This window comes from Paenirhizobium naphthalenivorans, from assembly GCF_007992095.1.
In the GTDB taxonomy this organism is placed as follows: Bacteria; Pseudomonadota; Alphaproteobacteria; order Rhizobiales; family Rhizobiaceae; genus Allorhizobium; species Allorhizobium naphthalenivorans.
This window is the reverse complement of record NZ_BJZP01000011.1, coordinates 1-114,678: the sequence shown is the minus strand read 5'-3', so window position 1 is coordinate 114,678 and position 114,678 is coordinate 1. Positions and strand designations below refer to the sequence as shown.

General features: G+C 60.5%; 100 protein-coding genes and 5 pseudogenes (1 of these 105 only partly in view). 54 read left to right on the top strand and 51 right to left on the bottom strand.

Annotated features, from left to right (window positions below):
* The 6 genes from RNA01_RS12825 to RNA01_RS12800 all read right to left on the bottom strand — a co-directional run.
* Nucleotides 1-399: the 5' portion of an NAD(P)H-dependent oxidoreductase gene (locus RNA01_RS12825; RefSeq protein ID WP_147180607.1), read on the bottom strand. 183 nt of this gene lie to the left of the window's left edge; the window shows 399 of its 582 coding nt (coding positions 1-399); the start codon lies at nt 397-399; the stop codon falls past the left edge of the window.
* Nucleotides 400-600: 201 nt separating this feature from the next.
* Nucleotides 601-2,007: an FAD-binding oxidoreductase gene (locus tag RNA01_RS12820; protein ID WP_147180606.1), complete on the bottom strand. Its 1,407-nt coding sequence runs from the start codon at nt 2,005-2,007 to the stop codon at nt 601-603.
* Between the two features lie 2 nt (nt 2,008-2,009).
* Nucleotides 2,010-3,326: a cytosine deaminase gene (locus RNA01_RS12815; protein WP_147180605.1), complete on the bottom strand. Its 1,317-nt coding sequence runs from the start codon at nt 3,324-3,326 to the stop codon at nt 2,010-2,012.
* On the bottom strand, nt 3,326-4,102 hold the full coding sequence (locus RNA01_RS12810; RefSeq protein ID WP_371864066.1) for an ABC transporter permease: 777 nt from the start codon (nt 4,100-4,102) through the stop codon (nt 3,326-3,328). The genes RNA01_RS12815 and RNA01_RS12810 overlap by 1 nt, the downstream gene beginning before the upstream one ends.
* Nucleotides 4,103-4,164: 62 nt before the next feature.
* Entirely contained in the window at nt 4,165-4,986 is an 822-nt protein-coding gene (locus tag RNA01_RS12805) for an ABC transporter ATP-binding protein (RefSeq protein ID WP_235916609.1), read from the bottom strand.
* 183 nt (nt 4,987-5,169) lie between these two features.
* Nucleotides 5,170-6,186: an ABC transporter substrate-binding protein gene (locus tag RNA01_RS12800; RefSeq protein ID WP_147180602.1), complete on the bottom strand. Its 1,017-nt coding sequence runs from the start codon at nt 6,184-6,186 to the stop codon at nt 5,170-5,172.
* Between the two features lie 182 nt (nt 6,187-6,368).
* Here RNA01_RS12800 and RNA01_RS12795 point away from each other — a divergent pair, with 182 nt between their 5' ends.
* The gene (locus RNA01_RS12795; RefSeq protein WP_147180601.1) at nt 6,369-7,358 is read left to right on the top strand and encodes a LysR family transcriptional regulator; all 990 of its coding nucleotides are present in this window, start codon (nt 6,369-6,371) and stop codon (nt 7,356-7,358) included.
* On the opposite strand, the gene RNA01_RS12790 is transcribed toward RNA01_RS12795, so the two are convergent.
* Entirely contained in the window at nt 7,346-8,143 is a 798-nt protein-coding gene (locus RNA01_RS12790) for a creatininase family protein (RefSeq protein ID WP_147180600.1), read from the bottom strand. The genes RNA01_RS12795 and RNA01_RS12790 overlap by 13 nt on opposite strands.
* Before the next feature lie 140 nt (nt 8,144-8,283).
* Complete coding sequence (locus RNA01_RS12785) at nt 8,284-9,174, bottom strand: DMT family transporter (RefSeq protein ID WP_147180599.1); 891 nt, start codon at nt 9,172-9,174, stop codon at nt 8,284-8,286.
* Between the two features lie 197 nt (nt 9,175-9,371).
* On the opposite strand from RNA01_RS12785, the gene RNA01_RS12780 reads away from it, so the two are divergent.
* Together RNA01_RS12780 and RNA01_RS12775 are read left to right on the top strand one after the other, a co-directional pair.
* Nucleotides 9,372-10,670, top strand: a complete 1,299-nt coding sequence (locus tag RNA01_RS12780; protein ID WP_147180598.1) for an adenylosuccinate synthase — start codon at nt 9,372-9,374, stop codon at nt 10,668-10,670.
* Nucleotides 10,671-10,730: 60 nt separating this feature from the next.
* A complete protein-coding gene (locus RNA01_RS12775) occupies nt 10,731-13,070 on the top strand; it encodes a hypothetical protein (protein WP_147180597.1) in 2,340 nt (779 codons plus the stop codon).
* Nucleotides 13,071-13,157: 87 nt separating this feature from the next.
* On the opposite strand, the gene rpoH is transcribed toward RNA01_RS12775, so the two are convergent.
* Complete coding sequence (rpoH, locus tag RNA01_RS12770; protein ID WP_147180596.1) at nt 13,158-14,060, bottom strand: RNA polymerase sigma factor RpoH; 903 nt, start codon at nt 14,058-14,060, stop codon at nt 13,158-13,160.
* A gap of 212 nt (nt 14,061-14,272) precedes the next feature.
* Complete coding sequence (locus RNA01_RS12765) at nt 14,273-15,298, bottom strand: RluA family pseudouridine synthase (protein ID WP_147180595.1); 1,026 nt, start codon at nt 15,296-15,298, stop codon at nt 14,273-14,275.
* A 179-nt stretch (nt 15,299-15,477) separates the two neighbouring features.
* On the opposite strand from RNA01_RS12765, the gene RNA01_RS12760 reads away from it, so the two are divergent.
* Together RNA01_RS12760 and RNA01_RS12755 are read left to right on the top strand one after the other, a co-directional pair.
* A complete protein-coding gene (locus RNA01_RS12760) occupies nt 15,478-15,864 on the top strand; it encodes a hypothetical protein (protein ID WP_147180594.1) in 387 nt (128 codons plus the stop codon).
* A 15-nt stretch (nt 15,865-15,879) separates the two neighbouring features.
* On the top strand, nt 15,880-16,716 hold the full coding sequence (locus RNA01_RS12755; protein ID WP_147180593.1) for a TrmH family RNA methyltransferase: 837 nt from the start codon (nt 15,880-15,882) through the stop codon (nt 16,714-16,716).
* Nucleotides 16,717-16,752: 36 nt separating this feature from the next.
* On the opposite strand, the gene RNA01_RS12750 is transcribed toward RNA01_RS12755, so the two are convergent.
* Both RNA01_RS12750 and RNA01_RS12745 read right to left on the bottom strand, forming a co-directional pair.
* Nucleotides 16,753-17,937, bottom strand: coding sequence for a coiled-coil domain-containing protein (locus RNA01_RS12750; RefSeq protein ID WP_147180592.1), 1,185 nt, complete (start codon nt 17,935-17,937; stop codon nt 16,753-16,755).
* A 146-nt stretch (nt 17,938-18,083) separates the two neighbouring features.
* Nucleotides 18,084-18,674, bottom strand: coding sequence for a DUF1134 domain-containing protein (locus RNA01_RS12745; RefSeq protein ID WP_147180591.1), 591 nt, complete (start codon nt 18,672-18,674; stop codon nt 18,084-18,086).
* Between the two features lie 187 nt (nt 18,675-18,861).
* Between RNA01_RS12745 and chpT the strand changes: the two genes are divergently transcribed.
* A complete protein-coding gene (gene chpT / locus RNA01_RS12740; RefSeq protein WP_147180590.1) occupies nt 18,862-19,512 on the top strand; it encodes a histidine phosphotransferase ChpT in 651 nt (216 codons plus the stop codon).
* A gap of 172 nt (nt 19,513-19,684) precedes the next feature.
* Nucleotides 19,685-20,047, top strand: coding sequence for a response regulator (locus RNA01_RS12735; protein WP_147180589.1), 363 nt, complete (start codon nt 19,685-19,687; stop codon nt 20,045-20,047).
* Nucleotides 20,048-20,213: 166 nt separating this feature from the next.
* Here the strand turns inward: RNA01_RS12735 and ctrA are convergent, their stop codons facing one another.
* Nucleotides 20,214-20,915: a response regulator transcription factor CtrA gene (gene ctrA, locus RNA01_RS12730; protein WP_075639712.1), complete on the bottom strand. Its 702-nt coding sequence runs from the start codon at nt 20,913-20,915 to the stop codon at nt 20,214-20,216.
* A 444-nt stretch (nt 20,916-21,359) separates the two neighbouring features.
* Here ctrA and RNA01_RS12725 point away from each other — a divergent pair, with 444 nt between their 5' ends.
* Nucleotides 21,360-21,710 (top strand): flagellar export protein FliJ, encoded by a 351-nt coding sequence (locus tag RNA01_RS12725; protein ID WP_147180588.1) that lies wholly within the window; start codon nt 21,360-21,362, stop codon nt 21,708-21,710.
* A 114-nt stretch (nt 21,711-21,824) separates the two neighbouring features.
* Here the strand turns inward: RNA01_RS12725 and RNA01_RS12720 are convergent, their stop codons facing one another.
* Nucleotides 21,825-22,112: a GNAT family N-acetyltransferase gene (locus RNA01_RS12720; protein ID WP_147180587.1), complete on the bottom strand. Its 288-nt coding sequence runs from the start codon at nt 22,110-22,112 to the stop codon at nt 21,825-21,827.
* A 113-nt stretch (nt 22,113-22,225) separates the two neighbouring features.
* On the opposite strand from RNA01_RS12720, the gene RNA01_RS12715 reads away from it, so the two are divergent.
* Complete coding sequence (locus tag RNA01_RS12715; protein WP_147180586.1) at nt 22,226-22,684, top strand: paraquat-inducible protein A; 459 nt, start codon at nt 22,226-22,228, stop codon at nt 22,682-22,684.
* Between the two features lie 82 nt (nt 22,685-22,766).
* On the opposite strand, the gene sciP is transcribed toward RNA01_RS12715, so the two are convergent.
* A complete protein-coding gene (gene sciP / locus RNA01_RS12710; protein WP_147180585.1) occupies nt 22,767-23,042 on the bottom strand; it encodes a CtrA inhibitor SciP in 276 nt (91 codons plus the stop codon).
* A gap of 417 nt (nt 23,043-23,459) precedes the next feature.
* On the opposite strand from sciP, the gene RNA01_RS12705 reads away from it, so the two are divergent.
* Nucleotides 23,460-24,191 carry a helix-turn-helix transcriptional regulator gene (locus tag RNA01_RS12705; protein ID WP_170253442.1) on the top strand — a complete coding sequence of 244 codons (732 nt, stop codon included), beginning with the start codon at nt 23,460-23,462 and terminating at the stop codon, nt 24,189-24,191.
* Nucleotides 24,192-24,252: 61 nt separating this feature from the next.
* Here RNA01_RS12705 and RNA01_RS12700 read toward each other — a convergent pair whose 3' ends face one another.
* On the bottom strand, nt 24,253-25,278 hold the full coding sequence (locus tag RNA01_RS12700) for a DUF2793 domain-containing protein (protein WP_147180583.1): 1,026 nt from the start codon (nt 25,276-25,278) through the stop codon (nt 24,253-24,255).
* A gap of 767 nt (nt 25,279-26,045) precedes the next feature.
* On the opposite strand from RNA01_RS12700, the gene RNA01_RS12695 reads away from it, so the two are divergent.
* From RNA01_RS12695 to RNA01_RS12665, 7 genes are all read left to right on the top strand, one after another.
* Nucleotides 26,046-26,948 (top strand): branched-chain amino acid ABC transporter permease, encoded by a 903-nt coding sequence (locus tag RNA01_RS12695; protein WP_147180582.1) that lies wholly within the window; start codon nt 26,046-26,048, stop codon nt 26,946-26,948.
* A gap of 4 nt (nt 26,949-26,952) precedes the next feature.
* The gene (gene livM / locus RNA01_RS12690; RefSeq protein ID WP_147180581.1) at nt 26,953-28,350 is read left to right on the top strand and encodes a high-affinity branched-chain amino acid ABC transporter permease LivM; all 1,398 of its coding nucleotides are present in this window, start codon (nt 26,953-26,955) and stop codon (nt 28,348-28,350) included.
* Nucleotides 28,350-29,222 carry an ABC transporter ATP-binding protein gene (locus RNA01_RS12685; RefSeq protein WP_147180580.1) on the top strand — a complete coding sequence of 291 codons (873 nt, stop codon included), beginning with the start codon at nt 28,350-28,352 and terminating at the stop codon, nt 29,220-29,222. The genes livM and RNA01_RS12685 overlap by 1 nt, the downstream gene beginning before the upstream one ends.
* Nucleotides 29,222-29,950 (top strand): ABC transporter ATP-binding protein, encoded by a 729-nt coding sequence (locus tag RNA01_RS12680; RefSeq protein WP_147180579.1) that lies wholly within the window; start codon nt 29,222-29,224, stop codon nt 29,948-29,950. Before RNA01_RS12685 ends, RNA01_RS12680 begins: the two co-directional genes overlap by 1 nt.
* Nucleotides 29,951-29,970: 20 nt before the next feature.
* Complete coding sequence (locus RNA01_RS12675) at nt 29,971-30,324, top strand: DUF6867 family protein (RefSeq protein ID WP_147180578.1); 354 nt, start codon at nt 29,971-29,973, stop codon at nt 30,322-30,324.
* A gap of 141 nt (nt 30,325-30,465) precedes the next feature.
* Complete coding sequence (locus RNA01_RS12670) at nt 30,466-31,584, top strand: branched-chain amino acid ABC transporter substrate-binding protein (protein ID WP_147180577.1); 1,119 nt, start codon at nt 30,466-30,468, stop codon at nt 31,582-31,584.
* A gap of 190 nt (nt 31,585-31,774) precedes the next feature.
* Nucleotides 31,775-33,421, top strand: a complete 1,647-nt coding sequence (locus RNA01_RS12665; protein WP_147180576.1) for an acyl-CoA synthetase — start codon at nt 31,775-31,777, stop codon at nt 33,419-33,421.
* Nucleotides 33,422-33,469: 48 nt separating this feature from the next.
* Here the strand turns inward: RNA01_RS12665 and RNA01_RS12660 are convergent, their stop codons facing one another.
* Entirely contained in the window at nt 33,470-34,393 is a 924-nt protein-coding gene (locus RNA01_RS12660; protein ID WP_147180575.1) for a response regulator transcription factor, read from the bottom strand.
* On the bottom strand, nt 34,386-37,772 hold the full coding sequence (locus tag RNA01_RS12655) for a hybrid sensor histidine kinase/response regulator (RefSeq protein WP_147180574.1): 3,387 nt from the start codon (nt 37,770-37,772) through the stop codon (nt 34,386-34,388). The genes RNA01_RS12660 and RNA01_RS12655 overlap by 8 nt, the downstream gene beginning before the upstream one ends.
* A 390-nt stretch (nt 37,773-38,162) precedes the next feature.
* Between RNA01_RS12655 and urtA the strand changes: the two genes are divergently transcribed.
* The 20 genes and pseudogenes from urtA to ureG all read left to right on the top strand — a co-directional run bounded on the left by urtA (nt 38,163) and on the right by ureG (nt 54,897).
* Nucleotides 38,163-39,452, top strand: coding sequence for an urea ABC transporter substrate-binding protein (gene urtA, locus RNA01_RS12650; RefSeq protein ID WP_147180573.1), 1,290 nt, complete (start codon nt 38,163-38,165; stop codon nt 39,450-39,452).
* A 175-nt stretch (nt 39,453-39,627) separates the two neighbouring features.
* Nucleotides 39,628-41,232 carry an urea ABC transporter permease subunit UrtB gene (gene urtB / locus RNA01_RS12645; RefSeq protein WP_147180572.1) on the top strand — a complete coding sequence of 535 codons (1,605 nt, stop codon included), beginning with the start codon at nt 39,628-39,630 and terminating at the stop codon, nt 41,230-41,232.
* Nucleotides 41,229-42,392, top strand: a complete 1,164-nt coding sequence (gene urtC, locus RNA01_RS12640) for an urea ABC transporter permease subunit UrtC (RefSeq protein WP_147180571.1) — start codon at nt 41,229-41,231, stop codon at nt 42,390-42,392. Before urtB ends, urtC begins: the two co-directional genes overlap by 4 nt.
* 5 nt (nt 42,393-42,397) lie before the next feature.
* On the top strand, nt 42,398-43,150 hold the full coding sequence (gene urtD / locus RNA01_RS12635) for an urea ABC transporter ATP-binding protein UrtD (protein WP_147180570.1): 753 nt from the start codon (nt 42,398-42,400) through the stop codon (nt 43,148-43,150).
* Nucleotides 43,151-43,154: 4 nt separating this feature from the next.
* A pseudogene (locus RNA01_RS24055) lies at nt 43,155-44,129 on the top strand (alpha/beta fold hydrolase); the annotation flags it as partial.
* An 88-nt stretch (nt 44,130-44,217) separates the two neighbouring features.
* Nucleotides 44,218-44,919 (top strand): urea ABC transporter ATP-binding subunit UrtE, encoded by a 702-nt coding sequence (gene urtE, locus RNA01_RS12625; RefSeq protein WP_147180568.1) that lies wholly within the window; start codon nt 44,218-44,220, stop codon nt 44,917-44,919.
* Nucleotides 44,920-45,014: 95 nt separating this feature from the next.
* Nucleotides 45,015-46,163 (top strand): CE1 family esterase, encoded by a 1,149-nt coding sequence (locus tag RNA01_RS12620; protein ID WP_147180567.1) that lies wholly within the window; start codon nt 45,015-45,017, stop codon nt 46,161-46,163.
* Nucleotides 46,106-46,924: an urease accessory protein UreD gene (locus RNA01_RS12615; RefSeq protein WP_147180566.1), complete on the top strand. Its 819-nt coding sequence runs from the start codon at nt 46,106-46,108 to the stop codon at nt 46,922-46,924. Before RNA01_RS12620 ends, RNA01_RS12615 begins: the two co-directional genes overlap by 58 nt.
* A gap of 28 nt (nt 46,925-46,952) precedes the next feature.
* Nucleotides 46,953-47,255: an urease subunit gamma gene (locus RNA01_RS12610; protein WP_115669576.1), complete on the top strand. Its 303-nt coding sequence runs from the start codon at nt 46,953-46,955 to the stop codon at nt 47,253-47,255.
* Between the two features lie 9 nt (nt 47,256-47,264).
* Complete coding sequence (locus RNA01_RS12605) at nt 47,265-47,519, top strand: DUF1272 domain-containing protein (protein WP_147180565.1); 255 nt, start codon at nt 47,265-47,267, stop codon at nt 47,517-47,519.
* Between the two features lie 19 nt (nt 47,520-47,538).
* Entirely contained in the window at nt 47,539-47,844 is a 306-nt protein-coding gene (locus RNA01_RS12600) for an urease subunit beta (protein WP_147180564.1), read from the top strand.
* Nucleotides 47,844-48,200: a GFA family protein gene (locus RNA01_RS12595; protein ID WP_147180563.1), complete on the top strand. Its 357-nt coding sequence runs from the start codon at nt 47,844-47,846 to the stop codon at nt 48,198-48,200. Before RNA01_RS12600 ends, RNA01_RS12595 begins: the two co-directional genes overlap by 1 nt.
* Nucleotides 48,197-48,655, top strand: coding sequence for a lysozyme inhibitor LprI family protein (locus tag RNA01_RS12590; protein WP_235916604.1), 459 nt, complete (start codon nt 48,197-48,199; stop codon nt 48,653-48,655). Before RNA01_RS12595 ends, RNA01_RS12590 begins: the two co-directional genes overlap by 4 nt.
* Before the next feature lie 28 nt (nt 48,656-48,683).
* Complete coding sequence (locus tag RNA01_RS12585) at nt 48,684-49,310, top strand: glycosyltransferase family 29 protein (protein WP_170253441.1); 627 nt, start codon at nt 48,684-48,686, stop codon at nt 49,308-49,310.
* A gap of 4 nt (nt 49,311-49,314) precedes the next feature.
* Nucleotides 49,315-51,027, top strand: a complete 1,713-nt coding sequence (gene ureC / locus RNA01_RS12580) for an urease subunit alpha (RefSeq protein ID WP_147180561.1) — start codon at nt 49,315-49,317, stop codon at nt 51,025-51,027.
* A 212-nt stretch (nt 51,028-51,239) separates the two neighbouring features.
* Nucleotides 51,240-51,776: a peroxiredoxin gene (locus tag RNA01_RS12575; protein WP_147180643.1), complete on the top strand. Its 537-nt coding sequence runs from the start codon at nt 51,240-51,242 to the stop codon at nt 51,774-51,776.
* Nucleotides 51,777-52,163: 387 nt separating this feature from the next.
* Nucleotides 52,164-53,033: a GGDEF domain-containing protein gene (locus RNA01_RS12570; protein ID WP_147180560.1), complete on the top strand. Its 870-nt coding sequence runs from the start codon at nt 52,164-52,166 to the stop codon at nt 53,031-53,033.
* 65 nt (nt 53,034-53,098) lie between these two features.
* Entirely contained in the window at nt 53,099-53,569 is a 471-nt protein-coding gene (gene ureE / locus RNA01_RS12565; RefSeq protein ID WP_147180559.1) for an urease accessory protein UreE, read from the top strand.
* A gap of 4 nt (nt 53,570-53,573) precedes the next feature.
* Entirely contained in the window at nt 53,574-54,245 is a 672-nt protein-coding gene (locus tag RNA01_RS12560) for an urease accessory protein UreF (RefSeq protein ID WP_371864065.1), read from the top strand.
* Nucleotides 54,246-54,285: 40 nt separating this feature from the next.
* Nucleotides 54,286-54,897, top strand: coding sequence for an urease accessory protein UreG (gene ureG / locus RNA01_RS12555; RefSeq protein ID WP_147180558.1), 612 nt, complete (start codon nt 54,286-54,288; stop codon nt 54,895-54,897).
* 36 nt (nt 54,898-54,933) lie between these two features.
* On the opposite strand, the gene RNA01_RS12550 is transcribed toward ureG, so the two are convergent.
* The 10 genes from RNA01_RS12550 to RNA01_RS12505 all read right to left on the bottom strand — a co-directional run bounded on the left by RNA01_RS12550 (nt 54,934) and on the right by RNA01_RS12505 (nt 67,948).
* Entirely contained in the window at nt 54,934-55,671 is a 738-nt protein-coding gene (locus RNA01_RS12550; RefSeq protein ID WP_147180557.1) for a Crp/Fnr family transcriptional regulator, read from the bottom strand.
* A gap of 341 nt (nt 55,672-56,012) precedes the next feature.
* A complete protein-coding gene (locus tag RNA01_RS12545; RefSeq protein WP_147180556.1) occupies nt 56,013-59,339 on the bottom strand; it encodes an efflux RND transporter permease subunit in 3,327 nt (1,108 codons plus the stop codon).
* A gap of 13 nt (nt 59,340-59,352) precedes the next feature.
* Nucleotides 59,353-60,540: an efflux RND transporter periplasmic adaptor subunit gene (locus RNA01_RS12540; protein WP_147180555.1), complete on the bottom strand. Its 1,188-nt coding sequence runs from the start codon at nt 60,538-60,540 to the stop codon at nt 59,353-59,355.
* 346 nt (nt 60,541-60,886) lie between these two features.
* Nucleotides 60,887-61,879: an ABC transporter substrate-binding protein gene (locus RNA01_RS12535; protein ID WP_147180554.1), complete on the bottom strand. Its 993-nt coding sequence runs from the start codon at nt 61,877-61,879 to the stop codon at nt 60,887-60,889.
* A 22-nt stretch (nt 61,880-61,901) separates the two neighbouring features.
* A complete protein-coding gene (locus RNA01_RS12530; RefSeq protein ID WP_147180553.1) occupies nt 61,902-62,768 on the bottom strand; it encodes an ABC transporter permease in 867 nt (288 codons plus the stop codon).
* Nucleotides 62,765-63,649 (bottom strand): ABC transporter permease, encoded by an 885-nt coding sequence (locus RNA01_RS12525; protein WP_147180552.1) that lies wholly within the window; start codon nt 63,647-63,649, stop codon nt 62,765-62,767. Before RNA01_RS12525 ends, RNA01_RS12530 begins: the two co-directional genes overlap by 4 nt.
* 42 nt (nt 63,650-63,691) lie before the next feature.
* Nucleotides 63,692-64,480: an ABC transporter ATP-binding protein gene (locus RNA01_RS12520; RefSeq protein WP_147180551.1), complete on the bottom strand. Its 789-nt coding sequence runs from the start codon at nt 64,478-64,480 to the stop codon at nt 63,692-63,694.
* 283 nt (nt 64,481-64,763) lie between these two features.
* On the bottom strand, nt 64,764-66,218 hold the full coding sequence (hydA, locus tag RNA01_RS12515) for a dihydropyrimidinase (protein ID WP_147180550.1): 1,455 nt from the start codon (nt 66,216-66,218) through the stop codon (nt 64,764-64,766).
* 15 nt (nt 66,219-66,233) lie between these two features.
* Nucleotides 66,234-66,698 (bottom strand): GNAT family N-acetyltransferase, encoded by a 465-nt coding sequence (locus RNA01_RS12510; protein ID WP_147180549.1) that lies wholly within the window; start codon nt 66,696-66,698, stop codon nt 66,234-66,236.
* Nucleotides 66,695-67,948 (bottom strand): Zn-dependent hydrolase, encoded by a 1,254-nt coding sequence (locus RNA01_RS12505; protein ID WP_147180548.1) that lies wholly within the window; start codon nt 67,946-67,948, stop codon nt 66,695-66,697. The genes RNA01_RS12510 and RNA01_RS12505 overlap by 4 nt, the downstream gene beginning before the upstream one ends.
* A 300-nt stretch (nt 67,949-68,248) precedes the next feature.
* On the opposite strand from RNA01_RS12505, the gene RNA01_RS12500 reads away from it, so the two are divergent.
* Complete coding sequence (locus RNA01_RS12500; RefSeq protein WP_147180547.1) at nt 68,249-68,902, top strand: TetR family transcriptional regulator C-terminal domain-containing protein; 654 nt, start codon at nt 68,249-68,251, stop codon at nt 68,900-68,902.
* Here the strand turns inward: RNA01_RS12500 and RNA01_RS12495 are convergent, their stop codons facing one another.
* From RNA01_RS12495 to RNA01_RS12475, 5 genes are all read right to left on the bottom strand, one after another.
* Nucleotides 68,903-69,829: a DMT family transporter gene (locus RNA01_RS12495; RefSeq protein ID WP_235916600.1), complete on the bottom strand. Its 927-nt coding sequence runs from the start codon at nt 69,827-69,829 to the stop codon at nt 68,903-68,905.
* A gap of 103 nt (nt 69,830-69,932) precedes the next feature.
* On the bottom strand, nt 69,933-72,617 hold the full coding sequence (locus RNA01_RS12490; protein WP_147180546.1) for a bifunctional diguanylate cyclase/phosphodiesterase: 2,685 nt from the start codon (nt 72,615-72,617) through the stop codon (nt 69,933-69,935).
* 205 nt (nt 72,618-72,822) lie between these two features.
* Nucleotides 72,823-74,136 (bottom strand): NAD-dependent dihydropyrimidine dehydrogenase subunit PreA, encoded by a 1,314-nt coding sequence (preA, locus tag RNA01_RS12485; RefSeq protein ID WP_147180545.1) that lies wholly within the window; start codon nt 74,134-74,136, stop codon nt 72,823-72,825.
* Nucleotides 74,137-74,163: 27 nt separating this feature from the next.
* Nucleotides 74,164-75,525, bottom strand: coding sequence for an NAD(P)-dependent oxidoreductase (locus RNA01_RS12480; RefSeq protein ID WP_147180544.1), 1,362 nt, complete (start codon nt 75,523-75,525; stop codon nt 74,164-74,166).
* 115 nt (nt 75,526-75,640) lie between these two features.
* Nucleotides 75,641-76,525: a helix-turn-helix domain-containing protein gene (locus tag RNA01_RS12475; protein ID WP_147180543.1), complete on the bottom strand. Its 885-nt coding sequence runs from the start codon at nt 76,523-76,525 to the stop codon at nt 75,641-75,643.
* Nucleotides 76,526-76,633: 108 nt separating this feature from the next.
* On the opposite strand from RNA01_RS12475, the gene pobA reads away from it, so the two are divergent.
* The 4 genes and pseudogenes from pobA (at nt 76,634) to RNA01_RS12455 (ending at nt 79,050) form a co-directional block, all read left to right on the top strand.
* Nucleotides 76,634-77,803: a 4-hydroxybenzoate 3-monooxygenase gene (gene pobA / locus RNA01_RS12470; protein ID WP_147180542.1), complete on the top strand. Its 1,170-nt coding sequence runs from the start codon at nt 76,634-76,636 to the stop codon at nt 77,801-77,803.
* Nucleotides 77,804-78,082: 279 nt separating this feature from the next.
* Nucleotides 78,083-78,394 (top strand): annotated as a pseudogene (locus RNA01_RS12465) (DUF2325 domain-containing protein); the annotation flags it as partial.
* Complete coding sequence (locus RNA01_RS12460; protein ID WP_147180540.1) at nt 78,391-78,612, top strand: hypothetical protein; 222 nt, start codon at nt 78,391-78,393, stop codon at nt 78,610-78,612. The pseudogene RNA01_RS12465 and the gene RNA01_RS12460, both read left to right, overlap by 4 nt.
* 45 nt (nt 78,613-78,657) lie before the next feature.
* On the top strand, nt 78,658-79,050 hold the full coding sequence (locus RNA01_RS12455) for a DUF8817 family protein (RefSeq protein WP_147180539.1): 393 nt from the start codon (nt 78,658-78,660) through the stop codon (nt 79,048-79,050).
* 88 nt (nt 79,051-79,138) lie between these two features.
* Here RNA01_RS12455 and RNA01_RS12450 read toward each other — a convergent pair whose 3' ends face one another.
* From RNA01_RS12450 to RNA01_RS12435, 4 genes are all read right to left on the bottom strand, one after another.
* Nucleotides 79,139-79,507 carry a DUF423 domain-containing protein gene (locus RNA01_RS12450; RefSeq protein ID WP_147180538.1) on the bottom strand — a complete coding sequence of 123 codons (369 nt, stop codon included), beginning with the start codon at nt 79,505-79,507 and terminating at the stop codon, nt 79,139-79,141.
* 8 nt (nt 79,508-79,515) lie between these two features.
* Nucleotides 79,516-79,905 carry a group II truncated hemoglobin gene (locus RNA01_RS12445; protein WP_147180537.1) on the bottom strand — a complete coding sequence of 130 codons (390 nt, stop codon included), beginning with the start codon at nt 79,903-79,905 and terminating at the stop codon, nt 79,516-79,518.
* 157 nt (nt 79,906-80,062) lie between these two features.
* Nucleotides 80,063-81,031 (bottom strand): trypsin-like serine peptidase, encoded by a 969-nt coding sequence (locus tag RNA01_RS12440; protein WP_147180536.1) that lies wholly within the window; start codon nt 81,029-81,031, stop codon nt 80,063-80,065.
* A gap of 136 nt (nt 81,032-81,167) precedes the next feature.
* Nucleotides 81,168-81,863 (bottom strand): hypothetical protein, encoded by a 696-nt coding sequence (locus RNA01_RS12435; RefSeq protein WP_174824552.1) that lies wholly within the window; start codon nt 81,861-81,863, stop codon nt 81,168-81,170.
* A 340-nt stretch (nt 81,864-82,203) separates the two neighbouring features.
* Here RNA01_RS12435 and RNA01_RS12430 point away from each other — a divergent pair, with 340 nt between their 5' ends.
* Nucleotides 82,204-82,836 carry a recombinase family protein gene (locus RNA01_RS12430; protein WP_147180640.1) on the top strand — a complete coding sequence of 211 codons (633 nt, stop codon included), beginning with the start codon at nt 82,204-82,206 and terminating at the stop codon, nt 82,834-82,836.
* A gap of 56 nt (nt 82,837-82,892) precedes the next feature.
* On the opposite strand, the gene cysQ is transcribed toward RNA01_RS12430, so the two are convergent.
* From cysQ to RNA01_RS12415, 3 genes are all read right to left on the bottom strand, one after another.
* A complete protein-coding gene (gene cysQ, locus RNA01_RS12425; RefSeq protein WP_147180535.1) occupies nt 82,893-83,714 on the bottom strand; it encodes a 3'(2'),5'-bisphosphate nucleotidase CysQ in 822 nt (273 codons plus the stop codon).
* Between the two features lie 227 nt (nt 83,715-83,941).
* The gene (locus RNA01_RS12420) at nt 83,942-88,189 is read right to left on the bottom strand and encodes a coiled-coil domain-containing protein (protein WP_147180534.1); all 4,248 of its coding nucleotides are present in this window, start codon (nt 88,187-88,189) and stop codon (nt 83,942-83,944) included.
* A complete protein-coding gene (locus tag RNA01_RS12415) occupies nt 88,186-88,956 on the bottom strand; it encodes an NADase-type glycan-binding domain-containing protein (protein WP_147180533.1) in 771 nt (256 codons plus the stop codon). Before RNA01_RS12415 ends, RNA01_RS12420 begins: the two co-directional genes overlap by 4 nt.
* Before the next feature lie 622 nt (nt 88,957-89,578).
* Here RNA01_RS12415 and RNA01_RS12410 point away from each other — a divergent pair.
* Nucleotides 89,579-89,986 (top strand): hypothetical protein, encoded by a 408-nt coding sequence (locus tag RNA01_RS12410; RefSeq protein ID WP_147180532.1) that lies wholly within the window; start codon nt 89,579-89,581, stop codon nt 89,984-89,986.
* On the opposite strand, the gene RNA01_RS12405 is transcribed toward RNA01_RS12410, so the two are convergent.
* Complete coding sequence (locus RNA01_RS12405; protein WP_147180531.1) at nt 89,926-90,303, bottom strand: hypothetical protein; 378 nt, start codon at nt 90,301-90,303, stop codon at nt 89,926-89,928. The two genes, RNA01_RS12410 and RNA01_RS12405, sit on opposite strands and share 61 nt — an antisense overlap.
* 90 nt (nt 90,304-90,393) lie before the next feature.
* Here RNA01_RS12405 and RNA01_RS12400 point away from each other — a divergent pair, with 90 nt between their 5' ends.
* Entirely contained in the window at nt 90,394-90,864 is a 471-nt protein-coding gene (locus RNA01_RS12400) for an RNase H family protein (protein WP_147180530.1), read from the top strand.
* Nucleotides 90,865-90,907: 43 nt separating this feature from the next.
* On the opposite strand, the gene RNA01_RS12395 is transcribed toward RNA01_RS12400, so the two are convergent.
* Nucleotides 90,908-91,816 (bottom strand): ImmA/IrrE family metallo-endopeptidase, encoded by a 909-nt coding sequence (locus RNA01_RS12395; RefSeq protein WP_235916598.1) that lies wholly within the window; start codon nt 91,814-91,816, stop codon nt 90,908-90,910.
* Nucleotides 91,813-92,139 carry a helix-turn-helix domain-containing protein gene (locus RNA01_RS12390; protein ID WP_147180529.1) on the bottom strand — a complete coding sequence of 109 codons (327 nt, stop codon included), beginning with the start codon at nt 92,137-92,139 and terminating at the stop codon, nt 91,813-91,815. The genes RNA01_RS12395 and RNA01_RS12390 overlap by 4 nt, the downstream gene beginning before the upstream one ends.
* Before the next feature lie 188 nt (nt 92,140-92,327).
* Here RNA01_RS12390 and RNA01_RS12385 point away from each other — a divergent pair, with 188 nt between their 5' ends.
* The 3 genes and pseudogenes from RNA01_RS12385 to RNA01_RS12375 all read left to right on the top strand — a co-directional run bounded on the left by RNA01_RS12385 (nt 92,328) and on the right by RNA01_RS12375 (nt 95,078).
* Nucleotides 92,328-93,581: a nucleotidyltransferase domain-containing protein gene (locus RNA01_RS12385; protein ID WP_147180528.1), complete on the top strand. Its 1,254-nt coding sequence runs from the start codon at nt 92,328-92,330 to the stop codon at nt 93,579-93,581.
* A pseudogene (locus RNA01_RS24550) lies at nt 93,581-93,985 on the top strand (type II CBASS E2 protein); the annotation flags it as partial. The gene RNA01_RS12385 and the pseudogene RNA01_RS24550, both read left to right, overlap by 1 nt.
* Nucleotides 93,986-94,034: 49 nt before the next feature.
* Complete coding sequence (locus RNA01_RS12375) at nt 94,035-95,078, top strand: CBASS cGAMP-activated phospholipase (protein WP_147180527.1); 1,044 nt, start codon at nt 94,035-94,037, stop codon at nt 95,076-95,078.
* A gap of 1 nt (nt 95,079) precedes the next feature.
* On the opposite strand, the gene RNA01_RS12370 is transcribed toward RNA01_RS12375, so the two are convergent.
* From RNA01_RS12370 to RNA01_RS12360, 3 genes are all read right to left on the bottom strand, one after another.
* Entirely contained in the window at nt 95,080-95,655 is a 576-nt protein-coding gene (locus RNA01_RS12370) for a hypothetical protein (RefSeq protein ID WP_147180526.1), read from the bottom strand.
* An 83-nt stretch (nt 95,656-95,738) separates the two neighbouring features.
* Complete coding sequence (locus RNA01_RS12365; protein WP_147180525.1) at nt 95,739-101,855, bottom strand: DEAD/DEAH box helicase; 6,117 nt, start codon at nt 101,853-101,855, stop codon at nt 95,739-95,741.
* Nucleotides 101,852-105,253 (bottom strand): STY4851/ECs_5259 family protein, encoded by a 3,402-nt coding sequence (locus RNA01_RS12360; RefSeq protein ID WP_235916596.1) that lies wholly within the window; start codon nt 105,251-105,253, stop codon nt 101,852-101,854. The genes RNA01_RS12365 and RNA01_RS12360 overlap by 4 nt, the downstream gene beginning before the upstream one ends.
* 320 nt (nt 105,254-105,573) lie before the next feature.
* Between RNA01_RS12360 and RNA01_RS12355 the strand changes: the two genes are divergently transcribed.
* Nucleotides 105,574-106,188, top strand: a complete 615-nt coding sequence (locus RNA01_RS12355; RefSeq protein WP_147180523.1) for a hypothetical protein — start codon at nt 105,574-105,576, stop codon at nt 106,186-106,188.
* Nucleotides 106,189-106,242: 54 nt separating this feature from the next.
* Entirely contained in the window at nt 106,243-108,156 is a 1,914-nt protein-coding gene (locus RNA01_RS12350; RefSeq protein WP_147180522.1) for an AAA family ATPase, read from the top strand.
* An 11-nt stretch (nt 108,157-108,167) separates the two neighbouring features.
* Here the strand turns inward: RNA01_RS12350 and RNA01_RS12345 are convergent, their stop codons facing one another.
* From RNA01_RS12345 to RNA01_RS12335, 4 genes and pseudogenes are all read right to left on the bottom strand, one after another.
* Complete coding sequence (locus RNA01_RS12345) at nt 108,168-108,857, bottom strand: hypothetical protein (protein ID WP_147180521.1); 690 nt, start codon at nt 108,855-108,857, stop codon at nt 108,168-108,170.
* Complete coding sequence (locus RNA01_RS12340) at nt 108,854-109,480, bottom strand: hypothetical protein (protein WP_147180520.1); 627 nt, start codon at nt 109,478-109,480, stop codon at nt 108,854-108,856. The genes RNA01_RS12345 and RNA01_RS12340 overlap by 4 nt, the downstream gene beginning before the upstream one ends.
* Before the next feature lie 17 nt (nt 109,481-109,497).
* Nucleotides 109,498-109,761, bottom strand: a pseudogene (locus RNA01_RS24050) (SOS response-associated peptidase); the annotation flags it as partial.
* Nucleotides 109,762-109,836: 75 nt separating this feature from the next.
* Nucleotides 109,837-110,091: a hypothetical protein gene (locus tag RNA01_RS12335; protein WP_147180519.1), complete on the bottom strand. Its 255-nt coding sequence runs from the start codon at nt 110,089-110,091 to the stop codon at nt 109,837-109,839.
* A 131-nt stretch (nt 110,092-110,222) separates the two neighbouring features.
* Between RNA01_RS12335 and RNA01_RS12330 the strand changes: the two genes are divergently transcribed.
* The 3 genes and pseudogenes from RNA01_RS12330 (at nt 110,223) to RNA01_RS12320 (ending at nt 113,181) form a co-directional block, all read left to right on the top strand.
* Nucleotides 110,223-110,480 carry a hypothetical protein gene (locus RNA01_RS12330; RefSeq protein ID WP_147180518.1) on the top strand — a complete coding sequence of 86 codons (258 nt, stop codon included), beginning with the start codon at nt 110,223-110,225 and terminating at the stop codon, nt 110,478-110,480.
* Nucleotides 110,481-110,651: 171 nt separating this feature from the next.
* A pseudogene (dnaE2, locus tag RNA01_RS24045) lies at nt 110,652-110,996 on the top strand (error-prone DNA polymerase); the annotation flags it as partial.
* A gap of 199 nt (nt 110,997-111,195) precedes the next feature.
* Nucleotides 111,196-113,181, top strand: a complete 1,986-nt coding sequence (locus tag RNA01_RS12320; RefSeq protein ID WP_147180517.1) for a P-loop NTPase fold protein — start codon at nt 111,196-111,198, stop codon at nt 113,179-113,181.
* 179 nt (nt 113,182-113,360) lie between these two features.
* Here RNA01_RS12320 and RNA01_RS12315 read toward each other — a convergent pair whose 3' ends face one another.
* Nucleotides 113,361-113,747 carry a hypothetical protein gene (locus RNA01_RS12315; protein ID WP_147180516.1) on the bottom strand — a complete coding sequence of 129 codons (387 nt, stop codon included), beginning with the start codon at nt 113,745-113,747 and terminating at the stop codon, nt 113,361-113,363.
* A 7-nt stretch (nt 113,748-113,754) separates the two neighbouring features.
* Here RNA01_RS12315 and RNA01_RS12310 point away from each other — a divergent pair.
* A partial coding sequence (locus RNA01_RS12310) for a hypothetical protein (protein ID WP_147180515.1) occupies nt 113,755-114,678 on the top strand: 924 nt, incomplete at its 3' end.

Below are 114,678 nucleotides of genomic sequence, written 5' to 3'. Positions count from 1 at the left end.
CGCGCCATAGGTCATGACTGCGGAGAGCTTTCTGATGTGGCGCAGCGTCGGCGTCAGCTTGCCGTCTTCGAGGTCGAAGGAGACGCCTTTTACCCAGACGCGGTCAAAATAACCCTTGAGCATGGCCGGGAAACCGAAATTCCACACCGGAGTGACGATGACCAGGCCCTCTGCCGCCTTCAGTCGCTCGACATAGGATTTCACCAGCACGGTGTTGTCGGGGTAGTCGTGATAGATCGTCCGGTCATGCGCGGAAAGGACCGGATCGAAGCCTTCTTCGTAGAGATTGCAGCCGTCGACCTCGTGACCGGCTTTGATCAGGCTTTCACAGGTTTGGCGATAGAGCGCCCGACCGTAGCTTTCGTCTAGGGGGTGGGAGTGCAAAACAAGTACGCGCATGGTGAGAAAAACTCCATATCGTAGCCCATGGCGGATTGCCGCTGGGCGTTGAGTGAAAATTTTCCGCGCCGTTTGTCCCGATGAAGAGAGGCTCGCCGCCATAGCCGAGCCTGCCATCACCATGGTCGTTTCCATGCGTCGGGGCCGGTGTGCCGCCCCCGATCGGGAGTACCTTCGGAAGTTCAGTCTGTCGTGGCGGTATCAAGCCTCCTGGAATGCCTGGAGGCCGGGGAAAAGGTAGTTCTTGCCGGCCGTGAAGTCGAAATCGGGATTGTCCCAGGCGATCATCTTGCCCGGGTTGAGCAAGCCCTTCGGATCGGTCTCCTTCTTGAACGCCAATTGGATGGTGTCCGTCTGTTTCATGCCGCCTTCCTCCAGCGTATAACGGTGAGGATTGAAGATCGGGCAGCCGTTGTCCTCGTGGATCCTGATGATCTCTTCGAGCCGTTCCGGGGTCGTATAACGCACCAGCGGCAAGCCAGAGCACTGGATCGCGCCGTCGAATTTGATGAACTCGAGATGGCCGATCACCTCGTCGCCGAAGATCTCGACCATTTTGCCAACCTTGGCCACATGGTCCGGGCTCGGATACTGGACCTGCAGATAGGTGAAATTCGGATCGATCTTCAGGGCGCGCAAGGTCGTGTGGTTCCATGCCAGTTCATAGGCATGGGGAATACCCTTCATGCTTTCGACCTTGTCGGAGCGGAAGCGGATCTCGCCCTTCATCTTCTCGACATAGGCGGCGAAGGGCTCCATCGAGTGGGGTGCAACCATCAGGACGACGACCGACTGGCCTTCCTTCAGCCAAGGCTTGTGGCGCGTGAAATACTCGTACGGAACGGGGGCCGCGATCGGCGCCACTTCCTTGAGGAGGATGCCGTTGCGATGGGTCAGGGCATCGGCGAAGCGCACCGCATCCATGAAGTCGTCATAGCCGACGATGACGTCGACCCAGTCGTAGGCAGGCGCCAGCGGCATTTCGACTTCGGTGATGATGCCGTTGGTGCCGTAGGCGTGAGAGACCTTCTGCAGGTCCCAGGCCGAAAGTTCGAGCACCCGCGGTTCGGCTTCCATGGTGACGACGCGCAGGCGCAGGATGTTGCCAAGGTCGCGCAGCCCGCCCCAGGTGATCGAGCCGACGCCGCCGGAGCCGCCGGCGATGAAGCCGGCGACGGTTGCCGTCTGGGCGGTCGAAGGATGGAAGCGCAACTCCTGTCCGGATTTTTCCTTCAGCTCCTTGTCGAGCTGGGAGATGATGATGCCGGGCTCACAGACGACGCGACCTGGGTGGATCGCTTTGATCTTGTTCATATTCATCAGGTTGAGCACGATCCCGCCGGAGAGCGGCATGGCCTGGCCGTAATTGCCGGTGCCGCCACCGCGCGGGGTGACTGGGACGCCGTGGGCATAGGCGACCTTCAGTACGCGGATCACTTCTTCTTCCGTCGTCGGCGAGACGACGAGATCCCCCACGACGTTGTCGAGCTGCGCCTTGAGGATCGGTGAATACCAATAGAAGTCGCGGCTCTTCTGCTTGACGAGTGCGGGATTGTCCTCGACGGCGATACCTTCGAGTTCGCTTTTGATCTGCTGGTAGTCGGCCATGGTCAGTCTTTCATCAGCGGGTCAAGATCACGATAATCCGGCAGGCTGCGGTCGATGCCCTTGCCATTCCGCATCACGATGCGGTCGGCCTGCGGACGGGAAAGAAATTCGCTCCAGCGCCGTGCCGTAAACAGCACGAGGTCGGCGGGGAGGCCGGCGGCGATGCGGCCACGGTCGGCGCGTCCGAGGATGTCGGCCGGCGTGCGTGTGACGACGCGGGCGGCCTCATCGAGCGGATGGTCGAGATGAAGGATGCGCACGCCCTCGCGGAAGACCTCGACCGGGTCGAGATCGCCATAGGCGTAAAACGGGTCGCGGGTGTTGTCGGAGGAAATCGCGGTGGCGACGCCGGCGGCGGCAAGCTCGTGGAACAGGGTCACGCCGCGATAGCGCGGGGTGCGGCCGGTGGTGCGATCTTGCAGGTACATGTTGCACATCGGCAGGGACACGACCGACAGCCCAGCCTTGGCCACCACGTCGATCGTCGCCTTGGCGAGATCGTCGTTCTGGCGGGCAAGCGAGCAGCAGTGGCCGACGGTGACCGCCCCCTGATAGCCGTTACGGATTTTCGCTTCGGCAATGGTCTTCAGCGTCAGGACTTCCTGATCCTGGGTCTCGTCGACGTGGAGATCGATGTCGAGGCTGCGGTCGGAGGCTGTGCGGAACAGCAGGTCAAGCCGGGTCTCTAGGTCCGGCATCAGGTAGGTGACGCCGCCGAGCAGGCCACCATGGCCGGCGATGACATCGGTCAGGTCGTGGAAATAGGCGTCGTCGGTGATCATGTCGAGCGGGAAGAGGGCGACGGCCTGAAGGGCGATCCTGTCCTTCCACGCATCGCGGATCTCGGAGAAAACTTCGAAGGAAATGCGGTGCTGCGGCGGAAGGCTGTCGAGATGGGTGCGGATCAGGCTGGTGCCATGGGCATAGGCCGTCTTCAGCGAGAACTCCATGCGCGTCCGCACATCGTCGGCCGACCAGCGGGCCTCGCGGTCGTTGCGCACGGCGTCGAGGGCGCCGGTAAAATCGCCCGTCGGGTTGGGACGGCGGTCCCAGATGTGACCCTTGTCGAGATGCGTGTGCATGTCGGCGAAGCACGGCCACACCATGCCCTGATCGAGATCGGCCGCCGGCAGATCGCCGGGCGCGGTGCCGGCGGGCAATACGGCCTCGATCTTGCCGTCGGCGATGACGAGATCGGCATGGATCAGACCTTCAGAACCGGCCGTACCAGCAAAACCGTCAACGGCAATGGCCGGCAGGGTGGCATTGGTCAGCACATAGCGCGCGGCATCGGGCAGTGTAGATGCGGGATTAGACATCAGTTCTCTCTCTTGATGCTGCTTTCATGCCAGCGATGCAGAGCCAGCCAGGAAATGAACGAGGTGATCGCGAAGATCAGGACGCCAAGGCAAGACAGCAGGAAGAGGGCGGCGAAGAGGCGCGGGATGTTGAGACGGTATTGCGCCTCGAGCAGGCGGAAGGCGAGACCGGAGCCAGCACCCGCCGAGCCCGCGGCGAATTCTGCCACCACGGCCGCGATCAGGGCGAGCCCGCCGCCGATCCTCAGGCCCGTCATGAAGTAGGGCAGCGAGGCCGGGAGCTTGAGATAAAGCAGTGTCTGGAGCCTCGATGCGCCGTAAAGGTCGAAGAGGTTCAACAGGTTGTGGTCGACGCTCTTCAATCCCTGGACCATGTTTGACAGGATCGGGAAGAAGGCGACGAGGAAGGCGCAGATCAGAAGCGCGACCTGGGTGGACGGCGCATAGATCAGGATCAGCGGGGCGATGGCGACGATCGGCGTCACCTGTAGGATGACGGTGATCGGATAGAAGGCCAGTTCGATCCAGCGCGACTGGACGAGGAAAACAGCGATGCCGACACCGCCGATCAGCGCGAGCGCGAGCGAGGCGAGCGTGATCTTGGTCGTCACCCAAAGCGCGGGGGCAAGCGTGCCCCAGTCCTTGATGAGCGCGGCCCCCGCTGCCACCGGGCTCGGCAGGATGTATTGCGGAACGCCCGAAACGACGACGCCGATTTGCCATGCCGCGAGCAGGACGAAGACTACGAGGATCGGCACGACGATTTTCAGCAGCATTTCGTGCGATCGAGATGGCGCCGTCGGCTTGATCGCCACAGGAGAGGAGGGGGGCATTATCATCAGTGCGTGTCCTCTCCGCCCATGGCTTCCAGCAGTGTTTCCGATACGGTTTCGCAGGCCTGGCGATATTCTTCCGAGGTGCGGTAATGGGCGTCCCGTTCCAGGCTGGTGTGCAGCGGGAAGTCGGCATGGACGCGGCCTGGTCTCGCTCTCATCACCACGATGCGGCTCGACAGATAGGCGCTCTCGAAAACCGAATGGGTGACGAAGATGACGGTGATGCCGGTCTCTTTCCACAGCCGCAGGACGTCGTCGTTGAGCTTCTGGCGGGTGATCTCGTCGAGTGCCGCGAAAGGTTCATCCATCAGCAGCAGCTTGGGCTTGGTTACCAGCGCTCGGGCGATCGAGACGCGCATCTTCATGCCGCCGGAAAGCTCGCGCGGATAGGCGTCGGCGAAATCCTTGAGGCCGACGGTCGCAAGCGTCGCCATGATCTCGTCGCGGGCGGCGGCTTTCGACACGCCCTTGAGCTTGAGTGGCAGATGGACATTGCCGAACACGGTCTGCCAAGGCATCAGTGTGGGCTCCTGGAAGACGAAGGAGATGTCACCTTCGGGCAGTCCCTTGGAATTGATGCGCGAGCTTGGCCAGTCGATCGTTCCGCTCGATACGTCGCCCAGACCGGCCATAATCCTCAGCGCGGTCGATTTGCCGCAGCCGGAGGGGCCAAGGAGACTGACGAATTCGCCGCCGTTGACGGTGAGCGACATGTCGGACAGCGCCACTGTGCCGCTCGAGAACATCTTCGATACGCCGCGCATGACGACGAGTGGCCGTCGCTGCTGGTTGGGGGCAGCTGGCGATGCGGAGGACGGTGCCATCTCGGCGTCTGAAGCAGTCATTGCGGGCCTTTGTCAGGTCTTGGAATGTCGGAGCGGCTGGCTCCGTCTTCGCCCGGCCGGGAGAAGGTGGTCCGGAGGACCGGATGAGGGGGCGAGGCTTCGTTCCCCTCATTGTTTCGTTTTGCCTGGCTGTTCCACCCGTCGGGCGGGACAGCCCAGACTTTACTTCTTCAGCGCCATGCCGACGCCCTTGCAGACGTATTTGGTGGTGAAGGCCTTGGTGTAGTCGAGGTCGGCCGACTGGACGCCAATCGAAACCATGTCGTCGAAGAACTTCTTGTAGCGTTCCTCTGTCATGCAGCCGATGCCCTTGTCGAGCGCCTCGCCCGATTCGACGATGCCGTATTCTTTCATCTTGGCGATCGAGTACTCGATCTGGCCATCCGTGATCTCCGGATTGTCCTTTTTGATCAGGTCATTGGCCGCCTTGTTGTCGCCGTAGAGGTAGTTGTACCAGCCCTCGACCGAGGCATCGACGAACCGTTGGACGACGTCGGACTTGGTCTCGACCATCGTGGCGGTGGTGGTGATCATGGTGGAATAGGGATTGTAGCCGTTGTCGGCGAGCAGGAAGACCTTCGGGGCCCAGCCGGCCTGCTTTTCGATCTCAAAGGGTTCCGAAGTCAGATAGCCCTGCTGAGCGGACTTCGGGTCGGCGATGAAGGGGGCCGGGTTGAAGGTGTAGGGCTTGTACTGCTCGTCCTTGAAGCCTTCGTAGTTCTTCTTCATCCACTCGAAATAGGTGACGTAGCCGTCCTTACCCATGAAGATCGTGTCGAGCTTGGCAAGGTCGGCGAAGGTGTCGATGCCCTGGTCTGGATGGGCGAGCAGGACTTGCGGGTCCTTCTGGAAGATCGCTGCGACATCGACCAGCGGAATGCCTTCCTTGACGGCATCCATCTCGCTGAGCGGGCTGCCCATGTAGAAATCGACTTTTCCGGCGATCAGCAGCGAGCGATTGGCGGCGTTTGGTCCGCCCTGGACGATGGTGACCTTCAGTCCATACTTTTCATAGGTGCCGTCGGCAACGGCCTGGTAAAAGCCGCCGTGCTCGGCCTGAGCCAGCCAGTTGGTGCCATAGCTCACTTCATCGAGGGCGTAGGCCTGGGTGGTGGCCGAAAATGCGGCGGATACCCCGAGAGTGACTGCGAAAGCCTTGATTTTCAAAGAGCTATGCATGCGTTTTTGTTCCCCTGTTAAGCCTTTCGGCATCGTGAGAGTGCCTGTTTTTCTCATTTGAGCGGTTGCCTTGCGCTTTGAAAAGCATCAAAATTCGTCCGCATTGATGCCTTTTTTGCACTGCTGTGCAGACTGATGCTTAAATAATGCTGTGTGGCTAAAAAATATGCAATGGTGTTCCCGTGCTTCATTCCCGAAAGCTGCAATACATTAACGAAATCGTGCGTTGCGGGTCGATCCGCAAGGCCGCGGCGCGCCTCAATGTCGCCTCGTCGGCGGTCAACCGCCAGATCCTGGCGCTTGAGGAGGAGCTCGGCGCGCCGATCTTCGAGCGGTTGCCGCGCGGGCTGCGTCTGACGGCGGCCGGCGAGCTTTGCGTCGAGCATATCCGCGACGTCCTCAAGAACTATGAGAAGCTCGAAGCGCGTATCCGTGGCCTGAGAATGCCACAAGCGGGCAGGGTAACGCTGGTCACGACGGTCGGGCTCGCGTCCGGACCCTTGCCGCAGATCCTGGCTCGCTTTCTTGACGCACATCCCCGCGTGCGAATCAAATTGCGCAACGATGGTGGCTCGACCACCATCAATCCGGTGCTGACGGGCGAGGTCGACATCGGGCTCGGCTTCAATATTCCGGCGACGCCCGGCATCCGGACGCTGGCCAATTTCGACGTGCCGGTCGGCGTTGTCTTGCCGCCCGGTCATCCGCTTTCCCATGAGACGGGGCCGATCGATCTGGCCGACGTGGTGCAGGAAAAGCTGGTGCTGGCACAACCCGGCACCAGCCTGCGCAATATCATCGATCTTGCGCTCGCGCCTGTGCCGCTTCCTGTTGAACCGGTGCTCGAGACCAATTCGTCCGAGTTGATGAAGCAGTTGGTCAGGTGTGGCGTCGGGCTGACGCTGCTCAATCCGCTCGACGTGATCAGCGAATGCCGGGCCGGCGAACTGGTTTTCCGACCCTTGCTCGAAGCCCAGTTGCGGCATCAGCCGATGAAGCTCTTCGCCCGTGCCCGTGCCCCGCTCGACGCGACGACCAGCCTGTTTGTCGAGTATCTGATGCAGGAGCTTCTGGATCTTGTGCAGGAATTGCAGGGCAAGGGCCACATCCCGGCGGGTGATAAACCGGGTGATCGGGCCCTTGCGTCCCGAGAGGAGGATCAGCGCGAATAGAGGTTTGACAACGGATAGCGGGTGAGGTCGCGCAGCAGTTCGACGAAGCCTGCGATCTGATGTTTGCAGATCGCTTCGCCCTTTTCCTCCGTCCCCTTGGAGGCATCGCCGACGACGCCGTTCGGGTTGAGGTCATGGGCGATCCAGGCCAGCGAATGCGGCGGCAGCGGGGTCAGGAACTTGGAGTTGGACCGCATCTCCTCTGCCTTGGAGACAAAATTCTGTGCGTTTTCCATGCGCACCAGTTCCGGGCGGAAATAGAGCATCAACGAGGTCTCGACCTCGCCGCCATGGATGCCATAGCGGCTCTCGTGCTCGGAGATCATGCCGTCTGGATTGCCGAACCGACCCCACTGGGTGGAGACCACAGCCATCTGGTGGCGGACGCGCAGTTCGCGGGCGACGATGCTCATCACGTCGACATTGCCGCCGTGAGAATTGACGATCACCATCTTGCGGATGCCGGCCTCGGCGACCTTGGTGCCGATGGCGGTCCAGGCGGGTATCAGGATTTCCGGGCCGAAGGAGAGTGTGCCGGGGCCGTGGATATGTTCGTTGGCCTTGCCGATCTCCTGGGTTGGCAGGACGAGGAAGTCGAGATCGTCGGGGCGCTGGTTCTTCAGTTCCGCCAGCATGCCGTTGGCGATCGCGACGTCGGTCGCGATCGGCAGGTGCGGACCGTGCTGTTCGGTCGAGGCGATCGGCAGAATGGCGATCGTCGTCTCGGGGGAAAGCCCGGCGAAATCCGCGGTGTTCAGTTCGTTCCAGAAAAATGGCTTTGCCATGGCTGCTTCCCTCGTAGGTTTCTCAGGGAATCGATTAGGCAATAAAGCGGGCTTGGAAAAGCATCATATTGCGTGCAGGGTGCTGCCTTAAAGCGAGCGCCCCAGGCGCGCGACGGCTTGAGTTCGTCGCGCGCGCAACATCAGGCCGGCTGTTTGGGTTTGCCCCATTCGGCAATCGCAATGCCACCGAGGACGAGCACCAGCGCGATGAGATGTAACGGACGGAGAGCCTCCCCGAGAATAACGAGCGACAGCAGAGTGCCGAAGACGGGGACCAGGTTGATGAAAAGGCCAGCCCGGTTGGCGCCAATTCCTTCGACGCCGAGCACATAAAAGACCTGCGAGATCAGCGAGGGGAGAAGCGCTGCATAGGCGATCATGCCGAGACCGGCGACATCCGGCAGGATCATCGAGCCGTTCGCCGCCTCCCAGATCACGAGCGGCAGGCCCGTCAACGCGCCGCCGAGCGCGGAAGCGGCCATCAGGCTTTTCCAGTGGATCGCCGGCTTCCAGCGCAGCGCGATCGTATAGACGGCATAGGCTGCGACGGCGAGCAGCAGCAGCGCGTCGCCAAAGTTCAGCGCCAGCGACAGGAGGACATGGATGTCGCCGCGGGTCGCGGTCAGCGCGACGCCGACGAAGCTGATGGCGAAGCCGATGATCTGGATGAAGGAGACAGGTATGCGAAACAGCAGGAAGTTGAGAATAAAGATGAGCACCGGAATGCCGCCCTGCTCGATCGCGCCGTTGACTGCGGTTGTGTATTTGAGCGCCGTATAAAGAAAGCCGTTGAAGGCTGTATAACCGATCGCGCCATAGCCAAGCAGCAGCCACCAGTGGCGTTTCAGTGCCGGCCAGTCCTTCTTCAACTGCGGAACGGAGATCGAGCAGATGATGACCAGCGCGACGGCCCAGCGGGAGAAATTGAGCACCATCGGGCTGACGTGGCCGACGGCAAGCTTGCCGACAACGGTGTTGCCGCCCCAAAAAAGCGTTGCGACGGTCAGAAATAGGTAGGCTCTGAGAAGCAAGGGATTTCACCAGCAAGGTTGGTTGGGAGTGGGGCGTTAGGGCGTTAGTCACCGCATCGGATAGGCGAGGGGCCGCGTTTTGTCACGCAAAAAGCCGATTTGGCGCGCATAACGAGTCGATTTCATAAAAACAACACAGTATAGATGCGCGGGTTTGGATAAGGCGCAGACTGTTGCGCGATAGACAGGATTTCGAAATGACGAATGTCGTGGTTGTGGGTTCGCAGTGGGGTGATGAGGGCAAGGGCAAGATTGTCGACTGGCTCTCTGAACGGGCGGATATCGTCGTGCGGTTCCAGGGCGGCCACAATGCCGGCCATACCCTTGTGATCGATGGCATCAGCTACAAGCTGTCCCTGCTGCCCTCGGGTGTCGTGCGCCCCGGCAAGATGGCGGTGATTGGCAATGGCGTCGTGGTCGATCCGCATGCGTTGCTGGCTGAAATCGAGCGGCTGAAGGCGCAGGGCGTTACGGTAACCCCGGAGAACCTGCGAATCGCCGACAACGCGACGCTGATCCTGTCGCTGCACCGTGAGCTGGACGGCATGCGCGAGGACGCCGCTTCCAACAGCGGCACGAAGATCGGCACGACTCGCCGAGGCATCGGCCCGGCCTATGAAGACAAGGTCGGCCGGCGCGCCATCCGCCTGATGGACCTCGCCGATATCGAGGCGCTGGAGGGCAAGGTCGAGCGTATCCTGACTCATCATAACGCCCTTCGCCGCGGTTTCGGTGCGCCGGAAATCGAGCACAAGGCGATCATGGAAGAACTCACGTCCATCGCCGATCAGGTGCTGCCATTCCGTGACACCGTCTGGTTGATGCTGGACAAGGAGCGCCGCAAGGGCTCGCGTATCCTGTTTGAAGGCGCTCAGGGCTCGCTGCTTGACATCGACCACGGCACCTATCCCTTCGTCACCTCCTCGAACACGGTTGCCGGCCAGGCCGCCGCCGGTTCGGGCATGGGGCCGGGCGCGCTCGGCTATATCCTTGGAATCACCAAGGCCTATACGACTCGCGTCGGAGAAGGTCCGTTCCCGACCGAACTGACCGACGAGATCGGTCAGTTCCTTGGCGAGAAGGGGCACGAATTCGGCACGATCACCGGCCGCAAGCGTCGCTGTGGCTGGTTTGACGCGGCACTTGTCCGCCAATCGGTCGCCACCAATGGAATCACCGGCATCGCACTGACCAAACTCGACGTTCTTGATGGTCTGGAAGAGCTGAAGATCTGCGTTGGTTACAAGCTCGACGGTCAGGAAATCGAGCATCTTCCGGCGTCCCAAGCCGCCCAGGCGCGCGTCGAGCCGATCTACATCACGCTCGAAGGCTGGAAGGAATCGACTGTCGGCGCCCGCAAGTGGGCGGACTTGCCGGCTCAGGCGATCAAATATGTCCGTCAGGTCGAGGAACTGATCGGCGCGCCGGTCGCGCTGCTTTCGACCAGTCCGGAGCGTGACGACACGATACTTGTGACGGATCCATTTGAAGACTAAGCTTAGTTTTCGTTAAGCTTTTGCCAGCCGGCCGGTGCCGGCGACAACGAGAAAGTGCTGATGGCTGACTTCATAGCGGTTATCCGGCGTGCCGTGGACGGCCTGTCGAACAATACACCAGAGATGCGTGCCAAGGTCTATGACAAGGCACGCAGCGCCGTGCTGCGGCAGCTGGAGAACATGAACCCGCGGCCGCCGGAGGCCATGATCCAGCGCCAGCTGACCAAGCTGGATGTCGCGATAGAGGAGGTCGAGGCCGAGCACGCCGAGGCCATGCCGGAGGAGGAAGCCGTCGCGACCTTCGAGGAGGCGATGACGCCTCAGCCCACTGCGGAAGACGAGTGGGCTGAGCAGTCTTCGTCCGCCGAAGAACGTGAGGCCGAAGCTCAGCCTGTCGTGGTCGAGGAGCCTGTCCAGGAAGAGCCGGTCGCCCGGCCAGCCGAGGATTGGGCTGCCCCGGCTGAGCCGGAATACCATTCGGAACCGGAGGCTATTGCCGAGCATCAAGAGTACGCGGAGCCTGAAGAGCATGCCGAGGCGGCCTATGCCGAGGAGGCGGAGCAGGCGCGCGAGCCGGAAGCCGAGCAGGAAGCTCCGGTCCAATGGGCCGACGAGCCAGTGCAAACCGTAGAGGAGCCGGTAGAGGAAACCGTGGTGCCGGCAGTGCCGGCCTATGAGGACGTCGACCATTCCGCGTTGCCGCCTGTCGAGCAGGAACAGGTCTATGCCTCGCCGACCTTGGAAGAGGAGCCGGAAGAGCACCGCGCGAGTGTAAGGGCGGACGAGGCCGAGGCGGAAATCGCTGAGATCGAGTCGGTCGCGCCCGAACCCTCTGTCTTTGAGCCGGCGCCGGTCGTTCCTGCCTATAATCGTGTGATGGAAGTCCCGATAACAGGTGGCAGTGATTGGAGTCCTAGGGGCCCGGCGAATGCTGATGTCGATCAGGCGGGGCCTGTAGAGCCGCAGCCTGACGTTGCTCAGCCGGTTGAATACGAGCCGTGGGAACTGCCGGTCGAGCCCGCTGCCGCCGCGCCCGAGGCTTCGCAGTCCGCCGCACTCGATCTTCCCGATTGGGACAGTTCCACCTACGCCCAGCCGTCGGCGACGGCGGTTGACAGTGCATCGCGCGATCTGCCGGCCGCCGAGGATTTCTCCGACTGGTTCGCCGAATACGACAAGCCGAGCCCGTCGCAAACGACGGGTGCGGTTGAGGGCGAGGTTCCGGCTGTGGAGCCAGCGCCGATACAGCCGGGAGTCGCTCCTGAGGCCGAGGTGCCGCCACGGGATGGAGAGGATGTCGATGCCTTTCTTGCGGAAACCCAGCAGCGCGTCTATCGGATTGAACCGAAGCAACGGCGCAACTACGCGCCGGTCGTGCTTGGGATTCTTGGGGCGGCGCTGATTGCCGGTGGCGGTTTTGCTGCCTGGAGCTATAGGGACCAGGTTTCACAATTTATCGCCGGGTTGACTGGGTCGAGCCCGGCCACCGAAACGGCACAGACGCCGGAAACGCAACCCGGCGCTTCGACCGGTGCGGAGACTGCGACGGGCCAGCCGGCGATGGCTGATGGCGGCAAGGCCCCTGCCAAGGAAGCGGCGGACGATGGCGCCACCAGTGGCCAGAAGTTTACCCAGCGTCTGAAGGCGGATGGGACGGAGGTTGACGAAGGGGCTGGTACAACGGCGCCGGGCGGGCCTGCGACCGAAGGCAAGTCCGTTTCCCAGCAAAATGTCGCCTCGGCCGTCGAACCGACCGATCAGCCAGCCGTCGGCACCAATGCCGGCGTGCCGCAGGCAGTGGCACCCTCGGGCACGGCGCCGGCATCGGGCGTTGCCGCGGCCGTCGACGGCGAGCGTGCTTTTCTCTATGAGGAGCGGCTGGGACAGACGACGCCCACCGCGATCCCGGGCACGATCGCATGGACGGCCGTGCGCGAGACAGGTGAGGACGGCAAGCCCAATCCCGAGATCCAGGGCAAAATTACCTTTCCCGATCGCGGCCTGACCGCGCTGATGACCATAAAACGCAATTCCGACAGCTCATTGCCTGCCAGCCATCTGATCGAGGTCGTCTTCTCCCTCCCGGCGGATTTCGAAGGTGGGGCGATCGACAAGCTGGAGCGGATCTCCATGAAGCGGACGGAGCAGGATCGCGGCGACAATCTCGTCGCGGTGTCGGCAAAGATTACCGACGATACCTATCTGGTGGCGCTCAACGACTTCGCGGACGTGGCGAAGTCCAATCTCGATCTCCTGGCCAATCGCGGCTGGATCGACATACCGATCAGCTATCGCAACGGCCGTCGTGCTCTTTTGACGCTCGACAAGGGAGCCGCAGGTGCGGCTGTCTTCGATCAGGTCATGAAGGAATGGGCGGCCCTCGGTACGCCTGGCAACTGATCGCTACGCCGTCACGATCCGCAAATGAAAACCCGGGTGGCCAAGACCCGGGTTTTTTGATGTTCGCATGAATGGGCGTTCGGACGCTTAGGCCTCGACGACGCGAAGGGCCGAGGCGCGCTCAAGAGCTTCCTTCTGCACCGCTTCCTGCACTTTTTCGAAGGCGCGAACCTCGATCTGGCGCACGCGTTCGCGGCTGATGTCGAACTCTGCGGACAGCTCTTCAAGTGTCACCGGATCTTCGGACAGGCGCCGCGCCTGGAAAATGCGGCGCTCGCGGTCGTTCAGCACGCTCATGGCCTTCGCCAGCATGTGACGACGGGTTTCGAGTTCGTCCTGCTGGATCAGAACCGTTTCCTGGCTCTCATGGTCATCGACCAGCCAATCCTGCCACTGGCCGGATTCGCCCTCGGCGGCACGGATCGGCGCGTTGAGAGAGGCGTCGCCCGAGAGGCGGCGGTTCATCGAAATGACCTCTTCCTCCGACACCTTGAGCTTGGTGGCGATTTCAGCCACCTGCTCCGGCTTCAGGTCGCCTTCCTCGATCGCCTGGATCTTGCCCTTGAGACGGCGCAGGTTGAAGAACAGCCGCTTCTGGTTGGCGGTCGTGCCCATCTTCACCAGCGACCAGGACCGCAGGATATACTCCTGGATCGACGCCTTGATCCACCACATGGCATAGGTCGCCAGGCGGAAGCCGCGCTCCGGGTCGAATTTCTTGACCGCCTGCATCAGGCCGACATTGCCCTCGGAAACGACTTCGCCGATCGGCAGGCCGTAGCCACGGTAACCCATGGCGATTTTGGCGACGAGACGCAGGTGGCTGGTGACGAGCTTGTGGGCCGCGTCACGATCACCGTGCTCGGCGTAACGCTTGGCGAGCATGTATTCTTCCTGCGGTTCCAGCATGGGGAACTTGCGGATCTCGTCAAGATAACGATTGAGACCGCCTTCACCGGCGGTAATGCTAGGCAAATTATTGCGGGCCATAAAGCACCCCCTTCTATCTTCGGCCCCCTGGTAAGTCGGCGGGCCTGATCTCCGTGGATTTCTCAAAATCCCACAGAAACCCAGCTAACAGATAAGTGTGGCCAAACCCGGATACAAGGGGCGTCGCGGATCACGACCGTGTGAGGGGTGCGCGCCACAAGCGTGACATTCAGCCGCCCCACCTTGTCTCGCAATACGATCGAGAAAGCCGCTCAGATCGCCCGCAGCGCGTCGATGATTTCCTGCATATCGGCGGGGATCGGCGCGGTGAAGCGCATGGTCTCGCCGGCGGTCGGATGCTCGAAGGCGAGCAGATAGGCATGCAGCGCCTGGCGGGGGAAGGCCTTGACCGTCGTGCAGGCCGGTTCCGGCAGGAGGTTTACCTTGGTCTTGAAGGCGGCGCCGTAATCCTGGTCGCCGATCAGCGGATGGCCGATATGGGCCATGTGAACGCGGATCTGATGCGTACGGCCGGTCTCCAGCCGGCATTCGACCAAAGAGGCGATGCAGGTGGCATCCGGTTTCTCGCCATAGCGCTCGAGCACCTGGTAATGGGTGATCGCCTCACGGGCATCGTCGGTATCCTCCTTCTTGACGGTGCGCTTGGTGCGGTCACCGGCACGGCCGAGCGGGGCGTCGATCGTGCCGGTAAGGCCACGCGGGCGGCCCCAGACGATCGCCTGATAGGCGCGCTCCAGGGGGCCTGTGCGACCATGGTCGGCGAACTGGTCGGCGAGATGGCGATGGGCGAGGTCGTTCTTGGCGACGACCATGACGCCGGACGTATCCTTGTCGAGGCGGTGTACGATGCCGGGGCGCTTTACGCCGCCGATCCCCGAAAGACTGTCGCCGCAATGGTGGATCAGGGCATTGACCAGCGTGCCGGTCCAATTGCCGGCGCCTGGATGGACGACGAGACCGGGCGGCTTGGCGATGACGATCAGGTCGGCGTCTTCGTAGAGCACCTCAAGCGGAATATCCTCGCCTTTGGGTTCCGGGTCCTCCGGCTCGGGTAGGATGATCGTCAGGCGGTCGCCCGGCCGGACCTTGCGCTTCGGTTCGGTGACGGCCGCATCGTTGATGGTCACGGCCCCCTGTTCTATGAGCGCCTTGACGCGGTTACGCGAAAACTCGCCTTCAAGGGCTCCGGCCAGCCAGGCGTCAAGGCGACCTTCGGCATCTTCTCCGGCAATCAGGTCTTTTCTTGCCGCCTCGGCTTCGTTAAAGGGGTCGGTCATCTGTCATCCCATGTGATGAACCACCGGTGGCGCGGCTCATAGGTTTCGCTGCCACTTGGCACAGACTGCCGCCTTCGACAATCGCAAGCCATGTTTCGTGGCTGTTTTTCCCTGAACAATGGTTCGCATCGGGGAAAAAGACCAGACCTTGCGGACTCTAGGAACAGAGACCTTAAACCATGGCCCATCTCGACGACGACGAACAGGACGACAAGCCGCTTGATCCGGCGATGGAGAATGTCCGCCGCAAGATGGTGAAACTCCAGCTGGTCTCCGGCGGCATCATGCTGTTGATGTTCATGGCCGTGCTCGCGGCAATTGTCTACAAGGTCACGCGCCCGGACGGCACGGAAAAGCCCGTTGCATCGTCCGGCCTTGCCATCCCGGCAGATCAGCCGCTCAACCTCAACGCGTCGCTGCCGGCCGGCTTCTCGGTGACTTCGACGGATCTGTCGAGCAACCAGATCCTGTTTTACGGCACGACTGCTGACGGCGTGAAAAAGGCGCTGGTATTCGATCTGTCGGTCGGCCGGATCATCGCCGACGTCACCGTCTCCGCCAACTGATCGCAAGTGCCGGCGATGACCGAACGCACGCTGATTGCCATCGAGGACCCGGCCGATCCACGGATCGTCGAGTTTTCGCAGATCCGCGAGCGCGATCTCACCGGGCGCGCCGGCCAGTTCATCGCCGAAGGAACGGTGGTGCTGCGGATGCTCGCTGCCGCGAACCGGGCCGGCCGGGGCATTCGCGCCGAGAAGCTGCTGCTTCTGCGCAACCGGGTGGACGGCGTGGCCGATCTGCTCGCGGCCTTTCCCGGCGACGTGCCGGTCTATGTTGCCGAAGCTCCGGTGCTCGATGCGATCGCCGGATTTCACCTTCACCGAGGCGTGCTGGCCCTTGGCCGGCGGGACGTCGGCGACTCTACCGACACGTTGATCGCCGCGCTACCGCAGGAATCACTCGTTCTGGTCGGCTGCGGCATTTCCAACCACGACAATGTCGGGGCCCTGTTCCGCAACGCCGCCGCCTTCGGAGCGGACGCGGTGCTGCTCGACGAGACCTGTTGCGATCCGTTGTACCGCAAAGCGCTGCGCGTGTCGGTCGGCTCGGTGCTGACCACGCCCTATGCGCGCTCCGGTTCGAGCCAGGCGTTGCTCGGCGGCCTTTCGGAGAAGGGTTTTGCCATCTGGGCGCTTTCCCCCGCAGGGGAGGTGGAAATTGGCGAAATCGTGCCGCAGGCGCGCATGGCGCTGGTCATGGGCACGGAAGGCGAGGGTTTGCCGAAGGCGATCCTCGATCGTTTTCACACAGCGCGGATCGCCCAGTCTCCGGGGCTCGACAGCCTGAATGTCGGAACAGCGAGCGGGATCGCTCTCTACAGTATGGCAAAGGCAATGGGCCGCTTGCAGGGGTAGGCTGACCTTGTCATTTGTCGATTCTGGCGGTTACGATTACTCAGGCCGTGGAGACTGAGAAACCTGAGGTCCGGCTAGCGACGGCTCGATTGCCAGCACGCGCTCGGCCAGCGTCAGTTCCTTGCCGGCTCCCCGGGTCGAATTGGCCCGCAGCAATTCCGGAATCGGCGACTTTTCGCCTTCATTGGCGGCTGTCAGGACAATCATCTTTGCGGCGATGTCGGCGATTTCCTCGCGCAGCGCCTTATCGTTCGCTCCGGTCTTGGCCTTGATCAGCCGTTCCGTCAGCGCCGTATGGCGGTGGCGCAGTTCCTCGGCCAGATCCGCAGTCACGGCTGCCGCGATAGGGGCGGGGCTTGCTTCCTCCTGTTCGGCGACGGCGATCTCCTTGAAGTCAGGCACGGGAAGGTTTGCCGCGCGCAAAGCCTTGACTGCGGCACGTACCTGCGCGTTCGCAGACTTCACTCCCGTCTTGAGACGGGCAATCTCCCTGGTGCGCCGTTCGAGCAGTGCCTCCTTGTCGACGCCTTCGGCCATCGCCTGGGCCAGGCGATCATCGAGCCTTAGGACCTTGTGTTCCTCCTGGGCGAGCCGGATTTCCGCGTCCTTGGCGCGCTTGGTGACCAGCCGGGTCTCCCGACGCAGTTCCTCACGTTCGTCGCGCAGGGCCTGCACGCGCATCTTGAGGTTCTCGATCTCGGTCTCCCGCGTCGTTCTCTCGATCTTCAGGTTGTCGATGTCGGACAGCATACGTTCGATGCGTTTGACGAGCGCGGTGATCTCGAGATCCTTGGCAACGGCGGATTCTTCGGTTCGGCGCAGGGCCTCCTTGAGATTGGTGGCGTCGATTTCGGTCCGGCGAAACTTGGAGCGGGAATCCGCGGCCTCGACGCTCATGTCATGAATCTGGGCCTTGAGATCCTGGTTTTCACCAAGCAGGCGGCTGGCTTCCTTGACCAGTGTTCCATTGGAGATCTGCAACGAGACCGAAGCCTCGCGCTCGCGCAGCAGTTCCTGCATCGTCCTGGCGTTTTCCGCGGCATAGACGGCACGGGCCATGTCCTTCTGCGCCCTGATCTCCTGCGGGCTCAACGGCATCGTCGCTTTCAGGCGGTTTTCCGTATAGAGGACGATGCGCCTGTGAACGGCTGGCGCAACCAGCATCGCGATGAGCGCTGCGGCGAGGAAACCCAATCCAAAAAGCAGAGCGTATTCGATCACGGGTGTGCCATTTTTATTTTATTCTGACGTATCAACCAATAAACATGCGCCGCCTGTGAGGACAAGCGGCGCAACGGTGTACGGTTGATGAATTTCTCCGTCCCGACTGGAACGGCACGACCTGGTGTGGCCCCGCGAACGCAGGGTCAGAAGGGATTCCAGGTCGGCGAGGGAGTCAGCTTGAGATAGCCGACATTGATGCCGAGGCGGGCGCCCAGGCCGGTGCGAATAGGTACAAGCACAACATTCCGGCTCTTCATCACGGTCATGCCGACGCCGGCAACCACATAGGCCGAGCCGCTGATGCCGCCATAGCGGGTAAAGAGGCTGTCGACCGACGGCAGGTCATAGACCAGCATCATCACCCGTGTGCCGTTGCCGCCATAATCGATGCCGAGCGAGGGGCCTTGCCAGAAGACGTCGTGCTGGCCGGCGTTCTTGGTGTTGAGCTGGCCTTCGCCATAGGTGAGGCCGGCGACAAACGCGCCGGACCCTTCCTGGCCCAGGATGTAGCCGTTCGGCAAGCCGTGCTGCTGGAAGGCTTGTTCGATCACCTTGGCAAGCGCGCCGCTGGTTTCGCCGAAGAAGCCGTGTCCGGCATCGATGATTTCCTGGGCGCTATATTCACCTTGGGCATTCGCCTCGCGCGTTGCCAGCGCAAGGCCGCAAAGTGTGAAAAGCGTGGCTACCATAAGCATCCGCAGGGCGGCGAAATCGCGGGTTGTCAAAAGTCGCATGGGGCTCCTCCATCGGTATTCGGTGCAATTGGCATCTCCAATGCGGGTAAAGCTATTTAGAGAGCATCCTATTAATAATCGGTTTACCAAATATGGTGTCATTATGGCCGTGAGAAATCCGACCACACCGGACGCAAAGTCACGCGCATCCGGCCCTTCCGTGGGGACAGATCTTCAGGAGAGACCGATGCCGAAAAATCCCACCCTGACCCTAGCCGGTCCCGACCTCGCCGCGCTTTTGTGCAGTCGTGTTTGCCATGACGTCATCTCGCCGGTCGGCGCGATCAACAACGGTCTGGAACTGCTTGATGAGGGCGGTGCAGATGCCGATGCGATGGACCTGATCCGTACCAGCGCGCTCAACGCCTCTGTCCGACTGAAGTTCGCTCGCCTCGCCTTCGGCGCTTCCGGTTCCGTCGGCGCATCGATCGACACCGGCGAGGCCGAAAAGGCGGCCAAGGACTTCGCCGCCGCCGAGAAGAAGACGGAGGTCAGCTGGACCGGCCCGCGTGCCATCATCGCCAAGAACCGGGTGAAGATGCTGCTCAACCTGTTCCTCGTGGCCTATAGCGCCATCCCGCGTGGTGGCCAGTTGGACATCACGCTGGAAGATCCGGAAACCGACGCCAAGTTCAAGATCACGGCCAAGGGGCGGATGATGCGTGTACCGCCGAAGTTCGCCGAGATTTGCAGCGGCGCGAACGAGGAGGCGATCGACGCCCATTCGATTCAGCCCTACTATACGGTTCTGTTGGCTGATGAATGTGGCATGGAGCTGAAATATACGGTCACCGAGGACGAGATCGTCTTCACCGCCGAGACCGTGGGCAGCGCCTGAGCATTTGAGCCGTTATCACTGTGCCGTTGAGAGACACGCCCTCTGGGGTGTGTTTCTTCACTTCGCCTGTTGTCCCTCCGGCACGGTAACGTTTCATTAGTTGAAAGCATCTAACATCACTGTCAGGTACCGCACATCCATGAGGGGATGGAGCGAGACACGGGAGTTGACGATGCAGCGCATGATGATCGCGGACGGTTCTGATGTGGTTCGCAAGGTCGGCAAGAAGATTCTCTCTGAGATTGGCTTCCTGGTGCTTGAGGCAGCTTCCGCTCGCGAAGCGCTGATGCGCTGTGAAGTGGAATTGCCGAACATCATCATTGTCGATGCCGGGCTCGAAGGCGCAATCGACCTGATCGCCAACATCCGCGCACTGCCGGAAGGCAAGAGCGTCCTGATCTATTATTGCGTCGTCGAGGCGGACCTGAAGACGATGATGGCCGGCAAGCGTGCAGGAGCAAACGACTTCCTGCTGAAACCGTTCGATCGGAAGATCCTCACGCAGATGTTCACCGATAAGGCGATCGCCGCCTGACAAGGCTCTGCTCCCACAGCGTTACCGATCACACGCCCCGCACCGCCGGGGCGTTTTTGTGTCGGGCAACCCCATGGAAGGAGGAAGGTGGCTCCATGCAAAAACAAAAAACCTGCCCGGGTGAGGGGCAGGTCGAATGCAGCGCGGGGAGGCGCCTGAGCGGGTGTCAGGCGGTTTCCATGTATTCGGCACTGTCCGGCTCACGCAGCACATAGCCGCGACCCCAGACCGTCTCGATATAGTTCTCGCCGCCTGCGGCATTGGCAAGCTTTTTGCGCAGCTTGCAGATGAAGACGTCGATGATCTTCAATTCAGGCTCGTCCATGCCGCCATAAAGGTGGTTCAGGAACATTTCCTTGGTCAGAGTCGTACCCTTGCGGAGCGAAAGCAGCTCCAGCATCTGGTATTCCTTGCCGGTCAGATGAACGCGCTGGCCGCCGACTTCGACGGTTTTGGCATCCAGGTTCACGATCAGTTCGCCGGTGATGATGATCGACTGGGCATGGCCCTTTGACCGACGGACGATGGCATGGATACGCGCGACCAGCTCATCTTTGTGGAACGGCTTGGTCATGTAGTCGTCAGCGCCGAAACCGAGGCCGCGAACCTTGTCCTCGATGCCGGCCATACCGGAGAGGATAAGGATAGGTGTCTTGACCTTGGAAAGCCGCAGCGTGCGCAGCACTTCGTAGCCGGACATATCCGGCAGGTTCAGGTCGAGCAGAATGATGTCGTAGTCGTAGAGTTTTCCAAGGTCCACGCCTTCTTCGCCAAGATCGGTCGTGTAGACGTTGAAACTTTCCGATTTAAGCATCAGCTCGATGCTCTGCGCCGTGGCGCTATCGTCTTCGATGAGTAGAACCCGCATAATTATCCCCTTTACCGCCGCCGACAGGTCGTACTTGGCCCCCTACGCGATACGGATCCAGTCGTTGCCTGATTTGAAGGCTGCCACCAAATGGTTAACAAATTCTGATTCCTTATGGCAAGGTGTATCGAATTTATTAAACAAAGATAGCAGTCTCCTGATTTTTCATCTGTTTTCGGCATCGCCATAGTTGAATCAGAATGCGAGAAATTCCCTCTAACCGATTCATTTGACTCATCATTGTCATAGGCCTTTTAAGGCCCTGGCATTTACTGACCCTTAAATGATCTCACCTATCATTAACGATGCCCGTAAACGAAAGGTTACCAAAGGTAGGTTTTTGTTAACGCCGCCGTTTTTTTCGAGAATGATTCGTCGGGAAATCGGTCTTGGCATTTTGTCAGTATGTGTGGCGGGAGGTCTCGCATCACAGGAGTATTGCGTATGAAGTCGCGTGAGAGCCTAGTGCGCCTGAAAGGATTTCAGGTCACCGAAAAACGTCGGCAATTGCAACAGTTGCAGTCAATGATGGCGGAGTTCGAACGAATGGCGAAGGAACTGGAAAACCAGATCGCCATCGAAGAGAAGAAGTCCGGGATCTCTGATCCGAACCATTTCGCCTATCCAACTTTTGCCAAGGCGGCCCGCCAGCGGGCCGACAATCTCCAAGTGTCGATCCGCGAGTTGAAGGTCCAGCAGGAAGCGGCCGAATTTTCGCTTGAGGAGGCCGAGGCTGAATTTGCCAAGGCGTCAGCGCTCGAAGAGCGTGATGGTCAGATGCGTATCCGGGCCTGAACCGGGATCGCTAGAGACCGGAACGGGACCAGCGGCGGCGCGGAGCGGATCCGTGGCGTCGTTGAGCCGTTTCGACGAAACCTGTCCGGGCGGAAATTTTCCGGCCGGACAGAGTCATGATTGGATGACGTCGCGCCATTCCGGGTTTCGCTGCGCCTGCGCCTTGAAAAACGGGCAGAGCGGGATGATTTTCCAGCCACCGCGCCGGGCGTCTTCGACTGCGTGAAGCGCCAGAGCCTGACCTGCGCCCTTGCCGCGCATATTGTCGGGTACTTCCGTATGATCAATGATGATCAGTCGTGGCGAGGCACGCGAATAGGTCATGATCGCTGGTGTGTCGTCGGGGAGTATGTGCCCCAAGTATCGGCCGCCCGAGCCGGATTCCTCTTTGCTGATTTCCATCGGTTCACCTTCGCATTCGATTTGGATCTGACGTAACATCCCCAGGTTTTCGCGGCAATGACGCGCCGTGTAAGGTCGCGAAGGCGACCGCGATTCGGGTGAGGGCCACGGGGATGGTTTGGATTATCGCAGCGATGGTGGTGTTGGCTCCCATGTGGCTCGCACTCGGGATCGTTCTGCCGCTGGTGCGGTTTGAAAAACTCTATTTTTTTACTGAAAATCCGTCGCTGATCGAGATCGTCGCGGCGCTCTGGCGGGACGGCAATGGAGGATTGGCGACCGTGGTGGGCCTGCTGTCTGTCGTTTTTCCGGTCGTCAAGATGGTCGGGCTCACGGCCGAGGCCTTCATGCCACCCGGTCCGCAAGCACGTAGGGGACTTATGGTCTTTCTGGTCCCGATCCTGTCGAAATGGTCTATGATGGATGTGCTGTTAGTGGCGATCGTCATCTTTGCCGCCAAAACCAGCGGTCTGGCCGAGGCCTTTACGCAGCCGGGCTTATGGTTCTACGCGGCCTCGTCGCTGCTTGCCGGGTTGCTGCATCATCTGCTGGAGCGGCGGCGGTCTCAATAGACAGCGTGCGCGCAAGGAACGTGTCCTGCGCGCACGAAAAATCCATCTGGGAGTGGGCGGCGTAAGCCGGCCCGACGCCTTGTCAGTGGCGGTATTGCTGGATGCGCGTGGTGCGCAGGCCCGGCAGTCCGTGATCATTGATCGACGACTGCCAGGAGAGGAACTCCTCAACCGTCAGGGTGTAGCGCTCGCAGGCCTCTTCCAGGCTCAGCAGACCGCCGCGGACCGCTGCGACAACCTCGGCTTTCCGACGGATCACCCAACGGCGTGTATTGGCCGGCGGCAGATCGGCAACGGTCAGCGGGCTGCCATCAGGACCGATGACATATTTAACTCTGGGGCGGATCATTTCGGTCATTGGACTCTCTACACATACTCAAGACCACTCGAGGGCATCCTAGCGGGCCACCTTTAAAATTTGCCTAAGCGCATTGTAAGCATTTGATAATTATTTTCGCGATCGGCCTGAGGGGGGCAAGGGCGGGAGACGGCGCAAGAATCTTGCCTGCCGCTGCGTAAACTTGTGGCAACTGCATAGGAGTTATGCTGATTTAGAAATTTTCTAGGAATGAAAATGTAGTAGAAGCCAGCCAGCTATAATTCGTATGGCTATGTCTCGGCGCTGTAAGCTCAGGGCGCACGAATTTGACGCGGTCCGGGCGGGACCGAAAGATCGGCACCAGTTCCGTTCTCTACCGTTCAGTTAATGTTCGTTCGATGCGTGAATCGAATATGCGGCCGGACGAATTCGGCCGAAAGGAGCTAAATGTTCAGGATGACCGAGTCGATCCTTTGTCAGGATGAAGGCCATGGTGCCTCGGGTTTGCCCCTTGATGAGGAGGGCATTTGCCCGATCGGCCGGCAATATGTCGCGCTGGGGCAGCGTTTTGGCTTCGACCATGTTCTTGTTTCCACCTTCCCGAAGGCTGACAAGCCGGAATTCGCAGCGAACATCTTGTTTTGCAACTGGCCGGCCGAATTGCGGGAGCGTTATCGGCTGGAGGACCAGTTTTCGGCGAGCCTCCTGGTTCAGCGCCTGAAGCAGAGCATTGTGCCCTTCCAGGCCAGCGAGTGCGTTTTCGTCGATGGCCGGGACCGGGATGCTCAGCGAAGCCTCGCCGGCGCCTTCGAGGATCGCGGCATGAGCTCCAGTCTCGCTTACGCCGTCCATGATTGCAGCCTTGCACATTATCTGTTCGTCTTTTCCGGCCAGCGGGCGGCGTTGGAGCGATCGGAGATCGCCGATCTCTATCTCGAAAGCGTTGAATTGCTGGACAATTGCTCGAGCCTGATCGCCCAGAAGGACGGGCCGCGCGAGAAGCTGTCGGCGCGTGAGATCGAGTGCCTGCGCTGGTCGGCCGCCGGCAAGAGCAGCGACGAGATCGCTATCATCCTTTCGATCTCGAGTCATACCGTCGTCAGCTATCTGAAGAGCGCGATGCGCAAGCTCGACTCGGTCAACCGCATGCAGGCGGTTGCCCGCGCCTGCCGTTTCCGCTTGCTCTGATGGGCTGGCGGCTTTCCTTTTGCTGGGACGCGGGCGAATCTCTCGCTTCCAAAGGGCAGTGCTAAAGCATCACGACGTTGATCTCCGTGTGACCATAGCCGAACAGCAATTGCGCGGTTCCTGAATGAGCAAGGGTGAGAACGTCGCCTTGAGCAAGCGAGGCTATGGCGGTTGCCGATTGCGTGCCGGCCGCGCCGTTCACCGCAGCAATATCGCTTGTTCCGTTCGCCTGAAGCGTCACGCCATGGCCCGATGACGTCTGTGCCCTGACATTAAGCGCGAGGAGGTAGGTTCCTGCCGCTGGCACCACCAGTTCATGTCCGTGGCCGGACGCCAATGCCGCGCCGAGCGAAAATCCCCCGCCCACGAAAAAGAGATCGTCAAAGCCTGTCAGCAGACCGGCTGCCGGCGAGAGGCTGCCTGATGTCCGTGCAGCTCGTACCCTTGGGCGTTGGTCCATCAGCACTCGGCCCTCCGGCGTAATCGCCAGCGCCGTCGTCCAAAGCCCGCCGTCGCCGCTGACCTTGATGGCGAAGCGGTCGTCGCCGGCGAGACCCAGCTCCGCCTTGCCCTGCCAGTCCGACTGGAACAAGAGGGATGCCGTGTCCGAGGCGGTTGCCTTGTTGATCTTCAGCCGATGGTCGGTGCCGGCATGGGTGAAGAGGCTGGCTGGGGCCGACACGGCAAGGCGATTGGTCGCGTTGGGTGTCATGGCGATACCGAGGGCCGACACTTGCGGTTGCGCGGGCAGGGGGATGTCTGTCCATTCCGGTCCGGTGAAGACCTTCAATCTCTGATCGGTGCGATCGTAGCAAAGCCAGCCGGTGCGCGGCGCAATGAAGATCCAGGCGCCATCCTGCCGAACGGCCAGGCGGCCCTCGCGGCCGGCCCAGTCCTCCGTCGCGCCCGGCAAGATCCAGAAACACTGGCCCTCGGCCGGTGAGGCGGGTGGTGCGGTGAGGCGTGCCGCAAGCACCAGCTGGACAGCCGCATCAAGGGCCTGCAAGGCTTCATTGTGGGTGACGTGTTTCTGTGCCTGGGCCGGTTTGATGTAGGGCAGGGCGAGATTTACGGTGGTATCCGACATGGCCTTGTTCTCCGCTTCGACGGGTTCGATGCGGACAAGTCTCGCCGACAAATTCGGCTATGGGGACATTTGCGGGGCGGAGCCTTGAAAAGATTGGCCTTTCCTCGATCTATTTCCCCGTTTTCCGGCACTGCACCGAACGCTGTCGCGTGTTTATGAGGCGAATGGCCAGGTGGCGCACGCGCGCGTCTGGCTGTTTGTTCATGGCTTGGAAGTGACGCTGGCGCGAACCGTCGGGCGACGGCTTCGTCGGCGATCAGCGTTTGATCCTATACGTGATCCTGTCTGGCCGACAGGTCGGCTGTCTGATCGGGGCCGTCGCGACGCCGAAGCCTGAGCCGCTCCCATCGAACGCCTGCGACGGATTCAGTATCTCGTGGTGTCGCTTTGTGATTAGCCTGTCGGTGGTTTGGCGGCTATGCTGGCACAAAGTCCGGCATTTCGGGGCTGGCGATGCTTTCTCGCTGGTTGCAGAGCGTTTATGCGTTCATTGAGATGTGGGCGGAAAAAAGCCCAAATGAAGGCAAATTCCCAACAGTGAAAAACACGGTGCACTCTAAAAAATCGGCAGTTTGTGCCGTATTTTTGGTTAATATGCCGAATAAAAAACCAAATTGCGCGTGATTGGCGATAAAATGCGCGCTGCCTAGTTTTTGGACTTCACATTTTTGTCGAAAACGCTATCAAATCTGGGCATGTTAAGAACCCCGTTAGGGGACAACATAAAAAGGGACGCGCAACTTAAGCTCGCGCCCGGGGGATTGGTAATGGAGTACTTTATCCAGCAGCTCATCAACGGGCTGACTCTTGGATCCATCTATGGCCTGGTGGCAATCGGCTATACGATGGTTTACGGCATCATCGGCATGATCAACTTCGCCCATGGCGACATTTTCATGCTCGGCGGCTTCGCCGCTCTCATCGTCTACCTTGTTCTCACTTCGTTTTTTGCCGGCATTCCGGTGGCTTTGGCATTGCTGATCATGTTGATCATCGCAATGCTGATGACTGGGTTGTGGAACTGGACGATCGAACGCGTCGCCTATCGGCCACTGCGCGGGTCTTTCCGCCTTGCGCCGCTGATCACGGCAATCGGTATGTCGATCGCCCTTTCGAACTTCATCCAGGTTACGCAGGGTCCGCGCAACAAGCCGATTCCGGCTCTGGTCAACGATGTCTTCCATCTCGGTTCGATCACGATCTCGCTGAAGCAGATCCTGATCGTCGTTATCACCTCGGTGCTGCTCGCCGCCTTCTGGTACATCGTCAACAAGACGCCGTTGGGCCGCGCTCAGCGCGCCACTGAGCAGGACCGCAAGATGGCGGCGCTTCTTGGGGTCGACGTCGACAAGACCATCTCCATCACCTTCGTGATGGGCGCGGCGCTCGCTGCCGTCGCAGGCACGATGTACCTGATGTATTATGGTGTTGCTTCGTTCAACGACGGTTTCATCCCGGGCGTCAAGGCGTTCACCGCCGCGGTCCTCGGCGGTATCGGTTCGCTGCCAGGCGCGGTCCTCGGCGGCTTGCTGATCGGTCTCATCGAGTCGCTATGGTCGGCCTATTTCAGCATCGCCTACAAGGATGTCGCGACCTTCGGTCTCCTGGCTTTCGTGCTGATCTTCAAGCCGACCGGTATTCTTGGTCGACCGGAAGTCGAGAAGGTCTGATCCCATGACGAATTCTGCAAACGTGGCCGGCACGTCTCAATCCGGTACCCTTGCGCGTGCGCTCAAGGAAGGCGTCTTTGCCGGCGTCGTGTCGCTCGGCCTGTTCATTCTCTATGTCGGCATCAAGACCGACCAGAACATGAGCAATGAGCTGGTCTGGTATCCGCGCTGGGGATTGCTGGCGATCTTCGTCGCCGTCGCCGCCGTCGGCCGCTTCCTGATCGTCGGTTTCTACCATCCGTGGAAACATCAGCGGAGGGAGCGTCAGGCCCAGGCTCAGGTGCCAGTGCATGAGATCGAGGCCAAGCTCTCGTTCTTTCACAGGCACTTCCTGAAGATCGCCCTGGTGGCGCTGTTCCTCTATCCGCCGGTGATCGTTGCGCTCACTGGCATGCAAGGCGCGCTGAAATATGTCGACAATTTCGGCATCCAGATCCTGATCTATGTCATGCTTGCCTGGGGGTTGAACATTGTCGTCGGCCTCGCCGGTCTGCTCGACCTCGGTTATGTCGCCTTCTATGCGGTTGGCGCCTATTCCTATGCGCTGCTGTCCCAGCAGTTCGGCCTGTCCTTCTGGGTGCTCCTGCCGCTGTCGGGTATTCTGGCCGCTTTCTGGGGCATTATCCTCGGCTTCCCGGTGCTGCGACTGCGCGGCGACTACCTGGCGATCGTGACGCTGGCTTTCGGGGAAATCATCCGCCTCGTATTGATCAACTGGACCGACGTCACCAAGGGCACCTTCGGCATTTCCGGCATTCCGAAGGCGACGCTGTTCGGCATCAAGTTCGACGCCTCGCCAAACGGCTTCGCCAAGATGTTCGACCTACCGATGTCCTCCGGCTATTACAAGATCTTCCTCTTCTATCTCATCCTGGCGCTGTGCCTGCTCACCGCCTATGTGACGATCCGCCTGCGTCGTATGCCGATCGGTCGCGCCTGGGAAGCGCTGCGTGAAGACGAGATTGCCTGTCGTTCGCTCGGCATCAACACCGTGACGACCAAGCTGACGGCCTTTGCCATCGGTGCGATGTTCGGTGGCTTTGCCGGCTCCTTCTTCGCCGCCCGCCAGGGCTTCGTTTCGCCGGAGAGCTTCGTCTTCCTGGAATCGGCCGTTATCCTCGCCATCGTCGTTCTCGGCGGCATGGGGTCGCTGACCGGTATCGCGATCGCTGCGATGGTCATGGTCGGTGGTACGGAACTGCTGCGCGAAATGGAGTTCCTGAAGGTTGTCTTCGGGCCTGACTTCACGCCGGAACTCTACCGCATGCTGCTGTTCGGCCTTGCCATGGTCGTGGTCATGCTGTTCAAGCCGCGCGGTTTCGTCGGCACGCGTCAACCGACAGCCTTCCTCAAGGAGAGCAAGGCTGTCTCGGGAAGCTTTACCAAGGAAGGTCACGGCTGATGACTTCCGGAAACAATACGATGACGAACGACACGCTCCTCAAGGTCGAACATCTCTCGATGAAGTTCGGCGGGCTCATGGCCATCAACGACTTCTCGTTCGAAGCCAAGCGCGGGGAAATCACCGCGTTGATCGGGCCGAACGGCGCTGGCAAGACCACGGTGTTCAACTGCATCACCGGCTTTTACAAGCCGACGATGGGTATGATCACCATGTTCCAGAAGAATGGCAGACAGCATCTGCTGGAGCGCTTGCCCGACTTCGAGATCACCAAGAAGGCGAAGGTCGCCCGTACTTTCCAGAACATTCGGCTGTTCTCGGGTCTGACCGTCCTGGAAAACCTTCTGGTCGCGCAGCACAACGCGCTTATGAAGGCTTCGGGCTACACCATTCTCGGTCTTCTCGGCCTGCCCGCCTACAAGCGCGCGGCTGAAGCGGCGATCGAGAAGGCAAAATACTGGCTCGAAAAGGCCGATCTTATCGATCGTGCCGACGACCCGGCTGGTGATCTTCCCTACGGTGCGCAGCGGCGCCTGGAAATTGCCCGTGCCATGTGCACCGGACCTGAACTGCTTTGCCTCGATGAACCGGCGGCCGGCCTCAATCCGAAGGAATCGTTGGCGCTCAATACGCTTTTGCGCAGCATTCGCGATGAGGGGACCTCGCTGCTTCTGATCGAGCACGACATGTCCGTCGTCATGGAAATTTCCGACCACGTCGTCGTGCTTGAATACGGGCAGAAGATCTCCGACGGCACGCCGGATCATGTGAAGAATGACCCGAAGGTGATTGCCGCCTATCTGGGTGTCGAGGACGAAGAATTGGACGATGCGATCCATGAAGTCGAAGCCGTTTCGGGAGGGAAGAACTGATGTCTTCTGAACCGCTTCTCAAGGTACAGGGTGTTGAAACCTATTACGGCAACATCCGCGCCCTCGGTGGTGTGGATGTCGAGGTTCGCCAGGGCGAGATCGTCAGTCTGATCGGTGCCAACGGCGCCGGCAAGTCGACGCTGATGATGACGATCTGCGGCAGCCCGCAGGCGCGTGCCGGAACGATCACCTTCGATGGGACCGACATCACCAAGATGCCGACGCACCTGATCGCACGCCGCCGCATCGCGCAGTCGCCGGAAGGTCGTCGTATCTTCCCGCGCATGACGGTCATGGAAAACCTCCAGATGGGTGCCGGTCTCGACAACCTGAAATATTTCAATGAGGATGTGGAGAAGATCTTTACGCTCTTCCCGCGTCTGAAAGAGCGCCAGAGCCAGCGAGGCGGCACGCTTTCCGGCGGCGAACAGCAGATGCTCTCCATCGGCCGCGCGCTGATGTCCCGTCCGAAGTTGCTGCTTCTCGACGAGCCGTCGCTCGGTCTCGCACCATTGATCGTCAAGGGCATCTTTGAATCGATCAAGAAGCTCAACAAGGAAGAGGGGCTGACCGTCTTTCTCGTCGAGCAGAATGCGTTCGCGGCGCTGAAACTCTCCGACCGTGCCTATGTCATGGTCAACGGCTTGGTCACCATGAGCGGAACCGGCAAGGAACTGCTCGCCGATCCGCAGGTTCGTGCGGCCTATCTCGAAGGCGGCCACCACTGAGCGGGCAGGGGGAATAAACTATGCAAGGCTTGTTTTTCGAAAGCGATACCGGTGTCCGCTACGTTCTGCGCGTCCTGGTCCTTCTCCTGGGTTTCTGGACCGCCTGGCGGGCCGGCAGGGCGACAGCCGAGGGGTGGCAGGGCTACGCGACGGTCGTGATTTACACCCTCCTGCTCGGCGTTGTGATGCGCTTCCTACATTTCGCGCTGTTCCAGGGACCTATGATCAGCCCGCTGCTTTACGGCATCGATGTGCTGGTTTTGCTTGTGTTTTCCACGGCCGGTTTTCGGTCGCGGCGGACAACCCAGATGGTCGATAACTACTATTGGCTATACGAGCGGACTTCGGTCTTCTCGTGGAAGAAGAAAGATTGACAGCCGCGTTTTTATTGTCGCAGACTGGCAATAAGAGCATGAGCTTTCAAAAGAGTGGAACAGCTTTTCCGGTGCAGTCATGGTGGGTATTGTGCCGGGTTTTTCGAAACCTAACCCACTCAAGAAATTGGGAGTAACAATATGAAGAAGTCTCTTCTTTCGGCCGTGGCGCTGACGGCAATGGTTGCCTTCAGCGGCAATGCCTGGGCTGACCTGCTGGTCGGCGTTGGCGGTCCGATGACCGGCCCGAACGCCGCTTTCGGTGCTCAGCTTCAGAAGGGTGCTGAACAGGCTGCTGCCGACATCAACGCAGCTGGTGGCATCAACGGTGAAATGGTCAAGATCGTCCTCGGCGACGACGTTTCCGACGCCAAGCAGGGTGTTTCGGTTGCCAACAAATTTGCTGCTGACGGCGTCAAGTTTGTTGTTGGTCACTTCAACTCGGGCGTCTCGATCCCGGCTTCGGAAGTATACGCCGAAAACGGCATGCTCGAAGTGACCCCGGCTGCAACGAACCCGGTCTTCACCGAGCGCGGCATGTGGAACACCTTCCGCGTCTGCGGTCGTGACGACCAGCAGGGTGCGGTTGCCGGCAAGTACATCTTTGACAACTTCAAGGATGGCAAGGTTGCCGTCATTCACGACAAAACCCCGTACGGCCAGGGTCTTGCTGACGAAACCAAGAAGGCGATGAACGCGCTCGGCGTCACCGAAGTCATGTACGAAGGCATCACCGCCGGCGACAAGGACTACTCGGCCCTGATCTCCAAGATGAAGGAAGCCGGCGTAACCGTTGTCTACTTCGGCGGTCTGCACACCGAAGCTGGCCTGATTCTGCGCCAGATGGCTGACGGCGGTCTCAAGGCCGTGATGATGTCGGGCGACGGTATCACCTCGAACGAACTGGCTTCGATCGCTGGCGACGCAGTCAACGGCACCCTGATGACCTTCCCGCCGGATCCGCGCTTGAACCCGAACGCTGCCGACGCCGTCAAGAAGTTCCGCGACGCTGGCTTCGAGCCGGAAGCCTACACGCTGTACTCCTACGCAGCTCTCCAGGTTATTGCCGACGCCGCCAAGGCCGCCGGTTCCAATGATCCGGAAGCCGTTGCCACCGCGCTGAAGGAAAAGGGTCCGTACACGACCGTTATCGGTGAGCTCGGCTTCGACGCCAAGGGCGACATCACCCGTCCGGACTACGTCATGTACACCTGGCAGAAGGGTGCCGACGGCAAGTACACCTACCTGCAGAACAAATAATCGTGCGGGTCGGAAATCCGACCTGACGGCTTGAAATGCTGAGGATGGCCCGGTCTTGTACCGGGCCATCTGTTTTTCACGATGGACTTTTACATTCGTCCTTCGTCGCAGGTGCGGAATTATGAGATTGCGGTCGGGACCGTTTCGGTAATACTGCCTTCCTCTAGTGAGAGTGGGAGGAACATTCGAAATGCACGGCACCGCAACCACGCCCGGCGATGGAATTTACGATCGCGAACTGGACAGGAACATCGCAAACTTTTCCCAGATGACGCCGTTGAGCTTCATCGAGCGTGCCGCAGCCGTCTATCCTCGGCGACCGGCGGTCGTTTATGGTGAGATCCGCCGCAACTGGGCACAGACCTATGATCGTGTCCGCCGTCTGGCCAGTGCGCTGGCCGCGCGTGGTATCGGCAAGGGTGACACAGTGGCGGTGATCGCGGCCAATATTCCGGAAATGTTCGAGTGCCACTTCGCTGTGCCGATGGTCGGCGCGGTATTGAATGCCATCAACACTCGGCTCGACGCCGAGGCGATCGGCTTCATCCTCAATCATGGTGAAGCCCGCATGCTGATCGTCGATCCGGAATTCGCCGACGTGGCCGAGCGGGCGGTACACATCGCCGGCCGGCCGATCGAGATGATCGATATCGTTGATCCGAGTTTCGAGGGCGGGCACCGCGTCGGGGCCCTGACCTATGACGAATTGCTCGCGGGCGGCAATGCCGACTTCGAGTGGGAGCGGCCGGCGGACGAATGGGACGCGATCAGCCTGAACTACACGTCTGGCACGACCGGCGATCCGAAGGGGGTCGTCTACCATCACCGCGGTGCCTATCTGAATGCCATCGGCAACATCCTCACCTGGAACATGGCCAACCACCCGGTCTATCTCTGGACCCTACCGATGTTCCATTGCAATGGCTGGTGCTTCCCCTGGACCATCGCCGCCGCCGCCGGCGTTTCCGTGTGCCTGCGTGCCGTGCGCGTCGAGCCGATCTACGAATTGATCAAAAGCGAGGGAGTGACGCATTTCTGCGGGGCGCCGATCATCCTCAACCTTATCGCTCACGCGCCAGACGAATTGAAGATGGGCATCGAGCACAAGGTCAGTGTGATGACTGCGGGTGCGGCGCCGCCGGCTGCGGTGATCGAATCGATGGAGGCTCTCGGTTTCGACGTCACCCATGCCTACGGTCTGACCGAGACCTATGGACCGGCTGTCGTTTGCGCCTGGCATGACGAGTGGAACGCGCTCGGTATTTCCGAGAAGGCCCGACTCAAGGCTCGCCAGGGCGTGCGTTATTCGGTGCTCGACGGCCTGATGGTCGGCGACCCTGAGACGCTTGAACCTGTGCCCAGCGACGGTGAGACGATGGGAGAGATCTTCTTCCGTGGCAATAATGTCATGCGCGGCTATCTCAAGAACCCGTCCTCCTCTGCCAAGGCGTTTGCCGGCGGATGGTTCCATTCCGGCGACCTCGCGGTCTGCCATGCGGACGGCTATATCGAGATCAAGGACCGCTCCAAGGACATCATCATCTCCGGCGGTGAGAACATCTCGTCAATCGAGGTCGAGGGCGTACTCTATCGCCATCCGGCCGTCATGGAGGCGGCGATTGTCGCGCGGCCGGACGAGAAGTGGGGCGAGACACCGTGCGCCTTCATCGACCTGAAGGCCGGGGCGACGGTGACGGAGCGGGATTTGATCGCCTTCTGCCGCGCCAACATGGCGCACTTCAAGGCACCGAAGACCGTTGTGTTCGGACCTCTGCCCAAGACCTCGACGGGCAAGATCCAGAAATACGTATTGCGCGAGAAGGCCAAGGCGCTCTGACAGCCTACGATGGGCGCCGGCCGATGCGCGAATAGCGGCGGCCGGCGCTCAATCCACATGCAGCGCGTGTGCCGCCTTGACCGCGGCAGAGGCGCGGTTTTCAACGCCGAGCTTCACGTAGATCTGCTCGAGGTGCTTGTTCACCGTGCGCGCCGATAGCCCGAGAATATCGGCGATGTCGCGGTTTGCCTTGCCCTTGGCGATCCACAGCAGCACTTCGGCTTCCCGCTGCGTCAGGCCGAACTGGCCGCGCAACACTTCGTCGTCGCGCTTGCGATTGGCGGCCGTCAGCCGGAACAGATATTCGTCCGGGCCGAGTCCACCTAGGAAGCCGAGCTGCAATTCTGTCTCGCCGTCGTGACAGAACGAGAAGGTCGTATTGTTCTCTGCTGCATGTGTCCCTCGCTGCGCCATCCAGCTTGCGATGGCGTCGGCGACGACATCGAGACCGCTCGTGCTGCCGGTGGCGCTGTCGACGAGCCGGGTTGCCTGGGGGGTCGACCAGTGGACCGTGCCGTTACCGCGAACGGCCAGCAGGTGCCGCCCGGCGGCATCGAGCGCCACGCGGGCGCTCTGGGCAGAGCGGGCGTTTGACAGGTGCACGCGGATGCGTGCTCGCAACTCGTCGATGTTGATTGGCTTGGTCAGGTAGTCGACACCGCCGGAATCGAGTGCATGGACGACATGCTCCGTCTCGGTCAGCCCGGTCATGAAGATCACCGGCACCTGGGCGACGACCGGATCGGCCTTTAGCCTGCGGCAGGTCTCGAAGCCGTCCATGCCGGGCATGACCGCGTCGAGCAGGATGAGATCCGGGCTGATCTTGTCGACGATCGACAATGCGGCCTGACCGGAGGTGGCGATCAGCACGGAAAAGCCGGCTTGCTCCAGGGCTTCCGTCAAAAAGCCGAGTGCCTCCGGGCTGTCGTCGACGAGCAGCACGATATCGCGCGGACGGTTTGCCTCAGCCATGGTTCTTCTCCCCCCGGCCATCGACTTCCTTGAGGAACGTTGCAAAGCCGGCCATGTCGAAGGCCTGCACGAAACCGCGCGAGGCGTCGACGAAGGCGCTGTTTTCCTCGATTTTCGACAGGTCCGCAAGCTTGGCCTCTATGCCGCGGACATAGCCGATCTCGCTTAGGCGCGACAGTTCGGCGATATGCGCCGTGCCAGGTGATGGGGGCCGATCCGGGGGGGAGGTGGTCACCGCCGGGTGCGGCTGTTCGTCGGCATAGATCCACTCGAGGCCCAGATACATGGCGAGTTTGTCGCGCAGCCGCCGGACGTCGACCGGTTTGGCGATCGCATCGTCATGGCCCTCTCCACCGGGTCCGGGCGCATCGCCGATATTGGCCGAGAGCATGACGATCGGTGCACTTTGGCCTGCATTCCGCAGTTTTTCGACCAGCTGCCAACCATTCATGCCCGGCATCTGGATGTCGACCAGAAATAGATCCGGTCTGACTCCCTCAATCAGCGTGAGACATTCCGGCCCGCTTGCGGCGGTGAGCACGACAAAGTCGAGCGGCGCCAGAACCTCGCGCATCAGGTCTCTATGGTCCTCATTGTCATCGACGACGACAAGGGTGCGGCGCGGGCCGGTGTAGGAGATGATTTTGCGCTCCGGGGCGGGGGCGGTGCTCGGCCGGTCGATCGTCGAGAGCATCAGTCTCACCTTGAAGATAGAGCCCTTGTCCTTCTCGCTTGTCACCGCGATCTCGCCACCGAGCGTATTGGTGAGGAGCTTGGTGATGGTCAATCCCAGCCCGAGACCCGGCATCGGCCGGATATTATCCGCCTCGCCGCGCTGGAAGGGCTCGTAGATCCGTTTCAGGTCGTTCTCCGATATGCCGCGCCCGGTGTCGGACACGGTGAAGGTCGCGACCTGACTGCGGTAGCCAACCTCGAAGCGTACCGTGCCCTGGTCGGTGAACTTGATGGCGTTGGAAAGGAGGTTGACGAGGATCTGCCGCAGTCGCCTCTCGTCGGTGCGGACATATTGCGGAAGGCTGCGCGCACGCTCGTGCACGAAGGTCAGTCCCTTGGCGGTTGCCTGAGGGGTGAACATGTCGACCAATTGGTCGAGGAAGTCCTGAATGTTCACCTCGTTGGAAAAGACCTGAAGGCGACCCGCCTCGATCTTCGATATGTCGAGCAGTCCGTCGATCAGGCCGGACAGGTGGTCGGCGGAACGACGGATGACCTTGATCGCCGACTGGCGCGCCGGCGGGATGGTTTCATCGCGTTCGAGGATCTGGGCATAACCGAGCACGGCGTTGAGCGGTGTCCGCAGTTCATGGGAAAGGCCGACGACGTAGCGGCTCTTGGCCCGATTGGCGGCCTCCGCCGTTTCCTTGGCGGCCTGTAGGGCGGCGTCGGTCTTGCGGTGCGCGGCGATTTCTTTGAGCAGCAGGGTGTTTTGACGCGAGGATTCCTCCTCCGCCACGACCCGGCTGTCATGGGCCAGGACGTAGAACCAGCTGGCGACACCGGAGATCACGGCGGAGACGATGAAGACGATCAGGACGGTCCGGTTGACGACTTCCGCCGTCACCGGCGAGGCTGTCGCGACCTGGTGGGCGATCAGAGCCAGGATGGCGCCAATCAGCGAGACGGCGATGACGGCGGTGACGGCGTAACGACCAAGGCGGGTGGAAAGCCATGTGATGGCCTGTTCGGGTAGGATACGGGCGGCGACAAAGGCGGTTTGGGCGTTGAGCTTCGCCTGTGGTTTGCACATGTCATGGCATCGGCTGTCGAGCGAGCAGCAGAGCGAGCAGATCGGCGCGGCATAGGCCGGGCACCACGCCATATCCTCCGGCTCGAAGGGATGCTCGCAGATCGAGCAGGTGATCGAGCTGAGGTTCTTCCAGCTCTGGCGCGGCTTGCGGGCGAGGTAGAACTTGCCGTCCGTGGCCCAGGCGATCAGCGGCGAGATCAGGAAGGCGATCAGCGTGACATAGGTGGCAAGCGAGGCCATCAAGGGGCCGAACAGGCCGAAATGGGCCGCAAGCGCGATGCCGGCCGACAGCAGCAGCGTGCCGCAGCCGACCGGATTGATGTCGTAGAGATGGGCGCGCTTGAACTCGATGCCGGGGGGAGCAAGGCCCAGTGCCTTGTTGACGAAGAGGTCGGCCGAGATGGTACAAAGCCAGGCCATGGCGATGATCGAGAAGATGCCAAGCGTCTCTTCCAGGAGCCGGTAGATGCCGAGCTCCATCAGGAGCAGGGCGATTGCCACGTTGAACACCAGCCAGACCACGCGGCCGGGATGACTGTGGGTGAGGCGGGAGAAGAAGTTCGACCAGGCGAGCGATCCGGCATAGGCGTTCATCACGTTGATCTTCAGCTGCGAGATCACCACGAAGCACGCCATCAGCAGCATGGCCGCCGTCTCGTTCGGGATCATGTAGCCGAAGGCTGCCAGATACATATGAGCCGGATCGGCCGCCTCGCGGATGGGGACGCCCGTCGATAGTGTCAGCACGGCGAGGAACGAGCCGGCGAGCAGTTTGGGCACGCCGAGCAGCACCCAGCCGGAGCCGGCGAGGAAGACCGCGAAGCGATGGTGCAGCTTTCGGCCACCCTCCGGCGGCAGGAAGCGCAGGAAGTCGACCTGCTCGCCGATCTGCGGCATCAGCGCCAGGATCACGGCGGACGCGGCCCCGAATTCGATCAGATTGAAGGGAGCGGCAGCGCCGGCCTGCGCGTTGGAGTGGCCGATGCCGGCAAAGGCGCGCCACAGGTCGATCTTCTCCCAGTCGAGAAAGGCGATGAAGATGAAAGGTAGAATGTTGAGGACGATCCAGATGGGCTGGGTTATCAGCTGGAACTTCGAGATCAGACGTACGCCATAGGTGACGAGCGGGATCACCACCATGGCCGAGACGATGTAGCCGATCCACAACGGGATGCCGAAGGCCAGCTCCAGGGCGCCCGTCATGATCGAGGCTTCGATCGCGAACAGCATGAAGGTGAAGCTCGCGTAGATCAGCGAGGTGACCGTCGAGCCGATATAGCCGAATCCGGCGCCGCGGGTCAGAAGGTCGATGTCGACGCCGTGGCGGATCGCATAGCGGCTGATCGGCAGGCCGACGAACAGCATCAGAATCGCCGCGGCGATGATGGCGAGACAAGCGTTGGTCGTGCCGTAGGAGAGAGTGATCGTCCCGCCGATCGCCTCCAGCGCCAGGAAGGAGATCGCGCCGATCGCCGTCTGGGAAATTCGGCTGGAGGAGAACTGTCGGGCACTCTTGGCGGTGAAGCGAAGGGCGTAGTCTTCCAGCGTCTGGTTGGCGACCCAGCGGTTATACGCGCGCCGGACCGGGATGATGCGTTGCCGTGCGGCCATGCCTAATTAATAGCCTCTTCGGAGTGAGGGGGTGAGAATTGGGCAATCTTCACGGCATCTCGCCGAAATGCAAGCCACCGGCGCGCTTATTGCTCCGGTCATGCGCCTTCCCCAGATCGCCTTGCGCAGCACTCTGCGTCACACGGTTTGCGCCCACCGCAACGCTCAGCAAGTCCGCCGGCAGGGCCGTCGGTATGCCGCAATGGCGGGCCTTGGGCGCTGTCAACGCGCGCGCACCTCTTGTTTGCCGCGGCGGGACTGGCCACCTTTCCCCCCGACCTACGTCATATGACGTATAACGTTTTGCACTGCAGCGTCGGATAGTCCCCTTCAGCAACGGTTAAATTTCATTAACCGACCGGTTGCGAACAAGAAGAGGGGTTCACGGCAATGACTTTGAAGATGAAGCTCACCGGCGCGTTGATGGGCGCCATGCTGTCGACGACGGCATTTCACGGCGCCTTTGCCGCCGACGATACGATCAAGATCGGCGTGCTGCACTCGCTGTCCGGCACCATGGCGATCTCCGAGACGACGCTCAAGGACGCCATGTTGATGATGGTGGAGGAGCAGAACAAGAAGGGTGGCGTTCTCGGCAAGAAGCTCGAGGCCGTCGTCGTCGACCCGGCCTCAGACTGGCCGCTGTTTGCCGAAAAGGCCCGCCAGCTGATTTCCCAGGACAAGGTCGCCGCCGTTTTCGGTTGCTGGACCTCGTCGTCGCGCAAGTCGGTCCTGCCGGTTTTCGAGGAGCTGAATTCGATCCTGTTCTATCCGGTGCAGTACGAGGGTGAGGAATCCTCGCGCAACATCTTCTACACGGGGGCCGCTCCGAACCAACAGGCGATCCCGGCCGTTGATTATCTGGCCAATGAAGAAGGCGTCGAGCGCTGGGTGCTCGCCGGCACCGACTACGTCTATCCGCAGACGACCAACAAGATCCTCAAGGCTTACCTGATGTCGAAGGGTGTCGCCGAAGAGGACATCATGATCAACTACACGCCATTCGGTCATTCCGACTGGCAGACGATCGTCTCCGACATCAAGAAGTTCGGCTCCGCTGGCAAGAAGACCGCCGTCGTCTCCACCATCAACGGCGATGCCAATGTTCCCTTCTACAAGGAACTGGGCAACCAGGGCATCAAGGCCGAAGACATTCCGGTCGTCGCCTTCTCGGTCGGCGAAGAGGAACTGGCTGGTCTCGATACTACGCCTCTGGTTGGCCATTTGGCGGCCTGGAACTATTTCGAGTCCGTCGATGCCCCGGCCAATGCCGAGTTCATCAAGACCTGGCATGCCTTTACCAAGAACGACAAGCGCGTGACCAACGACCCGATGGAGGCCGCCTATATCGGCTTCAACGCTTGGGTGAAGGCCGTCGAGGCGGCCGGGACGACCGACACGGATGCGGTGCTCGACTCGATCATCGGCGTTGCTGTTCCCAACCTCTCGGGTGGCTATTCGACCGTCATGCCGAACCACCATATCACCAAGCCGGTGCTGATCGGTGAAATCCAGGCTGACGGCCAGTTCGAAATCGTGCAGCAGACGCCTGCCGTCGTCGGTGACGAATGGTCGGACTACCTGCCCGATTCCAAGGACCTGATCTCCGATTGGCGCAAGCCGATGGAATGCGGCAACTTCAACGTTGCAACCGGCAAGTGCGGCGGCAAGGGCAGCTGATCGTCTCCCCTTCTCCCCGACGGGGAGAAGGGGGCCGAAGGACCGGATGAGGGGGGAGGCGAAGCCTTGCGGCTTTCCCCTTATCGCCTCGCATCCGCTCTCATTTCGTCTTGCGGGAAAAATGGGAGCAAGCCGCAATCGCCTCTGACAACGGTGGGCGACGGGGACTGCCACAATGATCAATCGACTTCTCACAATCCTCTTCCTGTTTTTCGCGTTCGCCGCGCCATCGTTTGCGCAGAGCGATCCGAGGGATCTGATCAATGCGCTTGGCACGGCCAACTTCAAGCAGGCCGAAGATCTGCTGATGCAGATCGCCGCGACCGGTGATGCCCGCGTCGTGCCGGCGCTTGAGGCCTTTGCCGAAGGCGATCTCTATGTCCGTAAATCGGATGGTGCCGTGGTGATCACCAAGACTGCCGGCGCCAATCTGGCTGCCACCGAGGTCCTGACGGGCGAGGCCGCCGGCGAAGCGCCGAAGGCGGCCTTCACCAAGATCAAGGTCAACAACAGCCTGCGCCGTGCCATCCGCTCCGCGCTCGGCGGTCTGACACTTCTCAGCCCCGACAGGACCGTTCGTCTCCAGGCGGCGCAATCGGTTCTCCAGTCGCCGAGCGCGGAAAACCTCGAGCTCGTCGAAACGGCATTGGCCAAGGAGACCGACACTGAGGTCAAGGCGCGGATGGAAGAGGCGCGCGCCGTCTCCCTTCTTGCTTCCGATCGCTCGATTGAGGACAAGCGTGCCGCGATCGAGACGGTTGCCTCGCTTGGCGGACGTGAGGCGATCGGTATCCTGATGTCGGTTTCCGGAACCCTTGACGAAAGTCTCAAGCCCGATCTCGACAAGGCGATTGCCGGCATAGAAGGCAATCTCGCGCTCTGGGATGGCCTGCAGAACGTCTGGTATGGCCTGTCGCTCGGTTCTGTCCTCTTGCTTGCCGCCATCGGTCTTGCCATCACCTTCGGCGTCATGGGCATCATCAACATGGCGCATGGCGAGATGGTGATGATCGGCGCCTATTCCACCTTCATGGTCCAGCAGGTGATCCGCACCGGCTATCCGCAACTGTTCGACTGGTCGCTGGCTATTGCGCTTCCGGTCGCATTTCTGGTCACTGCCGTTATCGGCCTGGTGATCGAGCGCGGTATTATCCGTTTCCTCTATGGCCGACCGCTGGAAACGCTGCTCGCCACCTGGGGCATCTCGCTCATTCTGCAGCAGTCGATCCGCACGATCTTCGGTCCGACCAATCAGGAGGTCGGCAATCCGTCGTGGATGTCGGGTTCGTTCGCGCTTGGCGGGTTGACCATCACCTGGAACCGCTTGTGGATCGTGATCTTCTCGCTGTCGATCTTCTTCGCGCTGCTGGCCCTGATGAAGCGCTCGGCCTTCGGTTTGCAGATGCGCGCCGTCACCCAGAACCGCCGTATGGCCTCTTCCATGGGCATCCGCACCCCTTGGGTCGACGCGTTCACCTTCGCGCTCGGTTCCGGCGTCGCCGGGATTGCCGGGGTGGCGCTTTCGCAGATCGACAATGTCTCGCCCAACCTCGGTCAGGCCTACATCATCGACAGCTTCATGGTCGTGGTGTTCGGCGGGGTGGGTAATCTCTGGGGCACGCTGGTCGGCGCCTTGTCGCTCGGCATTCTCAACAAGTTCCTCGAACCCTCGGTCGGCGCGGTGCTGGGCAAGATCCTCGTGCTGGTGCTGATCATCCTCTTCATCCAGAAACGACCGCGCGGGCTTTTCGCGCTCAAGGGAAGGGCGGTGGAAGCATGATCACGGGCTTCATCTTCAGGGCACTCGAAGGAAAGATCGTCGTCGCCATCGCCATGCTGCTGGGCGTCGCGATGCTGGTGCCGGCACTCAATCTCTTGACTTCGCCGGACAGCTTTTTCCACATCCCGACCTATGCCGTCTCGTTGATGGGCAAATATCTCTGCTATGCGCTGCTCGCGCTCGCGCTCGATCTCGTCTGGGGTTATTGCGGCATCCTTTCGCTCGGTCACGGCGCCTTCTTCGCGCTCGGCGGCTATGCCATGGGCATGTATCTGATGCGCCAGATCGGTTCGCGCGGTGTCTATGGCAATCCGTTGCTGCCCGACTTCATGGTCTTCCTCAACTGGAAGGAACTGCCGTGGTTCTGGCAAGGCATGGACATGTTCTGGTTCGCCATGCTGATGGTCCTCGTCGTGCCGGGCCTGCTCGCCTTCGTCTTCGGTTGGTTCGCTTTCCGCTCCCGCGTCAACGGTGTCTATCTGTCGATCATCACCCAGGCGATGACCTATGCGCTGCTGCTCGCCTTCTTCCGCAACGACATGGGTTTTGGCGGCAATAACGGTCTGACCGATTTCAAGGAGATCATCGGCTTCAACGTCCAGGCCGACGGAACCCGCGCGGTGCTGTTTGCCCTGTCGGCGATCATGCTGTCTCTCTGCCTGCTGATCTCTTCGGCCATCGTGCGCTCCAAGTTCGGCAAGGTGCTGGTCGGCGTACGCGATGCCGAAAGCCGGGTGCGCTTCCTTGGCTACCGGGTCGAGAACATCAAGCTCTTCACTTTCGTCGTCTCGGCGATGATGGCGGGCATTGCCGGCGCGCTGTTCGTGCCGCAGGTCGGCATCATCAATCCCGGCGAATTCGCGCCGGCCAACTCGATCGAAGTGGTGGTGTGGACCGCCGTCGGCGGGCGCGGCACGCTGATCGGCCCGATTATCGGCGCCCTGCTCGTCAATGCCGGCAAAAGCTACTTCACCGGCGCTTTCCCGGAACTCTGGCTGTTCGCCCTTGGCGGGCTGTTCATCGGCGTGACGTTGTTCCTGCCGAGGGGCGTCGTCGGCACGATCCAGCAGCGCTATGCGGCGGGCAGGGATCGCAAAGCGGCCGTCGAGGCTGAAAAGGGTACGGACGCGGCGGTGCCGCTTGGCCAGGCCGCGGAGTAAACGAGATGAACAACAAGAAACCGACGAGCATTCTCTATCTCGATGGCGTCTCCGTTTCCTTCGACGGGTTCAAGGCGCTGAACGCGCTGTCCTTCGTCGTCGAACCGGGCGAGCTGCGCGCGATCATCGGCCCGAATGGTGCCGGCAAAACGACGATGATGGACATCATCACCGGCAAGACCCGGCCCGACGAGGGCGAGGTGTTCTTCAACGGCGAGGTCGACCTCACCAAGAAGGACGAGGCTGAAATCGCCCAGCTTGGCATCGGCCGCAAGTTCCAGAAGCCGACGGTATTTGAGAGCCACACCGTCTGGGACAATCTTGAACTGGCGCTTAACCGCAGCCGTGGGGTGTTCGGCACGCTGTTCTATCGGCTGACGGCGCAGGACAAGGCTCGCATAGAGGAGATCCTCGAAACCGTACGGCTCACCGGCCGCAAGGAGGATCTCGCCGCCAATCTTTCCCATGGCCAGAAGCAATGGCTGGAAATCGGCATGCTGCTTGCGCAGGAACCGAGGCTGCTGTTGGTCGATGAGCCGGTCGCCGGCATGACCGACGCGGAGACATTGGAGACGGCGATCCTGCTCAAGGAGATCGCCAAGACCCGTTCCGTCGTCGTCGTCGAGCACGATATGGGTTTCATCCGCGACTTGGGCGTCAAGGTGACCTGCCTTGCCGAAGGTTCGGTGCTGGCCGAAGGCTCGATCGATTTCGTATCGGCCGATCCCAAGGTCATTGAAAACTACCTCGGGCGGTGACCTGATGATTGTCAATGCGCCGATGACTCACCCTGATATGATCCCGGTGATCGAAACGATGCCACGGGGCATGGTGGGAATGTCCGCGGAGATCATGGGCATGATGACGCGCCGGATGATACTCGCGCTTGCCTCGGGGACCGTCGGCGCGGCAGCCGGTAGCGGATGGGCGCGCCATTCCTTTTCCCGGGCGATGGAAAGCGCGCGGGCGCGCATCGCCTCTTATCGTCCGAATGCCATCGTTACCCGTTTTGGCCGGCTCGAATACGCCGAGGCCGGCCATGGACCTTCAGTGCTGATGGTCCATGGGAGCGGGGGCGGCTTTGACCAGGGCATGCTGTTCGCCCAACCGTTGATCGAGCGTGGGATGCGGGTGATTGCGCCATCACGCTTCGGCTATCTGGGTACAGACTTCCCCGAAGTCCCGTCATCCGAAAATCAAGCGGATGCCTTGGCCGAACTGCTTGATCAATTGGCTATCGACAAGATCGCGGTCGTGGGCGGTTCGGCCGGGGCTCTCTCGGCGCAGGCTTTCGCCATCCGTCATCCAGATCGTTGCGCCGCGCTGGTCGCGCTGGTACCTGCGACCTATGCGCCGAACCGGCCGGCCGCGCGGCCGTGGTCGCCGCTTATGCAGCGGATTGTCAAATCTGCCCTGGAATCCGACTTTCTCTACTGGACCCTGACCGGGACCGCTTCCGACATGCTGATCGGTTCGGTTCTTGCCACAGACCCCGCGCTGCTGGAAGCGGTGGGTCCAGACGAACGCCTGCGCGTACAATCGATACTGCAGGCAATATTGCCAGTGAGCGCACGCGCACGGGGCCTGGTCAACGACATGCGTCTGGCCGGCAACCCGGATGAGATGGCAATCGCCAGCATCACTGCGCCCACACTGGCGATTTCGTGTGAAGACGACCGCTATCTGACTGCCGACGCGGCGCGGCACATCGCGGCGACCGTGCCGGGGGCGCGTTCGATCATCTACCCCAGCGGGGCCATCTCTGGGTTGGGCACAACGGCGATGCTTTTTCCGCCATCCAGGATTTCATCAAGGAGACCATATCGTGAGCGATCTCGTCGTCGACAACGTCAATCTCCACTATGGCGCAGCTCAGGCCTTGCGCGGTGTCAGCATCCGGGCTGGTGCCGGCAAGATCACCTGCGTGCTCGGGCGAAACGGGGTCGGCAAGTCGTCGTTGCTTCGCGCCGTCACTGGCCAGCACGGCGTGACGGCCGGCAAGATCGCCTTTGACGGGGTGACGCTCAACGGCATGGCACCGTTCAACCGAGCCCGCGCCGGTATCGGCTATGTGCCGCAGGGGCGCGAGATTTTTCCGTTGCTGACGGTCAGGGAAAACCTCGAAACCGGCTATGCGCCACTGCCGCGCAAGGAACGCTTCATCCCCGACGAGATCTTCAGCCTCTTCCCGGTGTTGCAAACCATGCTCGCAAGGCGCGGCGGTGACTTGTCGGGCGGCCAGCAGCAGCAACTCGCCATCGGCCGGGCGATGGTCACTCGCCCCAAAATCCTTGTGCTGGACGAGCCGACCGAAGGGATCCAACCGTCGATCATCAAGGACATCGGCCGGGCGATCCGCTACCTGCGGGACTCGACCGGCATGGCGATCCTGCTGGTCGAACAATATCTCGACTTCTGCCGCGAGCTTGCCGACCATGTCTACATCATGGATCGCGGCGAGATCGTGCATCAGGGGCCGGCTGAAACGCTCGACACGGCGGAAGCGCGCCGCCATCTGACCGTTTGAACCGGAAAGCGGGGTTGATGAATTATTAGTAAAGCATGGTTGATGCTGTAAGGCGGCGTGGTAATGACACGTGTCTGCGAAACAAAGGCTTAGCCATGACAACCAGCATGGTTCGACACTGTGTGCGGGGCGGCGGGGCCGTCGGCTTCCTTGCAACGGCACTTTTCATCCTCGCCGGCATGGGCGCAAGCGCCATGGCCTCGGGCTGCGGTGTGTCATTGCCGGCCGGACGGCACGAGCTGGCGATCCAATCGGACGGCGTCGAGCGCTCGGCTGTTTATTTCATTCCCTCGACCTACAGCGGAAAGCGCAAGCTGCCGCTTGTCTTCGACTTCCACGGTTCCAACAGCCATCCCGAAGGTCAGATGAACCGTAGCCACTGGGATGCTGTCGCCGAGCGGGAAGGCTTCATCGTCATGGCGTTACAGGGCAGTCTCGACGGCGCTGTGCCTGGCACCTATGCCTGGAATGTTCCCGGCGTGAATCCGCTGCCGGGCGTCAGCCGCGGCAACGGTCTCGATGAAGGCAGGTTCATCCGCGACGCGGTTGACAAGGCCAAGCAGATGTTCTGCGTCGATCCGGCCCGCGTCTACGCCTCCGGCTATTCCGGCGGCGGGCGTATGCTGTCGCAATATATCTGCGACGGGCATGGGGATTTCACTGCCGCCGGCTTTGTCATGGGCTTGCGCGCCGGCTATCCGGAACAGGAGGATGGCGTATGGCGGCCGCGCAAGGCAAGCTGCCAGCCGGCTCGGCCGATCTCGATCATCGCGTTTTCCGGTCTCAAGGATCACATCAATCCGTTCGCTGGCGGTGGCAAACCCTATTGGCAATATGGCGGCGAGGTCGCGCTGAAACGCTGGGCCGAACTCAATGGCTGCGACGACCGTGAGAGCACCGACAAGGGTGACGGGTTTTCCGTGTCGACCTATTCCGGCTGCCGGGGCGGAACGAGCGTCATGTCCTATGTGATCGCCGACGCCACGCATGACTGGCCCGCGCAGAGCATCCACTTTCCTCTCGCAATGGGCGGGGATGAGGCGATCCGGGAGGTTGATGCGACGGACAGAATGTGGGACTTCTTTCGCAGTGCGGGAAAGGAGCTTGTGGCCACATCGACGGCCAAGGCGACCTGCATCGACACGACAACAACCGCCACGAACAACAAGGGCGGGCAGGGAACAGCGTGCAGACAGCCAGTGCAATCAGACCTCAGCGCGCCCGGGGCGTCGGAAGGCTTGTGACGAAGCCATTCGGCGGGCGCACGCGCATTGCCGAACTCTACCAGGAAGGCGCGGCCAAGATCCGCTTGCCGCAGACCTTTACCGACGAGATGGAGGCGGTGATCATCAACACCGCTGGCGGCCTGACAGGCGGTGACCGGATGGACTGGTCGTTTGTCGCCGGCCCCGACACATTTCTCACCGCCACCACCCAGGCCTGCGAGAAGGTCTACAAGGCAGCCGCCGGCACGGCCGAGGTGACCACGCGCATTGACGCCGGTCCCGGTGCGCGGGTTCACTGGCTGCCGCAGGAGAGCATTCTTTTCGACAATGCCTCGCTGACGCGGCGCCTTGAGGTCGATCTTGACGAGAGTGCCGAATTCGTCGCCGTCGAAGCGATCCTGCTCGGCCGCAAGGCCATGGGCGAGGCCATGGCACAGGGCATGTTGCGTGACCGCTGGCGCATCCGCCGTGGCGGCAGCCTGATCCATGCCGAAGAATTGCTGATGGCCGGAGACGTGGCCGGCTTGACGGCCTCTGGTCCTGTTCTGGCCGGCAAGGTTGCCTTTGCCACCGTGTTCTATAGCGGGCCCCTTTGCGAGGCGCTGCTGCCCAAGGTGCGCGCTGTGCTCGGTGATGCGGCGGGTGGCGCCAGCCAATGGAATGGAAAGCTTGTCGCCCGGCTTGCGGCCGAAGATGGGTATACTTTGAGAAAATGCCTGATCCCGGCGATTTCCGTCTTGCGCGGCGGGGCGTCAGTGCCGAAAGTCTGGAATCTGTGACATCAGTCAATAAACGAGTGGAGCGGTCATGAACCTGTCGCCGAGGGAAAAAGACAAACTGCTGATCGCCATGGCGGCCATGGTGGCGCGGCGTCGGCTGGAACGGGGCGTCAAGCTGAACTATCCGGAAGCGATCGCGCTGATCAGTGATTTCGTCGTTGAAGGCGCCCGCGACGGTCGTCCGGTTGCCGAACTGATGGAGGCCGGCGCCCATGTCATCACCCGCGACCAGGTGATGGAGGGGATCGCCGAGATGATCCACGACGTGCAGGTAGAGGCCACTTTCCCGGACGGCACCAAGCTTGTCACCGTCCACGAACCGATCCGTTGAGGCGCGTCCATGCTCGAGCTCAGACCCAATTGCGAATGTTGTGACCGCGACCTTCCGCCGGAAAGCCGTGATGCCGTGATGTGCAGCTTCGAGTGCACCTTTTGCAGCGATTGCGCGGCCACCGTGCTTGGCGGCCTCTGCCCCAATTGCGGTGGCGAACTGGTGCGTCGACCGATCCGGCCGGCGGCGAAACTCGTAAACAATCCAGCGTCGAGCCGGCGCGTCTTCAAGGCCGAGGGCTGCCAGCCCGTCAAGGCCGCCTGATAACGGAGAGGGGCAGTTCATGATCCCGGGTGAAATCATTGCCGCAAGCGGCGACATCGAACTCAATGCCGGCTTCGAGACGGTGACGCTCGAAGTGTCCAACACCGGCGATCGGCCGGTGCAGGTCGGCAGCCATTACCATTTCTACGAGACCAATGCCGGTCTCGACTTCGACCGAGAAAAGGCGCGGGGCATGCGGCTCGACATTCCTGCCGGCTCGGCGGTGCGCTTCGAGCCCGGCCAGATGCGTCAGGTGACGCTCATTCCGCTTGCCGGCAAGCGTGAGGTCTATGGTTTCAGGCAGAAGGTCATGGGGAGGCTCTGATGACTATCGCGCATTATCATGGCAGCTGTCAGTGCGGTGCCGTCGATTTCGACATCGATGTTGATCTCGGTCATACCGCCGTATGCAATTGTTCGCGTTGCCGGCGGTTGGGCTCAGTACTCGCCTTCGCGCCGCGGGAGGCGTTCAAACTAAACTCAGGCGAGGACAACCTCGCCGAATACCAGTTCAACAAGCACGTCATCCATCATCTCTTCTGCAAGACCTGCGGTATTGAGAGTTTTTCGCTTGGAGCGACGCCGGACGGCAAGGAGATGGTCGCGGTTAATGTCAATTGCCTCGACGGAGTCGATGCGCGCGCGCTGCCGTCGCAGGCATTCGACGGAGCATCGCTGTGAGGGGGCTGGGAAATCTGCTGAAGTCGATGACACCGCTCGCCCGAAGTAGCAGCGCACTTGCCGCGTTGGCGCTTTGCCTGGTGGTCGCACCGGCCTCGGCTGAGGATGAGCCGATCATCAAGTGCGAGGACGCCGTCACCCAGACGGAAATGACCGTCTGCGCCGTGCAGGAGCACGAGGCGGCAGACAAGAAGCTCAACGAGCAGTGGGGCAAGACCAAAAAGGCGGTGGCCGAATGGGATGCCGGGCTGGATGCCGAACAGAGGGGCGCGGTCGATGCCTTGATGAAGGCGCAGCGCGCCTGGATTCAGTATCGCGACGGGCATTGCGATGTGCAGGGCTTTTCCGTACGCGGCGGTAGCCTCGAGCCGGCGATCATAGAGCTCTGCCTGGCGGACCTGACGCGCAAGCGGACGGCGGAACTGGAGGATCTCATCAACGGTTTCGGAAACTGACGATCGGACGGAGATGGGACAGCGCATCATGATCGTGGGAAATGGATCCCTACCGGAGGGCGCCGCGGCGACGATCGACGCCGCCGACCGTGTGATCCGTTTCAACGAGTGCGGCAATTTCGGAGCCGCCGGAAGCCGCACCGATGTGATCGCCGTGTGCAACACCGGCCGTCCGGCCAAAGCGATGCTGTCCGGAGACTGGTCCGGCAGTCCGGCTGTCCAGGCCGCCACCGAGATCTGGTCGGTGCGCGATCCGGACAAGTTTCGCGAGATGCGTGAAGCTCTTGAGCGCAGCCATCCGGAACTCGACGACTTCTGCGACGACTATAGCCGCGGCTTTTCGGATCTGGCCGCGGCCCGGTCCATGCGTCATCGCATCCTGTCGCGTCATGTGCATGAGGCGGTGGATGAGGCGCTTCAGGGTTTTCATCCAGACCCTTATGTCTCACCAAGCAGCGGCATGATCGTGATTGCCGATATTCTCGCCGATCCCGCTTGTGTCGATGATGAGATCGTTCTTGCCGGCTTCACCCACGAGGGATGGCACGGCCATCCCTTTGCCGCCGAGCGGCGCCTGATCGACAGTTTCGTAGCCGCCGGCAAGCTCGCGCGGCTCAAATCCCCAAACCTGTCTTCCCCCTCCCAAGGAGACTGATACCATGCCCTACAAGATGTCCCGCAAGGCCTATGCCTCTATGTTCGGACCGACTACCGGTGACAAGGTGCGGCTTGCCGATACCGAACTTTTCATCGAGGTCGAGAAGGATTTCACCACCTATGGCGACGAGGTGAAGTTCGGCGGCGGCAAGGTCATCCGTGACGGCATGGGCCAGAGTCAGGTCACGCGCGCCAACGGTGCCGTCGATACGGTCATCACCAATGCGCTGATCGTCGACCATTGGGGTATCGTCAAGGCTGACATCGGGTTGAAGGACGGGCGCATCCACGCGATCGGCAAGGCCGGCAATCCGGACACGCAGGTCGGTGTCGACATTATCGTTGGTCCGGGCACCGAGGTGATCGCCGGCGAGGGTAAGATCGTGACCGCCGGCGGCATGGATAGTCACATTCATTTCATCTGCCCGCAGCAGATCGAAGAAGCGCTGATGAGCGGGTTGACCACCATGCTCGGCGGTGGCACCGGCCCGGCCCACGGTACGCTCGCGACCACCTGCACGCCCGGTCCGTGGCACATCGCCCGGATGATCGAGGCGGCCGACGCCTTCCCGATGAACCTCGCCTTTGCCGGCAAGGGCAATGCCTCGCTGCCCGGTGCGCTTGAGGAAATGGTGCTCGGCGGCGCATCCTCGCTCAAACTGCATGAAGACTGGGGCACGACGCCGGCGGCGATCGACTGCTGCCTCACCGTCGCCGATCAGTACGACGTGCAGGTGATGATCCACACCGACACGCTGAACGAATCCGGCTTTGTCGAGGATTCGATCGGCGCGATGCGCGGCCGTACCATTCACGCCTTCCATACCGAAGGTGCGGGTGGTGGCCATGCGCCGGACATCATCAAGATCTGCGGCCAGATGAATGTCATTCCGTCATCGACCAATCCGACGCGGCCCTACACGGTCAATACGATTGCCGAACATCTCGACATGCTGATGGTCTGCCACCACCTGTCATCGTCTATCCCCGAAGACATTGCCTTTGCCGAAAGCCGTATCCGCAAGGAAACCATCGCGGCGGAAGACATCCTGCATGACATCGGCGCCTTTTCGATCATTTCGTCCGACAGCCAGGCCATGGGCCGCGTCGGCGAGGTGGCGATCCGCACCTGGCAGACCGCCGACAAGATGAAGCGCCAGCGCGGCAGGCTTGCCCAGGAAACCGGCGACAACGATAATTTCCGCGTCCGTCGTTACATTGCCAAATACACGATCAATCCGGCGATCGCGCAGGGGCTTTCCCACGAGATCGGTTCGATCGAGGTCGGCAAGCGGGCCGACCTGGTGATCTGGAGTCCCGCCTTTTTCGGTGTGAAGCCGGATATGGTGCTGCTCGGCGGCTCGATCGCGGCCGCTCCCATGGGCGATCCCAATGCCTCGATCCCGACGCCGCAACCGGTGCACTATCGGCCGATGTTCGGTGCCTTCGGCAAGGCGCTCACCAATTCCTCCGTCACCTTCGTCAGCCAGGCCTCGCTCGATGCCGGCCTTGCCGGTCGACTGGGCGTCGCCAAGCAATTGGTGGCGGTGAAAAACACCCGTGGCGGCATTTCCAAGAAGTCGATGATTCTCAATGACCTGACCCCGCATGTCGAGGTCGACCCGGAAACCTACGAGGTCCGCGCCGACGGGGAATTGCTCACCTGCGAACCTGCCACGGTCCTGCCGATGGCGCAGCGGTACTTTCTGTTCTGAGACGATCGCCGACACTTGGCCGCCGATCGTTTGCCAGGCGATGCCGTGCTATGGCGTCGCTATGCGTTCTTTGCATGGCTGCCATGCTTTTCCTTCGCGGGGTGGTTTTATGCTGCGTCGCAAACTAATTTGGTTTAATTCTAATCTGAAAGCCCTTCATGCCGCTTTTGCGTGATGGACCGCATTGTTTCACAGTCAAGGAGATTGCCATGTTGATCGGCAAGAAAGTTCCCGATGTCACCTTCCACACCCGCGTTCGCGACGAATCAATTGGCGGCCCCAATCCGTTCCGTTGGCAGGACATGACCTCGGACGACTACTTCAAGGGCAAAAGGGTCATTCTGTTCTCGCTGCCGGGCGCCTTTACCCCCACTTGCTCGACCTACCAGCTGCCGGACTTCGAAAAGATGTATCCGGAGTTCAAGGCTGAAGGAATCGATGAGATCTATTGCATCGCAGTCAACGACGCGTTCGTGATGAATGCCTGGGGCAAGTCGCAGAATCTTGAAAACGTCAAGCTGATCCCGGACGGCTCGGGCGAGTTTACCCGCAAGATGGGCATGCTCGTGCACAAGGACAATCTCGGCTTCGGCATGCGCTCCTGGCGCTACGCCGCCATCATCAACGATGGCCAGATCGAGCAGTGGTTCGAGGAAGAAGGCTATTCCGACAATTGCGAGAGCGACCCCTATGGCGTTTCCTCGCCGCAGAACATTATGGAAAAGCTGAAGGCCAAGGTCGCCGCCTGAGGCCGTTTTCTACCGAAATCTATTGAACAGGCCCGGGTATGTACCCGGGCCTGTTTTCGTTAACGCCGCCAGTCCGATCGGCGCTTCGGCGCCGGTGTCCGGCCTTTGGAAGGTAGCATCCGTGGTTTCCGGTCTCTCAGCGGCTCGAGAATTGTGATTCGGCGCTTTAGCGACCAGAATGGGAGTATTTATGGACAATTGAACGGTTAATACACAAGTTTAGGAATGCGTGAATATTGCCTTTTATGCAATCAAAGGTTATATTTGATTTGCCGGGAGAACTTCAATTCTATTTGGCTTTTGCTAGAATTCTAGTGATTCCATTAGCAATTGGCCAAGAGAACAAGCCTATTCCGATCAGTGCTGCAAAGAACAAGGAGCGGCGCGGTGGATCTTCTTGAGAGATGGGTATTGCTTCAGGTCGATCTTGGCAGTTTCGACAGCAAGGCGTCTGTTTATAATTTTGCGCTGAAGATGACGTTTCGGGCAGTTCTGCTCGCATTTGTGTTCAATCTTGCTGTTCTTCCGCTCGGCTATGCCTTGGGGCTTGTGCCGCTGTCGCTCGCCGACGCGATCAAATTGTCCGTGGCCTGTTCCTGGCTGTTCGGCGGCGCCGTGTCCGGCGCGCTTGCGCTGGTGACTGGCCAGGTGATTCGCGATCTGTCGCTCTCACGCGCCGAATTCGAGCGGTTGAGCCGGACCGACATGCTGTCCGGTCTGTTCAACCGGCGAGCCTTCAATGAGGTTCTGGCTGAGACGGATTCAGGAGGGTCTCTGGCTATCCTCGATCTCGACCGCTTCAAGGCCGTCAACGACAGTCATGGGCATTGCGTCGGCGATGCCGTGATCCAGGCGGTCGCGGAGATCCTGCGCGAGGTGTTCGGAGAGCCGCATCTCGTTGCGCGGCTCGGCGGTGAGGAGTTCGGAGTGGTCGTTCGCGGCGCTGGGGTGGCACAAAGGATCGGCCTGGTGGAGCGGGCGCGCAATCTGATCGAAGCACGTGCCATCCGCTGCGAGGGCGCGACGGTCAACATAACCATTTCGGCCGGTATGTCCGAATTCTCGGCGGGGCGTCGCCCCGGGAGCGTCTATTCGGCTGCGGATCGCGCCCTCTATCGGGCCAAGGCGAATGGTCGCAACAGGATTGTCCACGAGGCCGAGGAGGGCAGTCTTGTTCTCCCGGAGGAACCCGCGGTTGTCTCTGAGCGGTCCGGGGCATTGTTCTTCGAAGACGGGCCTGCGCCTGCGGCAGGCTGAAACTTCGGCCTTGCTGTTTGCCTCTTGTTTTTGCATGGTTGAAAAATAAACAGTTCGAGAAAACCATGCGTCGCGCCTTATCCCATCTTCCCGCCGGGACGTCCGAAGAGACGCTCTCCGGCTACGTCACACTTTCCCATGACGAGCGGCATTTACGGCGCAAGCTCCTGCACCTTGAGGATGGCGACATGGTCATGCTCGACCTCAGGCAGCCGGTGCAATTGGCGCATGGCGATCTGCTGCTGCTCGATGACGGTACGGCAATAGAGGTCCGGGCCGTTGAAGAAAAACTCTTCGAAATCCGCCCGCGCGACCAACGGCACCTTGTCGAACTCGCCTGGCATCTCGGCAACCGTCATCTGCCGGCGCAGATCGAGGCGGAGCGCATCCTGATCCTCAGGGACCATGTCATTCGCGATATGCTGATCGGTCTCGGCGCTACGGTCGTCGAGGTGACCGAGCGCTTCCAGCCGATGCGTGGCGCCTATCATTCGCATGGCGGCGGACATGGTCACCACGATCATGACCATGCCTGAAACGGTGGCCGCTGCTCGCCATCCGCTTGGCCTTGTGCGGCTGATGACATGGCTGTCGCCAGCATTCCCGGTCGGTGGTTTTGCCTATTCGGGTGGGCTGGAAAGCGCCGTCGTCGAAGGGCATGTCACGGGTGTCACTGATCTAGCCGTCTGGATAGAAACGCTCTTGCACGCGGGTTCGCTGCGAAACGACGTGATCCTGTTGGCGGAGGGCTACCGTGCTTGTGGCGATCCGGTTCGTTTGCAGGAAACGGTCGCTCTTGCCTCCGCGCTTTCAGCAACCGCCGAACGTTACCACGAGGCGACTGGCCAGGGCGATGCCTTTCTGGCGGCTGCTTCCGCCTGGCCGCAGCATGTTCTGTCGGTGCTCGGCCCCGGCACGCCCTATAGCGTGGCGGTCGGGGCGGTGGCGATGGCCAATGGTATTGCCCTTGGCGACACGCTCGCCGCTTTTTTGCAGGCCCAGTGCGGCCAGCTCGTTTCCGCCGCTATCCGGCTCGGCATTATCGGTCAGAGCCATGGAGTGGCTATTCTGGCGGGGCTGGAGCCCGCTATCCTCCAGCAAGCGCGGTTGACGGTCGACCTGGGACTTGATGATCTCGGCTCGGCGACGGTGACGGCGGACCTGTTGTCGATGCGGCACGAAACCCAGTATTCGCGGCTCTTCCAGTCATGACGGTCCCCGCCATAACCTTTACCAAGACAGGAACAGAACAATGAAATCCCAGAATGGGCCCTTGCGCGTCGGCATTGGTGGACCGGTCGGTTCCGGCAAGACGGCGCTTACCGAGAAGCTGTGCAAGGCGATGCGCGACGACTATTCCGTCGCCGTGGTCACCAATGACATCTACACGCGCGAGGATGCTGATGCTCTGATCCGCATGCAGGCGCTTTCCTCCGATCGCGTGGTCGGTGTCGAGACAGGCGGTTGCCCGCACACCGCCATCCGCGAGGACGCTTCGCTCAATCTGCGGGCGATCGCCGATCTCAACGCCCGCATTCCGAACCTCGACATCGTTTTCATCGAATCGGGCGGTGACAACCTCGCAGCCACCTTTTCCCCCGACCTTGCCGACGTGACGATCTATGTGATCTCGGTTTGTCAGGGCGAGGAGATCCCGCGCAAGGGCGGGCCTGGCATCGCGCGCTCAGATCTTCTGGTGATCAACAAGACGGATCTGGCGCCCTATGTCGGCGTCGATCTCGATGTGATGAATGGCGATGCGGGGCGGATGCGCGGCTCCCGGCCCTTCGTTTTCGCCGACATGAAACGCGGCGAGGGCGTTGGCGAGATTGTCCGTTTCCTCAAGCAAACGGGCGGGCTTTGAAGGCCTGCTGGTTCCATAGATTCGGTAGGAGCCCTGTCAAATCTGCTTCAGCGCGCTGATGTCCGAAATCTGGATGATCCTGCCGCGAACTGTCACGCCTGCTCGCCGGAGCGAAGAGAAGGCCCGCGACAAGGCTTCCGGCGCCAAGCCTAGCTTCCCGGCCAGCAGGCTCTTCTGGAACGGCAGGCGGATCGAGGCCGAGGTCCCTTCTTCGACCGGGCAATTGTTGAGCAGGTAGTGGGCTACGCGCTGCGGTGCGGTTTGCAGCCGATCATTGGCGATGCAGTCCATGGTGTTGCGCAGATGGTCGGACAGGCATTGGATGATCGCCTTGGCCACATCCGATTCCTGTTCGGCGAGTGCCCGCACCTTCTGCAACTCGAAGCGCGCGACCGTGATGGTCTCGGCGGCTTGCGAATTGTAGAGATAGCGGTCGCCCACCGACAGCAGGCATTCGGCGAATGTGTCGCCTGGGCCGCAGATGCGGATATCGGCCTCGCGGCCGTCCTTGTTTAGCCGAAACAGACGAACATAGCCGCTCAGTACGCAGTAGAAATACTCCGCGTTCTCGCCTTCGCGAAACAGAATGTCGCGCGCCTCGTAGTTCGTCACTGTCGCGATCTCAAGCATGCGAGCCAACGCGGTCGCACCAAGGGATGCCATGAAAGGCGTCCTGAGCAGGGTATTTTTGTCGCGCGTGTTCAACTTCAAAATCTTGTTCACAGTTCTTACGGCTCCAGATTGCGTTCCTGGTGGAGCGCGGTGGCCAGTCATGCCAAAGAACGACGAAGCAAGGCGAGGAAGCGGGCATTCATCTCGCCCAACCATAGGTCGTCATCGCCACACCATGATGCGGTGTACGATCTCTCCCGCTGCTGCGGTGAAAATGGCTAAAGAGAAGGGGATCGGCCTTAGCCTCCCCGTTTCACTCCCACGCCAGAAAACCACCTTCACTTCTATCGGTTCTCAGCGAAATAGAGGATAGGCACGGTCGCGATTGAGTGAATTGATTTCGATCAACCACCTTTGCCGGATCAGGTGATTTCGCCGGAAATTTTCGTGAAACCAATAAAAAAGCCGGGTAATCCCCCGGCTTTCTGTCGCTGTCTGGCGGCTCATTCCGCCGCGAGCGGCGGCAGCGCGATGAGCTTTGCGCCATCGCCGCCCTTGCGTTGCGGCTCCGGCAGGCGCGTCTCCACGGCGGTGAGGCGGCCTTCGAGGGTCGAAAGCGTTGTTCTGTTCTTCTCCGCCAGTTCCGTCAGCGCCTCGGCGGAGAGAGGCTGCGCCTCCTCTTCCTTCTTGCCGACCATGCGGCTGAACAGCCAGCTGAGCAGGCGTGACAGGTCGTCCATGATCAGGAAGAAGGCCGGCACGACCAGCAGGCTCATCACGGTTGAGACGATAATGCCGCCGATCACCGCGATCGCCATCGGCGCGCGGAACGAGCCGCCCTCGCCGACGCCGAGTGCCGAGGGCAGCATGCCGGCCGACATGGCGATCGACGTCATGATGATCGGCCGGGCACGCTTGCGTCCGGACTCCACCATGGCCTCGACGCGCGCCATGCCGTGACGCCGCATCTCGATGGCGAAATCGACGAGCAGGATGGCGTTCTTCGTCACGATTCCCATCAGCATCAGGATGCCGATCAGCACCGGCATGGAAAGCGCATTGTTGGTGACGATCAGTGCCACCGCCACGCCTCCGATCGCGAGTGGCAGCGAGAGGAGGATGGTAAAGGGTTGGATAACGTCCTTGAACAGCAGGATCAGCACCGTGAGCACCAGCAGCAGGCCGAGCAGCATGGCGTTGATGAAACTCTCCTGCATTTCCCGCTGCACCTTGGTGTCGCCGCTTTCAGCGAGTCTTACCGAGGCGGGGATGTCGGCCTGGTCAACGGCTGCCCGGAACGCGGCGGTCGCGGTGTCCAGAGCCACCCCTTGCGGCAAGTCGGCGCCGATGGTCACGACACGGTTGCGGTTGTTGCGCTTGATCGAGGAGACGCCTTCGGAATAGTCGATGTCGGCGACGCTGGACAGTGGCACAATCGCACCGGCCGCCGTCTGGATCTTCAGGGCGCGGATGGCGGCGAGATCCGTCCGGAAATCGAGCGAGGCCTGGACCCGGATCGGGATCAGGCGGCCGTCGAGCGCGATCTTGCTCAACGCGGCGTCCGAATCGCCGATCGTCGCGACGCGGACGGTCTCGGCGATTTGCTGCGACGTGATGCCGAGGCGGGCCACCTCATCCTTGTGTGGCCGGATCTGTAGCTCGGGCCGGGGCAGGGCGCCGTCGGCGCTGACATTGGCCAGCTGCGGTACGGTTCTCAATTTGGCTTCGAGGATTGCTGCCGCCTCGTTCAGCTCCCCCTCGTTCTTGGAGAGGAAGTTGAAGGAAATATCGCGGTCACCACGATCGTTGAGCTTCATCACACGGATGTCGGCGATCGGACGGAGCCTGGCGAAAGCCTCGTTCTCGATTTCCCACTGCGGGCGCGTGCGTCCTTCCACCGGCAGCTTGGGCATGTAGTCGCCAATCAGGGGGATGGCACCGATGCCCTTGTTGATGATGGTCTTGAGCAGTGAATGCTCGATCCTCACCAGGTTCAGTGTGACGCTGGCGCGGCGCAGTTCCATCTCGCCCTTCGGCGAGGCGCCGCCGAGGACGAAGACGCTCTCCACGCCGTCGAGGTCCTTGACGGCGTCGTGGATTGCCCTGGTCTTGCGTTCGGTCTCGGCAAGCGTGGCATTGGGCGGCAGTTCGATCGACAGAGTGATCCGGCCCGCGTCCTCAGGCGGCAGGAAGCTGCCGGGCACCTGAGCCAGCAGCATGATCGAGGCGATGAGGAAGGCAAAGGCGCCGATCAGTGTCGCATAGCGGGCGTACCAATGGGTCGTCGTGGCGCGCACCAGCCGCGTATAGCCCTTCATAAAGGCGCTGTCGTTGTCATGATGGTCTTCCATTCCATCTTCGGCACGCATCAGATAGGCGGCCATCAGCGGCGTGATGAGACGCGCGACCATCAGCGAGAAAAATACCGAGAAGGCGACGGTCAGGCCGAACTGGATGAAATACTGGCCGGGGATGCCGGGCATGAACGACACCGGCACGAAGACGGCGATGATGGTGAATGTGGTGGCGATGACGGCGAGCCCGATCTCGTCGGCAGCCTCGATCGCTGCCCGGTAAGGCGTTTTGCCCATCTTGATATGGCGGGCGATGTTCTCGATCTCGACGATCGCATCGTCGACCAGGATGCCGGTCGCGAGCGTCAGCGCCAGGAAGCTCACGAGGTTGAGCGAAAAGCCCATCATGCCCATGATCCAGAAGGTCGGGATCGCGGACAGGGGAAGCGCCACAGCTGCGATCAGCGTGGCGCGCCAGTTGCGCAGGAACAGGAAAACGACGATCACGGCGAGGATTGCGCCCTCGAGCAAGGTGTCCATTGCTGCTTCATAATTGCCATAGGTGAAGTAGACGGAATCGTTGATCAGTTCGATCCTGACGTCCGGATTGTCGGCGCGCACCTGGTCAAGGCTCGCGGCGACCGTCTCGGCGACGCTCACCTCGCTTGCTCCCTTGGCGCGGTAGACCGCGAAGGTGACCACCGGCTTGCCGTCGAACTCGGAAAAAGACTTCTGCTCCTCGTAGGTGTCCTTGACGGTCCCGAGATCGGACAATGTGACGAAGCGTCCGCCCGAAAGAGCGATAGTGGTCTTGGCGAGCGTTTCAACGTCGCGGGCGTCGCCCAGTGTGCGGATCGCCTGTTCGGCGCCGGCCACCTGGCCGCGGCCTGATCCGAGGTCGATATTGGTGCCGCGCAGCTGGCGGTTGACGTCGGCGGCGGTAATGCCGAAGGAATTGAGTCTGTCGGGGTCTAGCTCGACGCGGATCTCTCGATCGGCGCCGCCGTAGCGGTCGATCTTGCCGATGCCCGGCTGGCCCTGAAGGGCGCGCTTGATGGTGTCATCGACGAACCACGACAATTCCTCGAGCGTCATGTTCGGAGCGGTTACGGCAAAGGTCTGGATCGCCGCGCCCTCGACATCGACCTTGGTGACGATCGGTTCGTCGACCGAGGCGGGAAGGTTGCCGCGGATGCGATCGATGGCGTCCTTGACGTCCTGCACGGCCTGGTCGGTCGGCACTTCCATGCGAAACATCACGGCGGTCTGGGACTGTCCGTCGGTCACCGTGGACTGCAATTCGTCGACGCCGGTGATCGACGCCACTGCGTCCTCGATCTCCTTGGTGACCTGGGTCTCCAACTCGGAGGGAGAGGCACCGCTCTGCGTCACCGTGACGGAGACCAGCGGCACGTCGATGTTGGGAAAACGGGTGATCGGTAGTGCAAAGAACGATTGAAGCCCGACCACCATCAACAAGACGAAGGCAAGGATCGGCGCAACGGGGTTGCGGATGGACCAGGCGGAAAAGTTCATACTGCCCTCTCGCTTAGTTCGAAACAGCCGTCTCGTCGCGGACCGGATTGATGTGGTCACCGTCACGCACGAAGGCTCCGGCCTTGGCGACCACGACGTCGCCCGGTTTCAGCCCCGTCTTCACCTCGATAAAGGCGCCGTCCTGGATGCCTGTCTCGATCTTGACCTGCTTGACGGTGTTGTCGCTCACCAGTCGGGTTGTGGTGCCGTTGCTGCCCGAGGTGATGGCAGAGACCGGGAGCGCTATGCCATTGGCCTCGGCGATGATGATCTCGGCACTGGCGTACATGCCGGACCGGGCGCCCTGATCGTCATCAATGGCGATGTGGACAGCGCCGAGGCGCGTCTGCGGATCGACGACCGGCGAGACAAGCCGGACCGCACCGGACAAGGTCGCAGCTCCGCCGGCAACCGTGATCTTCGCCTTCTGACCGGCGCGGATCTTCAAAATATCGGTTTCCGAGACGTCGGCCACCAGTTCGATCTCGCCGTCACGGATGATGGTGAACAGCGGCTGGCCGGCGCCGCTGGCGATGGAGCCGACATTGGCATTGCGGGCGGCAACGAGGCCGGCAACCGGGGTCTTGACGTCGGAGCGCGCCAGTTTCAGATCAATGTCGGCGAGCTGGCTTTCCACGACCTTGATCTCGGCCTCGGCAATGGCGATGGCTTGATCGGTGCTTGCCACCTTGGCGGTAGCGCTGGTCAACGCGGTCTCGGCCTGGTCGACCGCTGCTTTGGACAGCGTACCCGACTTGCCGAGGGTTTCGGCGCGTCTGAACTGGCGTTCGGCCTCGGCCGCACCGGACTGCGCGTCGCCGAGTTGAACCTTGTACTGGGCAAGCGATGCCTCTGCCTTTGCCTTGCCGGCGAGAAGCTGGCTTTTCTGCAACAGAAGCGTATCGGTATTCAGCCTTGCCACGACCGCATCGGCCGGCACGCGATCGCCGACATCGGCTTCGAGCGAGCGTATCGACAGGCCCTCGACCTGCGGCTGGACATAGATCTCCTCGACCGCCTTGATCGTACCGGTGGCAATGATCCGGTCGACCATAAGACGCGTTTTCGCCTCGGTGACGACGATGGACGGCACCGATAGCGTCGACGGGGTCTCGGGTACGTCTTCCGCCGCTGCGATCAAGGGGAAAACGGCGACGGACAGGAGGAGCAATCCGGCGGTGACGTTCGTTAAGCGAACCATATGGCCTTTCCGATGTTTCTTGGCAGGCTATCGAAAGCAGTTCCAATACGCGTGTCGGGCGGCGTGGATCATCACCCGCCCAAGCATGGGATATAGCTTCTTTGCGGCGGCACGACAATTCTGGTGGTTATGGTGGTCCGGACTTTAGTTGGTATTGCCGCGGCCTTTTACAAGTCCTCTATCCGGCTCTGGAGCCATATACTTTTTCGGTTTCGGCGCTGCACACAGCAATGTGCGGTCCGCCTGGAAACTATTGCGGTCTGTTGCACGGCTTGGCTGCGAACTGACATGAAAAAAGGCGCCGGAGGGAAATCCCGACGCCTTCTTTTGAGAAAAGTGCTGGCTTTTACTTGAGCGCTTCGTTGGTGATGTCCAGCGTGTAGGCTCCTTCCGGCTCCTTGGTGATGACCGGGTCGGAACCGCCGCCGAGCAGGGTGGCGACGGTGCGCTTGTAGTCGGCCACGTCGAGCGCGCCGTTCGAGTCAGCCGTCAGCTTGGCGACTTCCGCCATCATCCGCTTCTGGTGAACTTCCGTCTGGGCGCCCGAGGCATCGTTCTCGAGAACGATTTCGGCCGCGTCATCCGGGTGCTCTTCGGCCCACTTCCAGCCCTTCATCGACGCGCGGACGAACTTGACCATCTTTTCCTTGAAGGCCGGATCCTTCAGCTTGTCTTCGAGAACGTAGAGACCGTCTTCGAGGGTGGCGACGCCTTCCTTCTCGTACTGGAAGGTGACGAGGTCCTCGGGCTTGATGCCGGCGTCGATGACCTGCCAGTATTCATTGTAGGTCATGGTCGAGATGCAGGCGGCCTGCTTTTGCAGCAGCGGATCGACGTTGAAGCCTTGCTTGAGGACGGTGACGCCGTCGGGGCCGCCGTCCGTCGGGATTTTCAGGTGCGCCATCCACGACAGGAACGGATATTCGTTGCCGAAGAACCAGACGCCAAGCGTCTTGCCCTTGAAATCTTCCGGCTTGGTGATGCCGGTTTCCTTGAGGCAGGTCAGCATCATACCCGAGGCCTTGAACGGCTGGGCGATGTTGACGAGCGGAACGCCCTTTTCGCGTGTGGCCAGAGCGGATGGCATCCAGTCGACGATCACGTCGGCGCCGCCGCCGGCGAGAACCTGTGCCGGTGCGATGTCCGGGCCGCCGGGTTTGATCTCGACGTCGAGACCTTCCTCCTCATAGAGGCCCTTGTCCTTGGCGACGTAGTAGCCGGCGAACTGAGCCTGGGTCACCCATTTCAGTTGCAGCGTCACCTTGTCGGCAGCGGCCGCCTGCATGGCCGTCAGCGACACGGCGCCAGCGAGCAGCAGGGTTGCGATTTTCAATTTCATTTTTTGTTTCCCTCTTTCTTATTTACGCCTGTCCACCACGGACAGACGGATGCCAGAAGGTGACGGCGCGCTCGGCGAGCGCCACTACACCATAAAAGATCGATCCGGCGAGCGCTGCAACCGCAATCTCGGCCCAGACCATGTCGACATTGCTGCGCCCGACTTCGGTGGAGATGCGGAACCCCATGCCGACGATCGGCGTGCCGAAGAACTCCGCGACAATGGCGCCGATGAGCGCGAGCGTTGAATTTATCTTCAGGGCGTTGAAGATGAATGGCCAGGCGGCCGGCAGACGCAGCTTGATCAGCGTCTGCCACCAGGATGCTGCATAGGTGCGCATCAGATCGCGCTCCATGTGGCTCGCCGCTGACAGGCCCTGGACGGTGTTCACCAGCATGGGGAAGAAGGTCATGATGACGACGACGGCAACCTTCGACTGCCAGTCGAAGCCGAACCACATGACCATGATCGGCGCGACGCCGACCATCGGCAGGGCCGAGACGAAATTGCCGATCGGTAACAGGCCCTTCTGCAGGAAGGGCGAACGGTCGACCAGGATCGCGACGATGAAGCCGAGGCCGCAGCCGGCCACATAGCCAGTGATCACCGATTTGAGGAAGGTTTGCCGGAAGTCGGCCCAGAGCGTCGGTCCGGAGCTGATCAGGCGTGCCCAGATCATCGAAGGCGCCGGCAGCAGGATCGCGGGGATGTGGAAGCCCTTGACCACGCATTCCCAGATGACCAGCAGCGTGACGCCGAAGATCACGGGCACGGCGATGTTGACCATGCGGCGAACCGAACGATCCTTAAAGTGCTGGCGCACCAGCCATTCGTTGAGCCCCCAGGCGGCGAGCCAGAAGACGATGGCGAAGACGAAATAGCCGTTCATGGCTTGGCTCCCATACGCTTCAGCACCCGTGTGTGGGCAAAACCGACCAGCGACACGAGCACGGCGGCAAGGCCGGCGGCCATGAACAGGGCCGCCCAGATCTGGATGGTCTGGCCGTAGTAGGAGCCGGACAGAAGTCGGGCACCAAGACCCGCGATAGCCCCCGTCGGCAGTTCGGCGACGATGGCGCCGAGCAGGGAGATGGCGATCGCCACCTTCAGCGAGGTGAAGAGATAGGGCATGGAGGCGGGCCAGCGCAGCTTCCAGAACGTCTGGCTCGGGCTGGCGTTATAGGTGTGCATCAGATCGAGCAGGAGGGTGTCCGGGCTTCGCAAGCCCTTCACCATGCCCACGACGATCGGGAAGAACGAGAGGTAGGTCGAGATCAGCGCCTTGGGAAGTATGCCGGAAATGCCGATCGCGTTCAAAACGACGATAACCATCGGCGCGATCGCAATGATCGGAATGGTCTGACTGGCAATCACCCAAGGCATCAGCGATCGATCGATCGCCCGATTGTGGACGATGCTGACGGCAAGCAGGATGCCGAGAGCGGTGCCAATGAGGAAGCCGAGCAGGGTGGCCGAAAGCGTCACGCCGGCATGATAGACGAGGCTGCGCTTCGAGGTGATCGCCTTGTTGACCGTGGTGTCCCACAGCTCGATGGCGATCTGGTGCGGCGCCGGCAGCACCGGCCGGTCCTGCGCGAAGGTGCGCTCGACGAGCTGGGAGAAGCTGATCGTCTCATTGGCCCGCGCCGCCTGGTCGCGCACGAAGGGCGCGTTCAGATAGACGACGAAGATGTGCCAGATCACCAGAATGGCGAAGACAACGGTCAGAATCGGCAGGATGCGGTCACGGAAGAGGGAAGGGGAGGTCATGCTCGGCCCCCTTGCGGACAGATGTCAGACACGACGGCCACACTATTCATCATAGCTGTGCCCCGCCTTCAGGCCTTCGCGAACGCGGTGGGCGATCCGCAGGAACTCTTCGGTTTCGCGGATCTCCAGTGGGCGTTCGCGCGGCAGCGTCGATTCGATGATGTCGGTGACCCGGCCGGGGCGCGGGCTCATCACGACGATCTTGGTCGAGAGATAGACGGCTTCCGGGATCGAGTGGGTGACGAAGCAGATCGTCTTGTTGGTGCGGTCCCAGAGCTTCAGCAGCTGTTCGTTCAAATGGTCGCGGACGATTTCGTCGAGCGCGCCGAAGGGCTCGTCCATCAGCAACAGATCGGCATCGAAGGCGAGCGCGCGGGCGATCGAGGCCCGCTGCTGCATGCCGCCCGACAGCTGCCAGGGGAATTTCTTGCCAAAGCCGGTGAGATTGACCAGTTCCAGCGTCTGCTCGACCCGCGTCTTCTGCTCCTCCTTCGAGAAGCCCATGATCTCGAGCGGCAGGGCGACGTTCTTTTCGATGGTGCGCCAGGGATAGAGGGCGGCGGCCTGGAAGACGTAGCCGTAGGAGCGATCCTTGCGGGCATTCTCCGGCGTCATGCCGTTGACGGTGATCTCGCCGCTGGTGTGCTTTTCCAGATCAGCGATGACACGCAGGAAGGTGGTTTTGCCGCAGCCAGAGGGGCCGATGAAGGAAACGAAGTCCCCCTTCTTCACATCCAGATTGACGTTCGACAGGGCATGAACCGGCCCGTCCCCCGTCTGGAAGGTGAGACAGAGGTCCTTGGCGGATACGACGGAGAATGGAGCGGTCATCGGATGAAACCCATGGGCTTTGTTGCAAAGGCCAAGGGCCCCTTGCATGCTATCATTACATGGCCGGTCGGGGCCGGCCTATCAGACTTTGCGGCAATTTCGACCATTACCGAGCACTGCGGGCACGGGGACCTCATCGAAACCCACCTGCCGGTTCGTTTGGCCCGCAAGCGCAGATGAAGGCAAGTGAGACCTGAGTGGCTTCGCCGGCTTTTCCGCCCCCCTCTCCCTTGCGGGGAGGGGGTGGTGAGGGAAACTGCCACGACCGTTGCCACTCTTCGCCCTACACCCCTGATGCCGGAATGCCGGTACGCTCGACCTTGCGGGGTGACACCAGTTCCTTCCAGGTCGACAGCGCCTTGTTGACAGCCTGGAACGGTTCGCGCTTGACGAACTGGCCATGGCCTTCCTGCGTCTTGATCGTGGATTCCTCGATCGTGACAACGCCACGCGACAGGGTGAAGCGCGGCAAGCCGGTCACTTCCTTGCCCTCGAACACGTTGTAGTCGATCGCCGATTGCTGGTTGCTGGCCGAAATGGTCTTCGAGCGTTTCGGATCCCAGACCACAAGGTCGGCATCGGCGCCGACGAGGATAGCGCCCTTCTTGGGGTAGATGTTGAGAATCTTGGCGATATTGGTCGAGGTGACGGCGACGAATTCGTTCATCGTCAGACGACCGGTCGCGACCCCGTAGGTCCAAAGCATGGGCAGACGGTCTTCAAGGCCGCCGGTGCCGTTGGGGATCTGGGCAAAGTTGCCGACGCCGAAGCGCTTTTGCTCGGTGGTGAACGCACAATGGTCGGTCGCCACGCAGGAGAGCGAGCCCGACTGCAGGCCGGCCCAGAGTGAATCCTGATGCTGCTTGTTGCGGAAGGGGGGCGACATGACGCGGCGGGCGGCATGATCCCAGTCCTTGCTGAAGTATTCGCTCTCGTCGAGCGTCAGGTGCTGGATCAAAGGCTCGCCATAGACGCGCATGCCCTTCTGGCGGGCGCGACGGATGGCTTCATGGCTCTGTTCGCAGGAGGTGTGCACGACATAGAGCGGCACGCCGGCCATATCGGCCAGCATGATGGCGCGGTTGGTCGCTTCGCCTTCGACTTCGGGCGGGCGCGAGTAGGCGTGGCCTTCGGGGCCGTTGTTGCCTTCGGCCAGGAGCTTGGCCGTCATCGCCGCCACCACGTCGCCGTTCTCGGCATGGACCATCGGCAGGGCGCCGAGTTCGGCGCAGCGCGAGAACGAGGCGAACATCTCGTCGTCGTTCACCATCAGCGAGCCCTTGTAGGCCATGAAGTGCTTGAAGGTGTTGATGCCCTTGTCCTGAACGACGGTCTTCATCTCGTCGAAGATGCGCTCGTTCCAGCCGGTGATCGCCATGTGGAAGGAATAGTCGCAATTGGCGCGGGTCGACTTGTTGTCCCACATCTGTAGCGCCTCCAGCAGCGACTGGTCGGGAGCAGGCAGACAGAAATCGACCACCATGGTTGTGCCGCCGGCCAGACCCGCGCGCGTGCCGCTTTCGAAGTCGTCGGCGGAATAAGTGCCCATGAAGGGCATTTCGAGATGCACGTGCGGATCGATGCCGCCCGGCATGACGTAGCAGCCGGTCGCGTCGAGGGTTTCATCGCCCTGGAGGTCCGGTCCGATCTCGACGATCACGCCGCCCTCGATTTTGACGTCGGCTTTGTAGGTCAGATCGGCGGTGACAATGGTTCCGTTCTTGATAACCTTCGACATGCTGTTACCCTTTGATTATGCGTTGACGAGTTGTCTTGCCATGAACAGGCTGTAGGGATTTTCCTGATAGCCGGCGAAAGGGCCGCACTCACGAAAGCCTAGAGTTTGATAGAGGCTGACAGCCTCGGTGTTGCGTGGCCCTGTTTCAAGATACAGGCATTCAATGCCGTGCACTTCGGCCATCTCCAGCAAGGTTGTCATGATCTGCCGGCCAATCCCTTTGCCTCTTGCCTCATCGGCGACGAATATGCGTTTCAGCTCTGCCGTGCCGTCTTCAAGCCACTTTATCGCTCCGCAGCCGACCGCTTGTCCTTTTGTCCGGGCGACAACAAAGGAAATGTCGGGCTGCCTGAGGGCACCTACGTCGACCGTAAAATTCCCCTCGGGAGGGTATAGGCTCGCGATATAAGCGTCTGACCGGTCGATCAGTTCAAGGACGTCTGCCGTTTCTGGCTTTTCGACAGTGATGTTGGCGCTCACTCCACAATCTCCGCCGTCTCCAGCACGGCCTGCAGCAGTACGTCGGCGCCGGCGGTGGCCCAGTCCTTCGAGATCTCCTCGGCCTCGTTATGGCTGAGACCACCGACGCAGGGGCACATGATCATGGTGGCGGGGGCGACCTTGGCGGCCCAGCAGGCGTCGTGGCCGGCGCCGGAGATGATGTTCATGTGGCTGTAGCCGAGACGTTCGGCGGCGTTGCGGACGCTTTCCACCAGCTTCGGATCGAAGGTGACCGGATCGAAATGACCGACGGCCTCGACCGAGCAACCGACGCCGATCGCCTCGCAGATCTTGGCGGCTTCCGCCTCGATCCTGGCGCGCATGCGGTCCAGTTTTTCCTGGCTCGGTGTGCGGATGTCGACGGTGAAGACGACCTTACCGGGCAAAACATTGCGGGAGTTCGGCGTGAAGAATACCTGGCCGACGCCGCCGACGGCGCCGGGTTGCTCGCTCATCGCGACATCCTGCACCATCTCAAGAATGCGGCTCATGGCAAGGCCGGCATTGACGCGCAGGTTCATCGGTGTCGAGCCGGTATGGGCCTCGCGACCGGTCAGCGTGAATTCCAGCCACCACAGTCCCTGACAGTGGGTGACGACACCGATCTGCTTTTCCTCGGCCTCAAGGATCGGCCCTTGCTCGATGTGGTATTCATAATAGGCGTGCATCTTTCTCGCGCCGACTTCCTCGTCTCCGAGCCAGCCGATGCGCTTCAGTTCGTCGCCATAGGTTTTGCCGTCCGGATCCTGGCGTGCATAGGCGTAGTCGAGCGAATGGACGCCGGCGAAGACGCCGGAGGCGAGCATGGCCGGGGCGAAACGCGCACCTTCCTCGTTGGCCCAATTGGTGACGACGATCGGATGCTTGGTCTTGATGCCGAGATCGTTCATCGAGCGGACGATTTCGAGCGCGGCCAGCACGCCGAGCACGCCGTCATATTTGCCGCCGGTGGGCTGGGTGTCGAGATGGGAGCCGACATAGACTGGCAGGGCGTGGGGATCGGTGCCGGGACGCGTCATGAACATTGTGCCCATCTTGTCGACAGCCATGGTCATGCCGGCGTCTTCGCACCACGTCTGGAAAAGCCTGCGTCCCTCGGCGTCTGCATCGGTCAGGGTCTGGCGGTTGTTGCCACCGGCGATACCAGGACCGATCTTGGCCATGTCCATCAGCATGTCCCAGAGCCGATCGCCGTTCACGCGCAAGTTCACGCCGGTTTGAGCCGTCATTGCAGTTTTCCTCATCTGTTTTCAAAGGGTCATGCAAACGGCATGCCCTGTTATTCCCCTTGTCGTCCCAGCCGTTGTTTCTTGCTTCTTTGGCTGGAAAAATGGCCGGTTGCCTTTGATTGGCACCTGTCCGATAATTTGACCGACTGGTAAACATTACAGCTTCCGTCGTGGCACTCAAGACGGAAAAGACGAAAAAAACACGACAAAATAGCGAGCATCTGCCTGAAAAAGATGCAGCGACAAAATTGAAAAAGATCAAGCTTTTAGGCTTGTCAGGCGAGAGTTGGGGCAGATTGCATGGCGATACCCAGAGCGGCCAAGACGCAGCGGCGAACCCGCATCCAGGAAGAGAAGGAGGAGGTGATCCTGAAGGCGGCGCTTGACGTCTTTTCCCTGCGCGGCTTTCGCGGTGCGACGATCGACCAGATCGCCGAGGTGGCCGGCATGTCGAAGCCGAACCTGCTCTACTATTTTCGCACCAAGGAGGGCATGCACCGGGCGCTGATCGACCGGGTGCTGGACAATTGGCTCGAACCCTTGAAGGCATTCGATGCGGAAGGGGATCCGGAACAGGAGGTGCGCTCCTATATCCGTCGCAAGCTGGAAATGGCGCGAGACTTTCCTCGCGAGAGCCGGCTCTTCGCCAATGAGATCCTGCAAGGGGCGCCCCACATCGACGACATGTTGAAGGGGCAGCTGAAGGAATTGGTCGACGAGAAGGTCGATGTCATCCGGTCCTGGATCCGGGCCGGCAAGGTTTACGACTGCGATCCCTATCACCTGATCTTCTCGATCTGGTCGACGACCCAGCACTATGCCGATTTCGACGTGCAGGTCAGGGCCGTACTCGGTGACGGCGACAGAAGCGCCACGCGTTTCGAGGATGCGGCCCGCTACCTGGAAGGCCTATTCGTCCGAGGCCTGATTCCACAAAAGCGCGAGCGTGATTGATCAGTCCGGCAGCAGAGCGAGAACCACCAAGCCGCAGGCCGTGACGAGGGCTCCAAGCAGGACCGTGGCGGACGCCCAGCCATGGCCGATCAGTCCTTCGAGGACGATGATGAAGGTTGGCGTCAGGTAACCATAGGCCAGAACCTTGGATGCGGGCAGGCGGACCGAGGCGTATTGCAGCAGGAAGAAGGTTACGGCGGTTGCGAATACCGAGAGGTAGAGCACGGCGATCCACACCATCGGAGGCAGGTTGTTGTAATCCACCTCGACGAGCCGGGGTGCCGCCGGCAGCAGGATGAAGAGGAAGGTTGCCACCGCTGTCCAGAAGACGAAGGCGAGCGGAGCCTCCTTGCGATTGAACAGTCTGAGCAAAGGCACATAAGCCGCATGGCATAGCACGCCGACGAAATAGAGCATTTCGCCGCGGCCGACATCGAAGGCGAGCAGGGCGTTGATGTCGCCACGAAAAATCACCCAGACAGCACCTGCCGCCGCGATCAGCAGGCTGATGAGCACGCCAGGGCGGGTGTGCTGGCGCATCAGGAACCAGGCGAAGACGGCACTCAGCAAAGGCATCAGGGTGAAGACCGCGCCGGTCGCCACAGGTTTGGTGAACTGAAGCGCCACGAACATGGTCATCATGTAGACCGCCATCAGCAAGCCGAGCACGGCGAAGCGCCAAGGTTCTCTGGGCCATGCCAGCGAAATCCCCATCTTGCGGCAGAGGAGGCCGATCAGGAGGATGGTGAGGGCATAGCGCAACGCCTGCAGGGCGAACGGATCGATCATCCGTGTGGCGACGCCGCCGAAAGAAAAGGCGCCTGAAATCAGCAGGGCGAAGAGAAGGACCGCCAAATGGGCCTTCAGTTTTTCCATTCCCCTGGCGTGGAGGTTGTAGTGGCCTGTAATGTTCTCGGAATTGCTCACGGACGGCTTCAGCTGGCTAGGTGGAGTGCCGTCAACGGCGGAGGCGCCTGCTTAACATGCGGTCGGGGGTAAAGGAAAGCCGCAGCGGACGTGCATTGAGACGTCAAACGGCTTGCGCCCGGTGCGTCGGCATCCATGACCGGGCTCGGGCGAAATCGATGAGGGCATTGCTGTCCATAGGTCGGGCGAGGGCATAGCCCTGCAAGGTATGACAGCCGAGGTCGCGCAGGATCACGGCATGTTGCATGGTCTCGACGCCCTCTGCGACGATGTCGATGCCGAGCGAGCGGCCAATGTCGACGATCGAGCTGATGAGGCGGCGTTGGGCGGCAGACACGATGATCGGCGCGGTCAACTGACGGTCGATCTTCAGGCGGCGCGGCGAGAGTTTCAGCAGGCTGAGGATCGAGGCATAGCCGGTGCCGAAATCGTCGATCTCGATGTCGATTCCGTGCGACTTGATCCGTTCGATGCTGTCTGTCACCGCGGCCCCCTTGTCGTCGAAGGAGATGGATTCCAGCAGTTCGAAGGACAGGCTGCCGGGCACGACGTCCAGTTGCTCCAGCCGCTGGAGCAGGTTCTCATCGAACAGTCGCTGGGCGGAAATGTTGACCGAGACCTTGTCTATCGCCAGGTCATTCGCCAGCCAGCGGGCGCGTTGCAGCAGCGCCTGTTCGAGGACGGCCGCGTCGATTTGCGACACGACGTTCAGGCTTTCGGCAATCTCCAGGAAGCGGTCCGGGCTGAGAATGCCCTCCTCCGGGTGGTTCCAGCGGGCCAGAGCTTCCACGCCGCTGATTTCCAGCGTGTGGGCGTCGAACTGGGGCTGGAAATAGGCGATGAAGTCATTCTGCTCCAGCGATTTGAGGATCGCGTCGGCGGTCTTCTTGGTGTTGATCGTCAGGCATTTCAGCCGGTCGGTATAGTGTTCGACGCGGTTACGACCGTGGCGTTTGGCCTCGTAAAGGGCGATGTCGGCATTGACCAGCAGCTGTTCGGCCTTGCCGTCGGACAGTTCACGCGTGGCGATGCCGACCGAAGCGCCGACGCGACACTCATATCCGGCATAGGTGATCGGCGTGTTGACCGCATCAATCACCCGGCAGGCGAGGTCTCCATATTGCTCTTCCGTAAGATTATCGGCACAGACCACGACGAATTCGTCGCCGCCGATGCGCGCGACGAAGTCCTCCATGCGCGTACTCTCACGCAACTTGGTCGCCACGTGCTTGAGGATTGCGTCTCCTGCCCCGTGGCCGAGCGTATCGTTGATGTCCTTGAAGCGATCGAGGTCTATATGCAGCACGGTGGCCTGAGCCTGCATCTCGCCCTCCACGTCGAGGCGCATCAAATGTTGATCGAGATAGCGGCGGTTCGGCAGGTTTGTCAGCGCGTCATGCAGAGAGTTGTGCTCCATGTGCTGGCGGGCCTGCTCCAATTCCCGGTTCCGGAGTTCCGCCTGCTGTTTGGCTTCGCGCAGTTCCTCTTGCAGCCGGATGTCCGCCGTCACGTTCCAGTTGACGCCGACAAGCTTCTTGCGGAAGCGGGGATCGCGGTAGGTTGTGCCGTAGGCGCGGATATGGCGCACTTCGCCGCCGGCTGTCACAACGCGGAACTCGGTGACATAGTCCTTGCCGGACTTCAGAGCGCGGGCGAGGACCTGTTCGGCTTCCTCGACGTCATTTGGATGCAGCGCATTGACCCAGGTCTGGTAGGTACACCGACCATCGCCCTCCACCCCGTACAGCTTTTGCATCCGGGTGTCCCAGTGCAGTTCGCCGCTACCGATGTCGAGTTCCCAGACCCCGATGCGCGATGCCTCGAGGGCGATCTCCAACCGGTGAGAGAGGGCACGCAATTCCTCCTCACGCTGGCGCAGGGCGGCAATGTTGGCGTGCCGCTCCTTGAGCAGTCGGGCAACCCAGGCGACGGGCGCGACGATCATTATTCCGACAAGCAGCATCAGGATTCGCGAGAGCCACAGATCCGGCGCCGGCTGGTCCCAGCCGCCTTTCGGCACGGCGGCGATTTCCCAGCTTTCGCCGCCAAAGTTGATGGGCATCGCGACGGGAGTTTCGCCAAAGATCGCGCCGTCGCCGTAGAACGTTCTTTCGCGTTTGCCGTCCCTGTCCTTGCCGGCGATTGTCACGTCGATGCCGAGGCCATCCGAACGAAGCCCGCCATAAACGTAGAGCTTGTCCATGTCGATGACGGCGGAAAGGATACCCCAAAAATCCCGCCCACCCTTGCCGTTGCCAATGACAACCGGATAACGGGCGATCAGGCCGCGACCTCCCTGGATGAGGTCTATCGGTCCGGTCACCACCAGGCGCCCGGTTTCCCGCACCTGAAGAGCCACGTCCCGTTGCGTGGGGTTCTTGCGGTAGTCGAAGCCGATTATCCGCTCGTTGCCTTCGAGTGGATAAGCGAAGCGGATGACAAGGTCCGGCGCTGCGGCGAGATTGCGCAATAGGTGGGGCGTATTGAAGATGCGGCGCGCGAGGGTGGCGAAGCGTTCCTGCGTTATCTGCGGCTCGGTCTCAATGACGGCGACCATACCTTGCACGAGCTGGATATTGGCGTTGATGCCGCCCTCCAGTCTGGCGCGGATCAGCCCAAGCTCCTCGGCCACCTGGTTGCGTAGATTCTCTTGATGGAGACGGTTCTTCTGGCTGTCGGCATAGAAAATGGCGATGGCGACCGCGATCACCACAATCACGGCGGGGATATAGTATTGGAGAGACGCGCCAAGCGCTCCCCAATGGCTCTTTTCCCTGCTCTCCGTCATGCCCAAAGTCTCCACTCGGTAAGCTGAAACAAAACGGATTATGAATTGATCTACGGTAAATCGGCAAGTTCTCATGAAAGCCTTGAGAATTGCTGAATCACATTGACGAAATCTCGCCCGGCGTTTTCTTGCTTGGGTTCCGTTGAATATATCTCAAGAAAAAGCCCCCTTTCGGGGGGCTTCATCAAGCAAGGCCGAAACATTGCTATTCCGCGGCCTGGACCGCCATTGGATTGTTCGGATGGGTCGTCCAATTGGCGTAGTTCGGGTCGACCGGTTTGCCGGTGCGCTGGTCGAGTGCGCCGGGCTCGAGTCCGACCATGGTGATGCAGTTCTCGACCGGACAGACGTTGACGCAGAGATTGCAGCCGACGCACTCGTCTTCCTTCACCTCGAAATGGCGCAGACCATTGACCTCGGCCGTAATGGCCTGGTGCGATGTGTCCTCGCAGGCGATGTGGCAGCGGCCGCACTTGATGCAGGCGTCCTGGTCGATATGCGCCTTGGCGATGTAGTTGAGGTTGAGATACTGCCAGTCGGTGACATTTTGCACGGCGCGACCGGTGATGTCGTCGAGGGTCTTGTGGCCCTTGGCGTCCATCCAGTCGGAAAGACCGGTGATCATTTCCTCGACGATCCTGAAGCCGTAGGTCATGGCTGCGGTGCAGACCTGCACGTTGCCGGCACCGAGCGCCAGGAATTCGGCCGCATCGCGCCACGTGGTGACGCCACCAATGCCCGAGATCGGCAGGCCATAGGTTTCCGCATCGCGGGCGATTTCGGCCACCATGTTGAGCGCGATCGGTTTCACCGCCGGGCCGCAATAGCCGCCGTGGGTGCCTTTTCCGCCAACAGTCGGGTTGGGGGCGAAATTGTCGAGGTCGACCGAGACGATCGAGTTGATCGTGTTGATCAGCGAGACCGCGTCGGTGCCGCCGGCTTTCGCCGCGCGCGCCGGCTTACGGATGTCGGCGATGTTCGGCGTCAACTTGGTGATCACCGGCATGCGGGTGTACTGCTTGCACCAGCGCACCACCATTTCGATATACTCCGGCACCTGTCCGACGGCGGCGCCCATGCCGCGCTCGGACATGCCGTGCGGACAGCCGAAGTTCAGTTCGATGCCGTCGGCGCCGGTCTCCTCGACCAGAGGCAGGATCGCCTTCCAGCTTTCCTCGGTGCAGGGCACCATGATCGAGGCGATCAGGGCGCGGTCCGGCCAGTTCTTCTTGACCATCTTCATTTCCTGCAGGTTCACCTGCAACGGACGGTCGGTGATGAGCTCGATATTGTTCAGGCCGAGCAGCCGACGGTCGGCGCCCCAGATCGCGCCATAGCGCGGCCCGTTGACATTGACGACCGGAGGGCCTTCCTCTCCCAGTGTCTTCCACACCACGCCGCCCCAGCCGGCCTTGAAGGCGCGCTCGACGTTGTAGGCTTTGTCGGTCGGCGGCGCGGAGGCCAGCCAGAAGGGATTCGGCGATTTGATGCCGACGAAATTATTGCGAAGATCAGCCATGGTTCGTTCCTCTCAATGTTCTTCGGCTCAAGCGACAGCACTTGCTCCCGCCGACTGGACGGCGAGAGAACGATTGATGGATTCAGCCGCATCGCGGCCCATGGCGACGGCGGAAACCGTCAGGTCCTGACCGCCGAAGGCGCAGTCGCCGCCGGCCCATACGCCGGGGAGGGAGGTGCGGCCTTCGGTATCGATGGCGATCTTGCCGCCCTGGATCTGCACCTGTTCCACGCCCAGAGCATCGAGCTTCTGGCCGATCGCGACAAGAATCTGGTCGGCCTTGATTTCGGTCTTGTGGCCGGTGCCCTTCATCACGCCGTCTTCGACATGGGTGTATTCGAGCGTGATCATCGATACGTGACCGTTGTGATGGGCCACTTCCTTGGGTTGCAGCCAGTGGCGGATATTGACGCCCTTGGAGGCGGCGAGATCCTGTTCGAACGTCGAGGCGTTCATGTGCTCCTTGCCGCGGCGATAGCAGATTGTCACGTTCTCGGCGCCGAGGAGCTTGGCCTGCACGGCGGCGTCGATCGCCGTCATGCCGCCGCCGATCACGACGACGTCGCGGCCGACCGGGACGTCGGCTTTGTCGGTGGCTTCGCGCAGGTTGGCGATGAACTCGACGGCATCCATCATGCCGTTGATGTTCGCGCCCGGGATGTTGAGCGAATTGACATTGCCAAGGCCGGTGCCGAGGAAGACTGCATCATGCTTGGTCTGGAGGTCGGCGAGGGTGAAGTCGCGGCCGAGCATCTGGCCGTCGAGCACGTCGATATTGCCGAGCGACAGGATGTAGTCGACTTCCTTCTGGGCGAAGTCATTGGTCGTCTTGTAGGTGGCGATGCCGTATTCGTTGAGGCCGCCGGCCTTCTCGCGGTGATCGTAGATCGTCACGCGGTGGCCGTGCAGGGCGAGCCGGTGGGCGCAGGCAAGGCCAGCCGGGCCTGCGCCAACGACGGCGACCGATTTGTCGGTCGCCGCGGCCGGCGTGTAGAACTGGCGGCCCTGCTCGATGGCGATGTCGGTGGCGTAGCGCTGCAACCGGCCGATCTCGACCGGGCGCTCTTCGGCCGTGTTGCGCACACAGGCCTCTTCGCAGAGCGTTTCGGTGGGACAGACGCGCGCGCACATGCCGCCAAGGATGTTCTGGTCGAAAATCGTCTTGGCCGAGCCGGTCGGATTGCCGGTCGAGATCTGGCGGATGAAAAGCGGGATGTCGATCGAGGTCGGACAGGCCGTCATGCACGGCGCATCATAACAGAAGTAGCAACGATCTGACGCAACAAGCGCCTCGTGGTCGTCGAGACGCGGATGAAGATCGGAGAAATTCTCAAAATAGTCGGCAGCGTCCAGCCGCCCGGCCTTCAGGCCCGGTTCCAGTCGTCGCATCGTGGTTCCCCTTTTTTATCGAGCGATTGGGAGCAGGCTAACTCAGGAAAAAAAATTTATCAAACGGTAAAATTTTGCATGATGATGTTTGCGGAAGGCTTGCGGAGCAGGGGCTCTAGCTTTCCAGAAGGGCCTTTTCCCGTTCCCGGTAGAGCTTAGGCGGCATGCCGGCATTCTGCGCGAAGAACCGGCTGAAATAGGCTTGGTCCTCGAAGCCGAGTCGGGTGGCGACCTGCTGGACCGACAGGGCGCTGAAGACCAGGTCGCGTTTGGCTTCCAGTATGATGCGCTCAGCGATCAGACGGCTCACCGGCTTGCCGACCAGGGCGCGGGTGATGCGGTTGAGATGGGTCGCGGACATGCCGAGACGCCGGGCATAATGCTCGACCGGAAGGCGCGTGCGGAAATTCTCACCGATCATTCGGGTCAGTTCCGCTAGTCGTTCCCGGTCGCGGTCGGTCTCGCCTTGACCGCGCTCGGCGCCGGCGAGGCGCGACGTCAGCAAAAGCACGGTGCGTAATAGCGGCTCGACCAGAGGGGCGGGCCGCGCTCCGCTCTGCACGATCGCCTGTTCGGCGCGATCGAGGCTTTCGCCAAGATATCGGCTGTCGGGGTGGTCGTCCGGCATGGGGGTCATGCTGGGTCGCCGCAGCCATTCGCCAAGCCCCGAATGCCCCTGCAGTTCGGCGGCAAACCGCTTCGCGACCAGCGTGATGACCGCACCGTCGACGTCACGGGAAAAGCGGAATCCGTGGTCCTGACGCTCCGGCATGACGATCACCGTGCGGGCCCCGAAGGGATGCCAGTGACCGTCAATCAGGGCCTCGCCATGGCCGCTGCGAATGTGCAGAATCTGAAATAGACGCTCGTGCCTATGTGGCCGGATCTCCCAGCTGTGCAAAGAGCTGCGGCTGAAGATCGTCTCCGCATGGGCCCAGAATTCCGTGTGTTCGGTGGGTTTCTCGCCGTAGAGGCTGTAGATTGGAACCGCTCTGGGCAAAGCAACTTCTCCGCTCCATGTTCGAATTATCCATAAGTGTGCCGGAATCTTCCATTGCCGGCAAGCCTCTGCGGCTTATCATTCGGCAAGAATTCAGGGAGGATTTTCATGCGCACTCAGGTCGCCATCATCGGTTCCGGGCCTTCGGGCCTTTTGCTCGGTCAGCTGCTCAGCAAGGCCGGCATCGACAATGTCATTATCGATCGCGTCGATCGCGATTATATTCTCGGCCGTATCCGGGCCGGTGTGCTCGAAGTGGGCGCCGTCGGCATGATGGATCGCGCCGGCGCCGGCGCTCGGATGCACAAGGAGGGACTGGTCCATGACGGGTTTTCGCTGTCGTTTTCCGGCCGTCGCCACCGTATCGCCCTCAAGGACCTGACTGGCACCTCGGTTATGGTCTACGGCCAGACAGAGCTGACGCGCGACCTGATGGACCAGCGCGAGGCCGAGGGTGGCCGGACCATCTATAATGCCGCCAATGTCACGCCGCACGAATTCGACGGCGAAAAGCCTTATCTCACCTATGAACAGGATGGCGTCACTCACCGCATCGACTGCGATTTCATCGCCGGCTGCGACGGCTATCATGGTCCGAGCCGGGCCGCCGTCGAGGGCCGGGGGCTCAAGACCTACGAGAAGGTCTATCCGTTCGGCTGGCTCGGCATTCTAGCCGATGTCGCGCCCGTCGATCATGAACTGATTTATGCAAACCACGCGCGGGGCTTTGCGCTATGCTCGCAGCGCTCGCTGACCCGTTCGCGTTACTATGTCCAGGTGCCGCTGACTGACAAGGTCGAGCAGTGGACGGACGATGCCTTCTGGGATGAACTCCGCCGCCGATTGCCGGCCGATGTCGCCGAGGCCATGGTGACCGGACCGTCGATCGAGAAGTCGATCGCTCCGCTGCGTTCCTTCGTCGCCGAGCCGCTCCGGTTCGGCCGCCTGTTCCTGGTTGGAGACGCCGGCCATATCGTCCCGCCGACTGGTGCGAAGGGTCTCAACCTCGCGGCCTCCGACGTGCATTACCTTTTCGAGGGCCTGCAGGAGTTTTATGGTGAGCGGTCGTCGGCCGGTGTCGATGCCTATTCGGTTCGCGCGCTGTCGCGCATCTGGAAGGCCGAGCGGTTCTCCTGGTCAATGACCATGCTGCTGCATCGCTTCCCCGAGGACGGCGATTTCGGCCAGAAGGTGCAGGAGGCCGAACTCGACTACCTGTCGGGCTCGACCGCGGCCCAGACCGCCATGGCCGAGAATTATGTAGGCTTGCCTTACTAATCTCTCCCAAGCCCTGCTTTGATGGTTCGGCCGGTTGCCCTGCAGCCGGCCGAACTCGTTTCGGGAAAAATATGATAAAAAACATCATGTTTTAATCTTTACTCTAAAAGTCATGTTTACTATGGTCCAACCCTACCAGGCAGGACGGCTGCGTGTGAGCAGGCCGAGAATGGAGGAGCGGGCATGGCGAAGAAGAGCAGGAAGCTTGCAGAGCAGAGGCAGGCCGCGAAGGCCGATCCGGGCGTATCCGGTGTTCGGAGCGCCCGGGTCGCGCAAAGCGTTCGTAGTTTTCTCTATGTCGGCGGCCGCGATTGCCAGGTGGCGCATCTGCGCCGTATCGCCAGCGATCACGGAGCCGAGTTGATCCACCACGACGGCGGTCTGAGAGAGGCTGTGTCGCGCATCGACACGGTTCTGCCCTCGGTTGACTGTGTCTTTTGCCCCATCGACTGTATCAGCCATGATGCGTGTCTGAGGGTTAAGAGTGGCTGCAAGAAGTTCGGCAAGACCTTCATTCCGTTGCGCAACGGTTCGAAGTCCAGTCTTGAGCGGGCTTTGCAGACCCTGAACGATAGGAATGAAAATTCATGATCAACGATGATTTCGACGCCGGTTTGCCGATCGACCCGCCTGAGCGCCTTGTCGGTTCTGAGACAATTCTGCAACAGGGTGCAGTGGTCGTTCCCTTGCCGGGCTTGCATCAGCGTCGAAGCAAGCCCATGTCAGGGCTGTTGCCCTATGGCGATGCTACGATTATCAACTTTCCTGCACCGAAATGGCAAAGGAATGCCTTGCGCAAGAATGGGTAGAACCGGCCCTTGCGGCGGAGCGGGACCTTCTAAGGACTGCATCGTATGAATGCGATCAACCCCGTAGATCTTGGCGCCGTCGACGTGACGCCGATCCTTCCGTCTCTCAATTATGATCAAACTTGCGACTTTTATGTGAACACGCTCGGTTTCGAGCGGCAGCCTGAAGTCTGCGAAGACTATCTCGTGCTCCGGCGCGGACGCATGGTTCTGAATTTCTGGCGCTGCGACGATCCGCATGTGGCGGTCAACAGTTCGGTCTTTATCCGCAGCGATTCGTTGACCCCGCTCTACGAAGAGTTCGTCGCCCGGGATGTGGAAGGTTTGGGCCGCATCCAATGCGAGGACGACCAGGAAGGACAGGTCGCCCGTTTCCACATTCGCGATCCACACGGCAACCTGCTGCTCTTTGGGCGTCGCGAGACCGCCAGTCTCTGATCTCATCCGGAAACCGGCCCATTCACCGGTTTGACAGCCAGTCGTGCAGTTTGCATTCCGGCCGAGGTGCCGCAAGACCTCGGGGGTGTCAGGACGCCTTGAGAGGAACAAATGCACCCAAGGCGGCTACCAGCCATCCGATCATCATCAGAACGCCGCCTGTCGGTGCCGCCATCGGAAAGAGGCTTGTCCCGTAGAATTGTTTGAGGGCGAGATCCCCGGCAAAGAGCACGGTGCCGATCCCCATCAGAAGACCTGCGCCGGTCGCCGGCCGGATCAGCTTGTGGCCGGCGTAAAGGGCCAGCATGGCCGGTGCATGGGCCAGGCACATGGCCGAGGCCGGACCCAGCAAGGCTCCACCCATATGCGTGGCGGCGGCCGCGAGCGCGACGCCCGATGCGCCGATCAGGCCCGCCAGAAGAAGAACGAGCGGACGGATCCGGTCACAGATTCCCATGATGGCGATTATTCCTTGTTTTGCATGTGGTAGCCGAGTTTCTCGATCGGGGCCCAGACGATCTCCCGCAGCTTCTCGTGCTGCACGGTTTCATCGAGCGCCTGTCGGAAGCACAAGAACCACTCATCGCGCTCCTGCGGGCCGATTTCCGCCCCCAGATGACGCCGTCTGAGCATCGGATGACCACGTTTCTCCATATAGAGCGGCGGGCCGCCGAGGTATCCGGTGAGATAGTCGTAGAGTTTTTCCTCACTCCCGTGGAGGTCTGCCGGATGGATCGCGCGGCAGCGGGCGGCTTCCGGGAGGGTGTCCATCAATTCGTAGAAGCGGTGGCACAGCGCGCGCACGGTCGCCTCTCCGCCGATCGCTTCATAGAGTGTAATCGTTTCTTCTGTCACGTGGTCAGCCTCGCTATACTGCTCTCTTCTTGCCGGTTTGGCGACCTCGGGGCAAGAGTGGCTGCGGGCTTGGGGCTGCGACAAATGGGTGCGATAAATCCTGTTCGCAGGCAAACCCGCGCAAGGCGGGTTTGCGTATGGCTGTCGCTTTGGCGCGTCAGTCGAGGCACTTTGCGTCTCTGACATGGGTCAGCAGGCGATTGGTGTCGACTGTGAACAAGGGGCCGTTCTCGTCCTGTGTATTGCCGACGACATGGTGCGAGTTGAGGCTGATGACGCGGTTTTCTCCAATGCCGCCGTCGACCTTGAAGTCGGTGAACCATGCACCGCCGCTATTGCCGGAGCGCATCGGATTGCCCTGCATGGTAACGATGCCACCTGAGATAGCAGCCCATTCGCCGTCGACCTTGTAGAGGAAGCGACCGTCGCCGAAGTTGGCGGGATAGCCGATCGCGGTCAGGGCTGTGCTCGCCGGCGTGCCGGTGGCCAATTCCAGCGGCGCCTTGTCATCCTCACCGTCCGCCAGGATGAAGGCATAGTCATAGGCGTAATTCGGGGCCGGCGTGTGGAAGGCGTCAAACAGTGAAACGCAGCGCCAGCCGACCGTCTGCGCCGTCTGGCCATCGTTATAGGCGCGCTGGAAGGTGAAGTTGGAGAACCACTTGCCCGTGTGCTCATCCATCACGCAATGGGCGGCTGTCAGGATGACCGAGGCGCCTTCGACAAACTGGGCAGTGCAGGCCGAAAGATCGCCGTCACCGTCGCGGAATACCAGCCGTCCCGTGCTCCAGTAAGGGGCTGCGGCAGACGGATCATCGACCTTCTCCGGCACTCCCTTGAGTAAGGTGCCTTCCTTGCCGGGTACGGCCTTGAGGTCCAGCGAGTTCGGGTTGAGCGTTCTGAACCGCTGCCGCATCTCCTCCAATTGCTTCGGCGTTACTTCCACGCCGGGCAGAGGCTTGGCCTTTGCCAGATCCTCTGCATTGAGCAAGGCGAGACCTTTGGTGTTCGTGAGGTTTTCGATCGTCAGATCGTCCGCCGAGGCGCCTGAAGCGCCCGAGGCGGCGAGCGCCAGGGAAAGCAGGGCCGAGGCGGTGCGGCGCTGTGCGCCATATAGGTTCGTCATTGTCCTGATCCTCTTTGCATGTCGGTCGCGAGGGTAGGGGAGCGCATCCCTTACGGAGCGCTTTCCTGTCTCGCTGCGATGGTTTGGAGATGGGGAGGTGGCCGGAGTTATCCGGCCACCGATATTTGCTGCTGGCTCAGACCAGAAGGGGCATGCGCAGTTCGATCATGCCGCGCTCGATCAAGCCCTCGGACTTGACATCCGGGACGAAAACACCACGGTTCGGGTCATATTTCAGCGTGATGTCGGTCACGCCGCCGCCGAAGCGGGCGACGGCATTGTTGCCGACGATCTTGGTGATGATCGTTTCGCTGGCGAACTGGCTCTGCAGCCAGACATAGACGTTGGTGAACGGGGTCATCTGGATCTGCTGCTGCGACAGCACCGACTGCGCCGAGATCGGCTTGCGCTCGGCCAGCTTCTTGCTGACCATGGCCGATTGCGACAGGCCGAAGGTCAGCGAAGGGTACTGGGTATAGGGCATCATATTCTCGGCGGCGAAGGTGCCGCTGGGAATCTCCGGGCTGTTCTGGAACACGCCGAAAGTTGCCGCCGGCGTGAAGGGGTAGTAGCCGGCGTCGAGGGCCGGGCCGGGCGTAACTTCCGAGAGCTTGGAGATGGTGTTGCCCTGGGTCACGCCGGTCGTCGACGCATAGATCCAGTATTCCTCCGTCCATTCGACCGTGGTCGACTGAAACGGGTCGATCGACAGCCAGACGACGTTCGGGTCGCCGCTGCCGACCGGCTTGGCCAGCGTCAGCCGCTGGCCGGCAGCCTTGATGACGTTGAGGTCGGTGGGATCGATGTTGAGAGTCAGTGAATAATTTGGCATGGTAATTTCCTTCCTTCTCTAAGGTTTCTCGGCTTGCCGCAGGACGCGCCACGCGTCGCTAAAGCGTTCCTATTTGCACAACCGAAAAGCTAGAAATCTCAACCGCTGAGTGTGGTCGGTTTTACCGTTGGAGCGGTGACGCCCGATCGGCCCGATTGCCGGGAACTCCCGTTTCGCAGGCGGTTCCGTTCCATGACGCAAGTTATGAGGATTGTTACTTATGCGTGTATTATTTATTTGACAGTAATCTATGGATGTGCTCAAAAGGGAACGGTTATGATACAGTCGGCCAACCCGACAAAGGCTGACGGCCGCCGGGCGGCCTGGGGTGCGAGTGACGATGCGAATTGGCTATGCCCGAGTGTCTACCCATGACCAAAACATCGACATGCAGCTTAATGCGCTGGCAGGTGCCGGGTGTGAGCGGATCTTCACCGATCATGGTCTGTCGGGCGCATCGCGGACCCGGCCGGGATTGATGCAGGCGCGGGACAGCCTTGCGGCTGGCGACACATTGGTCATCTGGCGCCTGGACCGGCTCGGTCGGTCTCTGTCGCATCTGATCGAGGTGGTGGCTGAGCTTGGGCGACGGGAGATCGGCCTCTATTCCATCAGCGAGTCGATTGATACCGCCTCGGCCGGCGGCATTCTGATCTTCCATATCATGGGCGCGCTTGCCGAATTCGAGCGCGCGCTGATCTCGGAACGCACCAAGGCCGGAATGTGGGCGGCAAGGGCGCGCGGTAGCGCAATTGGACGGCCGGCAAAGCTGCAACCGGACGAGATTGAGGCGGCGCTCGAGGCCTTGGAGCAGGGCGTCTCGCTTGCCATGGCAGCACGACAATTCGGGGTCAGCCGATCGACCCTCTACCGCAGGGTGCGTCGCAGTGCCGAGGCGGCGAAAACAGCCAAGGCGATTGGCGCGCCTCAGGTTGCCCGCCTATGCTCGAAGGTTGGCCGGGCGACGTCCTGATCTGGGGCCTCGACAGCCTGCGCGGAACCGTCAATCGGCGGCTCCCAGCAACTTTGCTAAGGGGCCACGCTGTCGGCCCCAGAGGCTGAACACGACGCCTTTGCGTCCGCTCCGTGGGCGATAAAAAACGGATTTGCGAAGTCGACGTCGCTCAGCTGATGCCTCTTGCCATAGGCAAGAGGCCTTCCGTCGAGACACAAGGTTGCGCCGCCGGCTGCACGCAGGACGGCATCTCCGGCGGCCGTGTCCCATTCCATCGTCCGGCTGAAGCGGGGATAGATGTCCGCCGCGCCTTCGGCCAGCAGGCAGAATTTCAGTGACGAGCCGATGGAGCAATGCTCGGTGATGCCATTGTCCTTCAGGTATCGCTCAGTCTCGGGGCTGTTGTGCGATCGGCTGGCCACCGCAAGGGGGACTGACGGGCAGGGGCGGACGGTGATCGGGTGGCGTTCGGTGACTTCGAAGTTCGGCGATACCGTCAGCTTTTCGGCGCCCGCCTTCGATCCGAGGTAGGCGACGCCGAGCGCCGGTGCGTAGACGATGCCAGCCAGCGGCACGCCGTCTTCGATCAGCGCGATGTTGACGGTGAACTCCGGGCGACCGGCGATGAATTCGCGGGTTCCGTCGAGCGGGTCGACCAGCAGAAAGCTCCGGCCATTGGTATCTGGAACATTGCCGGCTGCCACCGCCTCCTCGGCGACGACGGGCACGTCCGGCATGGCTTTGGCGAGCGCGGCGAGGATGATCGTCTCTGCCCGCTGATCGGCCTCGGTGACCGGCGAGGCGTCAGACTTCAGCGTGACATGCGGGCCTGCTGCGCAAACATCGAGGATGGCGCGCCCGGCTGCAAGCGCGGCCTGCTCAAAGAGCCTCATCATGCAAACTCACTCCCTCCAAGCGCTCTGACCGGATGCGCGCCCGCGGCCTGCTCCGCTGGCCCCGTTTACCCGGTCCGCCGTATCACCATTCTTGCGGGAATTGCCGATGGTTTCAATGTGTTGGTTAAACGAAAACCGGCGAACGGCGGAAATGAGTGCATGAAGGTCGACAACATGTCTCCCCCTCGTCGGGCGCAATGCCCTTCACCACGCCGCCGTCGCCGCTATCACGGGTTTGATGGCTTTGACGCGTAGCGCTTCATCGCGCTCTGGAACCGCGTGGTGATTTCAGTGGCGAGCAAGGATGTGGGGATCCATCCCGGCTTGAGTGATCCCGATATAGTCAGCTTGACGGTCCTGATCTCCGATCCGGCATCGTCATCCGGCGGGCGCCGTCCTTCAAGCTCGATCTGCAACTCCACCTGGTCGAAAGTGTCGGCGGCACGCATGGAGACGTTCAGGCTCAGACTGCCGATCGGATTGGTATAGCTGGCCTGGAGCAGCCGTTCTTCCTCCGGCTTCAACAATGGAATGCGGTCGACATTCTTCTGCATGCCAGGATCGATTTCGCCGACCGGCACGACGCGGAAGCCGTCCTCCTGTGCCGTCAGGGCGAAGCCCATGGGGATTCCCTGGTCAAGGACGTCTAGGGTGGCCTTTGCCGCGCCGACGATAGCCTCGCCGATCGGGCTCGCCAGCATTGTCCCGATCCCCTTGATCCCGTCGGATTGTCGTTCGGCCTGTGCCTTCGCGCGCCGCCAGTCGCGGTCGAGCATCTGGACTGCGCTTGGCAGGCTCGTCGTTGCTCCATTGATCTGGAGTTGCGTCAGTTTGATCGTTCCGCTCCAGGGCTGCTCCCAGTTCATCACCGCAGTCACGTCGGACGGAGGGCCCGGTTGCGTCGCGCCGAGCGCGGCCAGGGCTCGATCGATTCGGCTGGCGAAGGCGCCGCAACGCGTATTGCTGCGCGCGCTCCGCAGAACAGCAACGGCTTCAGTCGTCTTGTTCTCGCCGTTCAGCGTGCGAGCCTGATCCCACAGGGCCTGTGTTTGGGTTTCGCGATCGACTGCGGACTCGTAAGAGGCTCTCAGTTCCGCCACGAGGGGATGACCAGCGGCGGAGAGCGTCGCCAGCCCGTCTCTGGCGGCGGTGAAGTCGCAACTATCGATGGCTGCGCGGATCGCGCTGGTGAGCGGGTCGTTTGCACCAGCCTCGATCTTGGTCGTGGCGGAATCGATCGCTATGCGGAAATTGTCGCATTGCGTATTGGCGCGTGCCTTCCGGAGAGCGTCCAGGGCGGCGTCGATCGTACCGGCCTGATAGAGCGCCTGGGCCCGGTCGTAGTCGGCCTTCGTCTGACCTTCCCGGTCGACCGCGGCCTGGTAGCTGGCAGCGAGTTCGGTATAGCGTGGTGAACCCGTCATGCCTTCCAGAAGGCGTCTTGCGTCCTCGAACCGGCATTGTGCGATCGCCGCTTCGGCGGCGGCCGCGTTGTCATCGGTTCGATCAGTCGTCAGCGCGCTTTCGCCCAAGGCCAGGCAACGGGCGGCATCGCCGGCGGCGGCCGTTGTCGCTTCGGCGAAGATCTCGGACACGTCGGCGCTTGCTCTCGCCGAAGAGGCGGCCGAGCGAAGCGCGTCGATCAGAGCTGGCCCGCCATTGCGCGACCCGATGGGGTGGATCCGCTGGGAGAGTCTCTCCAGTCGCTCTGCAAGCAGGCCGCCCTCGGACATTGCGACAGCGGAAGCTTTGTCGAGTTGCTCGCTGCATCCGGCCAGTTCGCCGGCTGCAGCATGGATTTCGGCCAAAAGCCTGTCGGTCTCCGCGATTGCCGTGTCAGCGTCCTCCGTTCCCGCTTTCGCCGCGAGCGACAAGACGGCCCGATGGGCGGCCTCGGCGCGGGGTACGATCGCTTCGATCGATCGGACGGCTTCGCCAAGCGCCGCGCGTCGGGCTGTGCCATCGTCGGCGGTCCCCTGCAGCCCGCCCTTCTCCGACGCCATCGCGGCAATCCGTGCTGGCACGGCGCCGATTTCCTCAATGGTGGGTAGTGATGTCTGAACAAGTTCCTCGGTGGCGGATGCGGCATCTTGGGCCTTGCGGTCCTCGTTTGTCGCCGTTCGTGCCTGGAGCTTGGCCCCCGTGACCGCGCTGCGGATTTCGGTGAGATTGCGGCGCTGCAGGGCTTCATCGGTCTCCTTGCGTAGCTCTGCGGCCCTGTCGCATGCCGTCAGCGCTGCCGCTTCAGCCTTCTGTTTGGCGTCGGCAACTGCCTGTGCCGCGCGTTGCGCCTCGTCAGCCAGTTGCCGGCTGCGCTCGCCGGCTCGTTCCAGGGCGGCCAGTTGCGGCGAGCGCTTGTCGACCTCCTGTTCCAGTGCGGTGATCCGGTTCGCGAGTGTCCCTGCAGCCGTCTTCAGCTCGGAATAGGCCATATGGCCTGCGGAGCACGCGATGCGCCCACTCGCAGCTGCTTCCATCACCGCGCCGTGTAATCCACGCAGGACATTGAGTGCATCCGTCAGATCCTCTCCGGCCACGAACGGCATGAACAGGTTGACGCTGAACTGGCGGACGAAAGGCGGCCGCACGCCGGTAAGGTCGAGATGCCGCGCATCGATTATGGCAGGTTTGGATGTAATGTCCCCAACCGTTGCGGCAGGATCGATCGAGACTTCGGTGGAACGTGTGACGATGCGCGCGGTGAAGCGACCTTGGGCATCGGCGTTCGGGACCTTGCATCCCGTCATTTCCGAACCGTTCGAAACCCGCACCGTCACCGGTGCCATGCCGCAACGGTCGCAGGCACCGCCCTTCCGACTTTCGTCGAGCAACTGGCCTTCAATGCGGACGACCGAGAGGAGCTTGAGCCGCTCCCAGATCTCGCGATATCTGCGGTAGGCTTCGGTTCTGGTGGCGGTGCCGCCGGCTATCTCCCGGTGCTGCTGGATGAAACCCAGCGCGTAGGACACCTTGAGCCTGCCAAGCTGATTGGTGTCGTCAAGCGGATAGGCCGAGAGCTTCAGACTGGCCTCGCTGTCGAGCAGACGTTCGAAGGCCGCGTCATCGCAAAAGGAGTCGAGGGCGAGGCCTGTCCGAAGCGCGCGGATGCGCTCGCCGATCGCGTCGATGACGGCGTCACCCTCGGAAATGATGCCGGCAAGGCCGGGCACGGCCCGGTGCCCGGGGAGGTCCGTGAGATAGTCTTGCGGGCCGTAAGGGGTATTGTAGACGGAGGCGATGGTCGCCATGTCGGCATCCTTGCCGACATAGTCCGAAAAACCGATATCGGCCGCGTCACGGATGAAAGCCTGCGCCTTGTTCACGGCCGAGGCTCCGCCGCCGTTTTCACGCCCTTTGATGAAGGCTCCGTCCAGCCAGAAGTAGAGCTGACTCAAGTCCTCCGGCTCGCTCTGGACGTAAATGTCCTTCAGGAGCGGCAGATTTTCGTTCAGCGGGCAGGCCTGGATGCCGTCGCCGACGAGCGCCTTGAAGGCCCGTCCGCGCGCATCGTCGAGTGTATGTGTTGCAAGGCCGACGCAATAGCCCTCGCGCGCACGGATCAGCAGCTTGAGCGCGTTGGCGCGTGCCAGTGTCTCCTTGGCGATCTTTCCGTAGGACTGGACCAGCGTGCCCAGCAGGGAAACGCCTGGAACGCGGGAATCGCTCAGGTAACCGCCGAATTTCTCCATCAGCGAGAACATGCCTTCGAGCCTTCCGGCATAGGTGTCGGCGGTGAAGGCGCTATGGATGACGCGTGCCGTATCGAGCAGGCCATAGCTCTTGTCGAGCAGGTCGAACTGCGCTTCATAGTTTCCGAGCCTGTCGATCCACTCGCCTGAAAGGCCATGCTTTTCCAGAATATCCGTATATTTCGTTTCGGGTTCGGCGTCTTTCAGATCGTCATAGGCCGCGTCGAGAGCCTCGAGCTTCTTGCGTGCCTCGTCCCACAGCGCCTGCAGCCCGGTGACAATTTCGCGCGAGCTGTCCTTCTGATAGCGTTCCAACGCGGCCTGCACGTCGGGCATTTTCTCCGCCATGTAGGCGTTTACATAGATAGACAGATCCTGATCGGGGCTCTGTAGCCATGCCCGGTAAAACTGCTCCCGCTCTTCCGCCGTCAGACCTGCGGGACCCGCCTGCTTGTCGACCAGATCATGCAGCCAAGTGAGGAAGCGGTCATAGAGTGTGCTGGCGCGCACCTTGAATTCCGTTTCGAGATCGCCGCGGAGTACGGTCGCCCGGGCCTTGATGCTGTCGACGATCTGTTCGCGAACGCGCTCGCAGGCGGCGTAGTAGAAGGGCTGCAGCGATATCGTCACCTTGCCGACCGTCGCGGTCTCGCCCTCGGCGATTGCGGCGATCTCCTGGCAAGGATCGGGATGGTACTGGATCTGAACAAGGGGCTCCGCAGTGGCGGTTACCGGCAAGGGAAAGAGGAACGCCAGCAGCGCGATGACCTTGCCGAGACGCATCATTGTTCGGGCAGCCTCAACTGATCGGGATCCGGCATGCCGAGATCGCCAAAAGGATCGGTTGAAGAGTCGGCCGGCTCGGAGCTCATCGTGGACGAGGCGGGCGGTTCCGGCTCGGGGAGTGCGGGCGGGGTCATGCCGACGTCCCCAGGCGTCGTGTCCGGCAATTGCAGCGGAGGTGCTGGCGTCTCTGCGCCGATCATGTCCTCATATTCGAAATCGGGAGAAACGAAGTCGACGCAGGTGTCCGGATAACGGTTGCCGGCGTAGACGCCGCCGATTTCGAGCCGTATCCAGCGATAGGCAGCGGCCTCGGGCAGGGGCAGGACGACCGGTTCGTTCTGGTCGGGAACGGCAATCGACGTGCGTAGACCGGTGTCGGTCGTCACGTTCAGAATGCGCACGCGCGCGTTGTCAAAATAGGACTTTTCCGTCTTGCCGTAGCCGTTGGAGAACAGCAAACGGCGGAAGCGCGCGCCGTTATCGATCCTGAGCGTAATCGCCTCGCCGATCCCGCTACCTCTCGCGCCTTCGCACCACGCGAGATGCTGGCCGCCTTCCTCGCCGACCAGGTTTTCCGGCCCGTATCGCCAGGTCTTTCCCGGCGCCAGGGTGGAACTCACGCAGAAATGGATTGCATCGAAAAACTGACCGGCACCCTCAGTCCAGCATGTCTCCCCTGCGCGAGCGTTCCAACCAAGTGCCGCAGTCGCCATAGCGGCAAGCAAGAAACGAGCAGGAATGCCTTTCATCTTGAAAATGACCGTCACCTCCCTCCTTCAATCCTGAAAAAAGTCTAGTCGTCCGGCCGGTTTTCCACCTTGACTCATATCAATATGGCCTGTCCCTTCCGATTGTCGTCATTGGCTTGTCGTCCAAAGCGAGCACGATGGCAGGCGTTCAAGTGATAGAATTATAACATCGGGCCTTTACAAAGCTCCGGCAATTTGGAGCCCTTCTGGGCGACAGATTGATAGGTGTAAGCCTCCTTCGTCTCCCATAGGGGGCACAGGTCATTGTCCTGTCGCATTGCCAATGTGACTACGGAGAGGCAGGCTATTCGCTCTGGCGAAGACTGATAAATAGATAATTTCAGAGGGTTATTGTGGCGCTTGGAATCAGAATACACCAGCCCCCATAGAAATCATTGAGCTTTCTGGATCGGCCTATCACCAAAACGTACACTGGGCTTGCCAACAGCGTGCACCGACATCGCTCTGCTTGGCAACAGCGTACACTGAACTTTTTGGTGCCGTTTCGAGGCGGAATCGAGACTGGGTGCGATTGTGCAAGAGAGGGGTTGTGCGTGGCTTGCACCACGACTTTCAGAGCCTTGCTGAGACCGTTTCTTAACCTGACTGTGGAATTACGACCTCTTCAAAGGAGAATTCGATGTCCACGATCATCACCGATTTCAGCAAGAGCTTTGTTAAGCTGACGATATGGCAGCAGGACGGGGCTCGTGTGGAGATAACCTCCATGGGGACGAAGGGTGTCTTGTACTGGGCGAGGGCCGCAAGCGGTCACATTGTTTGCGGCATTGATCGCGAGGGCTTGGATTTGATACGCGTCATTCTCGGTGCAATGGATCAGGAGGAAGCGACGGCCTTGCACTTCGCGCTTGCGGATATCAGCAAGACAGGACTCGATGCCCTTGAAGTCGATGTCAATCTCACTGGTGAGGGCAGCAAGTTTAAGATCACCTATCGGAATGCTGCCACAAACTCGCCCGCCTACGATTACTTCGATGACGTGTCCTTATTCCTTGGAAGGACGCCTGGATATTCCCACCCTGGGTAGGCCGCGGGCGTCCATTCGACCCCTTGGGCATTGCCTATAACATCGTCTGGGTAATGGCCCTTTGCAATCAGCGCAATCACCGACGGGTGCTCTAGCTGGAGACAGCTACCTCGTCCATGGGTTCGCTCGAAAGCTCGCATCTCGATGATTAGTCCCTCGAGTTCACGGGCCGCGACCTCTTGTTCGCCGCTCTTTTCAGCGGCTTCGAGATCCCAAAGGTCGTTATAGTAGTACATGGCGCCGACATCGCCCATCTTGTAGAAGGTTTTCAAAATTCGGATCGTTGAATCGGGATCGCGCGGATATTTCGTCGTCATCATGGACTCCTGTTCCACACTCAGAATCGACCCGATCACGGCCGGCATCAAGCTGGAGCATTGTTCGATCCCGATGCTAGACTGTCCTCGATGACCGATACCCTTCACATCTACGCCGATGGCTCCTTCGATGCCGCCTCCCGTTCTGGAGGCTGGGCCTTCGTAGTTATGGACGCCAACCGCCAGATCCACGCTGCCGCTGGGGCCGCCACTGGCTCCTCGAACAACACCTTCGAAGTGATGTCGGTCGTTGAGGCGGTATCCTGGCTCGCCAGCGAAGCGCCGACTGCCACGGCGTTCATCTCGACCGACTCCGCTCACGTGGTCGAAGGCTGCAGCCGATGGCGATCGATCTGGCGCGGCAACGGTTGGAAGCGGGTGAGGGCGAACTCTCATGAAAGACATCGGCCGATCCCGGATGTGAAGCTGTGGCAAGAGCTCGATGCACTGCTCGAGCGAAATCCGCAGGTCAGGATTCAGTTGTGCAAGGGGCACTCGGGGATAGTTGCCAACGAACTCGCTGACGCGGCAGCGAGGGCGGCGATTACCAGCATTCGGTGAAAGCCCCGACCAAGATTGCTCCAGGACTTTCCAGGTCACCGCCTTAACCCCGCGCTCCTATCTTGAAGAACTGTGTATACGAGTCCTCGAACTCATCCTCTGCCTGATAGGCAGGAGCCCGCCCTTCAAAATGAAGCAGGGTCAGCTCGAAATCGTACTTGTCGGAACGCATGCACATTTCAACGGTTGGCTCCGGGAACCAGATTCCCGCATTCTGACGTATCCCCTCAAGCGATTCCTTCGCGGGAGCCTTCCGGGCGGCGAGAGACGCCGCAGGCAATTCGAACGGGTCGCTCCTCGTTCGGAGGAAGCGCCCGGATTTGAAGGCCGCCTCGCTTGGTTTCGCCCATAGAGCGAATCCATCGACGGATGCGATGACCATTGCCCTTGTTGTTGTGTACTCCAGCCATCGCAACGACGCAGCGGTTAGCGAGACCCCGTAACGAGAAGCTGCATCGCCCAGGCGTTCCAAGCTGGCGAGTTGATCCGAGGGGATTTGTCGACGGTAATCGTCAAGAGGCATTAGAAGGTTCGCGGCGAATTCGTTGGCCTCCTTCTCGATGTCCCTGCCAGCGCCGTGCTCGACGGCTTCCTTCGAGCAATAGAAACCGCCGTCGAAGTCCGGGTCGTTGTCAACAAGCTCACGATGCAGCATGAAATGACCGAGCTCGTGAGCAATGGTGTAGGCACGTCGCCCTGCGTTCTGCTTGCGATCGTACATGATCGCCCAACGTCGAGGCTGGCTATCGCCGGGCACGAGCGCTCCGTCACAGCCAGGGAGATCTTCTGCAATGACATGCTCTATGTGGCTGTCCGGAGCGATCTGCCTTGTATATTCGACGGCAAGCTCTTGAACATCGACCGGACCTTTATCGAACCTGTCCTTTCCGAGGACGGTGTTCAACATCAGCGAAATGTTGTTGGCGGTGCCTCGCGGCGACTTCGGCGTCACTCCTTCTTGCCTCCAAGAAGCTTTGCCATGGCGCGGATTTTCTCGCGGGTATCGTCTGGCATCTTGCTGTATTCGCGGAAGAAGGCCTTGTCTTGCGCATCAGCAATAGTGACTTCTTCGCGCCCGATCAGGTAGTCGGTTGTGACGCCGAGCGCGACGGCGATGGCGGCTAGCTTCTCGGCGGACGGGCGCGGAGGATCCTTGTTCTCCAGCTCCCATATATAGCTCTTGGAGGAACCGGTCTCTGTCGCAAGCTGATCGAGCGTCAACCCCTTCGTGGTGCGTAGCTCTTTGATTTTCTTGCCGAATGTTGGCTGGGTCATGGTGAAACCGCTCGTTGTTTTTGTTGTTCGGTGTAGCCATACAATAAGGGCCTTGACTCCGGAAAGCAACAACCCCATCTTGTTCGGAGTAGCGATAGTTTTAGACAAATTATAGCGAACTCAAAGGGGAGCCACCATGCGCATCGTTATCATCGACTCAACCAAGAAACCTCCAGAGGACCTGCACCATGAATATTCGAGCATTCACAGGGATTGACCCGTTCCACGATTGGGCTGACGCGATTCTCGCGCAGATAGCCTTCAAGATCCAACTTCCTCCGTCCCTTCACGCCAAGGCGGTCAGTCGTTACGAAGCCGTACGCCGCCATCTTGAAGCGACCACCTTCTTTGCCGACGGCATCGAGCACTTCTATCCGCAGGGTTCGATGGCTATCGATGCCACGATTTCAACCCGCGGCACTGACGATGAGTATGACATCGACATTATTGCTCAGCTCGATGCCAAGTATCGTCGCATGGGCCCTCTCGGAGTTCTGAAGGCTCTCGAGGATGCCCTCTCGGATTATCCTGTTCAGAAGGTGATTCGGCAGACCCGGTGCGTCACTCTCGTCTACAGCGACAAGATGCACCTTGATGTCAGTACGGCGTTTCGACAGCACGGCACGCAGGAACGGCGCAGTCACATCATGCACGCAAAGGGTCCGAACCCTGGTGCAGGAGACTGCGAGGTTCCGACGAACGCATACGGGTTCGCGGAGCACTACAAGGCTCAGACACCGATCGAGACCGCCGTGTCCGAGGCATTCCAGCGCAGGTGGAACGATTATGATCGTATCCGCGCCGACGCGGAAGTGGATGATGTTCCGAACCAGACGCCGTTCGTCGTGAAGAACATGGCGACGTTGGCGCTCCAGCTTGTCAAGCGCTACCGCAACATCAATCACGACCGTAAGCATCGATCGGGACGGATGGCGCCGTCGATCTTGCTCGCGCATTACGCTGCACGGTCTTCTAGGCCCGGCCTCACCCTGAGCGATGCACTGATCTCCCTCTGCGTCTTGCTGATTACCGACATAAGGCGCGCCTCGTTGTTGGGGCACACGCTCACCGTCTTCAACCCCACCTGGGACGAGGACGAGTTCACGGACCGCTGGCCGGGGTCTGTCGCCCAGCAGGATGAGTTTGCTGACGATCTCGTCCGGCTTGTCAACGCAGTTCGCCTGCTCAAGGATGGCAAGCTCGATCCGACACATCTGCCGGCTGCCCTCAAGGAACTCTTCGGCGACTTCGTCGTGACTGAAGCCATTCGCAAGGCTGGCCAGGAACTCGGAGGAACCGTACAGCGCGGGACGCAGGGGTACACCAGAGCGGGCGGAATCATGGTTCCAGCGGCCGTGGCGGTACCCGCGGTCGCCGCCCCGAAGGCAGCGGCCGCTGCCGTCTCCGGGAGCCGCCATACCTTCTTCGGAGATCCCCTCTGATGGCGCTGCTTCCTCACACCATCAGGGAGCAGGTCGCGGCGATGCGCGCGACCTGGCCGTCATTCGGAAGCCAGACCGTCGGTAACGATGTCGTCGGATGGAGAGGCCCCTTGAAGCCTCTCATGCGGACGTACGACATCGCAATCAGCTACTGCACGGACTTCGTGATCTCAGGGCCGCGCGTCTGCGTGATAAGCCCGTCGTTGACACGACTCCCGGATAATCCCGAGGGATCGCTGCCGCACGTCTACAATCGCGACAGGGATCCGTTCATGTGTCTTTTCGATCCGGCAAAGCATGAATGGAGCGGATGGGATCTGATTTCGGAAACGACGGTTCCTTGGGCGATCGATTGGCTCGCCTGTTACGAATTCTGGCTGATGACTGGCGTGTGGGAAGGGGGCGGTCGACATCCTCCGCTGACCGGAACCCGACATAATGTGGGAACCACCGATGAACTATATTCCTCCGCGGCGCTCCGATGGAACCACCGAACACACTCGGATCAAGCAGCAGTGGCCGAAGGACCGTCCGTTCCGAATCCTTTCGCTAGACGGCGGTGGAATTCGCGGCCTCTTCGGAGCCGCCTATCTCGCCGAGATCGAGCGAAAGTATCTTGGCGGCGAATCCATTGCCAATTACTTCGATATGGTCGCCGGCACGTCGACTGGCGGCATCATTGCCCTTGGCCTCGCAACCGGAAAGTCGGCTGCGGAAATCTCGAAGATCTACAGCGAGCGAGGCGAGTTCATCTTCCCGGATCCGAAGTTCGGGACAGGCCTCTGGCATCGCGTAAGGTCGTTCTTCCGTCCGAAGCATCAAAGCTCCAACCTTCGGGACGAGCTGCTCCGTGTCTTCGGTCACGAGGTTCTGGATTCCTCTACCTGCCGCGCAGTTGTGCCCTGTTTTGAAGGAACTCACGGCGAACCATTCATTTACAAGACGCCGCATCATCCAGACTATAAGAAGGATCGCCACAAGGCTTTGGTCGACATCGCCTTGCACACCTCGGCCGCTCCCTCGTATATGTCAGCCGTCTACAGTCACGGTCATCTCATGTTGGACGGCGGCATATGGGCGAATAACCCGATCATGAATGCTTTGGTTGACGCGCTAGCCTGCTACGATGTCCCGCGCGAGAACATCCGAATCCTGTCCATTGGCACCGGAGAAGAGACCGTCACCCTTGCCAAACGTCACTTCGAAGGAGGCAAGCTCGCGTGGGGTTTGTCTTCGACGGTGCCGCTTCTGTTTAGGCTTTCCGCTCGCGCTCAGAACAAGAACGCCCTCGGCCAGGCTTATCTGCTTGCAGGGAAGCCCAACATTCTCCGCGTCGATCTCGACGAACGCGATGAACACATGGGCCTCGATGATGTCCGGCGAGCAAAGAAGGAACTGCCGAGTATGGCGAGGAGCCAGGCGGAAGCGAATGGTATTCTCGTCAAGCAGATGTTCCTCGAGACGCCGGCAGATCCGTACGTGCGCTGCCCCGTCTAAGTCAGCGTTGGAACGTCTTGGCGTACTCCAGCCAGCCACGACGCAGGAGCGCTTTGTCGACAGCGGTGACAATATCAGGGCGATCGATCTTGAAAAGTGACGTGTTCCCGGAGAAGCCATCATATCCAAGATGATCCGCGGCTCCGGACGATAACAGTCGGCACCATTCCCGAATTGCGGCAATGCGGGTTAGCAGAGCCTCTCTGTCGAGGCTCTGACCCGTTTGCTGGCCGTGAAAAATCTTCTGTCTGATCCGGTAGCAGCCTTGGATTTCCTTCCTCAGAGGACGGTAGCGCTCTCCGATCATGTTGCCGACGGAAACGCCACTTAAATGATGTATGGCTCCGATGAAGCTGGTGTAGTCGAGACTTCCGTGCCCATAGAACGCCTCTCGGAGTTTCCCTGCATCGCGTACGGTAATCTCTGATGCCTGGTAAAGCAGATAAGCCGTGAGTTTTCGTAGTTGCCGCTCGAGCTTTATCCAAGCGAGGCAGAACCCGTCCACGGCGCGGGTTTGACATTCGGATTCGAGTATCAGATTAACCGTCGCAAATTCACCGTCGAAATCCCGGCTCATTGTCCACCCTTTTCACCGACCAGAGTTCATTCCCCTATCATAAGCTACGTCAGCGCCTCTCGACCACGAGCCGGGACACGCTCTCACTTTATCCTTGACGCCACGATGTACGTCGGCCCGTGCCCATTGCGAGCAAGAGGGATCGAAAGACGAGCAAGCGCATTCGCCTGACGAACAAGGGGAGCCCCAAAATCATGACGGATGTTTCCGCCACTTGCTGTCGTTCGCCACGCGCCAAAACCTTGGTCAAAGACCAGAGTCACCGTGAGGCCGCCCTCGAATATGACATCCATGTACCTTCCATGTGGGATCTGGGCGAACTGAACAGCCATGGTCAGTCCTTTCTCCTGAGCGTAGGCGCGAATTGACTGCTCCGCTTCCGGGCCGTCCCGCCAGTCATCGAAAACCCGATACTGCATGTTGTTACGAGGAGTGGGAGGCGAGGTAAGCAGCTCGATCGTCGGAGCTGATCCTTTCACCAAATCAGCCACGGTATCGATGAACAGCTTCGCCACCAGTGGCGACCGCACATACTGATCACTATACCTGATGGATGTTACTTTCTGCCCTTTCGGGACGCCGAGCTGGGCAACCAGGCTGCGAATCCTGTTCGCCATCGCGGTACCGAACAAGGATGCGGGACGGTCGAGTTCGTTCGTGATGGTCTCGTACTTCGAACCCGGTGACGGAAGGAGTGCCGTTTCATCCAGTGGTGTGATGTCACGAGAAAGTTCGAACGCCCCCCTGACGATCGGTCGTTCCACTGGCGCACCCCACATATCCCCCGGAAGCCATGGTCTGTCGTCCCTGGAAGCCCAGACCATGCTGATACCATTGCTGCTCACTGCAACTCCTATCTTGCTGCCGTTGCCAGCGGCAGGAATCGGCCCCACAAAGAGAGGGAACGGCGTGGCACTCGTGGCAAACCTCTTGCCCAGATCGTAGAGGGCAAGCCGACCGGCGGTGTCGCTGGCCTTCATGAACTCTTCGGACACCACAAATCCAATGGCGTGGCCATGGAGGCGCCATCTATCCAGTACCGAGATGAGTGGCCATGCCGCCAACTCGCCGGCATCAGTTTCTGCAGGCAGATAGACCTGCAAGCTAGGCTTCTGGCCCTCCCTCAGCGCACGTTCGACCTCGTCGAGAACGGAGGTCGAGATCGTCGAGTCTTTCGAAATCCTATCCTCCTGGCTCAATTCCAAGTCGAATGAGAGATGATTCCGTACGAAGCGGAGCGCGCTGATCCTATCGAGCGAACCTGGTTCGAAAGGGGCGTCGCGGACCAGAACACAAGCTGCGCATCCGCTTGTGCAACCAGCATTGGCGCAGTCTAGGACCTCGGTGGCTTCAAAAAGGACCCTCGAAAGATGTCCGGGAATTGAGGCCGCGAAACCTGCGCCACCTGCTGCCTTGTCGAACACCAACAAAGATGCCGCCCGCCCACCAAGGAAGCCTTCGGAAGTTTTAGTTGCGAAGCCCATCTCGTCGGCCTCGATGCCAAGGACGCGAGCGGTACCCTCACGGATCGCTATCGCCAGTGCGGTGGCAGCCGCCTTGCTCAAAGGAGCTGAAGGCTGGATCTCGAACACATCGGTCGTGATCTCATAGCCCAGTTCCAAGTTCCTGCGGACTGACCAGGCATTGCTGTTGCCCTCGCACACGAGAGCGCTCTCGTCCTTCTTCCATCGCAGGGGCGCGTGTGCTGCGAGGGGGGATGGCGTGGTTTGGTCGACATCGCCGGTGTCTAGCATCGGGTGATCGGGTGCGGCCCTCCCGCAATGGAGGCAAAGAGCATAGCCGTTCTTGGATGAACCTCTATTGCTGTAGTATACAGCTCCCTCTCTTGTGCTCCGGAAACGACCCAGCTCCGGGATAGGAAGAGAGACCCAGGGAGCACCTCTCACCGACACACTCGGCTCTTCGGGAGCCACGTAGGAGATCATGTCGGTTTCCGCGTGGACCTTGTCTCGAACATCAACTGAGAAACCGGCCGGACGCAGGTATTGTGTGCTAGTCACTGGCCCTGCACATGCTGAACATGCAGTCAGTCTTGTCCGACTGGAATCGCTCGTTCCGCATCGTCTGCAATTCCAGTGGAATTTCAGGCTCTGAACATCTCGAATGTTCTCCTCTGTGGCTGGTCGCTTCCAGTTCAGCAGGACACCGGCGGATTTGTGCACCAGTCCATCGAGAACGATCTCCGATCCTGGCGCATAATCCCTAATCGCCAGATCAAGTGACCTTTGAGGACCGGACAATCTAGTTGCACGCCGACCATCCGTCGGCTGATCCGATTTTGAGCGATGGGGAAGAAACGTCACCACCCCGGTCGGGAAGCCGTGACCAGGAAGGAAACCACGATCAGCAAGTGCACTGAGCAGGAATTCGTCGCAGAGCCTCTGAAGCTCCATGCCCATTCTGCTGCGACCAGCACCCTTAACGCCTTCATCCTTGGCAAGAGCCTGGAGACCGTCCCATTCACTCTGGAACAACTCCTCAAGATCCGTGACCGCCTGAAGGCAGGCGTCGATCATCACCTTCTCGCCTTCAAGCACCGAATGTCTGACCAGACGTTCCAGTTCGGTCTCGACGACCGCTGCCGTCGTAGGTGCCTGCAGCCATTCCTTGAAATGCGCGATCGGACGCTGCTCCAGCAGTAAGCGCCGCTCGCCCACAGCGGCCGGCACACCTAGAAATGCACCGATGGTCATCCGGATCGGGTCCCCGCCGCGACCCACCATGAACCGCCGAAGCAGGAAAGCATTTACATGCCGCTGAACGATCGGGCGGCTGCTCAGGGCCACCCGAGGTGCGGCGAGTGATCGATTGAGGTAGCTGATCGGGGAAACGAAGGCTTCCCTGTCCAAGGGACGATCACGGCAGAAGGTAAAGGCCAGAGAGAAAGCCTGACCACGTCGACCGGCACGACCGACCCGTTGCTTATAGCTTGCTACGGAAGGTGGCACGTTCGTCATCATGACTGTGGAGACGGAACCGATATCGACGCCCATCTCCATGGTCGTCGAGCAGTTCAGGATGTTGACCTCACCATCTTTGAACTTCTGCTCGTACGTGCGCAGAAGGGCGCTGTCCTGTTGAGCTGAGTGTTCGGCGGATCGTGCATATTCCGCGAAGAGCGCGACACGGTCCGAGATATTGTTCCAGGCTCCGGATGCTCGAAGGCGCGTGACAGCTTCGGCTTCTTCAAGCCAATGACCAATTTCTGCCCGGGCCGCCGCGGGATCTGCCTCGCCCAGAAGGGGTTTCGGATGCCGCGGCAGTTGGACGGGTTCGGCGGGACTGGGTTTTGACCGTTGTGTGCCCTGTGCGAAAGGACTGGTGCCAAACGGAGCGAAATCGAGAACCCTGCGCGTCGTGTGGCATAGGAATCCATCAGTAACAGGAGCGATGAAGGATTTCCGCAGGTCCAGCGCACGTTTATCCGGGTCATCGCTGAACAAGGGCAGGAGGTTGTGCCAAGCCCTGTCGAAGCATTCTTCGATGTCAGCCCGGTGATCGGCAAGCGTGATATCAAGCCCAAGCCCGCTCACCAGCAACGCTTGCGGCGTTGAGAGCATGGCCAGATTTCGTGGTACACCCGGCCATGCCAACTTACGGCGATCCCCAAGCGTTTTTGCACCGGGGCTCAGGATTCCCTTGGTCTTGGCTCGGGGCGTGATCCAATGCATCAAATCGCCATGAACCGAAACCGCTGCGTTACCTCGCATAAAGAACGTGGTGATCGCGTAAAGGAAAGCCCGCCAGTCATGGATGGTTTTCCCTCGCCGTGCGAATGGGGTGGGCAGCGCCTGCTGACCATCGATCACCGGGAAGCGTAAGCGCGCCATTCCAAGGGTCTCAAGGGACAGAGCTTTTCGCGGACGTCTTGCGAGTTCCCGGAGAAGCAGGAATTCCGCGAGTTCCACACTGCCACTAAATAGACGCGGATCTCTAGGTGCCCACACCTCCTTCAGCCACCGATCAACCTCGCTTCTTTCACTGAGGCGGCTGACCATCTCGTTCCACGCAATCCCCTCCAGACGCTCGGCACCAGCATCGGCAAGCTCACGTCGCTTGGATTCGAGAATGTTCTGTACCGCGACGATCGGCGTGGCAGCCAGAACTGCTTCCAGCCCTGCAATCTCCTCCTTGAGCGCCGTGGTATCAACCTGGGTAGCTGTAGATATCGAATGCTGAACGGTATGGTAGACAAATGAACGGACGAAGTTTCGCTCGGCTTCTGCCTGCATCTTCGCCGACATCCGCGCAGTACCTTGACGACTATCGGTGAAGGATAGAAGTCGACGCCCCTGTGATGGGACCGAGATATCCACCCGACCAGGATCCACACCCTCCAGAAGGATTGGAGCCGCGTTGGCAATCATGAACGGCGCTCCGAAGCGGGCAGGCCTGAGCAGGCTATCAACACCTCGGGTAGAGGTCTTACCGCAGCAGGGGCAGAAATCAGCCTTCTCTTCATACGACACCGTCACGGTGTCAGCGTCCTTGGCTGGTCTAGTCTGCCATCCCTCGGTCGAGAGGTGCAGAGGTCGAAATCCCGCTGCCCCTTCAGGCCGCAGAAGGATTGTTCTACGGACCTCAGGATAGGCTACGCCGACCGTCTCCTCGCCCTGAGTTTCGTCATCTGTTTCGGGGTCGTCCTGGTCACGAAGAGCTTCGAACTCGAATTCATCTGAGTCGATGCCGCGACGCGTCGACTGAATCCTGTCGTTTGCTGCATCGTCGTGCGCTTCAAGGACTACCTCGCCGCATTCCTGGCAACTTATGATCTCAAGCACGGGCGCGGAGCATGTCGGGCACGCATCCCTCGGGTCGATGAAGATTTCTCCGAATCCCCAGCCTGCTGGTGCGCTTTTGCAGTTGGGATTGACGCAGCTCCATAGGCCCGGAACGGCACGCTCGAATCCATGAATCCTCATCGGCGCAAGGTTTTCAGGCTCATCAGTTTCCGGATTGGTCCGCTTCGCATTCGCCAGAAGGCTCATGAAACGTTCAGCATCGAGTCCCAGCCGCCTCGCGACGTTTTCCATTTCCGACAATGTTTGAGGGCGAACAAACAGCTTGTTCGCGACGAAATCCCACGCTGTGTCGTCCGATGCGAGAGCATTGAACAGCTCACCGCCGTCCATTTTCTCAAGTCTGTCAGAACTTGGTAGCCTTGCCCGAGAGGCGGGTCGAACCGGAAGCTGCCTCTCGCCCTCGACCACATGCACATTCGCGTCGGCAATCCCGGCGACATCCGCGAGGAATCGTTTCAACTGGTTCTGGATGTCGTCTCCCGATCCGATGGTCGCGGACGTAGCGACGAAATGTACCTCCTCGGGCTTGCAGTCGAATGCCAGAAGGACTCGACGAAGAAGCAGGGCTATCTCCGCCGCTGCGGCACCGACCAGTGAATGCGCTTCGTCCAGGACAATCCACTTGAGCTGGCCCTTGGATTTTTCAATGATCGGCTGATCCTCGGCCCTCGCGAGCATGTACTCGAGCATCGTCACGTTCGTCACGAGGATCGGCGGCGGGCTTGATCGGAGCTGCTCTCGATCGATCTGCTGTTCTGGAGTGACGCGCTTCAGGCTTTCTGGCTGCGAGTTCGGCAGGTCACCATTGTATAGGCAATATCGAATGCTTCCACCGAATGGCCGAGTCCATGCCGACAACCGTTCGCGCTGGCTCTCGATCAGGGCGTTTAGGGGGTACAGCATTATCGCCTGCACCCCCTCGATCTTTCCATTGCTGCTGGTTGCCTGCGATACGAGGTCACTTAGGATTGGGAAGAGGAAGCATTCCGTCTTTCCGGAGCCTGTGCCAGATGTAACAAGGACCGACTGCGGGGCGCCTTGCTTCGAGAGGTGTTCCCAAGCTTCCAACTGGTGTCTGAACGGACGTCTGGTCTTCGGAAACCGATAATCGCTGCCTTCAGCGAGCCCATCTATCACCTCGACAAATCGAGGGTGCAGAACTTTCGAAGGGACGCGAGCCATGTTGACCGCGGCCGGGATGAATGGATGTGCACCCTCGATTATCGGCTGCTGAAGCAATCCGCCGGCGGCGGCAGTTTCAGCATTGAAAACCCGCCGAAGATGATCGACCAGATGCGTGTCTCGAATGCCGGACTGGGAGATGATTGCTTCGGCGGATCGACGACGGATCTCGGAGAGAGTGGCAAACGGCTTCAATTTGTGACCTCGAAATGGCGCACGACGTGTGCGTATGCAAATGAAACGTATCTGCTGTGCTCGCGAAGAGCTTTTCGCAGCAGGATGTCGCTGGAAGGGGTGATCGTCAGCATCCCTCGAGACGCGGCCGCCAATGCAACAGGAGCTACGACCCCGTCGAAGTCCTCGACACTGAAGTTATGGAATATGGTAGGCAGTCTTATTCCTGCAGACAGGACCTGCTCGAGAACTGGATCTCTCCGCTTGGCCGATATCACCGTGTCGTCGTCGAACATCCTCTGTTCCCGCATGAAATTCTGCAGGACATCCTCGAGCGTAGGCATTGCCGTTTCCGGAAAGCCGAATTTCACGAACATTCGATCCAATCCCGGTTCCAGCGCAAGGACGCTGGCACGCATCGATTTGAGTTGTTCGATAAGCAGGTTCTGTCGCATCTCTTCGGGAAGTATCGAAAGAGCAGCTTCGAGCGCATCACGCGTTGCGACGAAGGCTTCCTCCCATGCGCTGGAAGGAATGGTTAGCCAAAGGAACGGTAGTTGTTCCTGCAGATTCCAGATCGCTTGGCGTTCACCGTCGGTCGCCGCAGACAAAAGCAAGCGGACCAGGGCACGAGGCTGGAGAGCGATCTGTTTCAGCACCTCGAATGCCGATGCCGGAAGACCGTTCAGTGAGCCTACGAGTCCCACCAGAAACCTGACATCTTCGTTGGGGAGCTGTCCTTCCATCAGGAGATCGACGGCCATCTGCAACTCGGACCGAAGCCTTGCGTATTCCTGCTGTGCGAGAGCGGACTGCAATGGTGTTCTCGGAGCTTTCTCCAGTTGCAAGTGCACGAGCAATGGACGGGATACGACATCTGGACCATCGCGCAGGTATACAAGGCAAGGCCCCCGACACCAGTCCGGGAGCTCGTACGCGCCGTCTGCCGTAGCCCTGAGGAGATGCTCTCTTTCAGGGCTCATGATCATTCGCGCGACGGGCTGTTCGGTGAATTCGGAGGAGAACACCACAGCGCCATCGAGCATCCTTGGCCGAGGGTAGCGATATTGCTTCAGGCAGATCGGCTTTCGGGAGTCACCGAGGAAATCGAGTTCCAAGACGGCATCCTGATCCCCGATTTGTGCAATGAACTCCTCCATTACTCTCTTCAGAGCCGACAAAGGAAATTCGTCAGCAAACTTGAACTGCAGCGAATTCGATTTCGAGATCCGAGGAGCAACCGTCAGCGTCGTCGTGTGCGGGGACACCGCGATCGCACCGCGTAGTGCGGTGATATCGATCTCTTGCCCGGCCGAGGCAACCTTCCCGTCGCTGAGGATGATAGATGCCTCTCGGCCTCTAAGCGGAACGGTGGCCGAGAAGTATTGACCGCCGCATGTCCGCAACCTGACTGCGACCTTGTAGCGAGGCTTCCCAACGAAAGAGAACTTCAATCCCTCGCCGGATTGTTCGATCAGGTTCATGTCGTCGGGAAGCTCGACGTTCCAGTCGGGCAGGGATTCACAGGTAATCACACCCTCGGTGGCACCTGTCATCCGACCTTGGATCCTGGCTCCATTGGGTAGGACGGCTATACGTCGTCGTTCCAGTTGGATGTCGGCGACCGGATCTCGCCAAGAGACATCGAAAAGCCCATGCTCGGATATTCTCCCATCAAGAACCGGCCTCCACACTTCTCCAAGTCGCCGATACTGGAGTTCACCTCGTCTTGGCTGACGCGACCCGACGGGCAAAGCGATCTTGAAACTGACCGATCCTTCGCAGAGCTCGAACTCGTCGTCCGTATGGATCGTAGCCGACGCCGACGACAGTATTTCCAGGCTTTCCTGCCGTTCATCTTTCCCGGCCTCGACACGGTATCGCTCTCCGGTCGAAGCGCCGGGTTTCGCGAAATAGACGGTGCCGGAGACGGCGTGAAGTGTGCGGAAATTGTCGACGGACCAAGTTTGACCAAGGGTCGTCCCGTCCGCCGCCGTCGCCTTCCAGTCGGTTGGCACCAGAACGTAGACGAGAGGAGGGGGCAGACTTGCGGATCCGGTCTTTGCAAGCCTCATCTTCCGAGGCAGTGCCGGATCCGATCCCTCGTCCGGAATGAATGTTGCAATTTGTGAGGTGACGGGCGCGCCTTTGGGCCAGACAACGGAGATGGCCTCCGATCCACAAGTAAGGTTCGCCGTCACACTTTCACTTAATGGAAAGCCGACAATCAGCTTTCCCAGCGATACCAGCGGACGAACCCGCCACGCGTGCGCCCCCTCAACTGGAGGCTCAAACAGCGCGATCTGGCTCGGAAGAAAGTTCGCAAGGGATCCCGAAGGACTCGCTTTCCACCGACCATTCAGCGGGATTTCCGCCAGACGGCTAGCTGGTACTTCACCTTCAGCGTTCAAAAGGAGGGCCGGCTGCCACCTCTCTCCATTGAAGCAGAGGTAACGTTCAGCGCCGATGCCTGATCCGGAGATCGCGCCAACCTTCTCGTTGAGCAGGCCGCCCAACAGCTTCCGCGCGATCTCGTCGTGCTCGGCAGACATGTAGATCGGAAGGCTTTCTTTCCAGTCCGGATTGTGCGCATCAAGATATCGTACCGGATCGATGTTCGACGGCGCTTGATCAAGTGCTTTACGCCATTTCACGAGTTCGACGATAAGTTCGCAACAGAGGTCGACTAATCCTTCCTGCCGATATGAAGTGGGCACCTTCCACGACATGTCGTGAGCAAATCCATGGATGTGCTCACGATCCACGCCTGTAAGGGCAAACCGCATGATGGTTCGCAGGTAGTCGGCAAGCCAAGTCGATCCACCATCTGCCAGGAGGTGCGCCGAAATCCCGCCCTCAAGTGCGAGCGTGAGAAGGAATTCTCGACTCGATTCCGATCTGATCAGCCGACGCTTCCAGTAGCCGACTCCAATACTCGTCAGATTTCGTTTGGTGTGGTCCGGGATATCGCGAAGAACTTCAGCGGCAACCGCGTCCCATTTCAGGAACAGCGTTGTTGCCTCGCGTCGGAACCACTCCGCACAGAAGGCCACAAACATGCTCGCCGCAGGACCATCCTCCTGCAACAACCTCGCGGTAGACAAGCGCAAGCTCTGCCTGAGCTCTACATACTCCTGATCTGTCATCCGATACTGATGCAGCGGACGTCCATCTGGAGAGTGAAGACCGCGCTTTAGGAGGAATGCGGCATTCCAATGCCTAGTCGGCGTTTTCTGGGTGACACCCGTCGATTTCCTCAAACGTCGGAGCAGGCCAAGAACCTCCATGTGGAGTTCGATCGCCTCATCTGATTTTCGAGGCTTCAGCACTCCGCTGATTTCCTCGAGACGAACCATGTTATCGCGGCTGCGATTGAACTCGATGCGCAGATCGTGATCGGAAAGCTCTTTCAGACGCAACTTTTCCCCCTCCGTTGCATCGGAACCTGATACAACAATGATTACCTTTAGTTGAAATCATTCCGCAAGTTGAAATGCCGCAAATCTCAACATATTGATGTTGCAGGTAGATGCTACCGGCCGATACCCAGTGGCATGCATTAACCGTTGGCCGCCGGGACCCAGCCCAGCCGCCGCAAATGGGTCTTGACGCCCTCCCGCATGTTCTGTATTCGTTCCCGTCCATGAGCACCTTCGCGCACCACTCGCTACGAATACGCTGACGCACTCCGGCTTTGTCCGGTGTCGCCCTGTTCTGCGTTTCGTTTTCGAGGGATGCCATGAAGGTAGTCTCAGATGACCGAAGGGACGATGCCGTCCCGCACAAGGTCACGCCTTCTCCAATTTACACACCGATGGCGACCATCAAGTGCGATGGCCGTGCGCAATTCCGATCCCAGCAGGCGAGGGACTTCGCCTGCCTGTTGGATCTCGACCCCGACGTCGCCCGATGGAGTACGGCGCCGCCGCTACTCCGGAACGGAGACGACGAGTACCAGCTCGATTTCATGGTCCTTACAGAGGGCGGATCCTTCCTGATCGATGTCGGGCAGGAGGAGCCGATGCCGCCGATCTGGCTATCCGCCGAGATTAAATCCATGGGTCATCGATACCGATCCGTGGCCATGATCGACTTCGCCGAAAGCGTCCGTCTCCGGAACGCGAAGGATCTTCTCCGATACGGGTTCTACCGGCCGGCGCTCGGCGACAGGATTCGTCTGCTGGCCGGCCTTGAGGAAATGGGGTCGCTCACCATCGCGGAATGCCTGTCGGTGATCCAGGAAGGCCGGCCGATGCCAACACTGGCGTCGCTGATCCTTCAAGGGTTCCTGGAGGTCGATCTCGATTATGACCTGTTGAGCCCGGAGAGCCAGGTTCGCCGGATACGAGGATGACGCATAGCGCCCATGAGCGCCGACCGCATCATCTTCAATTCGGGATCACACACAATGAAAAACGTACTTCGCGACCGGGCAGGCTTCTCGCTACCGGAATTCCTCGCCTATGCAAGCATCAGCCGGGCCCTGCGGCCTTACAGACGCGTACCACATTTTGCCATCGGCCTTGTTCTTGAGAACTGGGAACGGAAGACAAGTTATGTCCAGGCGGCGGTCATGTTCATCGACAAGCGGTCGGACCACCGCTTCCAGGATCACGTCAAGATCTTCGATGAGACCCGTTCGGACCACCACATCGAAGCGGTGATGGACATGTTGCAGCACAAGCAGACCATCATCTTCTTCCGGTCCGAGGAGGCGATCCCGGAAGATCTCCGCTTCGCTCTCGACATCGTTGTGAAGATCGAGCCACCCGACATCCGCCAAGTGCGCGGGGTCGTCAGATGGGGCTACAAGACCACGGTCACCGACGACCAGGCCGAAGCCTTGATCAACTGCGACTGGCGGCGCCTCAAGCTTGCGATGACGTGGGGCCGCCCCATGCCGCGCGTTCTTGCCATCGTCGAGAAGATGGTGCGGGCAGACGCACCAAGTGTAACAAGCGCACCAAGTAAGACTGGCGAGATCCTTGCCGATATCAGGCTCGAAGACATGGAAGGCTACGGCGACGCCAAGGTCTGGGGTCTCGACCTCGCACGCGATCTCGATGATTGGCGTTCGGGAAAGATCACCTGGGACGACGTCGACAAAGGTGTTCTGCTTTCCGGGCCTCCGGGAACCGGGAAGACGATCTTCGCCAAGGCGCTTGCAGCCACCTGCAATGCAGGTCTCGTGGTCACTTCCTATGCGAAATGGCAGGCGAGGGGCTACCTCAACGACTTCCTCAAGGCGATGCAGAGGAGCTTTCAGGAGGCGAAGAAAAACGCGCCCTGCATCCTGTTCATCGACGAGATCGACGCTTTCGGATCGAGGGACAGTGGCAGCACACAGAATGAATCCTATGACACCAAGACAATCAACGGTTTGCTTGAGCAGTTGGATGGCCTTGAAGGGCGCGAAGGGGTCATTGTCGTCGCCGCCACCAACAATCCGCATAAGATTGACGCCGCGATCCTTCGGTCCGGTCGCCTGGATCAGCAGGTCAAAATTCCGCTTCCGGATCTGAAAGCTCGGACCGCTATCTTCCGAATGCACATGCGAGGCGCGCTCGACGAAGGCCGTTGCAAATCTTTCGCCGAACTGTCCGAGGGGGTCTCCGGCGCCGACATCCAGAAGATTGTCCGTAACGCCCACCGCCGGGCTAGGAGGCTTCGAAGGCCTGTCGAATTGGCGGATGTCCTGTTGCACCTTCCCATTCCGGCGCAGATCCCTCCGGAGACGTTAAGGATCAACGCCGTTCACGAGATCGGCCACGCGGTCGTCGGGGTCGTTCTCGGCATGGAACTGGTCAGCGTCGAGATCTCGTCACGGATCCTTCTGACAACGCAGAACCAGCCCGTCGGCAAGGCGACATTCGGACGTCGGCCCTGGGCGCGTCGGACGAAGGCGCACTATCTCGATGCCATCGCCATGGGATTGGGAGGTATGGCAGCGGAGCAGTTGCTGCTGGGGTGTCACGATGATGGCGTGGCTGGAGGGCTGGGATCTGATCTGTATGATGCGACCCGTACGGCAATCCTGTTGGACAGGTCGTTCGGGATGGGCGATGGGTTGGCATCGCTCGGCGACATTTCAGAAGCACCGATGATCGACGTCAGTCGGATGGATCGCAGTGTCCTCGCCAGGGTGGACAAAGTTCTCAACGAGCAGCTCCTGCGCGCGACGGAAATCTTGGAGCGGCATCGTCCGGCGTGCGAGAGGCTAGTGGATGCCTTGGTGGCCGGCCTCGAACTCTCGGGGCAGGAAGTGCTGGATGCACTTGATGCCGATGGTCGCGTCGAGCCACGGGCGGTTCGATCGGGCTAGCAGGAAGCAGGTCAGCGTCCGAATAGCCAGCCGAATATTCCGCGTCGCCTCCTCTCGGGCGGCGACGCCGACGATGAGCTTTCCTCAGCGATCTCGCGGGATAGATTGCCGAATAGGCGTTCGCTCAGCTCGTCCCGTTCCTGCTTCTCATCCGCTTTGATCCTCTGGATGTCGGCGGCCAGCATGTCCTCGTAGAGTTCCGAGGCGGTGGAATGGTTATCGGCCTCACCCCAGAGTTCCCGCATCCATTTGCTATCGGTGACACCGAGAAGAGATAGGTGGTCACATCCGACACGGTCGTATGAGAGGTCGAGAGCGGCAAGACGGGCGTAGGGAACACGCTGGATTACGCCGTAACCAGCGTAACTGCTCATCGCTGCAAGATGATGAAGTTCCCGCAGCTCGGCTTCGTATCCGGTCTTCGCCTTCCGAGCTTTCCGAATCTTCATTCGTAGCGAGACGGCCATCTCGCGCCACGCTGCGGGTAGCGGAAGGTGGCGACGTGCCATCGCGTACCGTTTGTCGGGATCGTCCTTGATGCGGTTGAGAGCGTCGTACCAGAACTCACCGCCTTCAGGAGCGGGTCCCGCGGCCTGTGCGACAAAAGTCCCGTCGGGCTGCTTGCTGCCCACCATCTCCCACATGCCGCGATCCAGGGCGCGAGCTTCCTCATCTGTCGTGGTGTCGACCCAATGCCTCAATCTTCAGACGCCTCCTGCTCGGCAACCTCGATGGATACCCGCACGCGCTTCGACGGTCGAACTGCCGGCTCCGGCCGCGCATAGTCCGGAGCATGGAAGTACTGCTGGCGGCCGCCGAACCAGATCATCCGCGCAGGCATGTCATAGTCGGGATAGTCGATTAGATCCGGCCAGTCGGGATGTGGGCGATTCTTTCTTAGCGTCTCGTAATCGGTTTTGAACCAGCGGTTCAGGACCGTGACGCTCCGCGAAGGCAAGTTCTTCGTCTTCTTCTCATTGAGCGGAAGCTGCATGAAACGCGCATGAACCCACTCTGCGTAGTCGAGTGTCGTCTTAGTCGCCTTGAGACGCTTCCCGGACGGTTCCGCTGTGGCAATGTCGCCTAGCCATATCGCCCGCTCGCGTGTGACCTCGCGAAGCTTGTGATGGTCGTGCGTCATTCGCGTATGGACCGCACCTCCGATGCCGATGTACTGCATGCTCACCTTCCGTTGATAAGGCCGCATGCCGATACACATGTAAAGTCCGTGGTTCCAATTCGCCCGCGCCTCGGCCCGGACCTCATCAAGATCCCAGTAAGGGCCGTACCAGTTGACGGCAATCATTAGATGCTTCGAAATCATTCGTGTTCCTCTCGATATCAGAGAAAGCGAGCTTGAACTGGCTCGCCTCCTTTCGAAATAATGCTGGATCCGTACTCCTCCCTGGATGTCACCATGATCGCGTTGTCCGGTTCCGGGCGGGCGAGTGCCTTGACCTCATCCCGTCCGGCACGCATCCAGACATCGACCTCTTCTTCGGCCAGCATTGAGACGGGCATCGCCTCCTTGTGGATCGGCGCGACGACCTCGTTGGGATCGGTCGTTAGGAAGTTGTAGAGATCGTCGGTCGTGCGGCCCCACCGAAACGAAGGTAAGATTAGCCTAAGGGCCGCGCAAAACAAGGTTGAACGTATCCCGATGTGTGGAGTGGCAACCCTTTACGTGTTGGTTCCAACCTTGGAGATACGCCACGCCTGATCGGTCGAAGGCCGGACGAAATGGACATATTTGTCGCCGTCAGTGACGACCCTTACGCTCGACACATCAGGTAGCGTTTGAGTAAAGAACAGGTCGATTTCTGATAGCGAAGGCACATCTTCCTGGTCGATGAGAACCATGACGCGTTGCATGTTCAGCCCCCACATATGCACCTTGCATTTGAACTTTCGCTCGAACTCGTCTTTCCACTGCATACGCCTGACCCTATCCACTGTTGTTGTTACAGATACTGCCCGGCCTCACCGTCGGCATCAAAGACAATCACGAAAACTGGCTAGGATAGCCTCATCTCCACCGGGCGGTGCCTCGAGCCTCGTCATCCGCGATGCCGGAGAAGCCTTTCCCGATTGCGCCGCTCTCCTACTGCGATCCGCGCGGTCTTGGCTGGCCGGAAGCCGGATTTCGCGAGAGCTTCTGCGAACGTGGGCTTCCTCCTGCGGAAGAGATCGACAATGCGTGCGAGCGAGATGGCCATGTTGCGGCTCCGGAAACGAAGGTGCGAAGCGGACGTCCGTCAGTCCGAGCGGCCGACAATATCCTGGTGGAGAACTCGTTCAAGGTCCCGACAGCCTCTCTTGGCTAGGTCGACGAAATTTTCTTCAATAAAGCCGGTCACTTACCGGTGTGTCCTAGCAGGCTGATTCAAAAAGAAAATCTGCGAAATCGCTGACGGAATGTGACAATATTCCTAAATCGGACCGACTTGGCTCCGTTCACATGAAGGAACGGAAGGGGAGCGTAAAGCATTCTCGGTGGCATGATGTCGTCACTTCCGACCAACGCGATCGGAGTGGCGAACCTCGTGGTCTGGCCGAAGCTGTTCCAGCATGATCTCAATTAACGGCCGGATCCAGCGTGAGGGCGATGTCGTTCATCTGGTCGCGCAGCAGCTCCTCGATCTTTCTGGAAATCTGTCCGGGCTGGCTGACCGCGACATCGACTTCAAGCTTCCGACGGGACGCGGCGACGAGATCGCGCACGGATCTGCGGGAGGCGGTGATGCGAGGACCGACCGAAGCCGATGCCGGAGGCGAGGGACATCTACATCAGAGACCTGCATATCGACCGCTTGAAGGTTAAGGCGCGGAATTTCCAGTGACGGGTCAAAAATACAACGGGGATATCGAGCGCGATACGCGAAAGCCCATGACCGACAACTGCCGCATCGATGAAGCGTTTTCCGGGCCAGTCGTCCTCAGTTTTCGATTGCAACTCAGACCTCATGCTCCGATCCTATTCGCGGAAACGCGGAGTCAATGATGGCAAGCGAGAGCATGGCAATAGGATTCTTACGCCGAATGAAGGCAACCGTAAAAGCAGAAGACCCCACGCCGTCCGGTGGAGAGCGCATCGAATCCTACCTCACGTCGTACTTGGACCACTACAAAGGCATGATCGAGCCAGGTTTCGCGGTACTCGTAACGGGGCCATGGGGATCTGGAAAGACGCACCAGATCAAGAATGCGCTTGCTCCCGCGGAATACTATTATCTCAGCCTGTTTGGGCTCCAGTCCGCTGATGAAATACGGGCGTCCGTATTCGCTGCCATGTATCCGACGAAGGATCGCTTCAAGAAGATAGCCGCTTTCGCTGACGGCGTGAACGTTTCGACCGGAGGCTATGGCACACTAGGTACAAAGGGCTTACCCTCGGCAATAGTCGGCGCACTGGTTGGGAACAATGTCGAGACCGATCGCATAATCATCTTTGATGACCTCGAGCGATGCAAGCTACCGATCAACGATGTTCTCGGCGTGATCAATCGCTATGTCGAGCATCATAAATGTAGAGTTGTCGTGATCGCTCACGACGAGGAAGTGGCCGGTCTCGGGCCGATAAAAGAGAAGGTGTTTGGCCAAACGATCCGCGTCTCGGTGCAGATCGAAGGTGCCTTCGATGCCTTCGTGAAACGTCACGACCTGCAGGCGGACGCGCTCTTTCTTGCGAACCACCGCTCCGAAATCATCGACATCTTCAAGTCTTCCGGTTGCGCGTCGCTGAGAAATCTCCGTAATGCCGTTGATGATCTGTGCCGGCTCCGTGCGAGCCTCCGCACAGAGCACCTTACTAACGCCTCCGCGATGACGGAACTCGTGAGACTGTTCACGGCCCTGTCTCTGGAGGTTCGAATGGGCAACCTCACGCAAACGGAAATCAGCAACCGCGCCGGGGCGAGAATGCAGAACACGGTTGCTCGTGTGAATCGTCGTGGAAACGAGGAAGTAGAGATGTCAGCCTTCGGCAAGGCCCAGGAGAAGTATCCGGCCTCCGATCTCTCGGGAACACTTCTGAAAGACGCTGTGCTGGAGGATATGCTGTTCGCGGGACACTTCGACCACGAAGCGATAGCAGCCTCCCTCGATGGCCATCCTCATTTCGCTTCGCTCGGAACTGTCCCAGCTTGGCGGATGTTCATGGATTTCGACAGCCTTCCTGAAGCTCAGTCCGCTGCAGCACAGGCTACCCTTCTCAAGGAGTTCGAGGATCGGCAGATCGATGGGCACGGCAATCTACTGCACCATTTCGCGCTTCGTTTCATGATGGCCGAACACGGTCTGATCGATGCGGGCCGCGCGGATGTCTTGGCGCAGTGCAAGTCCTACGTCGACGACCTTCAGCGGCAGGGGCGCATCGAGGTCGTCGAAAGCGTATGGTACGGCAGGCCCGCCGGGCGACGTGAAGTCTCTGAAGGGATCGCCTATTGGGTTGAAGACTCATACCGCGCAGAATTCCAGGAGATCGACGCTTACATCCACGAAGCACGGTCCCGCGCGTTGGAGGCGACATTTCCCCAGAGGGGAGCCGAACTCGTTGCCCTGTTGAACGCAGGAGCAACCGCGTTCTTCGAACGCGTCTGCGACAGCAACGTACAAACCGATCCGTTATCGGTCGTGCCAGTCTTGGCTGCGGTAGACCCTGTCGTTTTCGTGGATGCTTGGATGCAGGCGCCCGGCGAGAATTGGTACTGGATCAGTGGTGGCCTGGCGAGCCGTTACAAGCCGATGTCTCTATTCGACAAACTCTCTGACGAGCTGCCATGGATTACGAGGGTCCTCGAGCTTCTTCAGGAGCGGGAAGCCGCAACAGATTCAGCCATGCTTCGCTTGCGCATAAAGAGGATACGAGCACGGGAAGAAATCCCGCCTCTGATAGAAGATGCCGTTGAGATGCGCCGCGATGCGGAGGTACGGGCTGCGAGGCGTGCGGCACCTATCACGCCGACAAAGGAGCCGCCTGTTAAACGCCCACGGAAAGCAACGAAGCGAACGGCTGCGACCTCGTAGCCCGCAAGGTGCCGGGCCTTTATCGATGACTATGCGCCGTTCTTAGGTGACGCAATCTCGGTGTTCACCTATCACCCTCATGCAGGACGGCGTAGTGATGCTAAGATCCGCACGCTGCAGGAGCGTGCGGCGGCACTACGGCGGGCGTCTGACAGGTACTTGAGAGCGCGGGGATCAGCTCAGGCTTGAGGTTGGAGGCTGTTCGACACGACCTTGTCCAGCAGCTCCATGAATTTGCCGTTCTCCTGCGAGCACTTCCAGAAATTCACGAAGCGGCAGACGAGCTGAACGTTCTTCGGCTCATAGTGCCCGTTGCTGTCGATCCGGTCTACGGATGCGAGCATGTCATAGTCGAGATCCTCCTGCCCATCGACATGCAGCGGCAGTCTGGTGATGGCACAGAGACCTTCCTGTCGGACCATCAGTTCGGCGAGGTGAGCCTTCATCTCCGGCTCGGAGCAAAGGAGCCTCTTGTCCTTGAGGGTGCGGAGCACCTGCTGACCTTTGGCATTCCGAACAGTATCCCTGATTGTCATCATCATGCGAGAGAGCACGAGTTCGGACAATTCGACATTGTTTCCGAGGGTCTTTCCCTTAAGCGCAGACGCGTCGTTGATAAGGTACCAGCTCACTGACGGCGAAGGCTTGAACGGAGCGGTGAACATCTTCTTCTCGACCACCGACGATCTCGACGTGCGAGCGAACGAAGCTGTTGCCGCACTGGAGGTGATCAGGCAGGTCTACAGCCTGTCCGAACCGGCTTTGCGAGCGGGCCTGACGTCCCTGGCGTTCGACAAGATCCTCGCCACGATCCCCGACGACTACATCAGAAACGAATCCATAGAGCTTCGTGCAGCCAGATCCTACCTCAATGGGATGAAGGGACTGATCGCAGCATCCGCGATGAGCGAGCTGACAGGCGAGCGGACATTCCGGAGAACGAACAAGGAAGCGTCGGACTACGCGGACAGGTGCCGTTTCGCGCACACCTTCAAGGGAAGCTTCGGTCTCGCCATCGAGTCTCCTGTAGGATTCAATGACCAGGCAGAACTTGCCTTCATCGAACCAACGATCCCCTTTGGTCGCAAGGTGATCCGCCGCATCGCGAATGGCCTCCAGTCGGTTGTGAAGTCCTTCAATGAGGACAGCGTATCCCCGATCCTCGAAGCTGCCGATGGTCTCAATGCAAACATGTGCAGCGAGCTGGTCAGCATAATCGATCGGACAGAGATCCCCCGGATCGATATCGCTTTCGTGCTCTCTCCCGAGTGGGAGCCCGACGTTCCGCCACCGCCGGCCTTCCACATCGACGCCCGGTATCGGGAGCTGCTGAAGGATGCATCAGCCCGACTGACCACTGAGGACGACGCGCAAACCGTCACCGTCGTCGGCCGCATCGTGAACCTGCACGCCGATCTCGATCCCGATGACCTGCTAGATGCCGACGTCGACCGGATCGTTCAGGCGAACTGGGATAGCCCCGAGCATGGCCTTATC

What these genes read in the sequence shown, in the direction of transcription:
- RNA01_RS12450 (WP_147180538.1), bottom strand. Translation starts at nt 79,507, where the DNA reads ATGGGAATCTGTGACCGGATCCGTCCGCTCGTTCTTCTTCTGGCGGGC.
- RNA01_RS12695 (WP_147180582.1), top strand. Translation starts at nt 26,046, where the DNA reads ATGGAGTACTTTATCCAGCAGCTCATCAACGGGCTGACTCTTGGATCC.
- RNA01_RS12405 (WP_147180531.1), bottom strand. Translation starts at nt 90,303, where the DNA reads ATGACGACGAAATATCCGCGCGATCCCGATTCAACGATCCGAATTTTG.
- urtD (WP_147180570.1), top strand. Translation starts at nt 42,398, where the DNA reads ATGAACAACAAGAAACCGACGAGCATTCTCTATCTCGATGGCGTCTCC.
- RNA01_RS12375 (WP_147180527.1), top strand. Translation starts at nt 94,035, where the DNA reads ATGAACTATATTCCTCCGCGGCGCTCCGATGGAACCACCGAACACACT.
- rpoH (WP_147180596.1), bottom strand. Translation starts at nt 14,060, where the DNA reads ATGGCCCGCAATAATTTGCCTAGCATTACCGCCGGTGAAGGCGGTCTC.
- RNA01_RS12620 (WP_147180567.1), top strand. Translation starts at nt 45,015, where the DNA reads ATGACAACCAGCATGGTTCGACACTGTGTGCGGGGCGGCGGGGCCGTC.
- pobA (WP_147180542.1), top strand. Translation starts at nt 76,634, where the DNA reads ATGCGCACTCAGGTCGCCATCATCGGTTCCGGGCCTTCGGGCCTTTTG.
- RNA01_RS12520 (WP_147180551.1), bottom strand. Translation starts at nt 64,480, where the DNA reads ATGACCGCTCCATTCTCCGTCGTATCCGCCAAGGACCTCTGTCTCACC.
- RNA01_RS12810 (WP_371864066.1), bottom strand. Translation starts at nt 4,102, where the DNA reads ATGCTGCTGAAAATCGTCGTGCCGATCCTCGTAGTCTTCGTCCTGCTC.
- RNA01_RS12805 (WP_235916609.1), bottom strand. Translation starts at nt 4,986, where the DNA reads ATGGCACCGTCCTCCGCATCGCCAGCTGCCCCCAACCAGCAGCGACGG.
- RNA01_RS12525 (WP_147180552.1), bottom strand. Translation starts at nt 63,649, where the DNA reads ATGACCTCCCCTTCCCTCTTCCGTGACCGCATCCTGCCGATTCTGACC.
- RNA01_RS12790 (WP_147180600.1), bottom strand. Translation starts at nt 8,143, where the DNA reads ATGGCAAAGCCATTTTTCTGGAACGAACTGAACACCGCGGATTTCGCC.
- sciP (WP_147180585.1), bottom strand. Translation starts at nt 23,042, where the DNA reads ATGACCGAAATGATCCGCCCCAGAGTTAAATATGTCATCGGTCCTGAT.
- RNA01_RS12330 (WP_147180518.1), top strand. Translation starts at nt 110,223, where the DNA reads ATGCCGGAGAAGCCTTTCCCGATTGCGCCGCTCTCCTACTGCGATCCG.
- RNA01_RS12370 (WP_147180526.1), bottom strand. Translation starts at nt 95,655, where the DNA reads ATGAGCCGGGATTTCGACGGTGAATTTGCGACGGTTAATCTGATACTC.
- RNA01_RS12390 (WP_147180529.1), bottom strand. Translation starts at nt 92,139, where the DNA reads ATGACCCAGCCAACATTCGGCAAGAAAATCAAAGAGCTACGCACCACG.
- ureC (WP_147180561.1), top strand. Translation starts at nt 49,315, where the DNA reads ATGCCCTACAAGATGTCCCGCAAGGCCTATGCCTCTATGTTCGGACCG.
- RNA01_RS12400 (WP_147180530.1), top strand. Translation starts at nt 90,394, where the DNA reads ATGACCGATACCCTTCACATCTACGCCGATGGCTCCTTCGATGCCGCC.
- RNA01_RS12505 (WP_147180548.1), bottom strand. Translation starts at nt 67,948, where the DNA reads ATGACGGCTCAAACCGGCGTGAACTTGCGCGTGAACGGCGATCGGCTC.
- RNA01_RS12820 (WP_147180606.1), bottom strand. Translation starts at nt 2,007, where the DNA reads ATGGCCGACTACCAGCAGATCAAAAGCGAACTCGAAGGTATCGCCGTC.
- RNA01_RS12550 (WP_147180557.1), bottom strand. Translation starts at nt 55,671, where the DNA reads ATGACTGGCCACCGCGCTCCACCAGGAACGCAATCTGGAGCCGTAAGA.
- cysQ (WP_147180535.1), bottom strand. Translation starts at nt 83,714, where the DNA reads ATGATGAGGCTCTTTGAGCAGGCCGCGCTTGCAGCCGGGCGCGCCATC.
- RNA01_RS12490 (WP_147180546.1), bottom strand. Translation starts at nt 72,617, where the DNA reads ATGACGGAGAGCAGGGAAAAGAGCCATTGGGGAGCGCTTGGCGCGTCT.
- RNA01_RS12420 (WP_147180534.1), bottom strand. Translation starts at nt 88,189, where the DNA reads ATGATGCGTCTCGGCAAGGTCATCGCGCTGCTGGCGTTCCTCTTTCCC.
- RNA01_RS12430 (WP_147180640.1), top strand. Translation starts at nt 82,204, where the DNA reads ATGCGAATTGGCTATGCCCGAGTGTCTACCCATGACCAAAACATCGAC.
- RNA01_RS12725 (WP_147180588.1), top strand. Translation starts at nt 21,360, where the DNA reads ATGAAGTCGCGTGAGAGCCTAGTGCGCCTGAAAGGATTTCAGGTCACC.
- RNA01_RS12715 (WP_147180586.1), top strand. Translation starts at nt 22,226, where the DNA reads ATGGTTTGGATTATCGCAGCGATGGTGGTGTTGGCTCCCATGTGGCTC.
- RNA01_RS12780 (WP_147180598.1), top strand. Translation starts at nt 9,372, where the DNA reads ATGACGAATGTCGTGGTTGTGGGTTCGCAGTGGGGTGATGAGGGCAAG.
- RNA01_RS12605 (WP_147180565.1), top strand. Translation starts at nt 47,265, where the DNA reads ATGCTCGAGCTCAGACCCAATTGCGAATGTTGTGACCGCGACCTTCCG.
- RNA01_RS12585 (WP_170253441.1), top strand. Translation starts at nt 48,684, where the DNA reads ATGATCGTGGGAAATGGATCCCTACCGGAGGGCGCCGCGGCGACGATC.
- RNA01_RS12760 (WP_147180594.1), top strand. Translation starts at nt 15,478, where the DNA reads ATGGCCCATCTCGACGACGACGAACAGGACGACAAGCCGCTTGATCCG.
- preA (WP_147180545.1), bottom strand. Translation starts at nt 74,136, where the DNA reads ATGGCTGATCTTCGCAATAATTTCGTCGGCATCAAATCGCCGAATCCC.
- RNA01_RS12480 (WP_147180544.1), bottom strand. Translation starts at nt 75,525, where the DNA reads ATGCGACGACTGGAACCGGGCCTGAAGGCCGGGCGGCTGGACGCTGCC.
- RNA01_RS12815 (WP_147180605.1), bottom strand. Translation starts at nt 3,326, where the DNA reads ATGTCTAATCCCGCATCTACACTGCCCGATGCCGCGCGCTATGTGCTG.
- RNA01_RS12745 (WP_147180591.1), bottom strand. Translation starts at nt 18,674, where the DNA reads ATGCGACTTTTGACAACCCGCGATTTCGCCGCCCTGCGGATGCTTATG.
- RNA01_RS12385 (WP_147180528.1), top strand. Translation starts at nt 92,328, where the DNA reads ATGAATATTCGAGCATTCACAGGGATTGACCCGTTCCACGATTGGGCT.
- RNA01_RS12320 (WP_147180517.1), top strand. Translation starts at nt 111,196, where the DNA reads ATGAAGGCAACCGTAAAAGCAGAAGACCCCACGCCGTCCGGTGGAGAG.
- RNA01_RS12705 (WP_170253442.1), top strand. Translation starts at nt 23,460, where the DNA reads ATGACCGAGTCGATCCTTTGTCAGGATGAAGGCCATGGTGCCTCGGGT.
- RNA01_RS12655 (WP_147180574.1), bottom strand. Translation starts at nt 37,772, where the DNA reads ATGGCCGCACGGCAACGCATCATCCCGGTCCGGCGCGCGTATAACCGC.
- RNA01_RS12350 (WP_147180522.1), top strand. Translation starts at nt 106,243, where the DNA reads ATGAAAAACGTACTTCGCGACCGGGCAGGCTTCTCGCTACCGGAATTC.
- RNA01_RS12685 (WP_147180580.1), top strand. Translation starts at nt 28,350, where the DNA reads ATGACTTCCGGAAACAATACGATGACGAACGACACGCTCCTCAAGGTC.
- RNA01_RS12500 (WP_147180547.1), top strand. Translation starts at nt 68,249, where the DNA reads ATGGCGATACCCAGAGCGGCCAAGACGCAGCGGCGAACCCGCATCCAG.
- RNA01_RS12460 (WP_147180540.1), top strand. Translation starts at nt 78,391, where the DNA reads ATGATCAACGATGATTTCGACGCCGGTTTGCCGATCGACCCGCCTGAG.
- RNA01_RS12660 (WP_147180575.1), bottom strand. Translation starts at nt 34,393, where the DNA reads ATGGCTGAGGCAAACCGTCCGCGCGATATCGTGCTGCTCGTCGACGAC.
- RNA01_RS12735 (WP_147180589.1), top strand. Translation starts at nt 19,685, where the DNA reads ATGCAGCGCATGATGATCGCGGACGGTTCTGATGTGGTTCGCAAGGTC.
- urtA (WP_147180573.1), top strand. Translation starts at nt 38,163, where the DNA reads ATGACTTTGAAGATGAAGCTCACCGGCGCGTTGATGGGCGCCATGCTG.
- RNA01_RS12755 (WP_147180593.1), top strand. Translation starts at nt 15,880, where the DNA reads ATGACCGAACGCACGCTGATTGCCATCGAGGACCCGGCCGATCCACGG.
- RNA01_RS12765 (WP_147180595.1), bottom strand. Translation starts at nt 15,298, where the DNA reads ATGACCGACCCCTTTAACGAAGCCGAGGCGGCAAGAAAAGACCTGATT.
- RNA01_RS12530 (WP_147180553.1), bottom strand. Translation starts at nt 62,768, where the DNA reads ATGAACGGCTATTTCGTCTTCGCCATCGTCTTCTGGCTCGCCGCCTGG.
- RNA01_RS12595 (WP_147180563.1), top strand. Translation starts at nt 47,844, where the DNA reads ATGACTATCGCGCATTATCATGGCAGCTGTCAGTGCGGTGCCGTCGAT.
- ctrA (WP_075639712.1), bottom strand. Translation starts at nt 20,915, where the DNA reads ATGCGGGTTCTACTCATCGAAGACGATAGCGCCACGGCGCAGAGCATC.
- RNA01_RS12535 (WP_147180554.1), bottom strand. Translation starts at nt 61,879, where the DNA reads ATGAAATTGAAAATCGCAACCCTGCTGCTCGCTGGCGCCGTGTCGCTG.
- RNA01_RS12455 (WP_147180539.1), top strand. Translation starts at nt 78,658, where the DNA reads ATGAATGCGATCAACCCCGTAGATCTTGGCGCCGTCGACGTGACGCCG.
- RNA01_RS12665 (WP_147180576.1), top strand. Translation starts at nt 31,775, where the DNA reads ATGCACGGCACCGCAACCACGCCCGGCGATGGAATTTACGATCGCGAA.
- ureE (WP_147180559.1), top strand. Translation starts at nt 53,099, where the DNA reads ATGCGTCGCGCCTTATCCCATCTTCCCGCCGGGACGTCCGAAGAGACG.
- RNA01_RS12670 (WP_147180577.1), top strand. Translation starts at nt 30,466, where the DNA reads ATGAAGAAGTCTCTTCTTTCGGCCGTGGCGCTGACGGCAATGGTTGCC.
- RNA01_RS12680 (WP_147180579.1), top strand. Translation starts at nt 29,222, where the DNA reads ATGTCTTCTGAACCGCTTCTCAAGGTACAGGGTGTTGAAACCTATTAC.
- RNA01_RS12610 (WP_115669576.1), top strand. Translation starts at nt 46,953, where the DNA reads ATGAACCTGTCGCCGAGGGAAAAAGACAAACTGCTGATCGCCATGGCG.
- RNA01_RS12355 (WP_147180523.1), top strand. Translation starts at nt 105,574, where the DNA reads ATGAAGGTAGTCTCAGATGACCGAAGGGACGATGCCGTCCCGCACAAG.
- ureG (WP_147180558.1), top strand. Translation starts at nt 54,286, where the DNA reads ATGAAATCCCAGAATGGGCCCTTGCGCGTCGGCATTGGTGGACCGGTC.
- RNA01_RS12340 (WP_147180520.1), bottom strand. Translation starts at nt 109,480, where the DNA reads ATGATTTCGAAGCATCTAATGATTGCCGTCAACTGGTACGGCCCTTAC.
- RNA01_RS12700 (WP_147180583.1), bottom strand. Translation starts at nt 25,278, where the DNA reads ATGTCGGATACCACCGTAAATCTCGCCCTGCCCTACATCAAACCGGCC.
- urtC (WP_147180571.1), top strand. Translation starts at nt 41,229, where the DNA reads ATGATCACGGGCTTCATCTTCAGGGCACTCGAAGGAAAGATCGTCGTC.
- RNA01_RS12775 (WP_147180597.1), top strand. Translation starts at nt 10,731, where the DNA reads ATGGCTGACTTCATAGCGGTTATCCGGCGTGCCGTGGACGGCCTGTCG.
- hydA (WP_147180550.1), bottom strand. Translation starts at nt 66,218, where the DNA reads ATGTCGAAGGTTATCAAGAACGGAACCATTGTCACCGCCGATCTGACC.
- RNA01_RS12800 (WP_147180602.1), bottom strand. Translation starts at nt 6,186, where the DNA reads ATGCATAGCTCTTTGAAAATCAAGGCTTTCGCAGTCACTCTCGGGGTA.
- RNA01_RS12440 (WP_147180536.1), bottom strand. Translation starts at nt 81,031, where the DNA reads ATGACGAACCTATATGGCGCACAGCGCCGCACCGCCTCGGCCCTGCTT.
- chpT (WP_147180590.1), top strand. Translation starts at nt 18,862, where the DNA reads ATGCCGAAAAATCCCACCCTGACCCTAGCCGGTCCCGACCTCGCCGCG.
- RNA01_RS12410 (WP_147180532.1), top strand. Translation starts at nt 89,579, where the DNA reads ATGTCCACGATCATCACCGATTTCAGCAAGAGCTTTGTTAAGCTGACG.
- RNA01_RS12675 (WP_147180578.1), top strand. Translation starts at nt 29,971, where the DNA reads ATGCAAGGCTTGTTTTTCGAAAGCGATACCGGTGTCCGCTACGTTCTG.
- RNA01_RS12720 (WP_147180587.1), bottom strand. Translation starts at nt 22,112, where the DNA reads ATGGAAATCAGCAAAGAGGAATCCGGCTCGGGCGGCCGATACTTGGGG.
- RNA01_RS12435 (WP_174824552.1), bottom strand. Translation starts at nt 81,863, where the DNA reads ATGCCAAATTATTCACTGACTCTCAACATCGATCCCACCGACCTCAAC.
- RNA01_RS12540 (WP_147180555.1), bottom strand. Translation starts at nt 60,540, where the DNA reads ATGGTTCGCTTAACGAACGTCACCGCCGGATTGCTCCTCCTGTCCGTC.
- urtB (WP_147180572.1), top strand. Translation starts at nt 39,628, where the DNA reads ATGATCAATCGACTTCTCACAATCCTCTTCCTGTTTTTCGCGTTCGCC.
- livM (WP_147180581.1), top strand. Translation starts at nt 26,953, where the DNA reads ATGACGAATTCTGCAAACGTGGCCGGCACGTCTCAATCCGGTACCCTT.
- RNA01_RS12545 (WP_147180556.1), bottom strand. Translation starts at nt 59,339, where the DNA reads ATGAACTTTTCCGCCTGGTCCATCCGCAACCCCGTTGCGCCGATCCTT.
- RNA01_RS12600 (WP_147180564.1), top strand. Translation starts at nt 47,539, where the DNA reads ATGATCCCGGGTGAAATCATTGCCGCAAGCGGCGACATCGAACTCAAT.
- RNA01_RS12335 (WP_147180519.1), bottom strand. Translation starts at nt 110,091, where the DNA reads ATGCAGTGGAAAGACGAGTTCGAGCGAAAGTTCAAATGCAAGGTGCAT.